This is a genomic window from Candidatus Accumulibacter phosphatis (genome assembly GCF_000024165.1).
Lineage (GTDB): Bacteria > Pseudomonadota > Gammaproteobacteria > Burkholderiales > Rhodocyclaceae > Accumulibacter > Accumulibacter phosphatis.
In genome coordinates this window covers 2,697,283-2,812,625 of the sequence record NC_013194.1, presented here as the reverse complement: position 1 = coordinate 2,812,625, position 115,343 = coordinate 2,697,283, and the positions used below count along the sequence as shown (strand labels likewise).

92 protein-coding genes and 1 tRNA gene (1 of these 93 running past the window's edge) are annotated in these 115,343 nt (G+C 64.3%); 43 read left to right on the top strand and 50 right to left on the bottom strand.

Going from position 1 to position 115,343, the window contains the following annotated elements; translation table 11 throughout:
- The first annotated feature begins 136 nt into the window (after positions 1-136).
- Positions 137-208: transfer RNA gene (locus CAP2UW1_RS12200), tRNA-Arg, on the top strand.
- 215 nt (positions 209-423) lie between these two features.
- Here CAP2UW1_RS12200 and CAP2UW1_RS12195 read toward each other — a convergent pair.
- Entirely contained in the window at positions 424-1,416 is a 993-nt protein-coding gene (locus CAP2UW1_RS12195; protein WP_015766919.1) for an Rpn family recombination-promoting nuclease/putative transposase, read from the bottom strand.
- Positions 1,417-1,764: 348 nt separating this feature from the next.
- On the opposite strand from CAP2UW1_RS12195, the gene CAP2UW1_RS12190 reads away from it, so the two are divergent.
- A complete protein-coding gene (locus CAP2UW1_RS12190) occupies positions 1,765-2,181 on the top strand; it encodes a hypothetical protein (RefSeq protein WP_015766918.1) in 417 nt (138 codons plus the stop codon).
- Positions 2,182-2,197: 16 nt separating this feature from the next.
- Here the strand turns inward: CAP2UW1_RS12190 and CAP2UW1_RS12185 are convergent, their stop codons facing one another.
- Entirely contained in the window at positions 2,198-4,861 is a 2,664-nt protein-coding gene (locus CAP2UW1_RS12185) for a bifunctional acetate--CoA ligase family protein/GNAT family N-acetyltransferase (protein WP_015766917.1), read from the bottom strand.
- A gap of 15 nt (positions 4,862-4,876) precedes the next feature.
- Positions 4,877-6,700 (bottom strand): acyl-CoA dehydrogenase C-terminal domain-containing protein, encoded by a 1,824-nt coding sequence (locus CAP2UW1_RS12180; protein WP_015766916.1) that lies wholly within the window; start codon positions 6,698-6,700, stop codon positions 4,877-4,879.
- A gap of 215 nt (positions 6,701-6,915) precedes the next feature.
- Between CAP2UW1_RS12180 and CAP2UW1_RS12175 the strand changes: the two genes are divergently transcribed.
- A complete protein-coding gene (locus tag CAP2UW1_RS12175; RefSeq protein WP_015766915.1) occupies positions 6,916-7,629 on the top strand; it encodes a TetR family transcriptional regulator in 714 nt (237 codons plus the stop codon).
- 132 nt (positions 7,630-7,761) lie between these two features.
- Here CAP2UW1_RS12175 and CAP2UW1_RS12170 read toward each other — a convergent pair whose 3' ends face one another.
- Positions 7,762-8,571 carry a DUF1194 domain-containing protein gene (locus CAP2UW1_RS12170; RefSeq protein WP_015766914.1) on the bottom strand — a complete coding sequence of 270 codons (810 nt, stop codon included), beginning with the start codon at positions 8,569-8,571 and terminating at the stop codon, positions 7,762-7,764.
- Positions 8,572-8,927: 356 nt separating this feature from the next.
- Here CAP2UW1_RS12170 and CAP2UW1_RS12165 point away from each other — a divergent pair, with 356 nt between their 5' ends.
- From CAP2UW1_RS12165 to CAP2UW1_RS12120, 10 genes are all read left to right on the top strand, one after another.
- The gene (locus CAP2UW1_RS12165) at positions 8,928-11,102 is read left to right on the top strand and encodes a transglutaminase family protein (RefSeq protein ID WP_015766913.1); all 2,175 of its coding nucleotides are present in this window, start codon (positions 8,928-8,930) and stop codon (positions 11,100-11,102) included.
- Between the two features lie 410 nt (positions 11,103-11,512).
- Positions 11,513-11,911: an MAPEG family protein gene (locus CAP2UW1_RS12160; protein ID WP_015766911.1), complete on the top strand. Its 399-nt coding sequence runs from the start codon at positions 11,513-11,515 to the stop codon at positions 11,909-11,911.
- A gap of 612 nt (positions 11,912-12,523) precedes the next feature.
- Positions 12,524-15,091, top strand: coding sequence for a cold shock domain-containing protein (locus CAP2UW1_RS12155; protein WP_015766910.1), 2,568 nt, complete (start codon positions 12,524-12,526; stop codon positions 15,089-15,091).
- Positions 15,081-16,679 carry a hypothetical protein gene (locus tag CAP2UW1_RS25580; RefSeq protein ID WP_015766909.1) on the top strand — a complete coding sequence of 533 codons (1,599 nt, stop codon included), beginning with the start codon at positions 15,081-15,083 and terminating at the stop codon, positions 16,677-16,679. Before CAP2UW1_RS12155 ends, CAP2UW1_RS25580 begins: the two co-directional genes overlap by 11 nt.
- Positions 16,680-17,235: 556 nt before the next feature.
- Positions 17,236-18,009, top strand: coding sequence for a M15 family metallopeptidase (locus CAP2UW1_RS12145; RefSeq protein WP_015766908.1), 774 nt, complete (start codon positions 17,236-17,238; stop codon positions 18,007-18,009).
- Positions 18,010-18,012: 3 nt separating this feature from the next.
- Positions 18,013-18,972, top strand: a complete 960-nt coding sequence (locus CAP2UW1_RS12140; protein ID WP_015766907.1) for a serine hydrolase domain-containing protein — start codon at positions 18,013-18,015, stop codon at positions 18,970-18,972.
- 25 nt (positions 18,973-18,997) lie between these two features.
- Positions 18,998-19,771: a DUF2272 domain-containing protein gene (locus CAP2UW1_RS12135; protein ID WP_015766906.1), complete on the top strand. Its 774-nt coding sequence runs from the start codon at positions 18,998-19,000 to the stop codon at positions 19,769-19,771.
- 141 nt (positions 19,772-19,912) lie between these two features.
- Positions 19,913-20,800 carry an NHL repeat-containing protein gene (locus CAP2UW1_RS12130; RefSeq protein ID WP_015766905.1) on the top strand — a complete coding sequence of 296 codons (888 nt, stop codon included), beginning with the start codon at positions 19,913-19,915 and terminating at the stop codon, positions 20,798-20,800.
- A 136-nt stretch (positions 20,801-20,936) separates the two neighbouring features.
- Entirely contained in the window at positions 20,937-21,230 is a 294-nt protein-coding gene (locus tag CAP2UW1_RS12125) for an antibiotic biosynthesis monooxygenase (protein WP_015766904.1), read from the top strand.
- Positions 21,227-22,411, top strand: coding sequence for an iron-containing alcohol dehydrogenase (locus CAP2UW1_RS12120; RefSeq protein ID WP_015766903.1), 1,185 nt, complete (start codon positions 21,227-21,229; stop codon positions 22,409-22,411). The genes CAP2UW1_RS12125 and CAP2UW1_RS12120 overlap by 4 nt, the downstream gene beginning before the upstream one ends.
- Positions 22,412-22,619: 208 nt before the next feature.
- Here the strand turns inward: CAP2UW1_RS12120 and CAP2UW1_RS12115 are convergent, their stop codons facing one another.
- Positions 22,620-23,060, bottom strand: coding sequence for a PaaI family thioesterase (locus CAP2UW1_RS12115; protein WP_015766902.1), 441 nt, complete (start codon positions 23,058-23,060; stop codon positions 22,620-22,622).
- Positions 23,061-23,106: 46 nt separating this feature from the next.
- A complete protein-coding gene (locus CAP2UW1_RS12110; protein ID WP_015766901.1) occupies positions 23,107-24,327 on the bottom strand; it encodes an MFS transporter in 1,221 nt (406 codons plus the stop codon).
- 123 nt (positions 24,328-24,450) lie between these two features.
- Between CAP2UW1_RS12110 and CAP2UW1_RS12105 the strand changes: the two genes are divergently transcribed.
- Positions 24,451-25,371, top strand: a complete 921-nt coding sequence (locus tag CAP2UW1_RS12105; protein ID WP_015766900.1) for a LysR family transcriptional regulator — start codon at positions 24,451-24,453, stop codon at positions 25,369-25,371.
- A 424-nt stretch (positions 25,372-25,795) separates the two neighbouring features.
- Here the strand turns inward: CAP2UW1_RS12105 and CAP2UW1_RS12100 are convergent, their stop codons facing one another.
- From CAP2UW1_RS12100 to CAP2UW1_RS12090, 3 genes are all read right to left on the bottom strand, one after another.
- Positions 25,796-27,520, bottom strand: coding sequence for an ABC transporter ATP-binding protein/permease (locus tag CAP2UW1_RS12100; RefSeq protein ID WP_015766899.1), 1,725 nt, complete (start codon positions 27,518-27,520; stop codon positions 25,796-25,798).
- A 211-nt stretch (positions 27,521-27,731) separates the two neighbouring features.
- On the bottom strand, positions 27,732-28,055 hold the full coding sequence (locus CAP2UW1_RS12095; protein WP_015766898.1) for a hypothetical protein: 324 nt from the start codon (positions 28,053-28,055) through the stop codon (positions 27,732-27,734).
- 823 nt (positions 28,056-28,878) lie between these two features.
- Positions 28,879-30,126, bottom strand: a complete 1,248-nt coding sequence (locus tag CAP2UW1_RS12090) for a hypothetical protein (RefSeq protein ID WP_015766896.1) — start codon at positions 30,124-30,126, stop codon at positions 28,879-28,881.
- A 317-nt stretch (positions 30,127-30,443) separates the two neighbouring features.
- Between CAP2UW1_RS12090 and CAP2UW1_RS23825 the strand changes: the two genes are divergently transcribed.
- Together CAP2UW1_RS23825 and CAP2UW1_RS23820 are read left to right on the top strand one after the other, a co-directional pair.
- A complete protein-coding gene (locus CAP2UW1_RS23825; protein WP_015766895.1) occupies positions 30,444-31,718 on the top strand; it encodes a TIR domain-containing protein in 1,275 nt (424 codons plus the stop codon).
- A 60-nt stretch (positions 31,719-31,778) separates the two neighbouring features.
- Positions 31,779-32,369 carry a YiiX/YebB-like N1pC/P60 family cysteine hydrolase gene (locus CAP2UW1_RS23820; RefSeq protein WP_015766894.1) on the top strand — a complete coding sequence of 197 codons (591 nt, stop codon included), beginning with the start codon at positions 31,779-31,781 and terminating at the stop codon, positions 32,367-32,369.
- A 333-nt stretch (positions 32,370-32,702) separates the two neighbouring features.
- On the opposite strand, the gene CAP2UW1_RS12070 is transcribed toward CAP2UW1_RS23820, so the two are convergent.
- A complete protein-coding gene (locus CAP2UW1_RS12070; RefSeq protein ID WP_015766893.1) occupies positions 32,703-34,013 on the bottom strand; it encodes an HD-GYP domain-containing protein in 1,311 nt (436 codons plus the stop codon).
- Between the two features lie 16 nt (positions 34,014-34,029).
- Positions 34,030-34,683 carry a leucine efflux protein LeuE gene (gene leuE, locus CAP2UW1_RS12065; RefSeq protein ID WP_015766892.1) on the bottom strand — a complete coding sequence of 218 codons (654 nt, stop codon included), beginning with the start codon at positions 34,681-34,683 and terminating at the stop codon, positions 34,030-34,032.
- A 745-nt stretch (positions 34,684-35,428) separates the two neighbouring features.
- Between leuE and CAP2UW1_RS12060 the strand changes: the two genes are divergently transcribed.
- The 6 genes from CAP2UW1_RS12060 to katG all read left to right on the top strand — a co-directional run bounded on the left by CAP2UW1_RS12060 (position 35,429) and on the right by katG (position 48,154).
- The gene (locus CAP2UW1_RS12060) at positions 35,429-35,809 is read left to right on the top strand and encodes a hypothetical protein (protein ID WP_049778665.1); all 381 of its coding nucleotides are present in this window, start codon (positions 35,429-35,431) and stop codon (positions 35,807-35,809) included.
- Between the two features lie 375 nt (positions 35,810-36,184).
- Positions 36,185-39,526 (top strand): exodeoxyribonuclease V subunit gamma, encoded by a 3,342-nt coding sequence (gene recC / locus CAP2UW1_RS12055; RefSeq protein WP_015766890.1) that lies wholly within the window; start codon positions 36,185-36,187, stop codon positions 39,524-39,526.
- Complete coding sequence (gene recB / locus CAP2UW1_RS12050) at positions 39,523-43,242, top strand: exodeoxyribonuclease V subunit beta (protein ID WP_015766889.1); 3,720 nt, start codon at positions 39,523-39,525, stop codon at positions 43,240-43,242. The genes recC and recB overlap by 4 nt, the downstream gene beginning before the upstream one ends.
- Positions 43,239-45,113 (top strand): exodeoxyribonuclease V subunit alpha, encoded by a 1,875-nt coding sequence (gene recD / locus CAP2UW1_RS12045; protein WP_015766888.1) that lies wholly within the window; start codon positions 43,239-43,241, stop codon positions 45,111-45,113. Before recB ends, recD begins: the two co-directional genes overlap by 4 nt.
- Positions 45,114-45,295: 182 nt before the next feature.
- A complete protein-coding gene (locus CAP2UW1_RS25575) occupies positions 45,296-45,463 on the top strand; it encodes a hypothetical protein (protein WP_015766887.1) in 168 nt (55 codons plus the stop codon).
- A gap of 492 nt (positions 45,464-45,955) precedes the next feature.
- Entirely contained in the window at positions 45,956-48,154 is a 2,199-nt protein-coding gene (gene katG / locus CAP2UW1_RS12040) for a catalase/peroxidase HPI (RefSeq protein WP_015766886.1), read from the top strand.
- A 132-nt stretch (positions 48,155-48,286) separates the two neighbouring features.
- Here katG and CAP2UW1_RS12035 read toward each other — a convergent pair whose 3' ends face one another.
- Positions 48,287-50,080, bottom strand: a complete 1,794-nt coding sequence (locus CAP2UW1_RS12035; protein WP_015766885.1) for a GspE/PulE family protein — start codon at positions 50,078-50,080, stop codon at positions 48,287-48,289.
- A gap of 157 nt (positions 50,081-50,237) precedes the next feature.
- Between CAP2UW1_RS12035 and CAP2UW1_RS12030 the strand changes: the two genes are divergently transcribed.
- The gene (locus tag CAP2UW1_RS12030) at positions 50,238-50,756 is read left to right on the top strand and encodes a hypothetical protein (RefSeq protein WP_015766884.1); all 519 of its coding nucleotides are present in this window, start codon (positions 50,238-50,240) and stop codon (positions 50,754-50,756) included.
- Positions 50,757-50,821: 65 nt separating this feature from the next.
- Here CAP2UW1_RS12030 and CAP2UW1_RS12025 read toward each other — a convergent pair whose 3' ends face one another.
- The 4 genes from CAP2UW1_RS12025 to CAP2UW1_RS12010 form a co-directional block, all read right to left on the bottom strand.
- A complete protein-coding gene (locus tag CAP2UW1_RS12025) occupies positions 50,822-51,328 on the bottom strand; it encodes a DNA-deoxyinosine glycosylase (protein ID WP_015766883.1) in 507 nt (168 codons plus the stop codon).
- Positions 51,328-53,247 (bottom strand): molecular chaperone HtpG, encoded by a 1,920-nt coding sequence (gene htpG / locus CAP2UW1_RS12020; protein WP_015766882.1) that lies wholly within the window; start codon positions 53,245-53,247, stop codon positions 51,328-51,330. The genes CAP2UW1_RS12025 and htpG overlap by 1 nt, the downstream gene beginning before the upstream one ends.
- 114 nt (positions 53,248-53,361) lie before the next feature.
- On the bottom strand, positions 53,362-53,928 hold the full coding sequence (gene greB / locus CAP2UW1_RS12015; RefSeq protein ID WP_015766881.1) for a transcription elongation factor GreB: 567 nt from the start codon (positions 53,926-53,928) through the stop codon (positions 53,362-53,364).
- A gap of 140 nt (positions 53,929-54,068) precedes the next feature.
- Positions 54,069-54,389 carry a hypothetical protein gene (locus tag CAP2UW1_RS12010; protein WP_015766880.1) on the bottom strand — a complete coding sequence of 107 codons (321 nt, stop codon included), beginning with the start codon at positions 54,387-54,389 and terminating at the stop codon, positions 54,069-54,071.
- Between the two features lie 66 nt (positions 54,390-54,455).
- On the opposite strand from CAP2UW1_RS12010, the gene CAP2UW1_RS12005 reads away from it, so the two are divergent.
- From CAP2UW1_RS12005 to CAP2UW1_RS11990, 4 genes are read left to right on the top strand one after another with little or no spacing between them, the layout of a single operon-like run.
- Complete coding sequence (locus CAP2UW1_RS12005) at positions 54,456-55,154, top strand: AzlC family ABC transporter permease (RefSeq protein ID WP_015766879.1); 699 nt, start codon at positions 54,456-54,458, stop codon at positions 55,152-55,154.
- Entirely contained in the window at positions 55,151-55,498 is a 348-nt protein-coding gene (locus CAP2UW1_RS12000; protein WP_015766878.1) for an AzlD domain-containing protein, read from the top strand. Before CAP2UW1_RS12005 ends, CAP2UW1_RS12000 begins: the two co-directional genes overlap by 4 nt.
- A gap of 31 nt (positions 55,499-55,529) precedes the next feature.
- A complete protein-coding gene (locus CAP2UW1_RS11995; protein WP_015766877.1) occupies positions 55,530-55,739 on the top strand; it encodes a DUF465 domain-containing protein in 210 nt (69 codons plus the stop codon).
- A gap of 40 nt (positions 55,740-55,779) precedes the next feature.
- The gene (locus tag CAP2UW1_RS11990) at positions 55,780-56,613 is read left to right on the top strand and encodes an alpha/beta fold hydrolase (protein WP_015766876.1); all 834 of its coding nucleotides are present in this window, start codon (positions 55,780-55,782) and stop codon (positions 56,611-56,613) included.
- On the opposite strand, the gene CAP2UW1_RS11985 is transcribed toward CAP2UW1_RS11990, so the two are convergent.
- The 6 genes from CAP2UW1_RS11985 to CAP2UW1_RS11960 all read right to left on the bottom strand — a co-directional run bounded on the left by CAP2UW1_RS11985 (position 56,594) and on the right by CAP2UW1_RS11960 (position 63,035).
- Positions 56,594-57,487: a DMT family transporter gene (locus tag CAP2UW1_RS11985; RefSeq protein WP_015766875.1), complete on the bottom strand. Its 894-nt coding sequence runs from the start codon at positions 57,485-57,487 to the stop codon at positions 56,594-56,596. The genes CAP2UW1_RS11990 and CAP2UW1_RS11985 overlap by 20 nt on opposite strands.
- A gap of 261 nt (positions 57,488-57,748) precedes the next feature.
- Positions 57,749-59,149 (bottom strand): patatin-like phospholipase family protein, encoded by a 1,401-nt coding sequence (locus CAP2UW1_RS11980; RefSeq protein ID WP_015766874.1) that lies wholly within the window; start codon positions 59,147-59,149, stop codon positions 57,749-57,751.
- A gap of 275 nt (positions 59,150-59,424) precedes the next feature.
- On the bottom strand, positions 59,425-60,309 hold the full coding sequence (locus tag CAP2UW1_RS11975) for an endonuclease/exonuclease/phosphatase family protein (protein WP_015766873.1): 885 nt from the start codon (positions 60,307-60,309) through the stop codon (positions 59,425-59,427).
- Between the two features lie 34 nt (positions 60,310-60,343).
- Positions 60,344-61,801, bottom strand: coding sequence for a hypothetical protein (locus tag CAP2UW1_RS11970; RefSeq protein ID WP_015766872.1), 1,458 nt, complete (start codon positions 61,799-61,801; stop codon positions 60,344-60,346).
- Entirely contained in the window at positions 61,798-62,439 is a 642-nt protein-coding gene (locus CAP2UW1_RS23815) for an SRPBCC family protein (RefSeq protein ID WP_015766871.1), read from the bottom strand. The genes CAP2UW1_RS11970 and CAP2UW1_RS23815 overlap by 4 nt, the downstream gene beginning before the upstream one ends.
- Before the next feature lie 5 nt (positions 62,440-62,444).
- Positions 62,445-63,035, bottom strand: a complete 591-nt coding sequence (locus CAP2UW1_RS11960; RefSeq protein WP_015766870.1) for a MarR family winged helix-turn-helix transcriptional regulator — start codon at positions 63,033-63,035, stop codon at positions 62,445-62,447.
- 117 nt (positions 63,036-63,152) lie between these two features.
- Here CAP2UW1_RS11960 and CAP2UW1_RS11955 point away from each other — a divergent pair, with 117 nt between their 5' ends.
- Both CAP2UW1_RS11955 and CAP2UW1_RS11950 read left to right on the top strand, forming a co-directional pair.
- Positions 63,153-63,398 (top strand): thioredoxin family protein, encoded by a 246-nt coding sequence (locus CAP2UW1_RS11955; RefSeq protein ID WP_015766869.1) that lies wholly within the window; start codon positions 63,153-63,155, stop codon positions 63,396-63,398.
- Between the two features lie 379 nt (positions 63,399-63,777).
- On the top strand, positions 63,778-64,410 hold the full coding sequence (locus CAP2UW1_RS11950; RefSeq protein WP_015766867.1) for an MBL fold metallo-hydrolase: 633 nt from the start codon (positions 63,778-63,780) through the stop codon (positions 64,408-64,410).
- 66 nt (positions 64,411-64,476) lie between these two features.
- On the opposite strand, the gene CAP2UW1_RS11945 is transcribed toward CAP2UW1_RS11950, so the two are convergent.
- From CAP2UW1_RS11945 to CAP2UW1_RS11895, 11 genes are all read right to left on the bottom strand, one after another.
- Complete coding sequence (locus tag CAP2UW1_RS11945; protein WP_015766866.1) at positions 64,477-65,151, bottom strand: PEP-CTERM sorting domain-containing protein; 675 nt, start codon at positions 65,149-65,151, stop codon at positions 64,477-64,479.
- Between the two features lie 306 nt (positions 65,152-65,457).
- Complete coding sequence (gene lpdA / locus CAP2UW1_RS11940) at positions 65,458-66,894, bottom strand: dihydrolipoyl dehydrogenase (RefSeq protein ID WP_015766865.1); 1,437 nt, start codon at positions 66,892-66,894, stop codon at positions 65,458-65,460.
- Between the two features lie 91 nt (positions 66,895-66,985).
- Positions 66,986-68,248, bottom strand: a complete 1,263-nt coding sequence (odhB, locus tag CAP2UW1_RS11935) for a 2-oxoglutarate dehydrogenase complex dihydrolipoyllysine-residue succinyltransferase (protein ID WP_015766864.1) — start codon at positions 68,246-68,248, stop codon at positions 66,986-66,988.
- 12 nt (positions 68,249-68,260) lie between these two features.
- Positions 68,261-71,101 (bottom strand): 2-oxoglutarate dehydrogenase E1 component, encoded by a 2,841-nt coding sequence (locus tag CAP2UW1_RS11930; protein WP_015766863.1) that lies wholly within the window; start codon positions 71,099-71,101, stop codon positions 68,261-68,263.
- Between the two features lie 112 nt (positions 71,102-71,213).
- Positions 71,214-72,506, bottom strand: a complete 1,293-nt coding sequence (gene gltA, locus CAP2UW1_RS11925) for a citrate synthase (protein WP_015766862.1) — start codon at positions 72,504-72,506, stop codon at positions 71,214-71,216.
- Positions 72,507-72,575: 69 nt separating this feature from the next.
- On the bottom strand, positions 72,576-72,830 hold the full coding sequence (locus tag CAP2UW1_RS11920; RefSeq protein ID WP_015766861.1) for an FAD assembly factor SdhE: 255 nt from the start codon (positions 72,828-72,830) through the stop codon (positions 72,576-72,578).
- On the bottom strand, positions 72,830-73,543 hold the full coding sequence (locus CAP2UW1_RS11915; RefSeq protein WP_015766860.1) for a succinate dehydrogenase iron-sulfur subunit: 714 nt from the start codon (positions 73,541-73,543) through the stop codon (positions 72,830-72,832). Before CAP2UW1_RS11915 ends, CAP2UW1_RS11920 begins: the two co-directional genes overlap by 1 nt.
- A 24-nt stretch (positions 73,544-73,567) precedes the next feature.
- The gene (gene sdhA / locus CAP2UW1_RS11910; protein ID WP_015766859.1) at positions 73,568-75,352 is read right to left on the bottom strand and encodes a succinate dehydrogenase flavoprotein subunit; all 1,785 of its coding nucleotides are present in this window, start codon (positions 75,350-75,352) and stop codon (positions 73,568-73,570) included.
- Positions 75,353-75,700 carry a succinate dehydrogenase, hydrophobic membrane anchor protein gene (gene sdhD, locus CAP2UW1_RS11905; RefSeq protein ID WP_015766858.1) on the bottom strand — a complete coding sequence of 116 codons (348 nt, stop codon included), beginning with the start codon at positions 75,698-75,700 and terminating at the stop codon, positions 75,353-75,355.
- On the bottom strand, positions 75,694-76,086 hold the full coding sequence (gene sdhC, locus CAP2UW1_RS11900) for a succinate dehydrogenase, cytochrome b556 subunit (protein ID WP_015766857.1): 393 nt from the start codon (positions 76,084-76,086) through the stop codon (positions 75,694-75,696). The genes sdhD and sdhC overlap by 7 nt, the downstream gene beginning before the upstream one ends.
- Positions 76,087-76,205: 119 nt before the next feature.
- Positions 76,206-76,943 carry a GntR family transcriptional regulator gene (locus tag CAP2UW1_RS11895; RefSeq protein ID WP_015766856.1) on the bottom strand — a complete coding sequence of 246 codons (738 nt, stop codon included), beginning with the start codon at positions 76,941-76,943 and terminating at the stop codon, positions 76,206-76,208.
- Between the two features lie 216 nt (positions 76,944-77,159).
- Here CAP2UW1_RS11895 and CAP2UW1_RS11890 point away from each other — a divergent pair, with 216 nt between their 5' ends.
- From CAP2UW1_RS11890 to CAP2UW1_RS11880, 3 genes are all read left to right on the top strand, one after another.
- Positions 77,160-78,146, top strand: a complete 987-nt coding sequence (locus tag CAP2UW1_RS11890) for a malate dehydrogenase (protein WP_015766855.1) — start codon at positions 77,160-77,162, stop codon at positions 78,144-78,146.
- A 166-nt stretch (positions 78,147-78,312) separates the two neighbouring features.
- Entirely contained in the window at positions 78,313-79,248 is a 936-nt protein-coding gene (locus CAP2UW1_RS11885) for an HpcH/HpaI aldolase/citrate lyase family protein (RefSeq protein WP_412566871.1), read from the top strand.
- A 4-nt stretch (positions 79,249-79,252) separates the two neighbouring features.
- A complete protein-coding gene (locus tag CAP2UW1_RS11880) occupies positions 79,253-79,642 on the top strand; it encodes a nucleotide pyrophosphohydrolase (RefSeq protein ID WP_015766853.1) in 390 nt (129 codons plus the stop codon).
- 51 nt (positions 79,643-79,693) lie between these two features.
- Here CAP2UW1_RS11880 and CAP2UW1_RS11875 read toward each other — a convergent pair whose 3' ends face one another.
- Both CAP2UW1_RS11875 and CAP2UW1_RS11870 read right to left on the bottom strand, forming a co-directional pair.
- A complete protein-coding gene (locus tag CAP2UW1_RS11875; RefSeq protein ID WP_015766852.1) occupies positions 79,694-80,539 on the bottom strand; it encodes a 23S rRNA (adenine(2030)-N(6))-methyltransferase RlmJ in 846 nt (281 codons plus the stop codon).
- Positions 80,540-80,586: 47 nt separating this feature from the next.
- The gene (locus tag CAP2UW1_RS11870) at positions 80,587-81,834 is read right to left on the bottom strand and encodes a nitronate monooxygenase (RefSeq protein WP_015766851.1); all 1,248 of its coding nucleotides are present in this window, start codon (positions 81,832-81,834) and stop codon (positions 80,587-80,589) included.
- 235 nt (positions 81,835-82,069) lie between these two features.
- Here CAP2UW1_RS11870 and folE point away from each other — a divergent pair, with 235 nt between their 5' ends.
- Positions 82,070-82,714 (top strand): GTP cyclohydrolase I FolE, encoded by a 645-nt coding sequence (folE, locus tag CAP2UW1_RS11865; protein ID WP_041568441.1) that lies wholly within the window; start codon positions 82,070-82,072, stop codon positions 82,712-82,714.
- 106 nt (positions 82,715-82,820) lie between these two features.
- Here folE and CAP2UW1_RS11860 read toward each other — a convergent pair whose 3' ends face one another.
- The 3 genes from CAP2UW1_RS11860 to CAP2UW1_RS11850 all read right to left on the bottom strand — a co-directional run bounded on the left by CAP2UW1_RS11860 (position 82,821) and on the right by CAP2UW1_RS11850 (position 85,765).
- On the bottom strand, positions 82,821-83,759 hold the full coding sequence (locus tag CAP2UW1_RS11860) for an AEC family transporter (RefSeq protein WP_015766849.1): 939 nt from the start codon (positions 83,757-83,759) through the stop codon (positions 82,821-82,823).
- 18 nt (positions 83,760-83,777) lie between these two features.
- Complete coding sequence (locus CAP2UW1_RS11855) at positions 83,778-84,593, bottom strand: crotonase/enoyl-CoA hydratase family protein (RefSeq protein WP_041568440.1); 816 nt, start codon at positions 84,591-84,593, stop codon at positions 83,778-83,780.
- Between the two features lie 617 nt (positions 84,594-85,210).
- The gene (locus tag CAP2UW1_RS11850; RefSeq protein ID WP_015766847.1) at positions 85,211-85,765 is read right to left on the bottom strand and encodes a DUF4234 domain-containing protein; all 555 of its coding nucleotides are present in this window, start codon (positions 85,763-85,765) and stop codon (positions 85,211-85,213) included.
- Between the two features lie 352 nt (positions 85,766-86,117).
- Here CAP2UW1_RS11850 and CAP2UW1_RS11845 point away from each other — a divergent pair, with 352 nt between their 5' ends.
- Positions 86,118-86,810 (top strand): RluA family pseudouridine synthase, encoded by a 693-nt coding sequence (locus CAP2UW1_RS11845; protein WP_015766846.1) that lies wholly within the window; start codon positions 86,118-86,120, stop codon positions 86,808-86,810.
- Positions 86,811-86,850: 40 nt separating this feature from the next.
- Here the strand turns inward: CAP2UW1_RS11845 and CAP2UW1_RS11840 are convergent, their stop codons facing one another.
- From CAP2UW1_RS11840 to CAP2UW1_RS11830, 3 genes are read right to left on the bottom strand one after another with little or no spacing between them, the layout of a single operon-like run.
- A complete protein-coding gene (locus CAP2UW1_RS11840) occupies positions 86,851-88,821 on the bottom strand; it encodes a tetratricopeptide repeat protein (RefSeq protein WP_015766845.1) in 1,971 nt (656 codons plus the stop codon).
- Positions 88,818-94,763 (bottom strand): DUF7379 domain-containing protein, encoded by a 5,946-nt coding sequence (locus tag CAP2UW1_RS11835; RefSeq protein ID WP_015766844.1) that lies wholly within the window; start codon positions 94,761-94,763, stop codon positions 88,818-88,820. Before CAP2UW1_RS11835 ends, CAP2UW1_RS11840 begins: the two co-directional genes overlap by 4 nt.
- Positions 94,764-94,775: 12 nt before the next feature.
- Positions 94,776-95,618 carry a caspase family protein gene (locus CAP2UW1_RS11830; protein WP_015766843.1) on the bottom strand — a complete coding sequence of 281 codons (843 nt, stop codon included), beginning with the start codon at positions 95,616-95,618 and terminating at the stop codon, positions 94,776-94,778.
- 340 nt (positions 95,619-95,958) lie between these two features.
- Here CAP2UW1_RS11830 and CAP2UW1_RS11825 point away from each other — a divergent pair, with 340 nt between their 5' ends.
- From CAP2UW1_RS11825 to gnd, 7 genes are all read left to right on the top strand, one after another.
- On the top strand, positions 95,959-96,198 hold the full coding sequence (locus CAP2UW1_RS11825; protein ID WP_041567830.1) for a hypothetical protein: 240 nt from the start codon (positions 95,959-95,961) through the stop codon (positions 96,196-96,198).
- 106 nt (positions 96,199-96,304) lie between these two features.
- Positions 96,305-96,556 (top strand): hypothetical protein, encoded by a 252-nt coding sequence (locus CAP2UW1_RS26105; RefSeq protein WP_041567829.1) that lies wholly within the window; start codon positions 96,305-96,307, stop codon positions 96,554-96,556.
- A gap of 291 nt (positions 96,557-96,847) precedes the next feature.
- Positions 96,848-97,105, top strand: coding sequence for a type II toxin-antitoxin system Phd/YefM family antitoxin (locus tag CAP2UW1_RS11815; RefSeq protein ID WP_015766842.1), 258 nt, complete (start codon positions 96,848-96,850; stop codon positions 97,103-97,105).
- Positions 97,106-97,109: 4 nt separating this feature from the next.
- A complete protein-coding gene (locus CAP2UW1_RS11810) occupies positions 97,110-97,523 on the top strand; it encodes a type II toxin-antitoxin system VapC family toxin (protein ID WP_015766841.1) in 414 nt (137 codons plus the stop codon).
- Positions 97,524-98,250: 727 nt separating this feature from the next.
- The gene (locus CAP2UW1_RS11805) at positions 98,251-98,967 is read left to right on the top strand and encodes a cupin domain-containing protein (RefSeq protein WP_015766839.1); all 717 of its coding nucleotides are present in this window, start codon (positions 98,251-98,253) and stop codon (positions 98,965-98,967) included.
- A gap of 64 nt (positions 98,968-99,031) precedes the next feature.
- Complete coding sequence (locus CAP2UW1_RS11800; protein WP_015766838.1) at positions 99,032-100,111, top strand: DUF2914 domain-containing protein; 1,080 nt, start codon at positions 99,032-99,034, stop codon at positions 100,109-100,111.
- A gap of 66 nt (positions 100,112-100,177) precedes the next feature.
- Positions 100,178-101,632, top strand: coding sequence for a decarboxylating NADP(+)-dependent phosphogluconate dehydrogenase (gene gnd, locus CAP2UW1_RS11795; RefSeq protein WP_015766837.1), 1,455 nt, complete (start codon positions 100,178-100,180; stop codon positions 101,630-101,632).
- 86 nt (positions 101,633-101,718) lie between these two features.
- Here the strand turns inward: gnd and CAP2UW1_RS11790 are convergent, their stop codons facing one another.
- Positions 101,719-102,246, bottom strand: coding sequence for a GNAT family N-acetyltransferase (locus tag CAP2UW1_RS11790; protein WP_015766836.1), 528 nt, complete (start codon positions 102,244-102,246; stop codon positions 101,719-101,721).
- 365 nt (positions 102,247-102,611) lie between these two features.
- On the opposite strand from CAP2UW1_RS11790, the gene CAP2UW1_RS26100 reads away from it, so the two are divergent.
- A complete protein-coding gene (locus CAP2UW1_RS26100) occupies positions 102,612-102,782 on the top strand; it encodes a hypothetical protein (RefSeq protein WP_015766835.1) in 171 nt (56 codons plus the stop codon).
- 19 nt (positions 102,783-102,801) lie between these two features.
- Here the strand turns inward: CAP2UW1_RS26100 and CAP2UW1_RS11785 are convergent, their stop codons facing one another.
- The 5 genes from CAP2UW1_RS11785 to CAP2UW1_RS11765 form a co-directional block, all read right to left on the bottom strand.
- A complete protein-coding gene (locus tag CAP2UW1_RS11785; protein WP_015766834.1) occupies positions 102,802-103,851 on the bottom strand; it encodes an alpha/beta hydrolase family protein in 1,050 nt (349 codons plus the stop codon).
- A gap of 35 nt (positions 103,852-103,886) precedes the next feature.
- Positions 103,887-105,545 carry a caspase family protein gene (locus tag CAP2UW1_RS23810; protein WP_015766833.1) on the bottom strand — a complete coding sequence of 553 codons (1,659 nt, stop codon included), beginning with the start codon at positions 105,543-105,545 and terminating at the stop codon, positions 103,887-103,889.
- Positions 105,546-105,721: 176 nt separating this feature from the next.
- Positions 105,722-108,328: a bifunctional aconitate hydratase 2/2-methylisocitrate dehydratase gene (locus tag CAP2UW1_RS11775; RefSeq protein WP_015766832.1), complete on the bottom strand. Its 2,607-nt coding sequence runs from the start codon at positions 108,326-108,328 to the stop codon at positions 105,722-105,724.
- A 279-nt stretch (positions 108,329-108,607) separates the two neighbouring features.
- Positions 108,608-109,237 carry a tRNA (guanine(46)-N(7))-methyltransferase TrmB gene (gene trmB / locus CAP2UW1_RS11770; RefSeq protein ID WP_049778663.1) on the bottom strand — a complete coding sequence of 210 codons (630 nt, stop codon included), beginning with the start codon at positions 109,235-109,237 and terminating at the stop codon, positions 108,608-108,610.
- A gap of 52 nt (positions 109,238-109,289) precedes the next feature.
- On the bottom strand, positions 109,290-110,273 hold the full coding sequence (locus CAP2UW1_RS11765) for a tRNA dihydrouridine synthase (protein WP_015766830.1): 984 nt from the start codon (positions 110,271-110,273) through the stop codon (positions 109,290-109,292).
- Positions 110,274-110,624: 351 nt separating this feature from the next.
- On the opposite strand from CAP2UW1_RS11765, the gene CAP2UW1_RS11760 reads away from it, so the two are divergent.
- Positions 110,625-112,163: a GGDEF domain-containing protein gene (locus tag CAP2UW1_RS11760; protein ID WP_015766829.1), complete on the top strand. Its 1,539-nt coding sequence runs from the start codon at positions 110,625-110,627 to the stop codon at positions 112,161-112,163.
- A gap of 22 nt (positions 112,164-112,185) precedes the next feature.
- On the opposite strand, the gene CAP2UW1_RS11755 is transcribed toward CAP2UW1_RS11760, so the two are convergent.
- The 3 genes in view from CAP2UW1_RS11755 to CAP2UW1_RS11745 are tightly spaced (at most 47 nt apart) and all read right to left on the bottom strand, a layout consistent with a single transcriptional unit that may run on beyond the window.
- Positions 112,186-113,136: an RCC1 domain-containing protein gene (locus CAP2UW1_RS11755; RefSeq protein ID WP_015766828.1), complete on the bottom strand. Its 951-nt coding sequence runs from the start codon at positions 113,134-113,136 to the stop codon at positions 112,186-112,188.
- 47 nt (positions 113,137-113,183) lie between these two features.
- A complete protein-coding gene (locus CAP2UW1_RS11750; protein WP_015766827.1) occupies positions 113,184-114,233 on the bottom strand; it encodes a M14 family metallopeptidase in 1,050 nt (349 codons plus the stop codon).
- 12 nt (positions 114,234-114,245) lie between these two features.
- Positions 114,246-115,343, bottom strand: the 3' portion of a protein-coding gene (locus CAP2UW1_RS11745; protein WP_015766826.1) for a hypothetical protein. It continues 324 nt past the right edge of the window; 1,098 of the gene's 1,422 nt are visible here — the last part of the coding sequence; its start codon lies beyond the right edge, outside the window — the gene reads right to left on this strand; the stop codon is at positions 114,246-114,248.

The following is a 115,343-nucleotide window of genomic DNA, read 5'->3' as shown; positions in this document are numbered from 1 at the left end:
GCCGACAGTGCCGCCATCGCCCCGCCCGACCGGCCCGCCGGTGGTCGCCCGGGCGCGTCGCCGCCCGCAGTCAAGTGCCCGAATTTGTGTCCGAGTTTCCCGCTGGCGACAGTCAACGGCTACAATACGGCCCCTGCTCCTCGTAGCACAATGGATAGTGCACACGCCTCCTAAGCGTGGGATACAGGTTCGATTCCTGTCGAGGGGACGTTCCGTGAGTCTGCCGGACTTCGTAGAAGTCCCGCCAAACGTGCGGCGGTGACACCCCGGGCAATCGGTGGGCGCGGTGCGGCAAGCCGGGCGTTCGAGTGTAGCTACGCCGCCAGACTGTCACGGGAGTTCGCTACATTCCTGGGGACAGGATTCGCGGAGATGCGTGCCCCCGCGATGACCTGGCGATTGGGCGGGGGAAGGTGTAGGGCTTCAGCGCGTGCTTGTTCCGAAGATGCTGTCCAGACTACCGGCATCAAGCACCTGATCCAGCCACGCATCGATTTGCTCGAGGGAAGCCCTGGAAATCTGCGCCAGAACATCCGGAGGGACGGCACCAAAACGCTTCTTCAGCAGCTTTTGCAGCGCCAGCGCTTCACCCTCGGCTTTCCCCTCGGCTTTCCCCTCCGCTTTCCCCTCGGCCTTGCCCTCGGCTTTCCCCTCCGCCTTGTAGGCCTGTGCCCATTCTTCGAGTCGTTCAGCCAACATGACATTCAGCTCCTGTAGATCGTCAATCCGAGGTAACACGATACGGTATTCGGCCTTGCGCATCAATGTCGCCCGGATCCAGAGAGCGAACATCCGGCGCAGGTCGGGCCGCTCGGCCAGCCACTCGTCGAGCAGGCTCAGCAAGTCGCCGATGGCAGCCGGCGACGCCGGGTGTTCGATCCGGAAGACGGCTGCCACCAGGTTCTTGAGCGAGGCCAATTCGCTGTCGCTCCAGGCGTTCTCGTCGATCAAGAGATACTTCAGCCGCGGCTTGAACTGCTCGACCAAGCCCGGAACTGGCGGGATCAACTCAAAGACGTCGGTGACCGCTGACCAGCGCTGGCTACCGTTGTAGAGGACGATGGGGAGGACCGGCGGCAAGCGGCCGTCGGCCAGGACCTCACCGCGCTTGATCAGGTCCTGATAGAGCAGCCCCCCATAGACCATCATGCGCAGTGCCATGTACTTGTCGACGCTGCTCTGGAATTCGATCAGCAGGTACAGATACACCCACTCCCCGCCCACCTTGACCCGCCAGACGATGTCGTCAGCGCGGTTGGTGAAGTCTTCGGTGACGTAGCTGCCCGGCACCCTCTCCAGGGTGCTGTAATCGAGCCCGTGTAGCCAGTCGTCCGGCACGAAGCCGAGAATCAGGTCGCGCACCAGTTCCGGCGTGGAGAAAAGGAGTTTGTAGCCCGTGTCGTGAGTGTTTGCCATAGGCGAATCGTAGCAGGACAAGCATGGAGATGGTCACGACATCAGGTCGGCTCCGTGGGCCCACCTCCGATCGATGATCGGCGGTTTCATGGGACGGATAATCTCGAGCAACGGCTGTCGCCGCCAGATCCTGCCCTCGCAAACCCGCAAGCCGCTCCGCTCAAGGACGCTGCTTGGGTGACTGGAGGGATCGCGGCAGTCGCATCCGTCAGCACACAAGACGCAGCGTGCTCCTGAAAGGCTCCGGGACGTCATGACCCTGGTTATACTGACACCGAAGGTCGGCTCTCGCTTGCTCGCGGCAAGACGCGATCCGTCGCCAGCGCAGCTCAAAACCGATCGGAAATCATGGCCACCACAGCAAAACCCGCATCAACTCCCAGGGCGAAAGCGCCCGCAAGCCAGGGAAGCAAGGCCGCCGCAGCGGCCGCCGGCAGCGAGCCCTATCTGCGCTTCCACCATTCGCTGGACCTGCGAGCGAGAACCGATGCCGTCCTGGCTGCTCTCGAGGAGAGTCCCGACGACGCCGGACATGGCGCCGCTCTCGCCAACCTGGTGGCTGAACTTACCGGGGCGGGGATGGACTATTACTTCCTGCGGCCACTCCGGCTGGCCCAGGTCGGCTTTGTCGCCGAACAGTCAGCCCGTCTGGGCATGTCCGGGGCGGTAAAGCTGATCAGTTCGGTCAGCCGCAAATTCATCGTGCGCATGGACAGGGAGCAGTTGTTGGCGGTGGCGACGCACATCCGCGCCCTCGCCCGCTAGACGGTTCGCCGACGTGTCACCCCTGCGGCTGTTTGCCGAGCGGCAGGCGCAAGTCAATCGTGCCGCGGTCGGCACCTGTCGTCATCGCGAAGCCGAGGCCGCGGGCCAGTCGCTGCATGCGCAGGTTGCCATCGAGCGTTTCGCCGCGCAATTCGCCGATGCCGCGGCTGCGGCAGTAGGCGACGATGCTCTGCAGCAGGAGTCGCCCGAGTCCCCTGCCCTTGATTGCCGAAGCAACGACGAGCGCAAAGTCGGCGACGACGCTGTCGGGATCGGCGACGGCGCGTACCTCGCCGAGCACGACTTCGACGCCATCGCTGCCCCGCTCGACGGCGACCAGCGCCATCTCGCGATCGTAGTCGATCTGCGTGAAGCGGGCCAGGCGCGCACGCGGCAGATTCCTGATCGAGTCGAAAAATCGCATCCGTGAATCCTCGGGAGCAAGCGAGTTCAACAGTTCGCCGAGACGGGTCTCGTCTTCCGGGCGAATCGGCCGGACCAGCAACTGACGACCCTCCCAGGTCAACGGTTGCTCGAGTTCCTTCGGATACGGGCGAATCGCGAAGCGTCGCAGGCCGAGCAGGCGTTTTCCCCTGCTGATGCGAAGCCGCACGTCGAGCGCCACCACCCCCGAGGTCTCGACAAAGAGGGGATCGAGTTCTGCGCCGACCACCGCGTCGATGTCGGTGAGCAATTGCGACAGGCGCACCAGTGTCTGGCTCACCGCCGCCTCCAGCGCGGCGCGCTCGCCCTCGGGCGCTTCCGCGGCGAAGCCGCTGCGCGCGACCAGGTCCTGGGCCAAGGTCAGGTTGAGCGGCGGCAGGGCGACGACGAAACGGCTCCGGCGGGCACCAGCGCCGGCAGCCGGACCGAGGAAGATCAGCGGCCCGAACAGCGAATCCTCGGCGACACCGAGACGCAGCGCCGGCGTGCCGCTGCGTGCGCCGCTTGGGCGCAGCCGATAGGCGGTGACGCGTTTCCGCGGTTGCTGCAGGCGCGCGCTATTGCGCAGGCCGCGAACGGCAAGTTGGATCTCGGCCGGCGAGCGGAGTCCCGCGGCGACCTGTTCACACTCCGCCGTATTGGCCAGCACGAGGCCGATGTCGACCGGGTAGCCGATACGTTCCGCGGTGCCTATTGCCGCCTCGACACTGCTCGCCAGAGAATGATCGGCAACGGCAATACCATAAGCGCGCAGTACGCGACGCGCCTGCTCTGCGCTGGGAACGTCGCTCCCGGCATCGACGGCCTCGCCGATCGCGGCACGTGCGGCGGCAATGTCGGGAGAAAAGTCCTCCGCCAACGAGGGCGGCATCTGCATCAGCAAGTCGCGATTGCGCCGGTAGTTCAACACCCCGAGAAAAACCGCGATCGCCTTTTCCGGTGAATCATGGCTCAAGACGCCGCTGGCGGCAGCGATCTGTTGCGCCTCGAGCATCGTGCGACCGCCTACCCAGCACGTGAACACGTTGCGCTCGCTGGCCTGCGACACCTCGCAGATTGCCGTGGCAACCTCGACGCTCGGCGCGAACGGGGACGGCGAGCAGACCGTCAGCACGGCGTCCGTGTCGTCGTCCGCGAGTACCGCGGCAAGCGCTGCCGCCCAGTTCGCCGGGGTGATGTCCGGCGGCAAGGCCATCGGATTACCGAGCGTCGAACGCGTCTGCAGCAGTTCGCCGAGATGCTTGACCGTGCCCTTGGACAGGGCGCCCAACTGGCCACCGGAGCGCTGCAGCGCGTCCCCGGCAATCCAGCCGAGGCCGTGGCCATTCGCCAGAATGGTCAGGCGCTCGCCGCGCATCGGCCGCACCCGCGCCATCGCTTCGGCGGCCTCGAACAGATCGCCCAGGTTGTCGATGTGAACCCAGCCGGCGCGACGCAGCGCGGCCTCGTACACCTCGTCGACGCTGAACGGTGCGCCGGGCATGCTGCGTGTGTCCACGCGCCGGCCACGAATCGAGACGACCGGCTTGTTGCGCGCGGCGGCGCGCGCCGCTGACATGAACTTCCGCCCCGGCGGCAGCGAATCGAACTGGACGAGGATCGACTTGGTGTCGGGATCGCCGGCCAGCCAGTCAAGTGCGTCGGCGAGATCGATATCGATGCTCGCTCCCAGGTGCAGAACGCTCGAAAAACCGATTCCCTTGCTGGAAGCGCGATCGAGAATCGCGGCCGTGACGGCGGTCGACTGGCTGACCAGCGCGATCTTGCCCGGCGTGATCGACACCGGGGCCGCACTGGCATTGAGGCCTCTGGCGGGAACGACGATACCGCCGCTGCCAGGCCCGAGAACGCGCATCAGGTAGGGCCGCGCCGCCTCGAGGATGGCCTTGCGGGCGGCCAGGATCTGGCTGCTGCTCATCCGGTGCCACAGCCAGGGCCCGACGATCACCGCCCGCGTGCCACGCGCGCCGAGTTGCTCGATGATCGACGGGACCTTGTCCAGCGCGGCGCAGACGATCGCCAGGTCGGGCACCACCGCCATATCGTCGATGCGCACGTCGGCGCCGATCCAGAACAGCGATCGCTTCCTGGCGCTGACCGAAATCACCGGGCCGGAGAAGCCGCCGGCGGCCAGATTGGCCAATACCACTTCGGCGTAGCGGCCCGCCTCGTCGGGCTCGGCAACCACGGCTACCGATTCGGGACGAAAGAGGAACTCGAGATTGCGGACAGTCATGCTTGCCTCGTCAGGTCAGGGGAACGCGAAGCTCGCGTTGTCCATCTGCATCAGCGAGCGCGCCGGTGCCAGGGCGCCCTGGCGGTGGCCGTCGGCGCGCGGCAGCAGGCGGTCGAAATAGAACTCTGCCGTCTGTATCTTGGCGCGATAGAAGGCCGCCGACTCCGCGCCCTGGCCACTGCTCAGGTACTTGTACGCCTTGTCGGCCTGCAAGGCCCAGAAGTAGGCCATCATCACATAGCCGGAATACATCAGGTAGTCGACGCTTGCCGATCCCACGAGGTCACGATCCTTGCCCGCCCGCGACATGATCCGCAAGGTGAGCAGGTTCCACTCGATGGCGCGCTTGACCGTGGAGCGCGCCATGGCGCCCATGCACCCGCCTGCGAAGAGATGCGGCCTGGCAAAGCGCAGCATGAGGCGCGTGAAGTCGCGCACACACTTTCCCCGGGTGCCGATCAACACCTTGCGGCCCAGCAGGTCGAGCGCCTGAATGCCGGTGGTGCCTTCGTACAGCGTGGCGATGCGTGCATCTCGAACCATCTGCTCCATCCCGTGCTCGTGAATGTAGCCGTGACCGCCAAAGACCTGCATGCCGAGATTGGCGGCTTCCAGCCCCAGTTCGGTGAGGAAACCTTTGAGGATGGGTGTGTAGAAGCCGAGCAGGTTATCGTACTCTGCCTGCGTGGCGCGATCCTCTTCGAGCACGGCGTTGAACATGATGTCGGCGGTCTGCGCAGCCGCATAGATCATCGCCCGGCCACCCTCGGCAATGGCTTTCTGCGTCAGCAGCATGCGCCGCACATCGGCGTGCCAGATCAAGGCATCGGCGACCGAGTCAGGGTCCTTCTTCCCGGAGAGGGCGCGCATCGAGCGGCGCTCTCTGGCATAGGCGAGCGCACCCTGAAACGACGCCTCCGCGTGCGCGATGCCCTGCAGGGCAATTCCGAGGCGCGCCGTATTCATGAAGGTAAACATCGCCTCCAGGCCCTTGTTGGGCTCGAAGATCAACTGGCCGACCGCCGCATCGAAATTCAACACGGCAGTCGGCGAGGCGCGAATACCCATCTTGTGCTCGATGGCGCCGCAATTGACAGCATTGCGCTGGCCAGGCGAACCCCCTTCATTCGGGAGAAACTTGGGGACGACGAACAGCGACAGGCCGCGTGTTCCTGCCGGCGCCCCGGACAGGCGGGCGAGGACGATGTGCACGATGTTCGCGGCGAGATCATGCTCGCCCGCCGAAATGAACATTTTCGTGCCGGTGATCGCGTAGCTGCCGTCGGGCCGAGATTCGGCCCGGGTGGTCACCTGCCCGAGATCGGTGCCGCACTGCGCCTCGGTCAGACACATCGTGCCGGTCCATTCACCACTCACCAGGGCCGGCAGATAAAGCGACTTCTGTGCCTCGGTCCCGTATTTCAGGAGGGTGTTGATACAGCCCAGGCTAAGCCCCGGATACATGTTGAACGACCAGTTGGCCGCACCCATCATCTCGGTCTTGAACACGCTCATCGAGGTCGGCAGCCCGTGGCCACCATACTTGGTGGGAAACGACAGCCCTTGCCAGCCACCTTCGACGAATTTCCGGTAGGCCTCCCGGAATCCGGCTGGGGTAGTGACTTCGCCGTCCTTGAAGTGGCAGCCTTCGCGATCGCCGGAAAGACTCAGGGGTGCGAGAACCTCTTCGCACAGGGTGGCTGCACCGGCGAGTATGGCCTCGACCATGTCGGGCGTCGCTTCGCCGCCGCTTGACAGCCTGGCGTAGTGCGCCGGGTAATCCAGCACCTCATTGATCAGGAAACGCATGTCGCGCAGCGGAGCTTTGTAGTTCGGCATGGTGCGGCCTTTCCGGAAGGGAAACGGTGTGACTGTGCGCTGCCCGCCAAGGGCATCAGCGATTCGACTTTGGGCGTTTTGTGTACAATCGTACACTGAAACTCCTGGCGACTGAAGTATTGTTGTTACGGAAATTGGTCAATAGCAACCCGTCAGGGCAACGGACCTGTTCAGAAAAGCGAATTCCTGGATACAAGTGTTCTAAAATACGCAGCATGAGGACTGCCACCCCACTCGGGAGAGCCGCACCCGAGAATCCCGACTCGCTGTCGCGCAGCGCGCGCAAGGATCTGACCCGAGCGAACCTTCTGCAGGCGGCGCTGAACCTCATGGGCGGGGGACGCAGTTTCACCAGCCTTGGATTGCGCGAGATCGCCCGTGAAGCCGGCGTGGTCCCGAACGCCTTCTATCGTCACTTTCGCAACACCGACGAACTGGGTCTGGTTCTGGTCGAGGAGGCCGGGATCACGCTGCGCCGCCTCCTGCGCGAGGCACGCAAGATGGACGTGGCGCCGCGCGACATGCTGCGGCGTTCGGTCGGCGTCTACCAGGAGCACGTGAAGCGCAATCGCCTGCAATTCGTGTTCATCTCGAGCGAGCGATCCGGGGGCAGCCGCATCCTGCGCATGGCAATTCGCAACGAGGTGACGCATTTCACCAATGAAATGGCACAGGACTTCCGGCTGCGCGGTCTCTACACGCAACTGCCGACGGCAAGTCTGCAGATGGTCTGCGGCATGATCGTGATGACCATGCTCGCGGCGGCGACCGACATCCTCGACCTGCCCCCCGAGCAACCGCTGCTCGAGGGTGAGATGCTGGAGAACTTCGTGCAGCAACTCAAGATCATTCTCTTTGGCGCAACGCGCCTGAATGAGACCTTTGGCGTAGGCACCGCACCGACTGCGCGTGCGTTCCTGCCTGACTAGACGCACCCACCGGGACTTGCCGATCGGCGCGGGGATCAGTGCGGCAAAGTGGCGACGCGCCTACGTCGTGGCAAAAAACCGGGGCCACAAGGGCCCCGGAGAATTGTCCAGCAGACTGGCAAAGCGTTGCTTCTAGGCCTTGGCCGAGCGGCGCCTGCCGGCGAATGCCACACCCATCAAACCCAGCGAGGCAAGGAGCAGGGTCGCGGGTTCCGGTACCGGGGTGATCTCACGAATGAGCTTGTTCTGGATTGCCGACACGAAGTCCGCATTGGTTTCGGCGAACACCTGGAAGGCGCCCGTGCCGCCGATTACGCTCGTGGTACCGTATTCAAACGCGTTGACCGCATCGCTTGCGTCGAGACCGAAGAAATCGCGGTCGTTCATCCAGATGGCGTTAACGGCGGTACCGCCGCCCGCGAGGAATGCATCGCGCGCACCTCGCACGGCCGCGCAATCGGGACTATTGAAGACACAGCCCTCACCGCTCTGCACACCCTCGGAATTGATGTCTACGACCTTGCGCGTACCCTCGAAACCGTTCCCGTTGACCGAGATGAGGGCCTGACGCAGCATGTTGGCCTGACCATCTCCACCACCATCCAGGCGTCCTGCCGCGGCAACCGCATCGGCAAAGGCATTGGCTTCCGTGGCATTGCTGATTCGGAACCAGTCCACCGCCACGCCTACACCAGTTCCAAAGTCCCACAAGGCCACGGCGATGCTGCCAATCGCGCCGCCTTCGATCGCGGAAATGACCGCGGCACTGCGAAAGGCTGCCTCGACGCCACTACGGCGCAGGGCGAAGTCAGTGCCGTCGACACTGCCAGAGGTGTCCGTCGCCAGAATAAGTTCCAGGTCAACAGGAACGGCCTGGGCCGCAGGGGCTGACAGCATGACTGCCATCGCCAGAGAGCAACCACTCAACAGTTTCTTCATCATCTCGGACTCCTATCTCCAGATCGCAGGACAGTGCTCTCTCAAGGTGACGCGGTAGCAAGAACACGCGTTGCCTCTTACTCACCTCAAGCAAGACGCGGGCCACTTAAAGTTCATGCAAATTATCAAGTGGGTTAGCACTTCGTCAAAAAGTTCCCTGTAAAAATTCCCGACACCATTTTGGGGCTGGCCTGGTGATCGCCCACTGCCAGCCTGCCTGCGTTGGTCGAAACCAGGCAAGCCCGACAGACGCCTGCCACGATCGCGCCACCTCTGTCCAAACTCTGGAGGCCTGGAGCACGGCAGAGCGCTACCGACTGCGGTAACATCGTCGCCTGTCCTTATGGCAGTACAAGAACATGACTACGAAAGACCGATTCGCGGCGGCCGTACGCCATCACGACGCGCAGATCGCCGCGATGGGCCTGACCATCTGGGTTGGCTCGGAACCGACCTTCACCGACCGGACCGCCCATTCGCCGGAGTGGCTGAGCCAGGCCCTCGGCGGTGACAAGGAACGCCGTGCCGAAGCGCTGCTCGGCGGCCTGTGTCGGCGTCACGCCGGTGGCGTAGTGCTGCGCAGTGTCGGACGGCAATACCCCGGCGAGGAACAACCGCGTTGGAATCTTGGCCTTTATCGTCGGCGGGACGGCGCCTCGATCTGGCACGGGCCTCCCGACCCGCTCCTGTCGTTGAGCGACCCGACAGCCGCCTCGGGGTACGGCGATGCATTCGATCTCGATGGCTGGGCGTCCGCCCTGGCCGCCGAGCTGGCCGCGCGCAGCCTCCTGGTCACACCACTGGCCGCGGCCGCCCCCCGAGAACGGCGCCTGCTGATGCGCTCCGATGCGGCGGCCGCCTTCCCCGATACCGACGATCCCCGGCTGCGCCGCGCCTCGGTGCATGCCCGTGCGACTCCGGCCAGTGGCCTGCATGACGAACTCGCGGAGGCCGGCGCCTACCTCTTCATCCTGGGCTGCCACGAGGTGGACGGACGGCCGACGGCGCGCATCGAGTTGCCCCTGTTCTCCGGGGTCGCCTTGTTCCTGGCCGTACTGGAGAGCGTCGCGGAAGCTTCGCTGGCCAGCCAGGTAGCGACGCTGATCCTGGCCGGCTATCCACCGCCGGTGGATGCGACAGTCGAGTGGACGACGGTGACGCCCGACCCGGCGGTCATCGAGATCAATAGCGCACCGAGCGTCGACGCGGCGGATTTCCTCCTGCGCAGCCGCAAGATCCACGCTGCAGCCGCCGAACAGGGCCTTGCCCCCTACCGGCTCTACTTCAACGGCGCCGTGGCGGACTCCGGCGGTGGTGGCCAGATCACCCTCGGCGGGCCGTCGCCGGCGGCCAGCCCCTTCCTACTGGAGCCACGGCTGCTGCCGCGTCTGGTGCGTTTCTTCAACCGCCATCCGGCGCTGTCTTATCTCTACTCGCACGACTTCGTCGGCAGCAGCGGCCAGTCGGTGCGCGCCGATGAGCGTGGCGGCGACGCGTTCGACGAACTGTGCCTCGCCGTGGACCTGCTGGAGCGGGAACATGACCTGTCGCCGGAACTGCTCTGGCACAGTTTGGCGCCGTTTCTCTGCGATGCGGCCGGCAACAGTCATCGGGCCGAGATGAACATCGAGAAGCTGTGGAATCCCTTCCTCGCCGGGCGGGGCAAGCAGGGCCTGGTCGAATTTCGCGCGCTGCGCATGCAGCATACGCCGGAAAGGGCCACCGCCCTGGCCTGCCTGTTGCGCGCCGTGACGGCGATGCTGGCGCGCGACTCCTCCACTCTGCCCCTCATCGATTGGGGTCGCGAACTCCACGAGCGCTTTGCCCTGCCCTTCTACCTGGAACGGGATCTCGATCAGGTGCTGCAGGCCCTGGCCGCGGCCGGAGTGGAACTCGGCGAGGCGATCCAGGCGGTGCTGCTACGCGACGAGTTCCGTTGCTGGGGGCAAGTGCCGCTGCCCGGCTGCACCCTGGAAATCAGGCGTGCTCTCGAGTTCTGGCCGCTGCTGGGCGATTCGGCGAGCCCGGAACAGGGTGGCACCTCCCGCCTCGTCGATGCCAGCACCGCGCGTGTGGAACTGCGGCTGCGCCCGGGCGAAGGCGGCGACCTGGAGGATGCGTGGCAGATCGTCGTGGCGGGGGTCACGCTGCCGATGCGGCACGAGCACGACAGCCAGGGGCCGCTGAGGGTGTACGGCCTGCGTTACCGCAGCTTCGTCCCAAGTTGGGGCCTGCATCCCGGGCTGCGCGCGCAGGTGCCGGTGCAGCTGCGCCTGCGCCATCCCGGACAGGCGGTGGACCATGTCGTGACGCTGCATGAGTGGCGTCCCGACCCTATTGCCTATGCCGGCCTGCCCGAGGATCTGGCGGCAGCCGGCGATCGTCGTGCCGAGCGGGTGAGACTGGAAGTCCTGCCACCGAACCCGGACGAAGAGCTGCGCTGCGGGCCGGTTCCGGGTCTCGGCCCCTTCTGCCTGGATCTGCGCTGCCTGCCCGGCCAGGGGATGAGCCCAGCAGGTACACACGAGTCATGATTAGCGCCGGCCGGAGCGACCCCGCTGGTGTGTGCTTGACATGACGATCGCCGGACAGCCGGGACGCTTGACGCCTGCGTTCGTACCGGGCACCAGCAACCCCGCTCGGGCGGAGGTGACGGAACCTCTGCCGAGGAACTTCCATGCGCCAGCTGAAGGCGCCATACCGAATGTAGAATTTTCCGCGCAACTTCAGGGACCAACCGCATGTACATCGCCCGTGTCCATATCAGCCAGGACGATGCCAAAGCCATCGTCGCTACAACCTGTGCCAGCAGTCGCGAGGCCCTGCTCAACGAGGAGTCCCACTGCGGCTTCGCCGTCCGCCGGGCCCCTGGCTACCCGGAATCTCCCGCCGGGTACTGCAGCGCGCCTTCTTCCCGATAACCACGCGTCAGGCGCCCTCCACCATGTCCATCGTCCCAACCTACGCCGCTTTGCTGGCACTCCTTTTCGTGGCACTCAGCATCCGCACCCTGCGCCTGCGTCGCAAGCTCCGCATCGCCATCGGCGACGCTGGCGACGCGGCAATGCTGCGCGCCATGCGTGTGCACTCCAACTTCGCCGAATATGCACCGCTCAGTTTGATCCTGCTGTCCTTCGTCGAATTGCGCAACGCGCCAGCCGCACTCGTACATGGACTGTGCCTTTGCCTGCTGATCGGCAGAAGCCTGCATGCCTTTGGTGTGAGTCGCACGCACGAGGACTACAGGCTTCGCATTGCCGGAATGGCGCTGACCTTCATGACACTGATTGTTTCATCCGCCTACCTCCTCATCGCCTTTGCCCGGGGTCATGGCGCGTTCTGAGGCGGTGCTTCGCGAGCAGTGCGGGGAGAGACGGCTCGCGTCCCATGCCCTACTCGCTCGGCCTGCAGACGGCGGGTGGGAATCAGCCAGAACGAGACCAGTGAAGAAGTGTGCCCAAGACTGACGTTGACTTGGTGGAGCGATGAGCGGTAAGCGGCCAGTGGGTGTAGGATGGCGTCGCTCGGCAACCGGCCACGAGCAGACGGTGGAGATTCTTCTCCAAAGCCGACGTCGGTCTCGAACGATCAACCGAAACCGGTCAGTCGGCTGGGGATGTTGATTTCGTCGCCTGCCCTTACGCTCCAGAAAGCAGTCAGTGGGTGTAGCATGGCGTCGGTCGGCCACCGGCCACTTCCGCCCATTGGGTATTGCAACTGCACAGTCATTCAGATGACCGATTCGCTCCGGAAGCTGCCGGATGGCCCACCTCGGCACGTCGGCCACTCCGGTCATCCAGCTTAATCGGTCACCGATCCGTCGGTAAGCGGCCCTTCAGAGAGAAATTGCCCAGGACGGCAGCTGATTCAGTGACAACGCTTGGTTCGTTACCAGAAAGCTGATAATGCGATAGGAATGGCGTAAGAAGAGCGATTACATCCGGAGATGGATTACGTGAAGAATGAATACCTAAGCGGCTCGGTTGATCAATATGATGACCGGATGGGTTACGGCTATATAAAACCCGATGAGCCAGGCAGCGAGGAAGAGCGCTTTCTTGTTCATCGCCGATCATTGCGAATCCCGGGTTTGCCATTGTCCCGGGGGGATCGCGTTATCTTTAAGTTGGAAGTTGTTCCCCGAGGTTTGTTGGCAGCCGACGTTCATTTTGAGTTGTTGGATCCAGATAGCGACGAAATTTTCCACGGGGCTATAAGCTCACTCCAATCCGATCGCGGTTTCGGTTTCATCGCGGACGATAACGACGATCGAATCTTTTTTCATTTTGCCCAGCTGGCCGATCCGGACCAACCGCCACCAGTTGGAACTGCTGTTAGCTTCAATAAGCAGGGGACGGATCGCGGAATGCAAGCATTCCGAGTAACGCCTCTCGATACACCTATTCAGAGCACCGCCTATCAAGAGATTCCAAAGACAGTACCGCAAAAGGAAAACTACTTGGAACAGGCCATCCTTGCTCGATACAACAAGCGCTTGGACGAGGCTGCTAAACTGTACGAAAAAGGACTTGCACAATCCCCGTCGGTACAGCTGATTACCAGCTATGCATCGATGGAAAAGAACAGAAACCGTCGGGCGGATGCAATACGAGTCTACGAACAAGGTTTGCTGGTCTTTCCGAACAACATAAAGCTGTTCGAGGACGCAGGGCTCCTGGCCGCCTCGATGGGGGAGTTTAAGAAGGCACTGGACTTGCTGAGCCGCGGCCTAGCATTAAGTCAGAAAACGGCGCAAAGAGGCGACCGCATCTTTCTCCTGGCAATAGCAAGAATACATGCGAGGAGAGACAATGGCCGCGCAGACTTAGAAGAGGCGTGGAAATACTACAACCAGGCTAAAGAGGCGTTCGCATCAAGCCGGCACGGAAAAGCTGCCTTCCCCCGTGATGACCTCCTTGTCATGGATATTGTGAGCATTCGCCTCCAGCACTATCGGGGTGGTCTGGCGTACGATTTTCTTAATAAGGCGGGATTTAAGCCGGTTAGAGCGGCCCTATTCGAACAGAAAACGGTCGGGGCGGACTTTATAGTCGAGCCAAAGAACGCCGACTTACTCGAGGGCTACGGCGTAGCCGGGAATATTCTCCTTCGGTGTCTATTTAAATCGGGTATCGCTAGGGCGGATATTAGTGACATTGACAAGGTCGTGCACGAATGGGGGACGGGTGGCGTAGTGGACGAGCAGGTGGTGCTGCTTCTCGTCGCATCGCTACCTGAAGGGGTCGAGCGCCTGATGTTTCAGCGACTGGAAGACCGGAAGCGAACGGTTCCAGCGATTGTGCCGATTACACAATCGCAGATCGAGACAGCGGGAAAAGCCGATGATCTGCTACGCGAAGTGCTGGATCGCTGGCTATACCGACGCGATCTTTTTGCTCAAAACTTCCCAGTATCTGGTCGACGCTTCTTTGGTCGTGAACGATCGCTCGCGGAGATTCGGGATGCCATTGCGAATGGAACCGCTGCCGGCATCTTTGGTTTGCGTAAAGTCGGGAAAACCTCACTCCTGAAGGAGATAGAGAGGCGAGCTAACGAGGGGGGAGATATCGCAATTTACATTGATCTTCTCCGAATTCCCGCTGACATAACAGACACGAGATGGTTGTATTGGAAGCTGGGGCGTGAGTTAGTGAAAAGAACGACAATTCGTCCAGAGTTTCGCGGTATTCGATGGCGATTAGGGAATGAATACAATGATTACCTTGATATCCCAGACAAATATCCTGTCGCTACCGCGTTCGACTCCGACCTAAGCCGAACACTTGATGTAATCCGGCGATCTCCACTCAGCCCTCGGCCAAAAGTTATCGTAATGTTAGATGAGATCGAGCGACTATTGCCAAATACTGCGGGGAAAGAAGGGTTTAAAGGATTCTTCGACTTTGTCAGTTACATTCGTGGCGTCGCACAGGAGTCCTCAGATTTTGTTCCTATCGTGACTGGCGCCAATGCAGCCATTGCAGAAGCAGCACAGTTTTCCGGAAAAGACAATCCGGTTTTCAACTTCTTCCGAGAAATATATCTTCCTCTACTGAAAAGCGGTGAATCAATTCAGATGGTTCAGACGCTGGGTAAGGGAATGGGAATCCGGTTTTCGACAGAAGTGGCCCTTCGAATACACAGTCTGACTGGTGGGCATCCCTTCTTCATCCGCCAGTTCTGCAGCTATTTGTGCGCTCGATATCCCGAACGGCCGCTCACAATGACTGTGACGAAAATTGACGACTGGGTCGACGCGTACCTGGAAATCGCTGGAAGAGATTTTAGCGAAATTGTGGAAAGGTTCTCTCGTGACTATCCGGATGAACTCGACGTTTGTCTAGAAATTTCGAGAGGGAAAGATATAGGGCTGCACCAGCTCACTCGAAAGTTGCCGAAAACTTTGAGCTTAAGGCACCTTATTGGTTATCAAATTGTTGAAATTTCAGACAATAAGGCGTCGTTGACTATGGGGTTAATGCAACGTTGGCTGCAAAGTGGGAGGATTGGGAATGTCCGCTAGCCTGAGAATAAGCCCTGGTTCGGGGTTCTTTGTCGGACGGGATGAGATGTGTGATGGGCTCCTTGGCGCAACACGGAAGACGAATGCGGTGTTGTTATTCGGCGGACGTCAATCTGGGAAAACAGCTCTCCTGCTTCGCTTAAGAGACAGATTGCTTCGCGTAACAGGCGAAGTTGCAACCTTGGGGGCACTCGAAGTGCCGGTTTACGTTGATCTTACCCGTCTAAATTATGATGCGAGGCCTGCGGACCTATTCCAAACATTGGTACGTGCCGCCCGAACATCCTGCGCAAAGCAAATTGCTGGTTTCCCTTGTGAGAATACTCCAAACGCGGGCGCCCATCGTACCGGAGATTTGTTAGATGACTTCATAGGTGATTTGCAAAACGTAAGCGCGGAGTGTGGGGAAATTGAGCCAAGGTTTGTTTTCCTTCTTGATGAGGCAAAACGCGTCCTCGGTGATCGATTTCCGCGAGGATTTCAGGACAATCTATTTTCTTTGCTTTTTGGCGAATCCGGTGTACAGAACTTCACTGTTGCGATGGTTTTCGCCGGCGCTCAGCATCTATATGCGTTTTCTCTAGACGATACGTCGCCGATTGGAAGCAGAGCTATCCCATGGCACATAAGGAATCTTCCCGAGACTGCTATTCAGGCCCTCGCCAAGCAGGTATTCCCAGAAAGAGCAGATACGGAGCTAGTTGAGCTGGCTCGCTTTATCTGGGAAAGTTCAGGTGGGCAAGCCGGCTTAGCCGCAAAGATGCTGGAAGAACTGGCCCGTATATCGCCGCCTCAAGTTACGGCAGAAGTTTTGCTGCTCGCGGAATCAACAGTATTACATGACAATCGAGGATTACTAGAAAATTGGTCACTAGCTCTCACCCCTCGTGCCCGGGCCGTAGCACAGGACTTTTGCGAGAATGAGGAGATGTCCTTGGTTGCGATTGCTCCCATTCTTCGCGATGCAAGACTAGAGCCGCTTCTTGCGCCGAGGGTGGTGGAGGAGTTTCAGTATATGGGTATAGCGGACGTGTTGAATGGAAGGTTAATTCGTCGGAACAAATTCTTTTGGAATTACTATGAGCGGCTGAATGTCGACGCTGCAGTTCCCTCTGCCGCACACGACGTATGGAGACTTATCGAGACGACTGAGCTCTCAATGCGGGATCTAATTAAGAATAGATACGAAGCCGCGTACGGTGGGAAAGCAGAGAGTGTAATGCGTACCGTTCTGGGCGATAAGGCATGGACAGAAATCCAGAGTAAAAAGGCAGGATCGAAGAGGAAATACAAGTATTCGCCGGAGGCAGTTGAACGTGACACGATGTCATGTATGTATTTTGGGCACCTCAAAGACCTAATGATCCATGGACAGGGTTGGTCACATTTCAAGCACATGTTTCGTGACAAGCGTGAGCTCGAAGACAAGGTGAGCGCTATTACTCCCGTTCGGAACGACCGGGCTCACTTTTCTGAAGTACCTGCGAAAGAACTGGATAGATGCCGGATTGCCTGTGACGATCTGTCGGTCATAGTGGATCGTGAGTTGGAAAAGCATGCTGAGGATGGGGCCGAGTTAGCAAGGTGATGCCGAACCCAGTGAACGATCAGGGCCTAGCCACTCGGATAGCATATGACGCCTAATTCTTCAACTATGGGACTTGTCGACAACTATTGTGTCTTTCCTCGCTGAGTTCGAGGTCGCCTCGCTGGCCGAATCGGAGGCGCAGATTGTGGCGGACGCGGTTTAGATGATCGAGATTAGCCGGAATTGCTTTAAACGTACGCAGAATCAGTGCGTTACTTTATGCATCACGAGTGGCGAGGCTCTGCAGCTAATCGCCACATTGCTGTCGGATTCTAACCGCTGGCCCAAGGTCGGTTTTGGCCGACGTGCGGTCGGCGGTGAATTGCTCAGGGTGGCTGCTCCGCTCAGTAACTCGCCCTTGGAAGGTCAGAGCCCTATACGTCTGGTTGGGGTCGGTTGCGGTCAGCAGACCACGAAAACTAGATGGCCGCTTAGGGTCTGGAGCGGCCAGCCAGACGAGCAACCGCGGAAGAAGTGCAGGCTCGGAATAACTCGATGATCAGAGATGACAGACAAGAAGCCCGTACCAGTTATACGACTCTTGAGCATCGTGCCTATGCTGCTCACCCTATCCTCAGGAGCCTATTCAGATTCGCAACTGGGCATCGATTGCCTGCTGAAAGCCTACCCGGGATTCCTGCTTGAAAAGGACGGAGACAACCTAGTCTTGGCGGATGGTCATCGCCTGCCTTACGGCTCGGGGAGCCAGGGTAACCTCGAGGACCGGCTTGACCACGCTGATTTGCATGATCAGATGAGTCAATGTTACTCGCCGGGCTTTCCGGTCGATCAGCCGCGACTCAACGAAGATCCGGGACGCATGCGGCATGAGCCGTTCTTCAAGCGTCTTTACGGTGAGGATAAACTTGCCGTCCAGCGGAATATCGTTCAGGTGATCTGGGCCCCGTCAGGCCAATCCCTCCCATTCAGCCGAATCGCCGGCGCGGACCAAGCGCTCATCCGCGTCGGCGAGGCCATCGCCGCTCGTCCCGAGCTTCGACATCTCGTCTCCAGCCCGGTGGGAACACTTAACTGGCGCACCATACAAGGGACGAAACGGACAAGCAGCCACAGCTTTGGTATCGCGATTGATTTCAGGCTCCCGCACGGGCTGGGCCACTATTGGCGCTGGGCAGGGTGCTTATCCGAAAAATCCTGTGCTTACCCGGAACGTGTTCTGCAAGATCGAGCGTTGCGGGACATCGTGACCATTTTCGAAGCCAACGGCTTTATCTGGGGCGGAAAATGGTTTCACTTCGACACCATCCATTTCGAATACCGCCCAGAGCTGCTCGTGGCCGAATGTACCTGCAAGAGCCAGGAGAAATGATTCATGTTGTTCGATCTCGCCTCACTGACCAAACCGCTCGTTACGACGCCGCTGGCTCTCACGTATCTGGACCTGGACCGTGACTTGAGCGATCTCCCCCTCCTGTCCGGCTTTCGCAAACAGACGTGGCCCTTGACGGCACGCCACCTGCTTTCGCACACGGCGGGTTTACCGCCATGGCTTCCCTACAACGGGCTTCCGCTGGCTCAGCAGCTCACCGCCCCGCTTCCCTGGAATCAACACCCTCTCCTGGTGAGGCCAGTCGCCGAATTCGGCCAATTTCCTGCCTGTTATTCGGATCTCGGCTACCGCTTGCTGGCGGAGGCCGTCGAAGCGGTCAGTGGCGAGTCGTGGGCGAAACTTGGGCAACGGATGACTGGTCTCCTGCCAGCTCCGTGGGGTGAGGCGCCGATCGCGCTTCCTCCCGGGCCGGACCGCGAAGCCTGGCTCCTTGCCGGTAACGACGTTGCCTTCCCGGAAAGCACGCCCAACTTGCCGCACGATGCGAATGCGCGTGCGGGGATGATAGGCCATGCCGGTTTCGCGGCCAATGCAGAACTCCTGTTGCCCTGGCTCATGACCTGGCGGACGACGCATGCACCGAACATGACGCTCCCCCATGGACGATCGGTCGACGGCACCGTGTGGGGACTTGGGCTATGGCGCGTAGCGAACGGCCCTGGCCAGTTCGGCGAACTGCTGGATAGGCTGCCGCTGGACGGCACGTGTCGAGTCATCGAGCACAGCGGTACGGAAATGCCTGCGGACGTACCCAATGCGCCCCCTACCGAAACCAATCAATCGTGGTGGATGCATACGGGCTTTACCGGCCCAGCGATATTTTTTCGCCCCGAAGACTTGAGTTGCATCTGTCTCCTCGCCCACCGAAGCGGGCCCGCAGGGGCGCTTCTGTCGCCGCTGGAAATTCATCGACGACGTTACGCCGTGCTGACAAGCTTATAATCCACGCTCCAGTATCCAGGCTTCCATGGTGCCGATGAAACCTCTGTCCATCGTGTTGGTTCTCGCCTTGGCCGCTTGTGAATCGGCACCGAAGATAGCTGTGCAACCCGAAGAACCGCCGCAGGCGCAGGAAATCGCACCCCCGGCCGACAGTTCGGAATCACCGCCGCTCGGTTACTGGAAATCCAGGATCGTCGAGGCCGCGAATGCAGAATGGCTCTACTTCGACCGGCAGACAGTGGTCATCGATGGCGATGAGGAGAGCATTCCCCATGTGGGAGTTTGGGAAGATGACGATCATGAGCACAGCGACCGGATCAACCAGTACTGGCGCGCCGTTGGCAAGTACCGGCTAACAGGTTACGACTGCAGGGAGCCGTGGTCCGCTGCCTTCATCAGTTGGATCATGCGGGTGGCTGGTGTGCCGACAGACGTGTTCCCACCGAGCAGCGCCCACCGGAATTACCTTAACCATTTTCTCGCCAACGCACAGGATCCGTTCGCGGCCTTGATACCCCATACCATTCAGCAATACAAACCCACACTCGGGGATTTGATCTGCGCCACCCGCAGCAGAGTCGAGCCTCAGGAAGTGATGGAGAAACTCCCGGACTCAGTCAACTCCGGGGCGCATTGCGACATCGTCGTGGAAACCGACGGCCGAACCTTGCAAGCCATCGGCGGCAATGTCCGCAATTCCGTTTCCAGGACTGTTTTGACTTTATCCCCGGATGGCCACTTGCAGTATTCGAGTCCAAGGCCATGGTTCCTGATTATCGAAAATCGCCTGGACCGATAGCGTGTTCGCGCGCTCAGTTGAACCTTGCCCTCGTACCGGCATCGAACAGAACGTGCCCAAGCCGAGACGGTGCGGCAGCCGACAGAAGACCGTCCACCCGAGCCGGGCGCCGTCAGCGAAACTGCTCCAGTCGAGGTGATCATGATGCGCTTCCTCCTCTTTGTCGCCACACTGCTCTTCCTGCCCATTGGCCAGGCGCAACCGCTTCTGCACGGCACGCTAATCGCGGAGCAGGCTGCCGGGCTGGCACAACCGCACGATGCCGCGCTGTCGCCGGACGGCAGGCTGCTGTACGTCACCGACATGGCCAACAGCCGGATCGTCGCCCTCGATGCGATGACGCTGAAGACCCTCGGTACGTTCGGTGCGGGCGAGCTGTCCTACCCGCACGATGCGGAGTTCGACGCGCGCGGGCGCCTGCTCGTCGCCGACACGGGCAACGACCGGATTGCCATCTACGAGGTGAATGGGGCGTCTGCCCGACTCGTCGGCGAACTCAAGGGGCTGGCTGCGCCCGAGGGTGTGGCGGTGACCGGGGATGGGCGCGTGCTCGCCACCAATGTGCGCTCGGGCAGCGTCAGCGTTTTCCGCGGCGACAAGCTGGTGGCCAGCGTCGGCCAGCAGGGTTCGCGCGATGGCGAGTTCTCGCATCCCCACGACATCGATGTTGGGGCCGATGGCACGATCTACGTTGTCGATTCCGGTAACAATCGTGTTCAGGTATTCGATAGCAGCCTGGCACACCGCAGCAGCTTCGGGCCCGAATTGAAGCTCAACGGGCCCAAGTACCTTTCGCTCGACGCGGGCCGCATCTGGCTCGCCGACGAGTACAACCATCGCATCCTTCTCCTCGACCACCGGCATCGCCTGCTCGGCGTCCTCGGCACCAGCCAACCGGGGCGTGGCGCGAACGCCTTCAGGAAGCCGGAGGCGGTCGTGGCACGCGCGCCTCATCTCTGGGTGGTCGACACCTACAATGACCGTGTCCTCCTGCTGCAGGTGACGCTGCCCGATCTACAGGGTCGATGAAGCCCGCCTGACGCTCAGGCACATGGCGTGCATCGCGGCAACGGCGCCGGCCATCCCGGTCGGGGCAACCGTCATTGCGCGCGTACAGCCAGCATGCGGAGTGTAGAATTCTCCGGACAACTCACGGGAGACCACCATGCATGTCACGCTCGTCCATGTCCGGGTCCGGCCGGAGCATCTCGACGCCTTCATCGCGGCAACGCGCGCGAACCACGAGGCCTCGGTCAGCGAAGCGGGCAACCGTCGCTTCGATGTCCTGCAGGCGCCCGACGACCCGACGCGCTTGATCCTCTACGAGGCCTACGCGTCGGCCGCCGACGCCGCCGCGCACAAGGAGACCGCGCACTATCTCGCCTGGCGTACGGCGGTCGCCGACATGATGGCCGAGCCACGCCGCGGCGAGCCGATGAATGGACTATTTCCCGCATGAGCGGCAATTTCTTTCCCTTCTCGATCGCCCGCCTGCCGCGCATCGAATTCGGCAGCGGCGCGCTGGAAAAACTGCCGGAGATCGCTGCCGGCTACGGCAACCATCTCCTCATCGTCACCGGCCTGCGCTCGTTCGCCGAGTCGGAAGCGGGAACGCGCTTGTTCGCGCAGCTTCGCCAGCGCGGCCTGGCGTGGGAGCAGGTCAGGGTGTCGGGTGAGCCGTCGCCGGAGTTCGTCGATGCGACGGTCGCCGCGCTGCGCGGAACGCCGTTCGACGCGGTAGTCGGCATCGGCGGCGGCAGCGCGCTCGATGCGGCGAAGGCCATCGCCGGCCTGCTGCGGCCCGGCAACTCGGTGATGGACCACCTCGAGGGCGTCGGTCCGGAACTGCCCTATCGCGGACCGTCAACGCCGTTCATCGCCGTGCCGACCACCGCCGGGACCGGTTCGGAGGCGACGAAGAACGCGGTGCTGACGGCTCCCGGCGGCTTCAAGAAATCCTTCCGCGATGACCGGTTGGTCGCCGAATGGGCGATCGTCGATCCGGATCTGCTCGCCACCTGCCCGCCGGCGCTGATCGCCGCCGACGGCCTGGACGCCTTTACGCAGATCCTCGAGTCCTTCGTGTCCACGCGCGCCAACCCACTGACCGACGCCCTCGCCCGCTCCGGGATCATGGCCGCGCGCGACGCCCTGCCGGCGCTGCATCGCCAGCAGTCGGCCGCGGCGCGCGCGCCGATGGCCTATGCCTCGCTGGTGTCGGGTATCTGCCTGGCACAGACCGGGCTCGGTGCGGTGCATGGTCTCGCCTCGCCACTCGGCGCCTTCTTCCCGATTCCGCATGGCGTCGTCTGCGGCACCCTGGTAGCGGCAGCCACGGCAAGCAACATCGCGGCGCTTGAAGCACGCGCACCCGACCATCCGGCGCTGCCGAAATACGGCGAGATCGGGCGCCGCTTCGCGATGCAGAAGGGCCTGAGCGGCTCTGAGGCGCGCGCCTTCCTCGTCGACAGCCTGCGCCGCTGGGAAGTGGAACTCGCGCTGCCGCGGCTCGCCGCGTACGGCATCGGCGAGAGCGATCTGCCGCGCATCGTCGCGGCCAGCCGGGGAGGCAGCATGAAGACCAACCCGATTGTCCTCACCGACGCGGAGCTTACGGACATCCTCGCCTGTCGGCTTTGAATGCGACGGCGGATGGCCCTACCGACAACTATTCCCCGGGCATCTACCACGCGCTCTACTGAGCGGGCTCGACGCTGCTGACGCAAGCGGAACAGATTCGATGCAACAGCCGGTGCGCTGTTGCTCACCCGACGAAGCATCATATCGAGGTGAGTCGGCCCGCCGCCAGGTGCCGGCAGGTGCCGGCAGCTTAGCGGGGTCGCTGGGGCTATCGGTGTTCGGCCTTGGGCCAGAGGATCATCTGCGTGCAGCGAAACAGGGCCAGCTTGCGTCCGCTCGCCTCGTCGGTCACCACCGCATCCCAGACCTGCGTGTTGCGTCCGAGATGTTGGGCGGTCGCCGTGCAAGCGACGCTACCCTCCCTGACGGTGCCGAGATGGTTGCTTTTCAGTTCGATCGTCGTGAAGGACTGTGCGCCTTCCGGCAGGTGCGCGATGGTTGCGTATCCGCAGCTCGTATCGGCAAGCGCAACGACGCTGGCCGCGTGCAGGAATTCGTTGGGGGCCACGTGCAGCTTGTGGATCGGCATCCGGCTGCTGAGCGTGTTCGGTTCCAGCGACAGGATGACGATGCCGAGGTAGCCGGGCAGGTACTCGATGCCTTGCTGGTTGAGACGTTCGATGGTGATCTCGTTGCGCAGTTTGCTCATGGTCGGCGATCCCGAGTTGGAAAGAAGACGCTTCTCGAAGCCCCTGTCAGGCTGGTGCAAGGGCCCTGGTCACGGGTGCTTCGCGGATCGGCAGGTTGACCAGCGCGGCGGCGACGGCCAGCGCCATGTCGGCGTACCACATCCAGCCGAAGTCGCCGAAACGGACGATGACCAGCCCGCCCAGCCAGGCGCCGAGGAAGCCACCGATCTGGTGCGACAGCAGGGTCATGCCGAACAGCGTGGCCAGGTAGCGAACCCCGAACAACTTGCCGACGATGGCTGCCGTCGGTGGGACGGTCGCCAGCCAGGTGAAACCGAGGCCAGCGGCGAAGACATAGAAAGTCAGCGCCGTACGCGGCGCCATCAGATAGACGGCTACGAGCAGGGCGCGCGAGCCATACATGAGCGCCAGCACGTACTTGCTGCGATAGCGGGAGATGCAGGCACCCGCGTAGAGACTGCCGAGGATGTTGGCCAGTCCGATGATCGCCAGCGACCAACTGGCGACCTCGGGAGGTAGTCCGCACAGATTGACCTCGCCCGGCAGGTGGGTGACCAGGAACGCGATGTGAAAGCCGCAGGTGAAGAAGCCGGCATGCAGCAACAGGTAGCTGCGGTCGCCGAACGCCTCGCGCAAGGCCGCCGGCAACCCCTTGTCCGCCTGCTCGCCAGCAGGGGCTGGCGTCACCGCTAACGGGCTGGCGACCCGCCGCACCAGTGGCAGCGCCGCCAGGGTCATCGCCGCCAGAACCCACATCGCGCCCATCCAGCCGAGCGCCTGGATCGCCTTCTGGAGAATCGGCGCAAAGACGAACTGCCCAAAGGAACCGCCGGCATTGATCACTCCCGACGCCGCGCCGCGCGCTTCCAGTGGCAGGCGCTGCGCGGCGGCGCCGATCAGCACGGAAAAACTCCCGGCACCTGCACCGATCGCCGCCAGGAGGCCGAGCGACACCACCAGGCCAAATCCGGAAGTGGCATATGGGGTGATCGCGCAACCCGCCGCCAGTGTGATGATGCCGCCGGTGAGTACGGTGCGCGGCCCGAAGCGGTCAGCCAGCGCGCCGGCCACCGGCTGAACCGCACCCCAGGCGAACTGGCCAATGGCGAGAGCCAGGCTGATGGTGGCAATCCCCAGTCCGCTGGTGTCGTTGATCGGCGCGATGAGCAGGCCGAAGGACTGGCGCGTTCCCATCGTCACCATCAGGATGCCGGCCGCAGCCAGGGTGATGGCCATGACGCCGGGGCGGTTGAGCGAACGCAGCATGGGAGGTGCCTGTAGAGGAATTGACCAGGCCGGAATTGGCTCTGATTCGGGCGAACTATAGGTCGAAGCCGGGACGACGAATAGCAGTAGAATCGGGCTTTGACGTCAACGAATGATTGACAAATGGCTTGGTTGAGCAGCTGGACAAGCTTTGTCCGGGTTGTCGAAATCGGCAGCATGGCTGCTGCGGCGCGCCGTCTCGACTGTACGCGGGCACAGATCAGCAAGCAGGTCGGCGAACTCGAAAAAGCTTTTGGCGTCCGGCTCTTCGAGAGGACCACGCGCAAGCTCCGCCTGACACCCGCGGGCGAAATCTTCTACCAGCACGCCCTGCGCGCGCTGGCAGTCGTCGACGGTGCCGATCTGGCGGTCCGGATCAGTACCGAGGTGCCATGCGGCGTCCTGCGCATCAGCGCCTCGCTGACTTTCGGACGATTGTATATTGCGCCGCTGCTGCCGCGTCTGGCCGAACGTTATCCACAGCTCGAGTGTGAACTGCTGTTGAGCGACGACCTGGTCGACCTGATCGATGACCGGATCGACCTTGCCTTGCGCCTGACCAAAACACCGCCAGAAGATGCGGTGGCGCGCCCCCTGACCCTCGTCAAGCGCCTGATCTGCGCCGCACCCGCCTACCTCGACACGCACGGTCGCCCGGCAACACCCGCTGAACTGTCCAGTCACCAGTGTTTCGACTTCCCGCATCCCTACGGCAACGGGAGGTGGCGGCTGCTCGATCGCCAAGGAGAGGAAACCGCCGTCCCGGTCAGCAGCAGGTTTCGGATCAACAACGTCGACTGCATTCTGGACGCGCTCCTCGCTGGTCACGGAATGGCGATCCTGCCGACCTATCTCTGCCGTTCGTACCTGGCCGACGGGAGACTGCACGCGGTGCTTGACGACTACGAGCCGCTGAGCAGCTTCGGGCGCCATGTCTACGCCTGCTACACCCCGAGCCGGGTCCGCCTGGCGAAGGTCCGCGTCGTTCTCGACGAACTGGAAGCGCTGTTTCTCCCCGTGCCGCCGTGGGAGCGACCTGATTGAGCGGGTCGACCGCCGCGCTGCCACAGCTGAACGTGTTGCAAGGCCGAGGCAAAGTGGCCGGTGCTGCATGCGTTCGCCCACCAGACCGGTTTCAGTCGATGACGCCGAGGTGGCCACTATGCACCGCGCATGCACTCTTGCCGCCAGCCGGGGGCAGTGGTCAGGTTCCGGAAATCTGTCGTGCAAGCGGATCGAGCTGTGCCAAGGTGCCGTTGCTCGAGTACGCCACCGACAGCTCGCCGTCGCGTCCGCCGCATCTTCGCGCGATCCGGACGGGGTGCTCGCGCCAGTTCAGGACCATGCGCGAGCAAGCCGACGAGGGCGGCAATCTGGTGGCAGCCGCCGATCAGCCTGTGGCGCCCGTCGCTGTTCCTTCGGGTCCTACCCCGAACACACCTGGAACGGCCGATCCGCGCGGGAAGCGTCAGGTCGCCTTGGCGGGCGCTTCCCGGTCAAAGCAGTAATCGCTCGCCGCATACAACTGCCATCCGCCATCGCCTGTCAGCTCCAGGACGTGCTGATGATACTTAAGGATCGCGGGACGATGGCCGACGCTGATCATGGTCGTTTCGCTGGCCGCCAACTGACGATAGACGCTGTCTTCGTTGGTGATATCGAGGGCGCTGGTCGCTTCGTCGAGAATGGCGTAACGGGGTGCGGAAAGCAGCACTCGGGCCAAGGCGACGCGTTGCTGTTCACCGACCGACAATACCTTGGCCCAATCCAGTTCGGCATCCAGGCCATTGAAGCGGGCGGCAAGGTCAGGGAGGTTGACCTTCTCCAGCACGCGCAGCAGTTCCGCGTCAGCTATCGCCTGCTCCGGTAGCGGATACAGCAACTGGCTGCGCAGGGTACCCAGCAGCATGTAGGGTCTTTGCGGCAGGAACAGCATTTCGCTGGCCTCTGGCTGAATGATGCGGCCACTGCCCGAGCGCCACAGACCGGCGATCGCGCGCAGCAATGAACTCTTTCCGCAACCGCTGGCGCCGACGATCAACACGCCCTGGCCCGGATCGATCGTCAGCGAAAGATCCTTGATCAGCGTTCGCGCATGGTTTGGGGTTTCGAGGGTAAGGCTTTCAATGGCCAAGCGCGAATCCTGGACGACGGCAATGCCATCCTCTGCGCCCGACCGATCGGTCTCCTTGCCGGTGACGAAGCCCGCGAAGCCATGCAGACGATCGATCCCGGCGGCAAACTTGCTGAACTCTTCGAAGTTGTCGACAATCACCGTCAGCGCCGTCAGGATCGCCGCAAAGGCGCCGGTTGCCTGGATCGCCCGGCCAACCTCGAGCTCCCCCGAAATCACCCGCCCGGCAATGATCGCGCTGGGCAGGATGATGGTGACGAATCGGTAAGCATACTGGAAAAGGTTCAGATTCAATTGCGCCCTGATAAGTCTGCCGAAGTTCCTGAATACCTCGTCGAAATGCCGACCGACCTGTCGCAACTCCTGTGTCTCGCCGCGATAGAAGGCTATGGCCTCGGCATTCTCGCGAATCCGTACCAGGCTGAAGCGGAAGTCGGCTTCGCGTTTGAGCTGATAGAAGTTGAGGCCAATCAGCACCTGGCCGAACACCAGTAGCGTTACCGCCGTGCCGAAAATCGCATAAACGACCAGAAAGCCGACCATTTCCCGGGAAATGGACCAGAGAACGCCGCAGAACGCGACAAGCTGCAGCAATGCACCCGCTGTTACCAACAGAAAGTGCAGGGACTGCTCGGTGAAGGTTCTGATATCTTCGGCGATCCGCTGATCCGGGTTGTCGATCTCGGCACTTGCGTTCAGTCGGTAGTACGCCCGATTGCTGAAATAGCTACCGAGAAGACGCCGCGTCAACCAGCGCCGCCAGTGGAGACCGAGCTTGTCACGTACGTAGTAGTAGAAGGCATAGATCGGCACGGCAACAACCAGGATGGCGAGGCACTTCTTGATCGCGCTCCAGAACCTCTCGGCATCTCTTGCCGCCAGTGCAGAGGTGAATTCTCCGGTCAACTGATTGAAGAGGACGTCGAATCCGGTCTGCCCCAGCAACAACATGACCAGCAAGGCGAGCAGCCCTCTGGCGATCCATTTTTCCTCGCCGAACCAGTAGGGTACCGCCATCGCCCGAAAGCGCTGCCACAAGTGAACGTCAAAATGAACCATGGTCGAGAATGGGTTCGCCGAAATCGATCGGCGTCCTTCCGTGAGTACAGCGTCAAGTGTGGGGTCGGCGGCCAGCCGGCCATGGCCCTTGCGAAACACCAGGATTCTACTGTGGAATCCGCCCAGGAACGACGAAGAACGGCCCACCACAAACCCTGACGGCCGTGCAGGCGCCACGGCGTCCCTTGGTCAGCCACGGATGCCGGCGCCGTTACGCGAACGAGCAGCTGGTCGTTGTCGAGCAGAGTGAAGACGGATGCTGTCTACGACTCAACTGGCCTTCGCCACGAACGTTGTAGGCTGCCGCAAGCTGGCGCATGTCTTCGAGCGCCTGGTCGCCGATGCCCCCGCTCATCCAGGTAAGCTGTTCTTGCGGGGCGCTGGTGGTGTTGGCTCGCGTTACGTCGCCCGCCGTCCCGGCCAGCAGCGGAGCGCATGGCAAGGCGATGACCAAGGCCAGCAGGCCACTGCGAAGGGAAAGGCGACAAGGCCGTGGGAGCATCTGCGCCTCGAACGTTGGTGGGGGATGGCTCATGATCTACTCCAGGAATCAACCCTGGGCAAGCGCAGTCGAATCAATCGCCAGCCCCGGGCCGGCGATCTGCGGAACCCTCTGATTCTCTGGCCATCGTCCTTCCTGTCGATCGCGCCGTCTGTAGTTGCCCCGTGCCCCGGCGCTGCCGGCGGCCCCGTATCACCCGTTGCTCTGGTACTGCCGGTGGCACCGGTGTCGCCACCGCCTCCGGTGTCGCCGGTCGCGCCGGTATTGCCGGTTGCCCCGGTGTACCCAGTCGCGCCCTGCGGCCCGGCCAGGCCCGCAGGCAGTGTGAAGCAGGCGCTTAAAGCGAGCGTCGTCAGTGTTGGGGCAATCAGCTTCGAATGGTTCAGATAGTTCATGATGATGTCTTCGTCGTGGCTTACCGGAACCACCCACGTCAAGGCGGGCAATCCCCCGGATTTGATCAGCTTCCGGCAGCAATCTTCGGCGTGGGTGGATCGGGCCATCGCTACTGCGCGGACGGAACCGGGCTGACTTGCAGACACAAACCCGGGAGGACTGACTGAAGCCGGCACGGCACCGTTGGCGATGAGGCTGCGCAAACCGGCCCAGGCAGCCGGTGCGCTGGCGCGCATAGGCGCGCATAGGCGCGCCGAGGTCGAGTGGCCCCACTTGGCAGTCGATCACGGGCGATCTCCATCTGACGACGAATGCGAAAAACCAGACGGGCCTCCCTGTGCGGGCGAAACAGACAGCACCTGTGGAATCCGGGGATGTCTGCGCAGTCTTTCTGGACCGCGCTCGTAGAAAGCCAGGAGAACCGTCTACAGTGTCTTCAGCGGTCCGCTCCCGCGTGCAATCACTCCGTCGGTGGGCGGTCACCCTGCGCGGCGGGCCGACGGGCTGCGCCCAGATCGAGGACCTTCGCTCGACTGAATGCCGCGGTGACGTGGTCTGCAGCGTCCTTGCCGCTATCCCCGTACAACAACGAAAGTCCCATTACCATTTCGCCGAACTTCGCCCATCCTTGACGGTGATACTGAACGGCGTTGTAGCGAAAATCGTGGGCATAGGCGCTATCGTCCGCGCGAACGGTGAGATCGTAGTAGTAGACGCAGGTACCCGCAGCGCATTGAGTCTGCAGCGACGACACGGTAGCGCCTCGCTCCTCGTAAGAGCGTCGCGCCGCCTCTGCCACGCCTTCAGGCTGATCGGACAGCGCGGCAGAGCGCGTCCTCCCCAAGGGGAACACCAGGAACGAGAAGGCCTGCCCCTTACCGGAGCGCAACTCGATCCCGCCGGCAGGGCCTGGTGGCGGCCGCCGATACGTGTACCGCCAATCAATCGGGATACTGAGGCGAATCCGCAATCGGTCAAAAAAGTAGAACAGGCGATCGATGTCTGCCGAAGGCCTGCGTGGACCGTACGTGACCGAGTCGAAGACCTTCAGCACATCTTCCTGGGCTGCGGTGCTGGAGACGCTGAAATGGAAGTCAAAGCAGAAACCACGGTAGTAGGGATACCAGTATATGGTCCTTCGCCAAAACTGGACCTTTTGGGGCCCGAACTCGGAGATCGACCAGTCGTACATCAGAAGCGTCTTTCCGCGCGCTTCGACTTCGGCCACCTCGCCCACTTTGCCTTTGTCACCAACAAAGCTCGCCGTCCGATCGCGCCCCTCCTGGACACCTCGCGCGTAATACCTTCGACAAGACTCCTCACTGTTGGCACCGTCTATCCGCTCCGCGAAAACGGTGGCCGTTGTTCCGGAAGTGTCGTTCCCCATGAAGAAGAACTGCGACGGCCCTGAAAACGGGAGTTCTTGGTGCTCAAATCCAGGCATGTCGGCCAGCAGATGCCAGTCCTCACCTTCGACATACAGGCCCAGCTGCCCGGGCTTTTCCGTCGTGAAGACCTGACTTGGATAGGTGGTCAGCGGCGGCACGTCGCGGTCGCCGGCAGATACCTCGCCAACGCCTGAGAGGCCCACAGCGGTCTGCAGGATCGTGGCGCCGACGATAGCAAGAGCCCCCCTGCTCGCGACACGCCACAGGGCCTCCAGTCTTGTCCACACGACCACGACGGTACTTCCGACAACGCGCGACACGCTGGCTCTCCTCCTGAACGGAAGTCGACTGCCGTTCTTCAGCGAGTCGCGCAGGCGAGACGCTAGACAGCAATGGCAGAAGGGACTTACATGAAAAGTATAGTCGACGGCAAGAGCCGTCGCCGGCTTCAGCTGCTCGCCCCGTCAACATGTCGATGACCCGATATCTGCGTGGCGGCGACGTCTCCACTCCAAGGCACGACTTTCTGAACACTGCGCCCCGGGGAACACGTGTCGCTCTTCTGTGCCGAATTCGGTGGATAATCGCCTTTGCCGGTAAGACTTCGGCGGCCGGGCCATCGTCAGGGGAGACTCAAATGACAGGCACTGTTGCAACAGGGTACGACGTATTCCTCTCCCACCGTTCGCCCGACAAGCCGATGGTCGAACGACTCGCCGAGAAACTCGTCGAGGAAGCGCAGCTCAGTCCGTTTCTCGACCGCTGGCACCTGATCCCGGGGGAACCCTGGCAAGAGAGTCTCGAGCAGGCGCTCAACCGGAGCCGCTGCGTGGCCGTCTTCGTCGGCCCGAGCGGCGTCAACTCCTGGGAAAACGAGGAGATGCGGGCGGCGCTGAGCAGGCGCGTCCAGGAGAACAGCTTCCGCGTCATCCCGGTCCTCCTGCCGGGCGCGGACCAGGAGGCGAAGGACAAGTTGCCGTCTTTCCTGCTGCGCTTCACTTGGGTCGATTTCAGTGCCGGCATCGACGACCCGGTCGCCTTTTCGCGGCTGGTCGCCGGCATTCGCGGGCAGGCGCCGGGCCGCTCCGGCGTGCAGAAGCTGTCCGCCGCCTCGCCGTATGTGCGCAAGAGCGTGCGCGAGATCATGGCCGACGCCTTGCGCCAGGAGGGCATCGACCTGGCGTCGATGCCGCTCGGGATCGGGGCGACGATCAAGACGATCATCCGCCGCTGCCAGCTGCAGTACCCCGAGCTGGAGCCGGGAGATGTCGCGCGCAAAGTCAGCGGTGGCCGCGCCGTCGCCTACGAGGAGAAGTACGGACAGCGCAGTCAGAAGGAAGACGAGCGCTACCGCGCCTTCGAGGAGTGGGAGGCCGAGCTGAACACGCTCTTGCGCCATGTCGGTATTCGCGACCTGGCCCGCTGCCGGGCGATCAACGTAGGCATCGGCAACGGTCTGGAAAAGCCTTTCTTCTACAAGGACTTCAAGCAACTGGTCGGCGTCGATCTGTCGGCGAAAGCGCTCGCCAGGGCAGCGCAAGCGATCGTCAACCTTGATCCCCGTCGTGCCGAGGCCGAAGAACTGCAGGGTGTGGCGAGCCACGCCTTCGACCTTTATCTTTCGCTGCGAACCTATCAGTCGAGTTTCTTCGATATCGGCGATGCCCTGTTCGCGGCCTGCCGAGTTCTCGATGACGGTGGGCGCGCGGTGATCTCGATACCCTACGTCTATGTTGACCAGGGGCGACTGCTGAACGGCCTCCTGCGGCCGGGTGGCCACGATCTGGACCCCGACCTCCCCTACGAAATCGCCGATACGGTGCGTCGTGGCCTGCAGAATCTCGGTTTCGAACAACTCGGGATGCACACCGGTCTGTTCGAGATCTATGTCTACGCGACGAAGGCAAGCTAGCGCAGATGGGCGCGCGCGCCGCGAGACGTATCAGACCTATCGCTTGACCCGGAGGCACCCATGGCCGAGCCACTTGCCGTAAAAGCCGTTGCCAGACTCCCCGTTCTCGACTACGAACAGGCCCGGGACCAGCTGCACACCGGTGACCTCGTCTTCTGCTCGGGCACCTATTTCTTTTCGCGGACCATCCAGTGGTTCACGAAGTCCGTCTGGAGTCACGTCGGCATCATCTATCGCGACGACAATCTGCAGCGCATCTTCGTCCTGGAGAGCGAGACCGCCATCGGCGTTCGCCTCGCGCCCCTGTCCAAGTACCTGTGCAATTACCACGGCAGGAACAAGCCCTACAAGGGACGCATCGTCATCGGCCGGCTGACGCCGCCGCCGGCCGATGAGCAGTTCAAGCAGGCGATCAGTTTCGGCATGGACGAACTGACCCGACCTTACGACAACCGGGAGATCCTGCGTATCGCGATGCGCATTCTCTTCAGACGCTGCCGAAAGAACCGCGACCGCAAGTACATCTGCTCCGAACTGGTCTACGAGGCCTTTCGCAAGGCCGACATCGGGTTCAAGTTCCACCGCGATTCGATCAGTCCGGACGACATCTGGAACGATGGACGCGTGGTGATGCAGTTTCGGATCATGTAAGGACGAGCCCGGCGAAGACCTTCGGGTCATTGCGCGTGGGTGGAGCGCCGAGACACGCGTACCGGGGATGACCAGGCGCGCTTCGTGTCGTCGTGGCCCTCTCTCTTGCCGTCGCTCTTGCTTGCGTGCAGCGGGGTTCCCGTGGCGGTCGCAAGTCCCCTGCGGGCGAAACGCCTTTGCTCCGTGCGTCGCCGTTGACTCCGCCAGCGTCTGCGCGCCGCCGTCAGTCAGGCCAGAGCGAGGCCAAACAGAGGCAGGGATGCCGGCGCGGGAACCAGGACATTCGGAGGGAGAATGCAACGCGGGTGAGCGCGCCCTGTCGACCAGGCTGCTTTACTCGCAAACGAACCGACGCACCTGCGCCAGCCAGCCGTCAATCCCGGCCCTGAGTGCCGCTGGAAGGAGCGCCCCCGAAATCGATTGGTCGCGCTCAATACCGCTCAGCAGCGCCTTGAACTGCCAATTGAGCTCATCCAGCAACGTCGTAAGCTCCATACATATCTCGGGATCGGCGTCGCCTGCCATGGCCAATATGTCTTCGATCCGGCATTGATCGAAGCCCGGCTCGATCACCAGCATCTGCAAGGCATTCACCCGTTCGACGAGAACGGAAACGCGTTCGAGATCGGCACCGGAAATCGTCTTGCGCAACGCAGCCCAGCCTTCGAACAGCTTTCCGAGTTGCGTCAGGTGCGTCATCAGGTACACCTCGTCGAGCTTCTCGCTTGGCTGCAGCGTGAAACTGCCGAACAGGCGGGAGGTCAGCGCGACGACGCCGGCGTCGTACTTCTTCTTGTTCATGCGAAATTTCATGCCGATCCGCTTGTCCGCACCATGCTTTTCGATGAGGGAAGCGGCGACCTCGGCGACAGCCAGATAGCGCGAAACCGTCGAAATCGCGTCACCTGACAGATGATAAGGGTAGCCGCTGCCGTCGATCCGCTCATGATGCTGCAGCACGGCATTGGCCGTTCCTTTGGGTAGCTCGGCAAAATCACGCAGCATCAGGAAGCCGGCAATGGGATGTACGTAGAGATGGCGACGCTCTTCCGCGCTCATCTGATGCCCGGGCGCGAGAAACGCCGGCTGGATGCACAGTTCGCCGACATCATGGAAGACACTCGCCAAGGACAAGGCCTGCAGTTCTTCGCGCGGCAGCTGACCGCTGATTCCCAGCGCCGTGGCGACCACGGACGAGATCATTGCGTGCTGGAAGAGCTTCGGCCGATCGGATTGCATCACGGCCAAGCGCAAGGTGAGTGGGCCGGGAATGCTCAGTTGGCTGAAATGCTTGCCAAGCTGTTCGAGTAGCTCGGGCTGTTCGAGCAACGGCGCCAGCGAAGGCACGCGGCGCGCCTCTGCGTGCATCAGGGAGACGAGTTTGCTCGCATCGAGCGCGTCGCTGACGCTGAGCGACTGCTCAATCGGCTTGAGGAGCTTGTGGGCGACCAGGCGGTCATAAAACTGGCCCGACAGGCGAGTGCCGCGGCTGACCAGCTTCGTTCCGCCACGGGCGAAAATATCCTCGCTGGCGACCACCTCATGCGTGTCGGCAAGCTCGGTCACGGCTTTGACGAACAGTGAGTTCTCACCAACGGCTTGGCGAGCCAGTTCGTCCTGTTCAGTCTGCGGCCTGGGCTGCATGGTGCTGTCCTTTCTTCTAGCTCAAGGTGGCGCCGGCCAGTTTTGCGCTGAAGCTGATAAACAGCCCGCCGACACCGCCAGTCGCCAGCGCTGAAAGCCGTCGCCGGCGGCGGAACTGCAGGGCCAGATGAGCGCCGCCAAGGATCAGTACCGAAAGGTACAAGGCACTGAAGAACTGGACGATCAGGCCCAGAATGCAAAACGACAGGGCCGCGTGCGGATAGCTCGAATCGACAAACTGGACGAAGAAGGAAATGAAGAACAGGATCGCTTTCGGGTTCATCAGGCTGATGATCAGAGCGGTATGGAAGGGGCGCGAAGTGTCCGCAGCGGTCTGAGTGTTTTCACTGCTGGTGGCGCAGTTGTCTCGCCAGGTCGCAAAGGATGAGCGCAGAAGTCCAACGCCCATCCAGGCCAGGTAAAGTGCCCCAGCATACTTGACCCCCATGAATACGGCGGGATTCGCCTGCAACAAGGACGCAGCGCCAGTCGCCGAGAGCAGCATCAGGATCGTGTCGCCGACCAAGACGCCACAGGCACCGCGATAGCCTGCCGCCACTCCCCAGCGCGCAGCGACCGACATCACATAAAGTGAATTTGGTCCGGGCAAAAGTATGATAACAATGGTTCCGGCGACGAAGGTCGCGATGTTGTTGATGCCGTAAAACATGGCACGTCCCTGTCAAAGGTGGGAGATTCAACGGCGCTATCGAGAGTATATGAGCCACCACAAACAAGGATCAATCTCGAACGTGGTTGGGATAGCACTTGAACCGCCATCCCAGTTCGGTTCCGCTCGGCGCCCGCAGTCATCGGCCTGGCTGCTCCGGCCAGGCGGATGAGCACCGAGACGCGTCGTCAGTTGACCAGCGACGGACCAGCTTGTCATGGCGCAGTCTTGCCCTCTCGGTACGACGGATTGCTTGTGGTTGAAGCGCGAACACAGTCATACGACACCACCGATGACAAGGGATTGACCGGTGACTGATCGAACGCTACAGTTCCCGTAAGGGGGCCGCGAGGATTGCAGCGTGCGGCTTGTTTGTCGCTCATCGGGAGGTGTGAACATGTTGAAGGTGGGAGTTCTGGGGCCGGCGTTGCTGGCGATGGTGGCTGCAGCAGGTTTGTCCGGCTGCGCGAGCAACTCGGGGAAGAGCGAGAGCGCGCAGGCTCCAGCGCCGACTCCGGCGCAGGTAGAGACTGCGGCTGCGACGCAGACGGCTCCGGCATCACCGACGAACCAACAGGGCAAACAGGCCAGGAAGGGTTCGAAGTTGGACAGCGCGAAGTCCGCGAAAAGCCCTTCGCCAGCGCCGCTTGCCCAGTCCGAGAAGCCGCTTGCGGCGGCGCAAGCCGCGCCACCAGTTCCCGCCGTCCAGCCCGCGCCGTCGGCTCCGGCAACGCCGCCGGGCAAGATCGGGCCGGGAATGAACGCCAGGGGCGAAGTGGTGGATTCGACCAAGGTCGAAGCAGGGTACGGCCAGCCGGTCAAGGGCTTGCGCGACTGGGAAGGCGAGATTACCGGCAAGGCGGCACCGGGCAGCAAGTTTACGCAGCTACAGATTGGCATGCCCATGCGTCAGGTCACCGACCTCGTCGGCCAGCCCAGCGACCAAGGTGCCTATATCACCGGCAAGGCGTTCATCCCTTTCTTTTTTGGTAGTGACACGCATCGCCAGGAACTAGTCTACAAGAACCAGGGCCGCTTGATTTTTGCGGGAGGCTCAATGGGCGATTTCGGTAGCGCGCATCTGGTGTGGATCATTCACAATGGCAACGAACCGCCCTACCGCTGAAATTGACTGGGCGGCAATCGGCAGAGGGCGGCTGCGACGGCAACTTCTGCGTTAAGAAACGGGAAATCCCACGCGGATCTAGCAGAGGGGTATGCGGCTCCGCCACGAGGTGTCAAGTGGACCGCGAAGTCAAGGCAAGAAGCAACTGTATCTATGCTGGCGACGTGACTTCAACAACCAAGTCGTAGAGCACGGTGCGCGCCGGCCGGCGACGGCGGCAGACGGCAGAGGGAACGGGCCTGAGGACGTGTCGACTGGCAGCACCGCCATGCGCGCTGTGGGCTGTCGCTGCACTGCCTTCGCCACCTGGGAGAAGCGGTATCGGCGCCCACGGATGCGACAATCCACCCCTGCCCTCCCACCCCCGCACGCGCCATGCTTCGGCTGACCCTGTCCAACCGCTTCGAATTCCTGCTTGAACGCCTGCTCGATCGCCTGGACGATGAAAGCTGCTCCCCGTTCACCGTACAGCAGGTGATCGTTCCGAGCACAGCCCTCAGGCGCCGCGTCGAGCTTGCCTGCGCCGACCGCCGGGGAATCTGCGCCAACATCGATTTTTCCTACCTCGCGCAGTGGCTATGGACGCAGATCGGCCAACTGGTGGACATCCAGGACCAGTCGCCCTTCTCGCCGGCCTTGCTGGCGTGGCGCGTGTTCGAGGTGCTTGGCGATCGTGGCTTCACCGACGATCATCCGCGTCTCGCCCGCTACCTGCGCGACGCCGACCCGGTGATGCGCCTCGAGCTGGCGCAGCGCGGCGCGACCTTGATTGAGCATTACATCACCTACCGCCCACAGTGGCTGGCGGCCTGGTCGGACGGCAAGCGCGCCGACGTTCCGGGACTCGATGCCGGACGCGCCGAAGACGAGCTCTGGCAGTCGGCGCTCTGGCGGCGCATCACTGCCCAACTCGGTACCCGCCGCCAGCACCCGGCGGCCGCCTTTTTCGAGACGATAGAACGAGTTGGTGCCAATGCACCGGCGCTGGCCGGCCTGCCCCCGAGCGCCAGCGTCTTCTGCTTGAACACCTTGCCGCCGCTCTACCTCGACATCCTGCGCCAGTTGTCGCGCTGGATCGATATCCGCATCTATACCCTCAACCCCTGCCGCGAGTACTGGTTCGACGTCGTCGACCGGAAGCGCTTGAGCTACCTCGCGGCGCGCGCGCAGGACAGTCATCACGAGGTCGGCAACGCCCTGCTCGCCGCCTGGGGAAAGCAGACGCAGGCGCACATCGATCTGCTCTTCGCCGACGACGGCAACATCGCCGAGGAAGACAGCGTCTTCCTGCCCGCCGGCGGCGAGCACCTGCTGGCGCGGGTGCAGAACGCGATCCTCGACCTCGGCGAACTTGCACCCGGCAGCGTCGCGCTGGCCAGCGGCGACCGCAGCATCGAAGTGCATGTCTGCCATTCGCTGACGCGCGAACTGGAGGTGCTACAGGACCAGTTGCTGGCGCAGCTCGCCGCCGGCGACCCGCCGACGCCGGCACAGATCGTCGTGCTGCTGCCCGACCTGCCCGCTGCGGCGCCGCTGATCGATGCGGTGTTCGGCACCGCACCGGCGCCGCGCCGGATTCCCTACACGATCACCGGCCTGCCGCAGACCCGGGTCAATCCGATTGCTCGCGTCCTCGACAGTTTGCTTGCGCTATGCAGCAGCCGCTTCGCTGCCAGCGCCGTCTTCGACCTCTTGCAACAACCCCCGGTGGCGGCGCAGTTCGGCATGGAAGCCGATGACCTGGAGCGCATCCACGACTGGATTGGCGATGCCGGCATCCGTTGGGGCCTGGATGCGAGCAGCCGCAGCCGACTCGATCTGCCGGCCACCGAGCGGCACAGCTTCGCCGATGGCCTGCACCGGCTGTTCCTCGCCTACGCGCTTGGCGACGAACCAGCGGCGCGCAACACCGTCGTCGCCGGACGTATCGCCGCCGCCAATCCCGAAGGCGGCGACGCGGCGACGCTCGGCCGCTGGTGGCGTTTCGTGCGGGCGCTCGCCGACCTGCGCGACCACTGGTCGCAGCCGCGCGACGCCGACGCCTGGCAGCAGTCGCTGAGCGACGCACTGGGCCGCTTCACGCGCGCCGACAGCGATCTCGTCGACGATCTGCGTACCATGCAGGCAACGATCAACGAACTGCACGCCAACATGCGACGCGGCGGCACCCGCTCGCCGCTGCCGCTGGCCGTGGTACACAGCGCGCTGCGCACGCTGCTCGACGATCCGGGGCGTGGCGGTGTTCCCGGTGGCGTGCTCACCTTCTCGTCACTGACCAGCCTGCGCGCCCTGCCCTATCGCGTCGTCTGCCTGCTCGGCATGAACGACGGCGCCTTCCCGAGCGTCAACCGGCCGGCCGAGTTCGACCTGATGGCGCTGCGGCCGCAGCCCGGCGACCGGCAACGGCGCCTCGACGAGCGCAACCTGTTTCTCGACCTCGTTCTCGCTGCCCGGCAGCGCCTCTACCTGAGCTACAGCGGCCGCAGCATCCGCGACAACAGCGTCGCCCCGCCGTCGGTCCTGCTTGCCGAACTGCTCGACTACGTCGCCGCTGCCTGTGCGACAGACCCGGCCGACCCGGCGAGCCTCCATGCCGTGCGCCAACGGCTGACCGTCGAGCACCCGCTGCAGGCCTTCTCTGCCGAGTACTTTCTCGCCGGCGGCGACGCCCGTCGGCGCAGCTTCAATGCCGAGTATTGCGAGGCGCTGCGCCAGGGACTCGGCGGCAGCGCCGTGCTCGTCGTTGCACCTGGCAGCGCGGACGACGAAGACGGCGATGAGATCGCTGCGCCGGAGATGGACGCCACGCTCCCCTTCTTTTCCGGCATGCTCGAACCGCCACCGTCCGAATGGCGACAGGTCAGCCTCGAACAGTTGCTGCAGTTTTTCGGCAACCCCTGCCGGACGCTACTGGTCAAGCGGCTCAACATGGCGCTGGCGGTCGCCGAGGAGGAACTGCCGGACGAGGAACCCTTTCTTCCCGACTATCCGGGCCTGCAGGCACTCTCCCGGCGTGTTCTGCCGGCGGTGCTGGCCGGTAGCGAGGATGGCGAGGTGCTGGCGCTGGCATTGGCCGGCAACGAGTTTCCCCCCGGGCCGCTGGGCGAGCGACTGATCATCGAGGAAGTCGCGCGCATGCGCCGCTTCGCGGCCGAGCTCGCGCCGCAGCTTGCGCCTGTGCCGCTGCCGGCGGTGCACGCGCAGTTCGCCTACCCGCGTGAGGACGAAATGTGGCAGCTCGCGGGAGCACTCGGTGACCTGCGCCCGGCGGGACTCGTGCGCTATCGCTACTACGAGGTGCGCCCGACCGACTATCTCGCCGGCTGGATCAGCCATCTGTTCCTCTGTGCGGCGGCGCCGACGGGTGCCACTTTGCAGACCACCTGGCACTCGCGCGACGGCAGCTACCGCCTGCGGCCCTGCGCTGCGAGCACGGCCCGCGCCCACCTCGGCGAGCTGATCGGCCTTTATCGCCGAGGTCTGTCGGCGCCGCTGCACTTCTTCCCGAAGAGCGCCTGGGCCTACATCAGCGGCAGCATGGCGGCGGCACGCCAGCGCTGGACCCACAGCCGTAATGCGTCCTGGGGCGAGAGCGCCGATCCCGCCTACCGCCTGGCGCTCAGAGGCGTCGCCGAGCCACTCGACGGGGAGTTCGAAGCGTGCGCACGCACCGTGTTCGCCCCACTGCTCGACTATCTCGAGGAGGCGCGCCGATGAGCATGGCTGTTGCGCCGGACGTTGCCGGCACGATCGACCTGGACGTCTTCGCCTGCCCGCTCGACGGCCTGCGCCTGATCGAGGCGTCGGCCGGCACCGGCAAGACCTGGAACCTCTGCGGGCTCTACTTGCGGCTGCTGCTCGAAAAGGGGCTGGACGCGCCACAGATTCTGGTTGTCACCTTCACCAACGCGGCCACCGCTGAACTGCGCGAGCGCATCCGCAGCCGCATCGTCGATGTCCTTGCCTATCTGCAGCGCGGCGCCAGCGCTGCCGACCCCTTTGTCACCCGGCTCGTCGCTGCCGTCGAGAACAACGCCAGCGTCGACCGCCCGCAGATGCGCATGCGCCTCGAAGCGGCACTGCACACCTTCGACGAGGCCGCCGTGTTCACGATTCACGGCTTCTGCCAGCGTGCGCTGTCCGAAACGCCGTTCGCCGCCGGTTTGCCGTTCAGCCTCGACCTGTTGCACGACGACCAGCCGCTGCGCCTCGAAGCCGTCAGCGACTTCTGGCGACGCCATATCGCCAGCGGAGCGATCTCGCCGGCCCTCGCGGACTACCTCGCGCAGCGCCAGGATTCGCCGGAAGGCTGGGCAAGGCTGCTCGGCCGCCAGGTGGCCAAGTCCCACTCGCGCGTCATCTGGCCGGCCGAACTGGCGAGCGAAGCGGCGATCGACACGCCTGGCCTGGCCGCAGCTTTCGCGCGCGCCGGACAACTGTGGGGAGGCGATGGCGCCGCACCCACCGGCGCGCTGCTGGCCGGACTCGCCGCGCTCCACGCCGGTTCGTACAAGGCAGACGGCGTATCGACCGGCGCCCGCGCCTGGACCCTGTGGTTGGCCAGCGGCGACCCGTTGCGCGCTCCCGATCCGGAAAAGAGCAAGGCGCGTCTGTTCACGGCGAACTTCATCGCCGCCAGGAAAAGAAATAACCAGACGCCTCCCACACATCCTTTCTTCCACGCGGCCAACGATGTGCTGGCGCGGCACGCGTCGGTGACGCAGGCGCTGCACCTCGCCCGCCTGTATCTGCTGCGCAGGATGCTCGACGAGTCCGGCGCCGCGCTGCGCCAGCAGAAGCGCCGGCAGCGCGTGCAATCCTTCGACGACATGCTCCAGAACGTCGATGCGGCGCTGACCTCCGGCGACTTCCCGTGGCTCGCCGGATTCCTGCGCAGCCGCTATCCGGTCGCCCTGATCGACGAATTCCAGGACACCGACCCGCTGCAGTATGCGATATTCAGCCGCATCTACGGCGCCGGCGAGGCGCCGGCTGCGGGCCCGCTGTTCCTTGTCGGCGATCCCAAACAGGCGATCTACAGCTTTCGCAATGCTGACCTGCATACCTACCTGGCCGCCCGCCGCCAGGCTGGCGCGCGCTACACCTTGCGCCACAACCAGCGCTCGACCGCGGACCTGATCGCCGCCAGCAACGCACTCTTCACCGCCAATCCTCACGCCTTCATTCTCGCCGGCCTCAACTACGAGCCGGTGACCGTTGGCGACAAGCCGCGCCCACCGCTGACCGACCACAGCGAGGAAGACCCGGCGGCGCTACGCGTCTGGCGGCTGCCGGCTGCCAACGGCGAGTATCTGCTGCGCGGCGAAGCGAAGAAGCAGGTGCTGCGCGCCACCGCCGGCGAAGTGGCGCGCCTGCTGCGCGCCGCGCAGGCCGGCCGCATCACGCTCGGCGAACGCGCTCTGGCGCCCGGCGACATCGCCATCCTCGTCAAGAGCCACGCCCAGGGGCGCCTGCTCCGGGACGCGCTGCTGCAGGTCGGTATCGGCAGCGTCGAGCTTTCGCAGCACAGTATTTTCCACACCCCGGACGCCGAGGATCTCGAACGCGTACTGCTGGCGATCCGCGAACCGGCGCGCCCGTCGCTCCTCTACAGCGCTTTGGCCACGGAACTGCTGGGCCTCAATGCCACCGGCGTCGCTGCGCTGGCCGCCGACGAGATGGGGCTGCTGCAGACCATCGCGCGTTTCAGCGGCTACCGCGAGACCTGGCTGCGGCGCGGTTTCGGCGTCATGCTGCGCGCCTGGATGGACAGCGAGGCGGTCGCTTTCCGGCTGCTCGCGCGCAGCGACGGCGAACGACGGCTGACCAATCTGCTCCACCTCGGCGAACTGCTGCAGCAGGCCAGCGCCGATCAGCCGGCGCCGGACGCGCTGCTACGCTGGCTGGCCAGTCGTCGGCGCGACGACGGTGCCGAGGAGGTCCATCAACTGCGCCTCGAGTCGGACCGCAACCTCGTCCAGATCGTCACCATCCACAAATCCAAGGGCCTTGAGTACGGCATTGTCTTCTGTCCTTTCCTCTGGGATGGGCACCAGTCGAACTTCGGCGAGGACGAGGGCAAGGAGTATCACGACGACGATGGGCTGCCGGTGATCGACTTCCGCCTCGAACTCGATGCGGCCGATGCCGAGGAGATCAAGAGGCGAAGACGCGAGGAGAAGGATGCCGAGTTCATGCGCCTGCTCTACGTGGCGCTGACGCGCGCCGCGCAGCGCTGCTACCTGGTCGCCGGCTGCTACGCGAACCTGGCGTTCGGCAAACCATCGATGGCACAGGGCACTCACAGTCTGCTCAACTGGCTGGTCGCCGGCAAGGATATGTCCTACGCCGACTGGCTGAAGCACAAGCGATCGCCAGAGGAGATCGAAGCGGCCTGGCGTGCGCTCGCCACGACGGCGGGCCCGCCGCTGTCGCTGAGCGACCTGCCCGGCGAGGCGCCGACGCCGCTCGCCAGCACCGCCGTGTCCGCCGCCAGCCTGAGCGCGCTGGTCGCACCCCGGACGATGGCTGCCGGCTGGCGAATCGGCAGCTTCAGCAGCCTGCAGCATGGCGCCGACAGCGAAGCGTCGGCGAGCGACCACGACGGCCGCGCCGTCCCTGCTCTGCCGGCGGTGAGCGGGCCGGCAGCCGACATTGGGCCGGACGACATCCTCCTCTTCGCGCGCGGACCGGCCGCCGGCGACTGCGTGCATGCGCTCTTCGAGCGTATCGACTTCACCGATCCGGGCCGCTGGCCAGCCATCATCGACGAAGTGCTGGCGAGCCACCCGCTGTCACCGGTGGGACCGCCGAACGGCGATTCCGCCCGCCGTCCGGCGCGCATGCTGCGCCGACTGCTCGACGACGTCCTGGCGACATCGCTGCCCGGCGGCATCGTCCTGTCGACAGTGGGGCGCCGGCAACGTCTCGTCGAGTTGGGTTTCAACCTGCCCGCCGGCCTGACGGCGCCGAGACTCAACGACTGGCTGGCGGCGCACGGCTACCCGCTGCCGAGACTCGGCTTCCCGCCCCTCGACGGCTACCTGAAGGGCTTCATCGACCTGGTGTTCTGCCACGCAAATCGCTTCCACGTCCTTGACTGGAAATCGAACCATCTCGGTTTTGCCGCTGCCGACTATGGCCAGCAGCAAGTTGCCGCGGCGATGGCCGAACACGGTTATCACCTCCAATACCTGATCTACTGCGTCGCGCTGCACCGCTACCTGCGCTGCCGGATCGCCGACTACGACTACGATCGCCACTTCGGCGGTGTCTACTATCTGTTCGTGCGCGGCGTCCGCCCGGATTGGCGCGCTGTGGGCACTGACGGCGAACGCAGTGCCTGCGGTGTTTATCACCATCGCCCACCGCGATCCACCATCGAATCGCTCGACAGCTTGCTGTCCCACAGGTCACTGGCGAACCACGCATGAGCTTCCACAGCACGCCTTCCCCGGAGCCGGCGGGCCGCAACGATCTTGCCGAGGGCTTCGTGAGCCACCTCCTGCAATGGGCCGAACAGGCCGGCGCGCCGCGAACGAGCCTGGTCGTGCTCGCCGCGGCTGGCCGCCTCGTGAGCCTCGCGACGCACAGCGGACACGTCTGTGCGCAACTGGACACTGTCCTCGAGTTGTTCCCCGATCAGTCGCCGACGGAACTGGTGGAGCGCCTGCTGGCCAGCCGAATGGTTGCCGCGACAGGCGCGCCGCCGACATTGCCAGAAGTCCTGCCGCTGGTTCTCGATGGCTGCGGGCGGCTTTACCTGCATCGCTACTTCGCCTACGAGCGCCGGCTGGCGGCGAGCCTTCGCAAGCGTGCCGAACGCCATACGTCGCCGCCGACCGCCGAAATGCGCCAGCAACTCGACTGCCTGTTCGCCGACAACGCGCGCCGGCTCGGCGATCGTCCCGACTGGCAGAAGCTGGCGGCGGCACTCGCCTGGCGGAGCAAGCTGACGATCATCAGCGGCGGCCCGGGAACCGGCAAGACGACCACGATCGTCGCCCTGCTGGCCTGTCTGCTGACCGAAAGTCCCGGCCTGCGCGTCGCCCTTGCCGCACCCACCGGCAAGGCCGCCGCACGCATGCTCGAGGCGCTGCGCCAGCGCGCCGGCGATCTGCCAGTCGAACTGCAGGCACGGCTGCCACGCGAGTCGCACACGCTGCATCGGCTGCTTGGCGTGACGCCGGAGCCAGGGCGCTTCCACCACCACGCGGAAAACCCGCTGCCGATCGACGCGCTGGTCGTCGACGAAGCATCGATGCTCGACCTCGCGCTCGCCTGCCGACTGTGCGACGCCGTGCCACCCGACGCCCGCCTGATCCTGCTCGGCGACAAGGACCAGCTTTCGGCAGTCGAGGCCGGCGCGGTATTCTCGGAGGTCTCCGCCGACCCGACACTGACGGCAGCGTGTATTGCCGAACTCTCCTCGCTCACCGCGACCCCGGCCGCGTGCATCCAGCCGCCACCCGCCATCACCCCGACCCCGCTGGCCGACTGCGTTGTCTGGTTCTCCGAAAGCCACCGCTTCGCCAGTACCTCCGGGATCGGGCGGCTGGCCGCCGACATCAATGGCGGCCGCGGCAATGAGGCCTGCGACTGGCTGGCCGGCGCTGCCGACCCGTCGGTCAGCTGGCTATCCGACGGCAGCGCCGACCTCACCCCCGCGACCCGACAGGTGATTGTCGAGGGCTACCATCGCTACTGCACCGCTCTCGTGGCCGCGCTGGCCGACCCGGTGAGCCGACGACGCCAGGTGTTCGCCGCCTTCGACGGCTTCCGCGTGCTCTGTGCGCTGCGCGAGACAGCCCGCGGCGTGCGGGCGATCAACGCGCTCGTCACTCGCCACCTGCTGCAACTTGGCGCTGGCGTGCACCCCGGCGGTCCCCGCTCGCCATGGTACGTCGGCCGGCCGGTGATGGTCCTCAGAAACGACTACGTCCTGAAGCTGTTCAACGGCGACGTCGGCATCTGTCTGCCGGACGATGGTGGCGAGCTGATGGTGTGGTTCCCCGAGCAGGACGCCGGCTTCCGGCCGCTGGCACCAGTCCGCCTGCCGGAGCACGACACCGCCTTTGCCATGACGGTACACAAGGCACAGGGCTCCGAATTTGAGTCGGTATTCCTGCTGCTTCCCGAACATCACAACCGTGTCCTGACCCGCGAGCTGCTCTACACCGGCATCACCCGGGCGTCGACCAAGGTCGCTGTCGTCGGCAGCCGGGAAGTGCTGGTCGGCGCCTGCGCCAACCGTACGCGCCGTCATTCCGGCCTGATCGCCCGGCTCGGCGAGGTCGGCCCGTAGGCGCCTCGCCGCGGAACAGCGACCGGCGATCTCGCGCCAGCCCCCTGGTGACGCTGCAAACGGCTGCCGGGTCTGGTCGGGGACCGGCGGCAACTTTTTTTGCCGGCCGGTACCCGTTTACCAACACGGCCGTGCGGTGCAGCGGGTGGCATAATGGCTCGTTTGATGCGCGGGAGAAGCCGATGGATTCCGGATCGCTGGCAAGTATCGACTGGGGTGTCGTGACACTGGTCGCCCTCATCGCCGCGGGACTGGTATGGAGCTTCGTCTTCTTTCTGCGCCAGAACTCCAAGGATCTCGAGAGTCTCGAGGAAACGATCGAATCCGAGCGAAGGGACGACGAACGGTGACGAAGGGTGACGACCGGGCCGGCATCGACCCAGGCCAGGTGGAACCGATCAGGCGCCAGGCCGAGTTGACAGCGAGCCCGGCGCAGCGCCCTGTTGGAGCTTCGGTCCGGTACGGACCGACGTCACGGTAGAGGCACGGTCGGCAGACCGTTCCATCGACCCCACCGGTCCGTTCGCCGCGCTGGCCTAGAGCGTGCCCAGTCCGATCGTCCCCTCGACGTGAAATCCCAGCCCACGGCTAGGCACGCTCCATGGATAGCTTGTGACAATCGTTCGTATATTCACAATTCATTGGATCAATAGTCCAAGCGCTCCTAGAATAGCTTCATCGGATTTGGCTACAGCGATCCGATCGCCCGATCAGTGGTGTCATGAGAACGCCAAGACGACTACTCGACTTGCCGCAATCTGCGTCGATGACCGTATTCCCTGGACGGGCAACTTCGCAGGCTCGAGTGGATAGTGGATTACTTACAAGCAAAGGAGAGAACCATGTCAAACGAAGCAAGGTGCCCGTTCTTGGGCGACGCTCGCAAACACACAGCGGCCGGGGCTCCAACGAGCGCGGATTGGTGGCCCAGCCAATTGAACCTGAAGATCCTGCATCAGCACTCGTCCAAGGCAAACCCCATGGGCGCGGAGTTCGATTACGCCGAGGAGTTCAAGACGCTCGACCTGAACGCCGTAATCGAGGACCTGCATGGCTTGATGACGGACTCGCAGGACTGGTGGCCTGCGGACTATGGTCACTACGGTCCACTCTTCATCCGCATGGCCTGGCACAGCGCAGGCACCTACCGTATCCATGATGGTCGTGGCGGCGCCGGTTCCGGTGCGCAGCGATTTGCGCCCCTGAACAGCTGGCCGGACAACGGCAATCTCGACAAGGCACGCCGCTTGCTCTGGCCGATCAAGCAGAAGTATGGCCGCAAGATCTCCTGGGCCGACCTGATGATTCTGGCCGGTAACGTCGCCCTGGAATCGATGGGTTTCAAGACCTTGGGCTTCGCCGGTGGGCGCCCGGATATCTGGGAGCCAGAAGAAGACATCTACTGGGGGCCAGAGGGCAAGTGGCTCGATGACCAGCGCTACAGCGGCGACCGTGAGCTCGAGAATCCTCTCGCCGCGGTGCAGATGGGCCTGATCTACGTGAACCCGGAAGGACCGAATGGCAAGCCGGACCCCGTCGCCTCGGCGAGGGACATCCGGGAGACCTTCGCCCGCATGGCCATGAACGACGAGGAAACGGTGGCACTGGTTGCCGGCGGACACACCTTCGGCAAGTGTCACGGCGCCGCCGATCCGGGCAAGTATGTCGGTCCCGAACCCGAGGGTGCGGACATCGAGGAGCAGGGCCTCGGCTGGAAGAACACCTTCGGAAGCGGCAAAGGGGTCTCCACGATCACCAGCGGCCTGGAAGGCGCATGGACCACCAATCCTGTGCAGTGGGACAACAACTACCTCGAGAATCTTTTCGGCTACGAGTGGGAACTGACGAAGAGTCCTGCCGGCGCCTACCAGTGGACGCCCAAGGACGCCTCGGCAGCGGGCACCGTGCCGGACGCCCATGACCCGTCGAGGCGCCACGCCCCGATGATGTCGACGGCCGACCTGGCGCTGCGGATGGATCCAGCCTATGAGAAGATCGCGAGACGCTTCCGGGAGAATCCCCAGGAACTTGCGGATGCGTTCGCCGGGGCCTGGTACAAGCTGACGCACCGCGACATGGGCCCCCTGTCGCGTTATCTTGGGCCGCTCGTTCCCGCGCAGCCACTACTCTGGCAGGATCCGATACCCGCGCTGGACCACCAATTGATCGAGGCGCAGGACATTGCCGCCCTGAAGGCCACAATCCTTGCTTCCGGACTGTCGATTTCGCAACTGGTCACGACGGCATGGGCGTCTGCGGCAACTTTTCGCGGCAGCGACAAGCGCGGTGGAGCGAATGGCGCGCGTATTCGCCTGGCACCGCAGAAGAGCTGGGAAGTCAATCAGCCGGCCGAGCTGGCGAACGTGTTGCACAGACTGGAAGCGATACAGAAGGATTTCAACGGCGCCCAGTCCGGCGGGAAGAAGGTCTCGCTCGCCGACATCATCGTTCTGGGTGGCTGCGCCGCCGTCGAGGAAGCCGCTCGACGAGCCGGCCACGACGTGCAGGTTCCCTTCTCGCCGGGGCGCACGGATGCATCGCAGGAGCAGACCGATGTGGACGCGTTCGCCGTACTGGAGCCGACTTCGGACGGATTCCGCAACTACATCCGCAAGGGAGACGAGGGCTCGGCAGCCGAGTTGCTGGTGGACAAAGCGCAATTGATGACGCTGACCGCGCCGGAGATGACGGTCCTGATCGGTGGCATGCGCGCGCTAAACGCAAACTTCGGGCAGTCCGGACACGGGGTCTTCACCAAGCGGCCTGAAACGTTGACCAATGACTTCTTCGTCAATCTCCTTGACATGCGCACGCACTGGCGGAGGTCCGCTACCGCCGCGGGCGTGCTGGAGGGTCGCGATCGAGCGACCGACGAGCTCAAGTGGACAGGCACGGTCGTCGATCTCGTCTTCGGTTCAAACTCCCAACTCCGGGCTCTCGCGGAAGTCCATGCCGGCGCCGACTCGCAGGAGGCGTTTGTGAACGACTTCGTTACGGCCTGGAGCAAGGTCATGAACCTGGATCGCTTCGACCTTGCGTGATCACGGAGGGTAGGTCGTGACGATGCTCGGGCCGAGACGGTCGTTGCGGAGCTCACCCAGGCACCCTACCGAAACGCCGGCCTGCTGCAGATTGGTCAAACAGTTGGTCGCCGCTGCCGCGCGCAGCGGCGCTCAGCTATGCTCGATCGGCGGTGCGACCTTGAAGACCTCGGCCAGCGTCGTCACCCCGGCGGCCACCTTCATGGCGCCGGAGATGCGTAGTGGCTTCATGCCTTCACGGAAAGCGAGGTCGCGGATCTTGGCGATCTCGCGGTTTTCGCTGATCGCCAGCTTGAGGTCCGGCGACAGCAGCAGGATCTCGTACAGCCCGACGCGCCCCAGGTAGCCGGTCATCCGGCATTCGAGACAGCCGGCCGGGCGGTAGAAGCGCGCGGGACGATTGGCTTTCCAGGGCGCGACCAACTGATCCCACATCGTCTCCTCGATCGGGCTGGCTTCGTGCACCTGCTTGCAGTGCGGACAAAGGATGCGCACCAGGCGTTGCGCCATGACGCCCAACATGGTCGCACTCAGCAGGTAGGGCGGCACACCGAGGTCGAGCATGCGCGTAACCGCTGCGGGAGCGTCGTTGGTGTGCAGCGTAGACAGCACCAGATGGCCGGTGAGCGCCGCCTGAATCGCCACCTCGGCGGTTTCCAGGTCGCGGATTTCGCCGATCATGATGATGTCCGGATCCTGGCGCATCAGCGCCCGCACGCCTTGCGCGAAGCCCAGATCGATGACGTTCTGGACCTGCATCTGGTTGAATGCCGGTTCGACCATCTCGATCGGATCCTCGATGGTGCACACGTTGACCGCCGGCGTGGCCAGTTGACGGAGGGTCGAGTAGAGCGTGGTCGTTTTTCCCGAACCGGTCGGGCCGGTCACCAGAATGATGCCGTTCGGCCTGTCGGCCATCGCCTTCCAGCGCGACTGGTCGTCATCCGTGAAGCCGAGATCGGCGAAACTGCGGACGAGGACTTCCGGGTCGAAAATCCGCATCACCAGCTTCTCCCCGAAGGCAGTGGGCAGGGTCGACAGGCGCAGTTCGGCCTCCTGGCCGTCGGCCGTACGCGTCTTGATGCGGCCATCCTGTGGTCGCCGCTTCTCGACCACGTCCATGCGGCCGAGGATCTTGATGCGGCTGACCATCGCCGCCATGACGCTCATCGGAATCTGGTACACCTGATGCAGGACGCCGTCGATCCGGAAACGTACGATGCCCAGATCGCGCCGCGGCTCGATATGGATGTCGCTGGCGCGCTGCTCGAAAGCGTATTGCCAGAGCCAGTCGACGATGTTGACGATGTGCTGGTCGTTGGCGTCGAACTGCCGATTGGTGCGCCCGAGTTCGACCAGTTGCTCGAACGAGGAGAGGTTGCCGCTCGCACCGCCGAGCTGCGCCGCCTTCTTGACCGAGCGTGCGAGGTTGTAGAATTCGACCAGATAGCGGGCGACATCGACCGGGTTGGCCATCACCCGACGAATCTCCTTCTTGAGGATCGGCTTGATTTCCTTCTCCCAGTCCCGCAGATACGGCTGTGTGGTCGCCACGACGACCTCGCGCACCGTCACCTGGATCGCCAGAATGCCGAAGCGGGTCGCGTAGGCGCTCGACATCACGTCGGTGACGGCCGTGAAGTCCACCTTCAGCGGGTCGATGTGCAGGTAGTCGAGTCCGATCCTTGCCGCCAGCCATTCCCCCAGGTCGTCGAGCGTCAGGGGTCGGTGAGGTTCCTGCAGCGACTTCCATTGCTGCTCGGCGATAGTCGTCAGCGGATGGCCACTCAGGCGCTTCAGACGACTCTCCTTGAGCAGGATGTCGGCATCGTCGGCGCTCACCAGATGGTCGTCGACCAGCCAGCCGAGAACCTCCGGCAAGGTCAGGCGATGTTCGTGAACGGTGTTGACCACGGCTTCGGGCATCTGCGATCTTCCAGAACGAGGATCAGGGACTCTACGGAACAAGGCGTGCGCGCTTCAACGCCGCCGACGGAACGAGGTATGATACGCGTCCCGCTACGCAGTCGTCACCTCCGCACGATGGGTGGCGGCTCCCTCATCCGCGCTACAGGAGACCCCCATGCACAGAAGTTCATTGATCATCGCTTCCGTCGCTGCCGCTCTGCTTGCCCTGCCAGCCATGGCACAGCCTGGCCCGGGGATGGGTGCGGGGGCCGGTATGGCTGGCGGCGGCGCGGGCCCGGGGATGCGTCCGGCGACCGACTGCACCGCTGCGACCAACCCGGAGCAGTGCAAGGCGCGCCAGGAAGCCCACCAGAAGGTCCTCGAGGCCTGCCGCGACAAGCGCGGCCCGGAGCGTCGGCAGTGCATGCACGCGCAGGCGCAGAAGACGGACTGCAGTCAGGCGCGCAACCCGCAGCAGTGTGAGCTGCGCAAGCAGGCGTACGCAGCGTGCCAGGACCAGGTCGGGCCCGCGTTCAAGCGCTGCGTGCAGGAGAAGATGCCGCCGGTCGACTGCAGCAAGTCGGTCGACCCGGCGCGTTGCGTACAACACCAGAAAGCGCGCGAACTGTGCAAGGACAAGAGCGGGCCGGAGCATCGCCAGTGCCTGCGTGACGCCCTCGCACCCGTCAAGTGATTCGGCGGGTCGGGGCAGCCGTGGCGGTCAGCCGCGGGCTGTTCCGACCCCCGCCACGGGCGGTATCAGTCACCGCCCTGGACGCCCAATCCGGCCCGCCAGAGCGCAAGCTTGCTGGCGAAGGCGAGCGTATAAGCCGGACTGGTCGATGGCAGGACGGCTGTTGTGTAGCCTCGTTGCGCGAACCAGGGGGTAAACTTGCCGGCCGTCCGGCCATTGAAGCAGACACGTCCGAGTTGCGGCGCGGCGTGCGCCAGGCCTGCAAAATCGTTGGTCTCGGGTGACTGGATCGCCGCATCGAGCGCACCTTGTCGCCGACACTGGCGATAGACATCCCACACGCCGATGCGATGCGCCAGCAGGCAGCGCTGCTTGTCGAGGTAGTCGAGTTCGGGCAGCGGTTCGCCGAGCAGAAGACCGAGCACACGCCAGAACTGGTTCTGGCGGTGCGCATAGTAGTGTTGCCCGGCGAGTGATGCCGGCGACGGGAAGCTGCCGAGAATCAGCGTTCTGACGCCGGCATCGAGAATCGGCGGCAGACCGAAAAGCAGCTCCGGTCTGCCATCGCGCATCAGCGACCGCTACCCAGCGAGAGAGCGAGCATCAGGTCGTTGATGCGCTTGACGAAGCCCGCCGGATCGTCGAGCGAGCCGCCTTCGGCCAGCGTCGCCTGCTCGAGCAGCAGGTTGGCCCAGTCGTCGAAGCGCGTTTCTTCGAACTTGAGACGCTGCACCGCCGGGTGCTTGGGGTTGATCTCGAGGATCGGCTTGCTCGCCGGCGCCTGCTGGCCGGCAGCCTTGAGGATTCTCTGCAGGTTGCCGCCAATGTCGAACTCGTCGGCGACAATGCAGGACGGCGAGTCGGTCAGGCGATGCGTGACGCGAACGTCCTTCACCTTGTCGCCGAGCGTCGCCTTCACCTTGTCGAGCAGTTCCTTGTACTCGTCGGCGGCCTTCTCCGCTTCCTCCTTTTCGGCCGCGTCCTCAAGCTTGCCGAGGTCGAGTCCGCCCTTGGCCACCGACTGCAGGGGCTTGCCGTCGAACTCGGTCAGATGCCCCGACACCCACTCGTCGACACGATCGGAGAGCAGCAGCACTTCGATGCCCTTCTTGCGGAAGATTTCGAGGTGCGGGCTGTTCCTGGCGGCGGTGAAGGTTTCCGCGGTGACGTAGTAGATCTTCTCCTGTCCCTCCTTCATGCGCCCGACGTAGTCGGCCAGCGAGACGCTCTCCTCGGGCGTATCGGCATGCGTCGAGGCGAAGCGCAGCAATTTGGCGATGCGGTCCTTGTTGGCAAGATCCTCGCCGACGCCTTCCTTGAGGACGCGACCGAATTCCTTCCAGAACTTCGTGTACTTCTCCTTCTCGGCGACATCGTCGCTGTCGGCGAGCGCTTCGAGCATGCCGAGCACTTTCTTCACGCAGCCACCACGAATCGTCTCGATATCGCGCGACTGCTGGAGGATTTCACGCGAGACGTTGAGCGGCAGGTCGCTGGAATCCACCACACCGCGCACGAAGCGCAGGTACAGCGGCATCAGCTGTTCGGCATCGTCCATGATGAACACCCGCCGCACGTAGAGCTTGATGCCGTGACGCGCCGTACGTTCGAAGAGGTCGAACGGCGCCTTCGCCGGCACGTAGAGGAGCTGGATGTACTCCTGCTTCCCTTCGACACGCGCATGGACGTGCGTCAGCGGGTCCTCGAAATCGTGCGCGACGTGCTTGTAGAACTCGTTGTACTGCTCCTCACTGATCTCGGACTTGGGACGCGTCCACAGCGCCGACGCCTGATTGACCGTCTCGTCTTCATCGGTGACCACCTGTTCCTTCTTCTCCTCGCTCCACTCCTCCTTCTTCATCACGATCGGCAGCGTGATATGGTCGGAGTACTTGCGAATCGTCTGGCGAAGCTTCCAGCTCGACAGGAACTCGTCTTCACCTTCGCGCAGGTGCAGGATCACTTCGGTGCCCCGCTGCGCACGTTCGATCATCTCGATCGTGAATTCACCCTCGCCCGCCGATTCCCAGCGGATCGCCTGGCTGGCTTCGAGGCCGGCACGCCGCGAGATCACGGTCACCTTGTCGGCGACGATGTACGAGGAATAGAAGCCCACCCCGAACTGCCCGATCAGGTGTGCGTCCTTGGCCTGATCGCCGGTCAGCGCCGAGAAGAACTCGCGCGTGCCCGACTTGGCGATCGTTCCGAGGTGCTCCACTGCCTCGTCGCGCGACAGCCCGATACCGTTGTCGGTGATGCTCAGCGTCCGCGCCTCCCTGTCGAAGGCGACGCGGATCTTCAGCTCGGCATCCTCGCCGTAGAGCGCAGCGTTGTTCAAGGCCTCGAAGCGAAGCCGATCACAGGCGTCGGAAGCATTGGAAATCAGTTCGCGGAGAAAGATCTCCTTGTTGCTGTACAGCGAGTGGATCATCAGGTTCAGCAGTTGTTTGACTTCTGCCTGAAAACCAAGTGTCTCCTTTTGGGCGCCCATTGAAAACTCCATGAAAAGCGTTGATCGAAAGCGAATGCATCCGGGTGACAGTGTGCTCAGCGCACAGTGGGCCTGAAATGGGGATGTTCGGGCCTTTTTCAAGCCCCGTCGGGCTTATTCCTCGATGCGCCGGTAGTCGACGGCGACGACTTCGACCTGACGCCAGCCAAGCGGGCTATGGAAACGTACCGTATCGCCCTCGCGCGCCTTGAGCAGCGCGCGCGCCAGGGGCGACACCCAGCTGATGTGCCCGCGCGCCGAGTCGGTCTCGTCGACGCCGACAATCTGATAGGTGTTTTCCAGCCCCTGCTCGTCGCAGATCGTCACGGTGGCGCCGAAGAACACCTGCTCGGTGTTCTCCCGCCTCGCCGGGTCGACGATTTCGGCGAGATCGAGACGTCTGGTCAGGAAGCGAATTCGCCTGTCGATCTCGCGCAGCCGCCGTTTGCCGTAGATGTAGTCGGCGTTCTCGGAGCGGTCGCCGTTCGACGCCGCCCACTGGACGACGCCGACGACCTGCGGCCGCTCGACGCGCAGCAGGTGTTCGAGTTCGCTCCTGAGCCGCGCGTGTCCGCCCGGCGTGATGTAGTTGCGGGTTCCCGGCGGTAGCCCGAATGCCGGATCGGGACTCTCGTCCTGATCGTCGTCGCCCGCCCCTGGTGTGCTGAATTCCTTGTTCATCGGTAGTCATTCTCCGGCCGATGATGGCCCTGGCGGCCTCCCGCTCGGGCCAGGCCTGCCGGGCAATTTCCCGTACCGACGGGGAAAAAAGAAGCGGCGCGGGCCGTCAGACCCACGCCGCAATGCGCACTACCAAACCGTCAATAGCCGATATTGAAGGCGGCGACGTCGATACGGACCGTGTCGCGCCCCAGGGCGAGCGCCGTATAGCGAGCAAAGCGCGCCGCCCAGTCCTTGCCTTCGATGAAGCGCTGCTCGCCGCCATAGCGGGCGACATTGAGGATCTTGTCGATGATCAGGACCTTGCCCATCGGATTGCTGGGCTCGCATTCGAGGTCGGCGAATTCCTTGTCAAACCAGCGGCGCGCCTCTTCGGGAGAACCTGCAGCAAGTTCGGTATGGGAGAACTTGAACTCGTACTGCCGCTCCCGCCCAAACGAAACGATAATGTGATAAACCATCTGCCTCCTTCCGGCGGTGTCTCAAGGTTACAATTCCATCCTCTATTCTATTCGCAAAAGCGCCCCATGCCGCAAGTCCCGAGCACGCGCGTCGAGTTTATTGCCGGCCTTCGTGCCTTCGCTCCGCTGAGCATGAGTATCCTTCCCTTTGGCATGGTTTGCGGCGCTGCCGCCAGCACTGCCGGCATGACATCCGCACAGGCGCTGGCGATGAGTTGGGTGATCTTCGCCGGCTCGGCGCAGATCGCCGCGACGCAGCTTTATGCCGGCGGTGCGCCGCTCCTGGTGATCCTGGCGACCCCGACGATCATCAACCTGCGTTTCCTGATGTACGGCGCCTCGCTGGCGCCGCATTTCGGCACGCTCGACCGCCGCCGGCAGGCGCTCATCGCCTACCTGCTGACCGACCAGGCGTATGCGCTGACCGTCGTGCGCTGCGCCCAGACGACAGACCGGCGGAATCTGCACTGGTTCTATTTCGGGCTGGCCGGAGCCACGTGGCTGTGCTGGCAAATCGCGACGATTGTCGGCGTCCTGCTTGGCAGCCTCGTACCGGCGAACTGGTCGCTCGACTTCATCGTACCGCTGACCTTCATCGCCATGCTCGTGCCCCTGCTCGCCGATCGCGCGATGGCTTTCGCCGCAGTCGTCGGCGGCACCGCCTCGGTTCTGCTGGTGCTGCCACTGAGGCTCAATCTGATTGCCGCAGCGTTGATCGGCGTCGGTGCCGGCCTGGCCGCCGACCGCCTCGGGAAAAGAGCGTGAGCGTCGCCGACGCGGCGGGCAGCGACGTGTTCGTCTGGTCGATGATCGTCGGTATCGGCATCGCCACCTTCCTCATCCGCTTTGCCCCGCTTGCCCTGCTGGCGCACCTCGACCTGCCTGAGTGGCTGCGGCAGGCCCTGCGCTATGTGCCACCGGCGGTGATGGCGGCAATCATCGCGCCACCGTTGTTTTTTGTTGGTGGCGCGCCTACCATAGGTCCTGAACTGCCGCGCGCCGCCGCCGCCGCACTGGCAACCGTCGTTGCCTGGCGAACGCGCAGCACCTGGCTGACCGTGGTCCTCGGCATGCTCGCCTTGTGGGGCCTGCGAGCTCTGGTCGGCTAGCCGAATCACCATCCTACGGACATCCGCAACCATGCTCACCGAAGAACAGATCACCGAAACCCGCGCCATGCTGCATGAGCTTCACATCGAGCATCGTGACCTCGATCTGGTGATCGATCATCTGCTCGTCAGTCCGCCCCCCGACGATCTCCTCGTCCGCCGCCTGAAGAAGCGCAAGCTGCTGCTCAAGGATCGCATCACGCACCTCGAGCACCTACTGACGCCCGACGTTCTCGCCTGAGTGCCAGCGCGTCGCCGTACCGAGCAGCCGGAAACCACGCATGGAGCTCAGCGTAGCGGGGAGGCGCTGTCACATCGCCACCGGCGGACGCTCGTTCAATCCCGGCGCAGCGCTCTGGCCACCGCTCGTCCTCATCCACGGCGCCGCCAACGACTGTGATGCCTGGCGGACAGTCGCCGGCGGCCTGACCGCCGCCGGCTGTGCCGTACTCGCCCCCGACCTTCCCGGCCACGGCCTCTCGAACGGACCGCCGCTGCGCAGCATCGAAGCCCTCGCCGAATGGCTACCGGCGCTGCTCGACGCCGCCGACGTGGCGCAGGCCATCCTGGTCGGCCACTCGATGGGCTCGTTGGTCGCCCTCGAATGCGCGGCACGGCATCCCGCGCGCGTCGGTCGGCTGGCGCTGCTTGGCGCCGCCGCCCCGATGCCGGTTGCCGATTCCCTGCTCAGCCGCTCCGAAAGCGACCCCGACCACGTCTACCGATTGATGACCGAGTACTCGCTGACGGCACCGTTCCAGCTAGCCGGCGGCGGTGGCCACGGCATCTGGGGACCCGGGGTGACGCTGGCGATCATGCGCCGCAGCCCGCCGGGCGTGTTGGCAATCGACCTCGCCGCCTGCAACGGCTACCAGAACGGCCTGGCGGCGGCCGCCCGGGTCGCCTGCCCAACACTGCTGCTGGTCGCCGGCCGCGACCGCATGACGCCGCGCCGCAATTTGTCGCCACTGCAGTCGGCGCTGCCGCAGGTCCAACGCCTCGAGATCGCCGCTTGCGGGCACGCGATGATGAACGAGCAAGCGCAGGCGGTGGTCAGGAATCTGCTGACCTTCCTCGCCGCCACCGCCGCGGCCGTCACCCCGGCGCTTTCGTAGACTCCCCTGCACGCGCCAGAACGACGACGGCGGCGAGGATGATGGCGCCGCCGGCAATCTGCCAGCCACCGACTGCCTCGGCCAGAAAGGTCGCCGCGAGGACGACGGTGACTACCGGCTCGAGCGTTGACAGCGTCGCCGCGTCGGCAGCCCCCAGGCGCGCCATGCCGGCAAAAAAGGTGATCATCGCCACCACCGTCGACAACACGACAATGCCGCCAACCGCTGCCCAGGCTGCCGGTGACGTCGGAAAAGCCGGCCCCCGCCAGAGAACAATCAGCCCGTAGCCGAGCGCCGCCGACAGCATGATCACGGTCGCCGACGGGATCGCCCCGGCCACCGGCGTCACGCGCTCGCCGACCAGTATGTAGACCGAGTAGATAAGTGCCGCACCGACGCCGAGGAGAATGCCGATGGGGCTGCCGGCCAGGCTGCCGCCGACGGCCAGACCAGTACCGAGCAGTGCGGCCGCTACGGCAAGGATACGCAAGAGCGACAGACGGCGTCGCGCCAAGAGGGCCGAGAGGACGGTGACGATCGCCGGGTACAGGTAGAGGAGCAGTGCGGTGAGGCCGGCTGTGGCGTGCTGCAGCGCGGCGAAATAGCAGAACGACTGCCCCAGATAACCCACCCCGCCCATCGCCATCAGGGCCAGCAGATTGCCGCCACGTGGCCATCGCAACCGGCGCCACTGCATCACCGCGGCCATCGTCAGGCCGGCCAGCGCGAAACGCAGGAAGAGCATGCTTGGCAGGTCGACACCTGCGGCGTAGGCCAGCTTGGCGAAGATCGGCATCGCGCCGAAGCCCGTCGCCGAAGCGACGATACAGGCAAGGCCGACGAAGCGCGTGCGCGCAACGGGATCAGCGATCAACAGCAGGGACTCGCAGATGGCGCGGCGCTGGCGCCACGTGAAAAAACAGCCGGACGGCCCGACGGACCATCCGGCGCTACGGTGTTTCGCTCGCTGCGATTATAAAGCGCTGCGGGGCGCTGCCGAAAGGACGCCACGCCTTCGGCGAAGCCGACCGGGTAGCACACGCCACGGTGGTGGCCATGCCGCTCCAAATGGTCGCAAATGGTCGCCCGGTCACTACTGCCCGCCTCACCACGGCGAGGCTTTCCGGGCAAGCCCCTACGCGAGAAAGTTCAGGGCCATCTGGCGCCCCATCTCCATCTTGCCGAGCAGGAAGTTCCGATCATTGACAATGCGCGCGCCGGCGGTGAGACCTTGCATCTCCGATGGCAGCTTGATGGTACCCCATCCGATGTGCCGGTACGGCCGGACGATCCGTTCAACGAGTGCTTCCACGTCCACGCTGCCTGTCCGCGCGTCAATGCACTCATCCCACTCGTCGTCGCTCTCCCTGAACGCCGCCAGCAAGCGTTTGCTGGCGGTGGAGGTCAGGTCCTGCAGCCGCTGGCGCAAATCAACCCTGAGGTTCTCCAGATCCTGGTCGGACGACCTGAGCATACCGCTCTCGACCCACAGGTTTACCTTTTTCATGAAATCCACCTGCTGCTCGACGACCGCGTTCTGCCACAGTTCCTCGCGCCGATCCTCGCGTTCGGCAAAGCTGACCGGAATAGCGGGGCACTCCTTCGGGAACACCTCGACCATCCAGATCTGGTTGACCCTCGCATCCAGCAGGCCTTCGAGCGGTGGGTTCTCGGACCAGGCGCCGTCGAGGTAGGTCCCCGCATGGCGACCGCGCTCGACGGTTGTCATGCCGTTCATGAAGTCGATCGAGCCGGACGCCATGATCCCCTGACGCATGTAGTCCGCTGCCGCCCGGATTGCCGCCTCGCGATCGTTCCCGTGATACTTCAGCGCCTTGATCAGCTCGTCGAAGAAGTCCTCATCGGTGATGTGCACGTTTTCGCTGTCGACCACGCGCGTGGCGCCAACGACCAGATGCGGCCGCCCTTGGTCCGCCCGGAAAGCAGCCTGCGCCGCATCCAGATCGAGAGCTGCCTGTGGATCGGCCGGCTGCACATAGCGTGCGAAGAGCAGGCGGATGCTCTCCTCGGGCTTGACGTAGGCATCGACCCACGCTTCGAACTCGCCGTGCAGCCACTTCACGCTAACGTTGTCCTTCCACCAGAAATAGATCGGATTCGACGACCACAGGTGGTCGACCATCTTCATGAAGTCGCCCGTCGCCTGGTTCGGGATCATCCCGTTCGCATTGTGAAGCCATTGTTTGACGAGCGTGCCGTGGGCCTTGCTCATTCGCTCCTGCATCGTCCCGTCGTCAGCGGCCAGCGCATGCCGCCAGCACACGGCGGCGGCGAGCGCGCCCGCGGAGGTGCCGGAAAATGCGGTGATGTCGTGATTCTCGAAGGCACGTTTCTCGAGCAGGCCGGCCACCACGCCCGTCGCAATCGCCCCCGCGAGAAACGAGCCCCCCTGAAGCGCCAGTCCAACCTTCTGCTTGCCGCTGCCTGTCGGCTGCACGGCCGTCGCCCGAATGCGCCCGGCAGGGTTCCCTTGCGCCACGCCAACTGCCGTTGCGGAAGTCGTCTTCGTGTTCATGATGTTCTCCCAAGAAGAGCTGCGGTCTCGCTCACGGGCACGGCCACGGAAGCCGGCACCGGCAACACCTGACAGCAGGATCGGCTGACAACTCCCGACCCAAAGTACCATAAGACCCATTATAGCCGATGGTTACTTGCTCTGCCCTCGGCCTGCCGGCCCAGCGCTCGGAGTCTCCAGCCCGGTACTGCAGACATCTCGCCAGCAGCATGCACCGTCGTCATACACGGCGTCGGCCAAGGCTTGCTGGCAGCCGACGGCCCGCCAACCGGCGATCACTCGGGTGCTGGCATCTTGACGGCCAACTCTTCCGGCGCCCTGGCCGCGCCGCGCAGGCGCGGCCGCACGGCATCCAGTTCGAGTTCGGCAATCAAAGGAGCATGGTCGGAACAACGCGCCCAGGCCAGCCCCTGCGGTACCTGCATATCGAGGACCCGGAAGCCGCGCACGTAGATGCGGTCGAGCGTCAACCAGGGGGCGAAACTCGGGAAGGTGCGCGACACCCCGGACTGCGCGTCGCTCGCCGGCCGCCACGACAGCAAGCGGTCGAGCAGGCCGCCTTCCGGCGGCGGCGAAGTCGCGGCAACGGCGACCTCCTGCACGCCAAGGCGGTCGCGCAACAGTCCATCGACGCGTTGCTGCCAGTCGTTGAAATCCCCGGCGATGATCAGCGGTGCGCTGGCCGGCACCTCGCGCTGCACGAAATCGGCGAGGAAGGTCGCCTGGCGGACGCGACTGCGCTTGATCAGGCCGAGGTGTACGCAGATCAGGTGCACCTCACGGCCGCGGCCGCGGCCAAGGCGCGTGACCGCGTGCAGCAGACCGCGTTTCTCGAGCGCGTGATCCGAGATGTCGTGATTGGCGGATTCGGTGATCCGGTGACGCGAGAGGATCGCGTTGCCGTGGTGGCCGTGCGGATAGACGGCGTTCATGCCGTAGGCACGATGCGCGTAGGCGCCACTGGCCAGAAAATCGAGTTGCGTGCCGAACGGATACCCGGGGTGGTGGGCCAGGCGCTCGTTGCGATCCTGTACCTCCTGCAGAAAGACGATGTCGGCATCGATCGCCTCCAGCGCCAGACGCACGTCGTGAATGCGCGGTCGCCCCCGGATCCCGGTGACGCCCTTGTGGATGTTGTAGGTGGCAACCCGGAGCTTCATGGCGGAGTCAGACAAGTGGCGGCGTGCGCGAGGCTCACGGCGGATGCTCGAAGTAGCGATCGAAGAGCGTTGGATCGTCGAAATGGCGCCGCCCGACAAATGCCGTCGCGTGGCGCCCCCATTGTCGCATCTGCCCAGCGCTGGCGATACCCATCGGCCAGAAGTAAAAACGTTCGAGCCGCTCGCTGCCGGCGATCAGGCCATCCGGCGCGAAAGCGCTGCGCGTGCCACCGTCGGGTAGCGGCAGCGAACGTAGCTGATCGTCGTCGCGCAACGAGAGGACGATGGCCTTGTCGTCGTCGTTGCCCTCCATCTCGGTTTCCGCGCGCTGCAGGTAGTGCGTAGCGGCAGCGAGCCTGAGGACGACCCGTTCGTTGGCGGCCGGTGAGCGAAGCGTCTGGACGACGAAGAGACCTTCCTCGATACCCTTCACTTGCGGGCGCGCGCGCACTCGCTCGGTCGGCAGGAACAAATGATAACAGCCGCAGGGATGAATCGTGTCGTAGACCAGCGCCGTGCCGTCCGCGTCCAGCGTGACGCGCCAAAGCAGGCCGTCGAGCCGACCGGCGAGAAGGTCCATCGCCTGCTGACGTGGCCGGGCGGCGAACCAGACAGCGTAGGTGAGCTGCAGCAGCCAGCGCCCACCGAGCCGGGTATGGCCCGTGCGGACATACAGCACCGGTTCGTTAACGTCGACGCCAACCTGCAGCCGCCGCGGCTCACGCCGCCAGACGAGCGCGCCAGGACGATCATCGTCACCCGCGGTCTCGATCTCCAGGGTCGGCGCGTGACGGGCGACGAGGCTTGCCAGCGCGCTCGGCGAGACTACCGGCAGACCGAGTTCCGGCAACTGCCGCAGCGTCGGCACCATGTTCTGCGGGCCGCCGACGATGTAGCGTTGCCGTCGATGACGGGCCGGATCGTCATCGCCGTACGCGGTGAACTCGTCCACGGTTTCACGCTGCCAGCGCCGGATGCCGGCGGCGAAGGCATGCCGCGTCAGCGGATAGAGGCCCCAGGCGCGCATCGCGCTCGAGTAGTCGTCGGGAACCTGCGCGGCCTCACGCAGTGAAGCCGCCTCCTCCTGATCGGCACGCGCAAGCAAACGCCGGCAGACAGCGAGCGGCGCGACGGCGGCGACATCGTCGCTGCCGGCGTTGCCCAGCTCGATGCGCCGGGAGTCGTCGTCGAGCAAGGCCAGCGCTGCATACCATTGCCGGGCAAGTGACGGCCCGGCGTCGGCCGCGTCGGCCAACGCCGCCAGGGCACGGTCGACGCGCAGGTAGGGAAAGCCCGCAACGCGCGGCGCCAGCGCATCACGCGTCCCCGCCGCATCGATCAGCGCGTCGTTCGCCCGGAACAGGCGCGCACAGTCACCGAGCGCATCGTCTCGCTGCAGACGTTGCGCAACCGGCGCCTGCGCATACGGGTCGAGGGCGGCACAGCCGGCCAGCGTCAGACTTGCCAGCGCCAGGAGGAGAAGGTGCATCATCCCCCACGCTCGGCCAAGTAGGCGTGTCGCCGCTCGATCTCGCGCAGCATCGCCTCGAACTGCTCGCGCATCGTCCGTCGCACGGCACCGACCCCGAACAGCGAGCCCACCAGCGGTGGCAGCGGCTGTGCCAGCTCGAAGCGGGCGTCGTAGTCAAGGCGCACGCCGGAACGGTCGAGAACGCGGATCGGTGTCAGCCCGTAGCGACCTGTGAAGCTGCGCAGCGTCGACCCGCCGGTATCCACGGGACCGGGTGCCATGCGCGCTACGACAAGGCTGTAGGGTGTGTGCTGGACGGCCAGGCGAACCTGCACCGGCAGATCGACAAAGAACACCGAGAAGACGCCGACCTGCTCGATCGTCAGCTCGTTGCCCGCCCGCGCGAGGACGCGCGCGCGGGTGACTCCGGGGACGAACTCGCGCAGGCGCTCATAGTCGGTCAGGGTCTCCCACACCACTCGCTGATCCACCGCAAGCTGGGCCGAGGCGCGGACCACATAGGTCTCGCCGTCGAGCGCCACGTCGACCTGGACCGGTGGCGTGCCCTGGGCGGCAACAGCGAGGGCGACGCCGAACGCCAGAGCACCGGCCAGCAAAGCATGCCGGCGCGCGCCACCGCGGACTCCGGCTTGCCTCATCGGTCTCAGCGGTGGATCGAGAGTCTGTCGGCAGCGCTCATCCGGGTATCCGGAGAGGTCCACTCGCGACAGATCTTGATCGTCTGCTCGACGGCAAGGGCCTCGCCAGTCAGCCCGCAGCGGTAGTCGCCCTCGTCGCCGAGAAAGTGCGCGCATTGCCGACACTGCCCGAAAGCCTGCTTGCCGTTGAGTCGCTGCAAGGCGCTGAGCACGCCACGCAGGTCGTTACCAAATGCCTGCGCGTCGCCACCGGCGGTAGCCAGCGCTTGGTCGAGCCGCTGCGACCAACTGGCGTTCAGCACCGCCTCGCCGGCAGCGCTCAGCGTCAGGTGGATTCGCTTGCCGTGGCGGTCATCCGGCGTCCGGGTGATCAGCCCCTTGCGTTCGAGAACCGTCAGCGTCTGCGAGACGGTCCCGCGCGTGATGCCAAGGTAATCGGCAACGGCAATCGACAGGTCGCTGTAGCGATTGGCCTGCGCCAGGTAGCCGAGGACCTGCATGTGTACCGGCAGCAGTCCGTGCCGGGCAGCGTCGTCGCGAACCAGTTGGTGAATCAACGCGGCCAAGCGTTCGAAGACAAACACGGTCGGGGTCATGACGATAATGTATCGTCATGACGTATCTCTTGACAAGCCGGCCAGGCGAGCGCTAGAGTTCTACATGTATCGACTCGATACATGGAGAACCTTTCATTCACGCCACAGGAGCACGCCATGAGCCAAGCGACAAGTCAAGCCATCTTCTTCCACGCCGGCTGCCCGGTCTGCGTCGCCGCCGAACAACAGTTTGTCCAGGCGCTGGATCCCACGCGCTACCGGGTCGAGGTGGTTCACCTGGGAGAGGCCGCGGGCCGCGTCAGCGAAGCGGAAAGCTTCGGCGTCCAGTCCGTTCCGGCGCTGGTGATCGACGGGCAGGCGTTTCACATCAACTTCGGCGCGCCGCTGTCGGCTTTGAAGTGAGCCGCGTTTCATGGCTGTTCGCGACACTCTCGATAACGGCAATCAGCCCCCCGTGGCGAGTGCGCCGAAACCTATGAAGCCGCCGGCAGGCAGCGACGGCACCGTCCGCAAGGCGTTACCCGTCGATTGAAGTCGGCGTCGTCGCCTTGCGGCTTTGCGCCAGTCACGTCGAGCAGTTGCACCCGCCCGTCTCTGGCCAGCAGTTCGGCCAGCGCCGGCAGGTGCAATGCCGGTCAGCGAATCGGCGTCGGCCACGGTGCAGGATTCGGCGTGGCGCCAAGTCCCGGTCGGGCGTGGCGGCCGCAGCCGGCGGCAGTGTCGGGCACCGCTCTGCTATACTTCCGCCTCTCGTCAATCGCTCCCCGCCCAAGCGCCAACCATGAAATACCAGATCATCCCGGTCACTCCTTTCGAACAGAACTGCAGTCTGCTGTGGTGCGAGCAAACCAAACGCGGCGCCGTGGTTGACCCGGGCGGCGACGTGTCGCGCATCCTGCGCGCGGTCGAGGCGAACGGCGTGCAACTCGAGAAGATCCTGGTCACGCACGGGCATATCGATCACGCTGGCGCTGTCGCCGAGCTGGCGGCACGCCTATCGCTGCCCATCGAAGGACCGCAGTGCGAAGACAAGTTCTGGATCGACGGCATGCCGGCGCAGAGCAAGATGTTCGGCTTCCCGAACGTGCGCGCCTTCACTCCGGACCGCTGGCTCGAGCAAGGAGACAGCGTGAGCTTCGGCAACGTTGAAATGGATGTCCTGCACTGCCCTGGCCATACGCCCGGCCACGTCGTCTTCTTCGACAAGCGCGGGCGGCTGGCGGTGGTCGGCGACGTGTTGTTCCAGGGATCGATCGGCCGCACTGACTTTCCGAAGGGCGACTTCGACACCCTGATTTCGTCGATTCGGCATCGTCTGTGGCCACTCGGCAACGACGTCGCCTTCATTCCGGGCCATGGACCAATGTCGACCTTCGGCGCCGAGCGGCGCAGCAACCCTTTCTGCGGCGACTAGCCCCCCGGCACCGCCAGCCGCGCCGAAAGAGGCGTGCCCCCGGGCAGTGGCTGGCGGTCGCGCCGGTCAGAGCGCTTTCCGTCTCCGCACAGACCATCCCAGCAAGCCTACGCCAAGCATCAGCAAGGACGTGGTCGTCGGCAGCGGTACGGCCGAGGGGACGACAGCGGCGTTGATGTTGTAGGAGAAACCCTCGAAACCAAGAAACCCGGTCGGCTGAAATCCGCTCACGGCGATGTCACCGAGGCTGATGCGACCAGTGAGGGAAGCAAGTGAGAGTACGCTTCCGCTACAAAAAGTATCCGGGGGGAATGGGTTGGTACACGGGTGATTGTCACCACGGAGTGCATCGCCGATGACCTCGACGGAATAGGTCGGGAATTCAAAGTCAGGTGGCGGAATTGGCGTGCTGCTAACCACGACTACGGGCTTAATGAAGCGGAGCCACTTCGACTCGGACACGAACGTACCGAGGCTGCCTGTCGGGTCGCCATCCTGGAAATACTTCCACCAGTAGTGTGAAAGCTCGGCGTCGAACTTCCCGGATACCGCGTAGGTTCCGGGAGTTCCCCCAAAAAATCCCGGCGTGTAACTGACCGTACTGCCGCTGCCGATCGCGTAGTGCCTGGTTTCGGTGTCGACACCGAAATCCGTGATGAAGACCGCATTTGCCGTGCTTGCGGCGAAGATGCCAACCGCCATGGCGACATTGCGCAACGCGCGCGCTACTCTCTTGCTCATGTTTCTTTTTCCTTATTAACGATTCCCTGGAAATGCGTTAAGCATCCTGCTCCATCAGGCAGCGGCAGAGGCTGGGCCGTTCTCCATGCCGAAACCCGAACGGAACACCTGGCGGGCGAAAGCAACATCCGCGCCAGACCACGTGCTTTTTGCAGATCGTGAGCACTATTAATTGTTTGCGCGACCCGAGGACACCTGCGAAGCGGCTTGGGCTGTGACACGTGTAAGAATTCTCGACATCGTCATGGCGAAAAAAAAACGAGGTGCGGAGCACCTCGCTTCTGGCAGGCAGGGCCACGACCCCGCCTAGAAGTGCAGCGGCCGTTTGTCGCAGGCAAGTGCCGCCTCGTGGACGACTTCCGAGAGCGTCGGGTGCGCGTGGCAGATGCGCGCCAGATCTTCGGAGGCTGCACCGAACTCCATCGCCACGACACCCTCCGAGATCAGCTCGGAGGCATTCGCACCGATGATGTGCACCCCGAGAATGCGGTCCGTCTCGGCGCAAGCCAGCATTTTGACGAACCCTGTCGGCTCGCCCATGCCGAGCGCACGGCCATTCGCCGCGAAGGGTATCTTGCCTGCCTTGAAGGCGATGCCTTCGGCCTTCAACTGCTGCTCGGTCTTGCCGACCCAGGCGATCTCGGGGCTGGTGTAGATTACCCACGGGATGGTATCGAAGTTGCAGTGACCCGACTGACCGGCCATCATCTCGGCGACCATGACGCCCTCCTCCATTGCCTTGTGCGCGAGCATCGGCCCCGCCACGACGTCGCCGACCGCCCACACACCTGGAAGGTTGGTCCGGCAATGCGAATCGACTTCGATCTGCCCACGCTCGGTGAGTTTCAATCCGACCTTCTCGGCTTGCAGCCCGTCGGTATTCGGGATGCGACCAATCGAGACGATGAGTCTATCGGCGTCGAGCTTCTGCGCGCTACCGTCCTTGTCCGTATAGTCGATCGAGACACCCTTCTGCGAGACCTTGACGTCGCCGATTTCGATGCCGGTGATAATCTTCAGACCCTGCTTGGCAAACACCTTGGCCGCTTCCTTGGCGATATCGACGTCCGTCACCGAAAGGAAGTCGGGCAACGCTTCGAGGATCGTCACTTCCGCGCCCAGACGGCGCCAGACGCTGCCCATCTCAAGGCCGATGACGCCGGCGCCGATGACGGCGAGCTTCTTCGGTACCGCGTCGATATCGAGCGCGCCGACATTGTCGCAAACAATCTCGTTATCGACCGGCACGCCGGGCAGATGGCGTGCCTTCGAGCCCGTGGCGACAATCACCTGTTTCGCCTCGACCATTTCCTGACCCACCCGCAACTGCCACACCTCGCTCTCGCCGGATGCCTTGCGGCCGACGAAGGCGCCATGCCCGTTGAGCAGGGTGACCTTGTTCTTCTTGAACAGTCCCTTGATGCCACTGGTCAGTTGCTTGACGATGGCGTTCTTGCGAGCGCTCATCCTGGCCACATCAATGATTGGCGCACCAACACAGATGCCTTGATCGGCAAAGTTGTGACCAACCTCCTCGAAGAGGTGCGAGGTATGCAGCAACGCCTTGGACGGGATGCAACCGACGTTCAGGCAGGTCCCGCCAAGGCGCGGCTCGCCCTTGGGATCGGCGTAGGGGTTGGACTCGCAGCAGGCGACACTGAAACCGAGCTGCGCCGCCCGAATGGCGGCAACATAGCCGCCGGGACCACCACCGACAACAACGACGTCAAATTGCTTGGACATGATTAGTTTCCCTTTCTAACCGCAGAGACACAAAGGCACAGAGATCGCACAGAGACAAGTCTCTGTGTCTCCGTGCCCCGGTGGTGAGTGGTTAAACGCCGAGCAGCAGGCGAGCTGGATCTTCCAGCGCCTCCTTCATCGTTACGAGACCCAGCACCGCCTCGCGACCGTCGATGATGCGATGGTCGTAGGACATCGCCAGATAATTGATCGGGCGAATCACGATCTGGCCATTCTCGACGACCGGACGGTCCTTGGTGGCGTGGATGCCGAGGATCGCCGACTGCGGCGGGTTGATGATCGGCGTCGACAGCATCGAGCCAAAAACGCCGCCGTTCGAGATCGAGAAGGTGCCGCCCGTCAGATCCTCCATCGACAACTTGCCGTCCTTGGCCTTCGCCCCGAACTCGCCAATCTTCTTCTCGATATCGGCAATGGTCATCTGATCCGCATCGCGCAGGATCGGTACGACCAGACCGCGCGGACTGCCGACGGCGATACCGATGTCGATGTAGCCGTGATAGACGATGTCGTTGCCATCCACCGAAGCGTTGATCACCGGGAACTTCTGCAGTGCGGCGACGGCCGCCTTGACGAAGAAACCCATGAAACCCAGACGCACGCCATGCGCTTTCTCGAAGCGATCAGCGTACTGCTTGCGCAGTGCCATGATCGGACCCATGTTCACTTCGTTGAACGTGGTCAGGATCGCGTTGGTTGCCTGCGACTGCAGCAGGCGCTCGGCAACGCGCGCGCGCAGGCGCGACATCGGCACGCGTTGCTCGGGGCGGTCGCCCAAAGGCACGGTCACGGCAGGTGCCGGTGCCAGGGCGGGAGCGGCGCCGGTGGACGGTGCAGCCACCGACGCGGCGCTGGCCACCGGCCTGGCCGCCGGAACCTGGATTGCCGGCGCCTGTGCGGCCAGCGCATCCGACTTGGTCACCCGGCCGCCACGTCCGGTACCAGCAACATCGGCGGCGGCGATGCCCTTCTCGTCGAGGATCTTGCGCGCTGCCGGCAAGGCGGTACCCGCCGCCGTCGCGGCGGCTGCCGCTGCGGCTTCGGGTTGCGCGGGTGCCGTCTTGGCGGCTGGTGCTGCGACGGCGCCAGCCTGGGCCGCAGTGTCGATACGCGCAATGACCTCGCCCGAGACAACCGTATCGCCATCGCCCTTGACGATCTCCACCAGCACGCCAGCATCCGGTGCCGGCAGTTCGAGGACGACCTTGTCGGTCTCGATGTCGATCAGGTTCTCATCCCGCACAACGGCTTCGCCCGCCCTCTTGTGCCACGAAACCAGTGTCGCTTCAGCGACCGATTCGGAAAGCTGTGGAACTTTGACGTCGATGATCATGTTTACTCCGTTCTAGGCTAGTTTGTAGTACTCGATCTCACCAAGCGCGGAGTCGATCAGAGCCTTTTGTTGCGCATTGTGCTTGCTGTAGTAGCCCACCGCCGGGGAAGCCGAGGCGGGACGGGAAACGAGCAGCAAATGCTGCTTGTCACTGAGCGAGCGCGACAGGTGCTGACGCGAGGCGATCCAGTACCAGGCGCCCTGGTTGCGTGGCTCTTCCTGACACCAGACGACCTCGGTGGCCTTCGGGTACTTCGCCAGTTCCTCCTGGAAAGACTCCTGCGGGAACGGGTAGAACTGTTCGAGCCGGGCGATCGCGATGTGGGCGATCTTCTTCTCGTGTCGCGCGGCGACCAGCTCATAGTACACCTTGCCCGAACAGAACACGACACGCGTAACCTTCTTGGGGTTGATTGGCTCGACTTCACCGATCACGCGCTGGAATTCGCCGTCGCTCAGTTCTTCCAGTGTGGAGGTCGCGTCCTTGTGGCGAAGCAGTGACTTCGGCGAAAAGACGATCAATGGTTTGCGCTGGTTGCGGACCCCCTGCCGACGCAGCATGTGGAAGACCTGCGCCGGTGTCGACGGCTGGCAGACTTCCATGTTCATTTCGGCACACAACTGCATGTAGCGCTCGATCCGCGCCGACGAGTGCTCGGGCCCCTGCCCTTCGTAGCCATGCGGCAGCAGCAGGACGAGCCCGCTGGCACGACCCCACTTGGCTTCGCCAGAAGCGATGAACTGGTCGATGACCACCTGCGCACCGTTGGCGAAGTCGCCGAACTGTGCCTCCCAGACTACCAGTTCGTACGGATTGGCCGAGGTGTAGCCATACTCGAAAGCCAGGACGGCTTCCTCGGAGAGTACGGAGTCGAAGCACTGGAAGCCGCCCTGCCTTTCCTGCAGGTGCTTCAACGGATGATAGGTACCCGAATCCCAGTGCTCGCGGTTCTGATCGTGTAGGGCCGCGTGGCGGTGGAAGAAGGTGCTGCGACCAACGTCTTCGCCGGAAATGCGGACACCGTAACCGGAGACGAGCAGCGACGCATAGGCGAGGTTTTCCGCCATTCCCCAGTCGACGGGGAGTTTTCCTTCGCCCATCTGGCGACGGTCGTCGATGATCTTCTTGACCCGGCTGTGCAGTGTGAAGTTCTCCGGCAACGTCGTGAGCCGCTCGGCCAGGCGCTGCAGTTCGCCGATCGGCACCTTGGTATCGCAGTTCTCGATGTACTGCGGCGAGACGAATGGCGTCCAGTCGATCGTCATGGGGTGCTTGTAGCCGGCGAGAACCGGGTTATAGAGCAGTTCGCCGCGGTCCAGGTGGGCGCGATAATCGGCGATGATCTCCTCCGGACCCTCGACGGCAAGGACGCCTTCGGCGACCAGCTTGTCGGCGTAGAGCTTGCGCGTACCGGGATGCTGCTGAATCTTCTTGTACATCAGCGGTTGCGTGACCATCGGCTCGTCCTGCTCGTTGTGGCCGAGCTTGCGATAGCAGACGATGTCGACCACCACGTCCTTCTTGAAGGTCTTGCGGTACTCGACGGCAATGCTGGTGACCAGCGCCACGGCTTCCGGGTCGTCGCCATTGACGTGGAAGATCGGGGCTTCGGCCATCTTGAAGATGTCAGTGCAGTACAGCGACGAACGATAGTCGCGCGGGTCCGACGTGGTGAATCCGATCTGGTTATTGACGACGATATGCACGGTGCCGCCAACGCCATAGCCACGCGTCTGCCCAAAGTTGAGCATCTCCTGGTTGACGCCCTGGCCAGCGACCGCCGCGTCGCCGTGAATGAGGACAGCCAGCACCTTGTCCTTGCCGTTCTCGCCACGCCGCCGCTGGCGCGAATAGACCGAGCCGACGACCACCGGGTTGACGATTTCAAGGTGCGACGGGTTGAAAGCCAGTGTCAGGTGGCATGGTCCTCCCGGCGTGGACACGTCTGACGAATAGCCCATGTGATACTTGACATCGCCAGCGGTCAGGTCCTGCGCCTTCTTGCCTTCGAACTCGTCGAAGAGCATCGCCGGCTCCTTGCCAAGCGTATTCACGAGCACATTCAGGCGGCCACGATGAGCCATGCCGACAACGATCTCATCGACCCCACCAGCGCCGGCGACGCGAATCAGTTCGTCCATCGAGACGATCAGCGATTCGCCGCCTTCCAGCGAGAAGCGTTTCTGGCCAACGTAGCGCGTATGCAGGTAGCGTTCGAGTGTTTCGGCAGCAGTCAGACGTTCGAGCATCCGCTTCCGCTCGTCGGCCGTGTAGCTTGGCTTCGAGTGGATTCGTTCCAGACGATCCTGAATCCAGCGTTTTTCGGCAACAGTGCTGATGTACATGTACTCGACGCCAATCGAGCCGCAATACGTCGCCTTCAGCGCGTCGTATATCTGGCCGAAGGTCGCGTGGTCGGGCGTACCCTTGAACGAACCGGCGTTGAACACTGTGTTCAGGTCGGCATCGGAGAACCCGTAGTAGGCTGGATCGAGCTGCGGGACATCCGAGCGCGGGGTGCGCTTGAGCGGATCGAGGTTGGCCCAGCGATCGCCGATGAAGCGGTAGGCGGTGATCATCTGCAGGACGCTCACCTGCTTCCTGTCGTCCACCGGTGCCACGGCCGCGGCCCGGTAGCCTCCTTTCCTCGCCTGCTCGGCGAAGGCGTTGATCACCGGCAGATGCGGCACATCACGGGCGACGTAACCCGGCAGTTGCGCCAGCTTGTCGAAGTAGTCGCGCCACTGCTCGGAAACGGAACCGGGATTGTCGAGATAGTTTTCGTACAACTCCTCGACGAAGGGCGCGTTGCCACCAAAGAGGAGGGAGTTACCAAAAAGCTGATTCATCATGGCAGTTACCTGTCGTCACGGTCCTGGTTCGAATCGACAAAACCTGTGGGCCCAAGCGCCACAGAATGAAAAAAGGGCGGCACCTGTCTGCCGCCCTTTGGAGTCCGCCGGCCTATCGCTGGTCGACAGGAATCACATCGCGCCTGGCGGTGCCGATATAGAGCTGACGCGGACGACCAATCTTGTACTCCGGGTCGTTGATCATCTCCTCCCATTGCGTCATCCAGCCGACGGTACGGGCCAACGCGAAGATGCAGGTGAACATCGTGGTCGGGATGCCCAAGGCCTTCTGGACGATCCCGGAATAGAAATCGACGTTCGGGTAGAGCTTCTTCTCGATGAAGTAGTCGTCCTCGAGGGCGATCTTTTCGAGTTCCATCGCCAGTTTGAACAGGCGATCGTTCTCCAGCCCGAGTTCCTGAAGAACCTCGTTGCACACCTTGCGCATCAGCGTGGCACGTGGATCGAAGTTCTTGTACACACGATGGCCGAAGCCCATCAGCTTGAAGTCGTCGTTCTTGTCCTTGGCTCGCGTGATGTACGTGCCGACGCGCGAGACATCGTGGATCTCTTCGAGCATCTGCAGGCAGGCCTCGTTGGCGCCACCATGCGCGGGACCCCACAGACAGGCGATGCCCGCCGAGATACAGGCGTAGGGATTGGCGCCGGACGAACCCGACAGACGCACCGTCGAGGTCGACGCGTTCTGCTCATGATCGGCATGCAGCGTGAAGATGGTGTCCAGGGCATGCACCAGCACCGGATTCGGCTTGTACTCCTCACACGGCGTGCCGAACATCATGTGCATGAAGTTGGCCGTGTAGTCGAGATCGTTGCGCGGGTAGATGAACGGCTCGCCGCGGTGGTACTTGTAGGCCATGGCGACGATCGTCGGCAGCTTGGCGACGATGCGGTTGAAACTGATGTTCTGGTGCTCGAGGTCCGAAAAGTCCTCGGCCTCATGGTAGAACGCCGAGAGGGCGCCGACCACACCCACCAGCACGGCCATCGGGTGCGCGTCGCGACGAAAGCCCTGGTAGAACTTCACCAGTTGCTCGTGCACCATCGTGTGATCCTTGATGTTCCGCTCGAACTTCACCTTCTGGGTGGGAGTCGGCAATTCACCATGCCACAACAGGTAGGCTACCTCGAGGAAGTTGCACTGCTCGGCCAGTTGCTCGATCGGATAGCCACGATAAAGCAGTTCGCCCTTGTCACCGTCAATGAACGTGACCGTCGACCGGCAACTCGCGGTCGACAGGTAGCCGGAGTCGTAAGTGAATAGACCGGTCTTGGCGCCCAGGGTGCGAATGTCGATGCAATCATTGCCATGTGTCGGCGTCATGATTGGAAACTCGACAGGGGCCTTCCCTTCGATGATGAGAGTTGCTTTACGTTCCGTCATTGTTTTATCCCCGTTCAGGTAGTGAGGTCACAGCTGCGAACAGGAGGCCGCCAGATTATGGCAGCTTCCTTACTTAACTCTTACGTCGCGCAACAGCGCAAGGACTTCGGCCTGCACCGGGTCGGAAGATTCCCGGCTACCGTTCACCAGCGGCCACAGCTCAAGATCCTCCATGTCGGCCAGGATAACAAAGGCGTCTGCCTGCGGGGGAGTCAAGCTCGGATAAAGCCGATCGAGGAACTCCCCCAACAGCAGGTCCATTTCCAGCATGGCGCGGCGAGTACAGCGCCAGCGCAGGCGGTTGAGTTTTTCTCTTTCCTCCATCAGATCGCGCGACGGACCATCATCTCTTTGATCTTACCGATCGCCCGGGTTGGGTTCAGACCCTTCGGACAGACATCGACGCAATTCATGATGCTATGACAGCGGAACAGACGATAGGGGTCCTCGAGATCGTCGAGACGTTCGTTGGTGGCCTCGTCACGCGTGTCGGCAATGAAACGGTAAGCGTTCAGGAGACCGGCCGGACCGACGAACTTGTCCGGATTCCACCAGAACGAGGGGCACGAGGTCGAGCAGCAGGCACACAGAATGCACTCGTAGAGGCCGTTGAGTTCCTCGCGCTCCTCGGGCGACTGCAGTCGCTCGCGGTCGGGACGCGGCCCCTCGTTGATCAGGTAAGGCTTGATCGAATGGTACTGCTTGAAGAACTGGGTCATGTCGACGATCAGATCGCGGATCACCGGCAGGCCAGGCAGCGGTCGCAGCACGACCGGCTGCTTGAGGTCCTTGATCTCGGTGAGACAGGCAAGCCCGTTCTTGCCGTTGATGTTCATCGCATCCGATCCGCAGATGCCTTCGCGGCACGATCGGCGATAAGCCAGCGAATCGTCCTTCGCCTTGAGCCGCGTGAGTATGTCAAGCAACTTGCGATCGATCGCAAAATCGACTTCGACCGAAATGTCCTGCATGTAGGGCGCGTTGTCCTTGTCGGGATCGTAGCGATAGATCTTGAACTGCATGGTACTGGTGGTCATGTTCATTGACTCCTTAACGCACGATCAGTAAGAGCGCGTCTTCAACGCGATGGTTTCAACGGACAGCGGGGTCATGATGACCGGCTTGTAGCTCAGAGCGCTGCCCTCGCGGTGCCACAACGTGTGCTTGTGCCAGCCAACGTCGTCGCGGCCATTCGGATTGGCCGCCGTGTCCGGCGCGTCGTCGCGCACGTGGGCGCCGCGCGACTCCTTGCGCGCCTCGGCAGAAACCATCGTCGCCTTGGCGACTTCGATCAGGTTGTCGAGCTCAAGAGCTTCGACGCGCGCCGTGTTCCAGACCTGCGACTTGTCCTTGATCTCGGTCCTGGCGACCGCCTTCTCGATCTCGACGATCTTCGCAACGCCTTCGATCAGCATGTCCTTGAAGCGGAAGACGCCACAGTGCTTCTGCATCGTCCGCTGCAGCTCGAGACGGGTCTCGTTGACGTTGGCGCCGCCGGTCTGCGTATTCAGTCGGTTCAGACGTGCCAGCGTGAAATCGGCGAAGTTCGCCGGCAGTTCCTTGAGCCCGATCGTGCCCGACTTCACATCCTCGATGACCGAATCGCCCGAGGCCTTACCAAAAACCAGCAGGTCAAGCAGCGAGTTGGTCCCCAAACGATTGGCACCGTGCACCGACGCGCAGGCGACTTCGCCAGCGGCATAGAAGCCGCGGATCGGAGTGCCGTCGTCAGCGACGACCTGACCCTTGTAGTTGGTCGGCACACCGCCCATCTGGTAGTGACAGGTCGGCACCACCGGAATCGGCGCCTTGATCGGATCGATACCGGCGAACTGGATCGAGATCTCGCGGATTCCCGGCAGGCGCTTCATGATCGTTGCCGGATCGAGGTGGGTGATGTCGAGGAGGACGAAGTCCTTGTTGGGCCCGCAACCGCGGCCCTCGTTGATCTCGGTGACCATCGCCCGGGAAACGACGTCGCGCGACGCCAAATCCTTGGCGTTCGGCGCATAACGCTCCATGAAGCGTTCATTGGTCGAGTTGCGCAGAATGCCGCCTTCACCCCGCACGCCTTCGGTGATCAACACCCCGGCGCCGGCCACACCGGTCGGGTGGAACTGCCAGAACTCCATGTCCTCGAGCGGGATGCCGGCGCGTGCCGCCATCCCGAGACCGTCACCCGTATTGATGAAGGCATTGGTCGACGAATAGAAGATACGGCCGGCACCACCGGTGGCGAAGACGGTCGCCTTGCTGTGAAAGGCGACGACTTCACCGGTCTCCATTTCCAGGGCGATCACCCCAAGCACCTGGCCGCTGTCGTCGCGGATCAGGTCGAGCGCCATCCACTCGACGAAGAACTGCGTGTTGGCGCGTACGTTGCGCTGGTAGAGGGCGTGCAGCATGGCGTGGCCGGTACGGTCGGCCGCGGCACAGGCTCGACGAACCGGTTTCTCGCCGAAGTTCGACATGTGCCCGCCAAACGGACGCTGGTAGATCTTGCCTTCGTCGGTACGGTCGAAAGGCATGCCGAAATGCTCCAGTTCGACGACGACCTCGGGGGCCTTGCGACACATGTATTCGATCGCGTCCTGGTCGCCGAGCCAGTCGGAACCCTTGACCGTGTCGTACATGTGCCAATGCCAGTGGTCCTCCTCGGAGTTACCGAGCGAGGCAGACACGCCCCCCTGCGCGGCGACGGTATGCGACCGGGTGGGAAAGACTTTCGACAGCACAGCCGTCTTCAGACCCGCCTCGGACAACTGGATCGCTGCCCGCAGGCCGGAGCCGCCGGCGCCAACAATGACTGCATCGAACTTGCGTACTGGAATGGTTAGTTTGCTCACTTACATTCTCCACAGAATCTGAACTGCCCAGCCGGCGTAACCGACCAGCACCGCAACCGTCACAATCATCATCAGCAGGCGCAGGCCAGCCGGCTTGATGTAGTCCATCCAGATGTCGCGAACACCGATCCAGGCGTGGTAGAAGACGCTGATAAAAAACAGGAAGGTGGCGAACTTCATGAAACCATTGGCGAAAATACCACGCCACGCCTCGAAGGAATCGGGCGCGACAGCGCCTGCGACGACCAGGAAGATGACCGTGTAAATCGCCATGATGATGGCGGTGGCCCGCTGGATGATCCAGTCCTTGAGCCCATAGTGGGCCCCGACGAGAATACGATTTACCATAGCACTTTGGCTCCGATGATCAGGGTCAGGGCGATGCTGACCGCGAAAACGATCTTGCTCGACAAGCGCGCCGCCTCGAGTTCAATCCCCTTGTGCAGATCAAGCAGCAGGTAGCGAATGCCGGCGCAGAAGTGGTGCATGTAGAACCAGATCAGGCCGAGCAGGACGATCTTGGCTACCGGATGCCCGACCACGCCCTTGACGGCGGCGAAGGTCTCGCTGGAAGCCAGGCTGCCCTGGAACAGCCATAGCAGCACCGGTAGCATCAGGAAAAGCCCTGCCCCGCTGACCCGGTGGAGGATTGATAGGATACCCGGAAGGGGTAGCCTGATAGTCGGCAAGTCCAAGTTCTTTGGACGCCTTTTCTTGATTGCCATCTCTGCCATGAACGTCATCCCTCATGTGTAATGCGGCCGAATCCGTGCCGCCCGACCCCTGCAAAACCACGCTCGATTATAAACCATCCGAGCGCCCCTGACTTCCTTGCCCAGCGTCTTCCGACACTTCACCCTAGCTGATTGTGATAATGATAGTTGCGTGTCGAGTAATAGCCCCGGCGCCATTCCACCGGCTTGTTGCCATAGGTGAAGGTCACTCGCTCGACGAGCAGCAAGGGACTTCCCTCGGCGATCTGCAGCAGTTCGGAACTCACCCGGTCGGCGGAAATGGCTCGCAGGCGTTCGTCCGCGCGGATCATGCGTACGCCATAGCGGGTTTCGAAAAGGCTGTACAGCGACTCGCCCGAGCGCAGGATCTCCAGCGACAGATCGGGAAAGAGTTCGCTCGGCAAATAGATTTCGTCGAAAACCACCGGCTCTTCGCCGAGTTTCAACAGCCGTCGCAGAATGATGATCGCCGCGCCGGGCTCGAGGGCGAGTGTTCTCGCAACATCGGCGCCGGCCTTCGCCCGCCAGCATTCCAGAGGAATGCTCTGGGTGAGGCGGCTCTCGCCGTCGTTCGGAACCAGGCGCAGGAAGCGAAAATAGGAACCCGGATCCTTGTGGGTAGCGACAAAGGTGCCTTTGCCCTGCTGGCGAACCAGGAGATTCTCGGCAGCCATCTCGTCGATGGCCTTGCGTACCGTTCCCTGACTCACGCCGAACCGACTGGCCAGCTCCGACTCGCTCGGGATCGGGTCACCGGGACCCCATTCGCCGGACGCCAGATGGCGCATGATCAAATCCTTGATCTGCCGGTACAGCGGACTGAAGGTCGGAGAATGCAATGACGAAGACCGGTTCATGGAGCGTCATTTCAGCACAGTTTCGCGTCGGCGTCCATCCTGTATCCCCAAAAAAATATCATATATAAGACATAAGATACATTTGACACTTCCCGCCGTTAGCTCGTATCATTCTGGCGGTTTGCTGCCCCCTCCGAGCACGGCTTGCGGGGCGTTACCAATGGCTTTCCGCCCCTTTTTTGCTCAACACCAACCACTAACGACAGGAGCCGCATCATGTCCAAAGCCCCCATGCGCGTCGCGGTGACCGGCGCCGCCGGTCAAATCGGTTACAGCCTGCTTTTCCGGATCGCCTCCGGTGAAATGCTCGGCCGCGACCAGCCGGTCATCCTCCAGTTGCTCGACCTGCCGCAAGCCCAGAAGGCCTGCCAGGGCGTCATGATGGAACTCGAAGACTGCGCCTTCCCGCTGCTCGCCGGCATGTTCGCCACCGACGATCCGAACCTCGCCTTCAAGGGTGCCGATGTCTGCCTGCTGGTCGGCGCGCGTCCGCGCGGTCCCGGCATGGAGCGGGCCGACCTGCTGACCGCCAACGGCGCCATCTTTACCGTTCAGGGCAAGGCGATTGCCGAGAATGCCAGCGAAAACGTCCGCGTTCTCGTCGTTGGCAACCCCTGCAACACGAACGCGCTGATTGCCGGCTCGGCGGCGAAGAAGGTCGGCCGCACCAACCCCGCCAACTACCACGGCATGCTGCGCCTGGATCACAACCGCGCACTGTCGCAACTCGCCAACAAGACCGGTCGCCCGGTCGCCAGCTTCAAGCAGCTCGTCGTCTGGGGCAACCACTCGCCGACGATGTACGCCGACTACCGCAACTGCACGTCGAACGGCGACAACGTCAAGGCGCTGATCAATGATGCCGTCTGGAACAACGACGTCTTCCTGCCGACCGTCGGCAAGCGCGGCGCCGCGATCATCGATGCGCGCGGCCTTTCGTCCGCCGCTTCCGCCGCCAACGCCGCCATCGACCACATGCGCGACTGGGTTCTCGGTTCCGACGAATGGGTCACCATGGGCGTTCCCTCCGACGGTTCCTACGGCATCCCGGCCGGCATCGTTTTCGGCTTCCCCTGCGAGTGCAAGGGCGGCTCGTTCAAGATCATCCAGGGGATCGAGATCGACGACTACTCGCGCGACAAGATGAACAAGACGCTCAAGGAGTTGACCGACGAGCAGGACGCCGTCAAGCACATGCTGTAGTCGGCCCCGCCGACGTTTCGCGAGCCGCGGCCTGCCCGCGGCTTTTTCTTGCCGGTCAGCGACGCCGGGCCGGCAGTAGAATGTCGCCTTCCCGTAAACCCCCGCCATGGAGAATCCCGTGCGCCATCCCAGTCAGGTCCTGTTCGCAGGCGAGAAACCGTTTCCCATGATGCCCGCGGTAGACCACTATGCGGGCTCCGAAAAACTCATCAGCAAGGCGCTCCAGTTGCAAGCCGAGCTGGGCCCGATCTTCGACATCACCTGTGACTGCGAAGATGGCGCGCCGGCAGGCGCCGACCGGCAGCACGCCGAGATGGTCGCCGACTTCGTGATGTCCGACGCCAATCGGCACGGGCGCGTCGGTGCGCGCATCCACGACATCGCGCATCCGGCCTGGCAACAGGACATCGAGATCATCGTCGGGCGCGCCGGCCAGCGATTGGCCTTCGTGACGCTGCCCAAGGTCAGTGGCAGCGACGACGTGCGGGTCCAGCTGCGCGAACTGCGCCGCGCCAGCGTGGCCGCCGGACTCACTCGCTCCATCCCGGTACATGTCCTGATCGAGACCCACGGCGCCTTGCGTGCGGTATGGGAAATAGCCGCCATGCCGGAGGTCGAATCGCTCGATTTCGGACTCATGGATTTCGTCAGCGGCCACCACGGCGCCATCCCGGGCTCGGCCATGCTCAGCCCGGGACAGTTCGAGCACCCGCTGGTTGTCCGCGCAAAATGTGAAATCGCCGCCGCGGCGCTTGCCAACGGCGTCGTGCCGTCGCACAACGTCACGACCGAACTCAGGGATCTCGACGTCATCCGCCGCAACGCCGAGCGGGCACGCAATGAATTCGGCTTCCTGCGCATGTGGAGCATTCATCCGAAGCAGATCCTGCCGATCGTCGAAGCCATGCGTCCCGATTTTTCCGAGGTCGAGGCGGCCAGCGCAATCCTCATCGCCGCCCAGGACTGCGACTGGGGACCGATCCAGTACCACGGGCAACTGCACGATCGCGCCTCCTACCGCTACTACTGGGAACTTCTCGCGCGCGCGCAGGCTACCGGCATGCCGCTTGGCGACACGGCCCAGACACGTTTCTTCGCCTGATGCGATGAGCCTGCTTGCCGATCTCACCGCGCAGGTGCTCGCCTTTCGTGACGAGCGCGACTGGGCTCAATTCCACACCTTGCGCAACCTGATCGTCTCCTTGAATCTCGAGGCTGGCGAACTGCTCGAACTGACGCAGTGGAAGAACGATACGGAGATGGAGATGGAGATGGCGGCGCTGGCCAGCAACGCCGAGGCGCATGCGGCCTTGTGCGACGAATGCGCCGACGTCCTGATCTACCTGCTGCTGATTGCCGACAGGGCCGGCATCGACCTGGAAGCCGCAGCGCGCGCGAAACTGGCTAGAAATGCCGAACGATACCCGGTCGAGACGAGCTACGGATCGAGCCGGAAGTATTCAGCCACCGCCGACGGCAAGCGGCACGGGCCCTGAATCGGCGGACGACGCGACAGCGACGGCCGTGCCGTCCGAATCACGCGCCTTTCAGGGCTCCTGGCTCTCGAGACTGAAGCCGGCGCCCTCGTCGACGCCGAGAGCCTGCACCAGGAAAGGCATCACTTCCTGCAGCGTCGCCAGCAGGGTCCATGCGGGATTGATCACGAACAGGCCGCTACCGTGCATGCCAAATCCGTCAGCCGCTGGTTTCCTGACCTGCAGAGTGACGTGCAGCCAGCTCTTCGCCGGCAGGCGCTTCAGGCGCTGCGGCAGTTCGTGCGCTTCGAGCCGGGTCAACCGGGGGTACCAGAGCAGGTAGGTGCCGCCCGGGAAACGCGCCAGGCTATCCTTCAGCGCCAGGACGACCCGTTCGTAGTCGCGCTTCTCCTCATACGCCGGGTCGATCAGCACCAGCGCGCGTCGGGGTGGCGGCGGCAGCAGCGCCTTGAGCGCGGAAAAACCATCGGCCGCCTCGACGATCACCTGCCTGGCATGCGCGGCGAAGTTCTCGCGCAGGCGCAGCACGTCCCGGCTGTGCAGTTCGTACAAGCGCAGCCGATCGTCCGCACGCAGCGTTTCCAGCGCCAGTGCAGGCGAACCCGGGTAAATCTGCAGGCGGCCGTCCGGATTGAAGCGACGCACCAGCTCGACATACTCCTCCACCGCTGCCGGCAGATCGCGACGCTGCCACAGACGGCCGATGCCCTCGCGATGCTCGGCCAGCTTGCTGGCCTGCGCCGAATCCAGCGCATAGCGACCAGCGCCGGCGTGCGTGTCGATGAACCAGAAGGGCTTGTCCTTCTGACCCAGGTAGCGCGTCAACTGCACGAGCAGCACATGCTTGATGACGTCGGCGTGGTTGCCGGCGTGGAAGCCATGACGATAACTGAGCATCGGCTAGGGCCTCGTGCAGCGCGCGGCAGTGCCCGGCGGCAAGCGCGCTAGCCCGGTGGCGGCAGTATCTTGCCGTCGGTGCTGAACTGGTAGTCGTGAAAGATGTGCTCGGCATTCAGCAACTGCCAGCTACCGTCGGGCAGGCGCCGCGACGTATCCTTGAGACGATAGGCGTAATGGCCGCAGGTCCAGCAGTCGAAATTGCGCATCTGCGTGCACAGGCAGGTCTTGTCCTTGACCGAGATTCGCTTGACGCCGGGATGGGCCGCGACCTCGCGATTGTAGGCCGTGATGTAGGAACAGCTGCCGTTGCTGTCCAGCAGATAACCGTAGGCCTCGCAGTTCGGACGAATACCGTCGCCGATCGCCGGGCTACTGCTGAGCATGCGCATCGGGTAGCCGGTCGGCGAAATCTGGTTCACCTCGATCTCGTCTTCGGTCGCCGCGAAGTAGTGCTGCTTGACGTCCTGAGGCAGACCGCACTCGCGCGACACGGTGAAGCGCGTCGCCACCTGCACGGCGCCCGCTCCCTGCTCCAGGAAGGATACCGCGTCGCTGCCCGTGAAGATCCCGCCGGCGGGAATCAGCGGAATGGCGAGTTGCTCGGCGGTCAGGTAACGGTGGATCTCGCCGAAGATGGTCGCCAGGTCATACTGCTGCCAATCCATGCCGAAACCGAGGTGTCCCCCGGCCAGCGGGCCTTCCACCACGACGTAATCGGGCAGGCGATTGCAGCGCGCCGTCTTGCGCAGGAAGAGTTGCAGCGCACGCAGTGACGAAACGATGATGCCCAGCTTGGCGTCGCGGAAGCGCGGATGGTCCTCGATCAGGGCGAACGAGCCGAGGTGTAGACCGGCAGCCAGCGTGATGCCATCGATCCCGGCATCGAGCGCCGCCGACATGCGTACGCGCAGCGTTTCGCGCGGCGCGTTCATGGTCAGTTTTTCCATGCAGTTGACGAAGATCAGGCCTTCGCCGCGTTTCGCCTCCATCGTCCGACCGACGTGCATCGCCGTCGCCTCGGCGAGTTGCCCGAGATCGAAGCGAACCATCGACTTGTCGGTATTGGCGACGTTGAACTTGTATTGCCTGAGCTTGTCCTTGACGAACTTGGCGTTGAAACGCCGGTCGGCAACGGTATTCACCATGGCATCGGAGATGTGTCCGACGCCGCCGAGCCGAGCCGCCTCGAGCGCCAACTCGGCGGTCGAGATATCGACGCCCATGCCGCCGATCACGATCGGCACCAGTTCCTTCTTGCCGAACTGCAGGCGGAAATCATCAACGCGCTTCATTCATGTCCTTCCCGACCCGAGCAAGCGCCCTCAGCTTGCCCGAAAGGTGATCACCGCGATCCCCGAGTCCGGCATTATCGCTCATCACACGCGCGCATGGCTTGCCACGTGCAAGGAAATCGCGATACGCCGGGGCATTCTCGAGTATCCCTGCGCAACCGGCGCGTAGCGGTACGGCCCCTCCGCAGGCACGTGTATCATGAAGAACCCCGACGCCGTCATCTGGAATCCTGTCATGTCCGACTGCAGCCGCCACGAACCCCCTGCCCCCCGGCAAGGCGACATCGGCATCCCGCGCCGACGCGCTTTCGACGCGGCCGCCTTCGAGCAAGCCATTGGCGATCTGCTCGCCGCCTGCGGCGTGGCGCCCGATGCCGCGCACATGGGGCGGACGCCGCAACGCGTCCGCGAACTCTGGCAAAGCCGCCTGCTCGGCGGCTACGACCTTGACCCGGCCGCCGCGCTCGGCGATGGCTTCGCCGACCACCGCGGCGACATGGTCGTCGTCCGCGGCATCGCCGTACACGGTGTCTGCCCGCACCATCTGGTCCCTTTTCGCGGCCTCGCCCACGTCGCCTACCTGCCCGGCGGCCGGCTGCACGGCTTCGGCCGGATCGCCCGCCTGGTCGATGCCGTCGGCCACCGCTTCACCTACCAGGAATGGATGACGCGCGATATCGCCGAAGCGCTCATGCAACATGGCAAGGCACGCGGTGCCGCCTGCGTCGTCGAGGCCGAGCAGTTGTGTCTCCTGCTCGGCGAAGACCGCCGCGGCGACGAGCGAGTGATCACCCAGTCCTTCGTCGGCGAGTTCGAGTCGTCGCCGCAGTGGCGCAACGAATTCCTGCGCGCCATCGCCGGCGGCCGTCGCGGAGACTGAGTGCCAACCGATCAGCCGTAGGTTGGGTTAGCCCGCAGGGCGTAACCCAACGCCCTGCCCTGATGACGCCGAACGGTCTCCAAACCCTGACCACCCCGCCCGCAAGTCAAGCCCCCGTCAGTGCCATCGCCAACGGCGTCGTCAGCGCCGCCAGCGCCGTCGACAGCACCAGACTGCTCGCCACCGGCGCCTCGAGGGTGTTGAACTGGCGGGACATCAGGTAGACGTTGACGCCGACCGCCAGCGACGCCAGCAGAACGACGACCCGCGTTTCCATCGGCGGCAGGCCGATCAGACGCGCCAGCAGCCAGACGACCAGCGGCTGGACGATCAGCTTCATCAGCGTGATGGCGACGCTGATCCGCCAGCCGTCACGCACCCCGTATTCGGCGAGTCCCATGCCGAGAGCAACCAGCGCCATCGGCGCCGCCGCCTGGCCGACCATGGCCAGCGGCAGCGCGACGAGAGCGGGCAGCGGCGCGCCGGTCAGGCCGAACAGCGTTCCCGCGAGGATGGCGGCAACGATCGGATTGGTCAGCACGCCGCGTGCCGTCTGGGCGAAACCCTGCAGCGAGAAGCTGCCATGCTGCGCCCACTCGATCGACACCGTCAGCAGCGTCCACAGGATCAGCGCGTTGAAGACCAGCACCAGCGCCACCGACGGAACCGCCGCATCGCCGAGGGCGATCTTCGCCAGCGGCAGACCGAGCAGCACGTTGTTCGAGAACACCCCGCCCAGGGCAAAGACCGATTGCCCGACGCCGTCCAGCGCAAACACCTTCCAGGCGAGCAGACGGCCAAGCACGAAGACGATCAGGCAGCCACCGAAGAAGGCGATCAACAGCCGTGCATCGACCGGCGGCAGCTGCGAAAAGTCGCTCATCAGGCGAAACAGCATCGCCGGCAGGGCGACCGAGAAGACGAAGCGCGACAGGTTGTCGGACATCGCCTGCGGCCAGGCGAATCCGCGCATCAACACATAGCCGACGAGCACCAGGACGAAGAGCGGCGCGGCCAGTTCAACGTGGTGAACAAATGTCTCCATACCGGCCGGCAACGCCGGTCAGTCGAGGAAGCGTGGCGGACGCTGCTCGCGCATCGCCGCCAGCGTTTCGTCAAGGTCTGCGGACATCAGCATCGCCGCGTTCCAGGTGGCGATGTAGTTGAGCCCATCGGCCACCGAATGATCGCGGCCGTAGTTGAGCATTTCCTTGGTGCCGCGGATGGCCAGCGGCGATTTCGCGGCGATGCGGCGCGCGATCGTGCGAACCCCATCGAGCAGCGCCTCGGGGGTCGCGTAGACCTGATTGACGAGCCCGATCACCTTCGCCTCGGCGCCATCGACGCTGCGGCCGGTGTAGGCCAGTTCGCGCGCAAGGCCATCCGGGATGAGCCGCGGCAGACGCTGCAAGGTGCCGACGTCGGCGGTCATCCCGACATCGATCTCGCGCACCGAGAACTGCACCTCAGCCGCTGCGTAGCGCATGTCGCAGCAAGTCACCAGATCGATCGCGCCACCGATGCAGGCACCCTGAATCGCCGCCAGTACCGGCTTGCGGCAACGCTCGACCGTCGACAGGCAATCCTGGAGATCGAGGATCAGCCGGCGCAGTGCCTCGCGGCTGCGTGCCGGGTCGCGATGCGCGACCGCCTGGCCGACCCCCGCCAGCATCGCCAGATCGATACCGGCACAGAAGTTCCGCCCGCCGCCGCTGAGAATCGCGACGCGCGCCTCGGCTGTCGCGTCCGCCCAGTTGAACGCCGTGCGCAGTTCCTGCCACATCGCTTCGTTCATCGCGTTCGAACGCTCGGGACGATTCAGCCGGATCTCGGCGATACCTTCCGCGAGTTCGATGGCGATAGTCGTCAAGGGGGGAATGGTGATACTCATCCGATGTTCTCCTCAGTAACTGTGCCGGCACGCTGACGCAGTCGGGTTGGCTGTCTGGTTCGCAGTTCAGGGGATTCCGGGCGCTGTGCTGACCAGTACGCGAGAATGCCACAAGGTCACCACCGCCCCAAGCCTTGGTCAATCTGCGTCACGCTTTGTCCGCAGCGCTGCGAACCGTTCGCGAAGGCAACGCGCCAGCATGACTCACCGACGGTTGGCTATAGGCGCGCCTCGCACAGCCCCCAACCCTGTTCGGCGACACCACGCTTTACCTTCGCTCGATCAACAGTTGTCGCTTCGCACCTGTCGTACGACTCTCAATCAGCTTGCACGACACATCTTTACGCTCGCCAGTGGATGTCACAAACTCTCCCCTCAAGGTGCGTACGCCTGTGAAGAGCCCAGCCCCCCTCCTGCCGGACGAACAACGATCTCGACGACCTGGTCAGCGCCAAGTTGGTCATACCATAGGCACGGAAGTGGTCCCGCAGTCCTGGAGCGACAAGAGCTGATGGCTTGGCGGCAAAGCAGTCCGTCAGGTTTTCGCAAACTGACGGGCCATCTCTCGCTGCCGGCCAGGTGCCACTCCAGGAAACGCTCAAGAATCAGGTTGGCGTAACGAACGTGCCAACAACGGCCAGCGGGACCAAGATCAAGCCACAGACGACGAGAACCCAATTCCAGAAAGTGAAGCGGCTGTTCGGATCATGGCCAGGACTGACCGCCTCGTTGATTTGGTTGGCGCGGCTTTGCACAGGAACGAGGAAGGCAACGGCCAATAGCGCAGCCAGCCCGTACCCCCCAGGAAGCCGGTTTAGCAACGTGGTGAGAATCCAGCCCACCGCGAGCGGGCCAGCGGCCAGTCTTGACTTTGCCAATGCGGGGGTTGCGAAGTCGCCAATTCGGGCAAGACACTGGTAGCAGAAGAACACCGCGAAGACCGCACGTAGTGCCGGCGATATGGTGCTACCCTCCCGGTCCTTGATCAGCTGCCAGTTCTTGTAGAACCAATAGAGCTCGTAGATGCCGAACGTGCAGATAGACAAGACGACCAACTTCAGCAAAGAGACTGCGAAGAACGGCGGCTTTGAACTCAGCACTTGAGCCGAACCAACATCCGCGACAATTGCGCTCGGCGGTGCAAAAGGGTTACCTGTCATGCGAATGGCCTGAAGATGATCCGATGGACAGCGTGCTTACCTGCCGCACCAGGAGCGTCGAAACGGGCGTTGGCGAGTTGGCCCAGACGGCCGGCTTCTTGGACCAAGTTCCAATGATCCCAGTAGAGGTATTGTAGGTGAAGATCGCTGGATGTCAAATCATTCGACATATGCGAGATGCTGTCCCCGAGCAACTGTCACCGGCCAGCCGCACTATGCGTCACCGGCTAGGACAGCGATAATACTCGCCAACGCACTCGCGTTGGCCGATCGATTCGATCGGCTGCGGCGCCAGGACTTGGCCCTGTAATTTTCGCCAGCGATAGAATTCGCCGCTAAACCCTCTGTCACCGTGACCCGTCAAGACGCGTCATTCCTCCCTGCCTTTGAGCATGCGACCCCAAGGAACGCGGGGCAAGGCGTCGTCTACAGCGACGCCGCCCTGCTGTTGGTGAACAAGCCCGCGGGACTGCTCTCGGTTCCCGGCCGTGGCGAGGACAAGCAGGACTGCCTCGCCCGACGCGTGCAGGCAGAATACCCGGATGCGCTGATCGTCCATCGCCTGGACATGGCCACCTCGGGCCTGCTCGTCCTGGCACGCGGCAAGGCGATGCAGCGACGGCTGAGCACACAGTTCGCCAACCGTCAGGTCGACAAGCGGTATGTAGCGGTCGTCAATGGATTGCCGCCGCTGGCCAGCGGCGAAATCGACCTGCCGCTCGCTGCCGACTGGCCCAATCGCCCGCGCCAGAAAGTCGACCGGCTGGCCGGCAAACCTTCCCGGACGCGTTACCAGGTGCTGAGCCATGATCCGTTCGCCAACACCACGCGCCTGGCGCTGTGGCCGGATACGGGCCGCACCCACCAGTTGCGCGTGCACCTGCTGGCGATCGGTCACCCCATCGTCGGCGACGGACTCTACGCCGAGGCTGGCGGTGCCGCCTGCGGTGCCGACGCACGCTTGCTGCTGCACGCCGAGTCCCTGGCCTTCGCGCACCCCGAAACGGCCCGGCCGATGGCGTTCTGCTGCCCGGCGCCGTTCTAGCGAGTACAGCTTCGCACGCGTGCCCAAGCGCGCGGCTCGCTCACCACAGGGTGCGCGTATCGAGCCAGGTCACCCGTCCGGTGCGGCGCTTCACCTCGTTGTACATGTGCGCGGTGCCGCCGGGCCCGTCGCCGCCGCCACCATTCCACAAGCAGACAAAACGCACCTTGCGAACTCCCCAGGCCAGCGCCGTGTACAAAAGCCAGAGATTGCAGCGTTCAAAGGCGTTCGCCGGCTCGCCACGCAGGCTCTTCGGCAAGGGACCCAGTTCGTCGGGCATGATCCGCGGCGCGACCTCGAGAGCGGCGGTCACGGCAAAGTAGCGTTGGCGCCACTGCTCGCCATTGCTGGCGACAAGGATAGAACGTTCGATGAACTCCGGTTCCTCGAAGGGAAGCAGCAGTTGCAGGCGGACGCCGCGTGCCCGGCAGGCTTCGAGGAACAACAGGTCACCACCGTTGGCGGCCTGCGCCAGCGCCAGGTCGCCGGGCCCGGCGCCGAGCTGGTCGAGCGCCTGGGCGATGCCCTCGGCCGCCAGAGCCTCCCGTTCCGCCGGAAAGCGCGGCGGCACCCGGTCCGGGCCGTCGATCATGTGGCCGCTGAACAGCAGCACCTGCCGCGGCTCGAAAGGCGGCGTGCTGCGCGCGATCTCGCGATCGACGATGGCCAGCGCGGCGGCGGTCTCGGCGGGGCGAAAGTCGATATCGCGCAGCAGCGTCAGGGTCTGCCGACTCGAGTCGAGGGCAAACCAGTCGCGATTGGCGGTCGCGACCATGTTGCCATACTCCTTGCGGACACTGTCGAGCGGATTGACCAGCAGGCACAGTTCGGCGTAGCTGGCGCGCGCCCAGTAATCCTTGCGGTTGCGCTCCTGGGCGGTCAGGCTGGCCCACAGCACGCCGCCGATCAGGTTGTCGATCACGCTCTGGCTCGCGTCGCCACCACAGTGCTGGCGCAGCAGTTGCAAGGTCAGCGCATTGATCCCCGAGTAGTGATGCCTCGGGTCGGCGACAAAAGCCTGGTAATAGGGATCGATTGCCTCGCCAAGGGCCGCGTTCTCCTCCCTTGCCAGGGCGTGCATCTGGGCCGGCGACAATCCTGGCTGACGCCAGCGCGCAATCCAGCTCTCTTTCTCGACCCGACCGGCGAGCGCCCAGGATTCGGCGTCCTGCGGGTGGTCGTCGGTGAGCTGCTTGACCCATTCCCGAGCATCCTCGAAACGATTCAGGAGGACCAGACAGATGGCCTGCTTCTCGCGACTGGCCTTGTCGTCGCCGTCCAGCTCAAGCGCCATCTCGAACTGTTCGAGAGCGAGTTCGACCTGCTTCAGCTTGAGCAGGGCGTTGCCGGCGCTGCGCTTGGCTTCCAGGTGCAGCGCGCGCATCGGCGTCTCGTCGGCGAGAACCAGGATGTCGCCCGGCCGGTTTTTCTGGCGCGCGACTTCCATGCGGCTCGACCAGCTGTCGTAGGCATCGGAAAACTCGTTGCGCTCGGCAAGCAGCAAGCGGCGCCATTCCGGCTGTTCGAGGTTGGGAATCAACTGGAACACCGGACTCACCTTCCGCCGTGTCGAGCTCGCCATGCTGGCGCGCACCATCGCGGTCAGTGCGTCGCGCTCGGCCGGCAGTTTCGCCGGATCGGGAGCGCCGTCGACCAGCGAGTAGTTGAGCTTGCGATCGGTGTAGATGTCGAATGGCTGGTTCGGCCGCGGTCCCTGCACGAGGACGACGCCGCGCGCGCGCAACGCATGCCGCACGCCCAGCTCGTACCAGACATTGGCGTTGTCGAGCGTCAGGTCGGCAACAACCAGGTCGGCGACCAGAAGTTCCTGGAACATGTCGGTCCGGATATCGCCGGCGCGGGCTTCTTCGTCAGCGCGGAAGACCTCGAGGCCGGCCGCCTCGAGCGCCGGTCGAATGTACTCCGCGTAGACGCGATTGAAGTCGATCAGTTGACCATCGTGCCCCGGCTTGCTGCCGAAAGGCATGGCCACGAAAGCGTGCAGTTTCATCCCTGGCTCCTCGCATGCGCGTCGTCGATCATGTCGCCCAGCGCGAACAGGCGATCACCCGCCAGTTGCCAGCCGGCGAGGCCGCTGGCGACGTGGCGGGCACGGCAGAATGTGGACAGTAAACGCCACTGTGCCCGCACCGAGTCGAACTGGCGCGGCGTGACCGTCAGGTTGGACAAGGCTTCGCGGTAGGCGCGCACCACCTCTGCGCAGGCGCCCTCGCCCGCCTCGCCGGGCTGCAGCAGGCTCCGGTCGAGCAGGCGCTCGACCAGCAGCGACTCCGGATCCATGATCGCATCCCAAAGCCTGGCACTGCGAGCATAGGCTTCGCCAGCCGCCCGCCGGCAGTGACGGGCCAGCTCGATCGCCGCCTGCGCGTTGTTGTCGGCCGGGCACAGCAAGGCCTCGATGGCCAGACGATTGAGCGCGTTGTACGGCCGGAAAGCGGGGCTTCCCGGCAACCCCTCACCCTGCCCGTAGAAGCTGGCGCTCTGCTGCAAGGCGGCGTTCATGGCGTCGGCCGCCTGGTCGCGCTCGCTCCCTGGCGGCGACTCGAGCAGGCGCCTGGCGCACAGGCTGGCCTTGCGCCTGGCTGCGCTGCCGCGCAAGGCGCTGCGCTCGGCGTTGATTGCTCCGGTCGCCGCTTCACCGTCAGCCTTCAGGACGAGGCGTTCGAGGCCTTGCAGTCGTTCGAGCGCGTTGTCGATCAGCGTTTCGTCAGCATTCCTCTCGCCGAGCCGGGCCTCGACGTTGGCGAGTTGCTCGAGATCCCGGATCGGCACCTGCCCAGCACCGTCCTCGGCCTGCACCGCCGACAGGTAGGCGGCGCGCGCCTGGGTGAGGTCTCCCAGGTCCGCCCAGACACCGGCAAGCGCCGACTGTACGGCCGGTAGCTGCAGCCAGCCGGCCGGGCAGCGGTCCTTCAGCAGGCGCTTGAGATCTCTTCTTGCCGCGTCGGTCTCGCGCGGCGTCTGCCGTTGCGGCGCGCGCGACAGGCTCGCCCGTCGGCTGACCAGTTCGTCGAGCAGTTCATCCGGCGAGGCATAGTCGTCCTCGTCGTCGCTCCTGCCGGCGACGCGCGCTTCAGCCCGCCAACCGGGATCACCATAGGCCTGGAAGGCACCCCAGGTGATGTCTTCCGGCTTCACGTCCCAGACCGCCCGCCTGGCCTCGAAGATGGCCCGCCCGAAGGTGCGGCGATCGAGCAGCAGGCTGTGATAGAACGCCTTGCCGAAGATCATCGCGCCCTGGTCGTCGACGGCCCAGCCGGCGACGACGACGCAGCGCACACCGATATTGATCAGCTCGCGCGCGACACTCGCCGCCAGCAGGTTGCCCTCGCGCACGGTGCGCGCCGCCGAGGCTTCGCCGGCACCATCGGTATCCACCTTGCCGAGGTGACAGCAGCTCAGAAAAACCAGCTCCGGCACCGTTTCCATGGCCCGTATCTCGGCGGCCGTAATCAGCAGGCCATCCGAGAGAACGACTCCGGTACGTCGCCCGCCGCCGACGTGCGGCTGGTCGAAGATGCCGTGCGCCGAGATGTGCACCACCCGGTAGGCCTGCTGGTACAGGCGGGTCAGCACGTCGGTGGCGCGACAGTCGCTGCCGATCGCCTGCACCACCTGGTAGCCGAGCCCCTGCAGAACCGCCGCCACCGCGTTGGCCTCGTTCTCCGCACCGGCCAGATCCGGCGGCTCGCCCGCCTGCGGATGCTGCGGATCCGGGAAGGCCGCAGCGAAACCCTCGACCGACGGGTTGCCGACGACGAAGGCCTTGCGCTCGAAACCCTGATGCACCAGGCGGCGGAACTGCGCGGCCGCCAGTTGCCGGACGATCGGGGTGCGCACTGCGAACGGCAGCCTGGCCCCGGCGCTGCCGGGGTCGTCGGCGAACATCAGCTCCCAGGGCAAATTGGCGGTGTAGTCGTCGACCACCAGCACGATGCTGTCGAGCTGGCGTGCCACGTCCTTGAAGTCGTGCGGCATCATCAACTGGAAGAGCACGCGCCCGAAGTCCTCCTGCCAACGGGTGCTCTGAATCTGCTGGCGGACCAACCTCTCGACGAGGCCCGGCTGGCGCTGGTGCACGATCGATTCGGCGCGCGCACGCTGACCGACGTAAAGAAAGCGCAGGCGTTCGGCAATTGCCGTGCGCGGCTGACGCCCCGCCGACTGGCCGCCGGCCGCGGCGGCACCGGGGCCCTCGCTGCTCGCTGGCAGCGCATCGTTAGGCAGTTCAGCCTCCTGGCGGCTGCCGTCGGTGACGATCAGGCGTGGCCAATAGCTTGGACTGCCGCTGTCGAACAGGCGCCGCCGTAGCCCCTCGCCCTGTTCCAGTTCCGGCCGACAGGCAAGCGCGACGCCGTAACGGTGCGTCAGCTCGGCGAGACGATTGGGCATCTCGCGCAGCGCGTACGCGGCGGTGATCGCCGTGTCCTGGTACAGCTCGACGATATCGAGCCGGCTGACACGGATGTTGAGGCGCGTCGTCTCGTGAAAACGGGCGTTGGCGTCGAGGACACCCCGCAACAGGGCTTCCACCGAGGCCGCCACCGACAGGCTCGCCGACGAGTTGTAGCCGAGCAGCAGCGCCGCCAGCGGCAGCTCGCGATCGTCCTTGCCGAGCACGTCGATGACCTGCAGCAGGTAGCGCAGGACGCCGGCGCGCACGGCCTCGGTCAGCTTGTCGACGCTCAGGTTGCCCTCGTAGGCGCCGAGACCGCAAACGACGGCACCGCTGAGGCTGCCGCGGCGGCGTTCCTGTTCGTTGGGAACGCGCAGGACCACTGTCGCCGTGCCGCGGGCACCGGCGTAGAGCCCGAGGTTGTAGCGCTGGCTGAGGTCACCGTCGAGCAGTTCGCGGTCGATCAGCGCCTCGGCGCCGGCAATCGGGTCCTGCTCGTAGTGCCCGAGCAGCACCGGCTGCGTCAGGAAACGCAGGTCCATCGCCTTGACGCTGACCGCGAGCCGGCGCTTCGGGCGCGCCACCACGCGGCTGCGCGGCGCACCGCCCAACAGGCCACGCGCCATCGCCTCGCCGCCATCGAGTGTCGGCGGCCCGGCGTCGTAAACCAGCGGCGACACGGGCTCGCCGCCGCGCACCGCCGGCGGACTGCGCAACAGAGCGGCCGTCGCTCCGGTATGCAGCAGTTCGCCAAGTGCGGGGAAATACTCGCTGGTCGATGGCAGGTCGCCGTGCCTGACCGGCATGTAATAGTAGGTGCCGATATTCTCGATTCGCCCGGACGCCCAGGTGACGGTGCCGTCGCCCTGCGTCGTGCCGACCAGGCGCAAGCGCTTCTTCTCCTCACGCACGCCACAGGCCGTATTGCGCGCAACCCCGAAGACGTAGACGGTCTTCGCCGCCCAGGCCACCGGCAGCGCCGGCGGCGCATCCTTCTCGTGCTGCCACAGCCAGTTCGCGGCGTCGAGCTGGCCCTGCGTCGGCGTCGCCGACTGGTGGTCGCCGAACCAGACGTCGAAGACCTTCTTCTGGTAGCGCTTCCAGGTATCGGCGGCCTGAAAATCCTGGTTTGCCTCCCCGCCTCCGCCTTCCCGCGGGAAGCTGTCGACAAACCCCGGCCGTGGCAGCAACTGCAGCGCGCCCGGAAAACCGGCAACGATCCCGACTACCTCCCGCAGGCTGTGACCGAGATCCAGGCGGGCCAGAGAACGCAGTGTGTCGCCCTTGCCGAGCAGGTTCTCGACCATCGAGTAGCTGCCCTGATTGGGTGTCCCGAGCATCACGAAGCGCGCCCCGTCACGCGCCATCAGCGCGTCCAGCACTGTCGGCCGTGTGTGCCGGCAGGCGCGAACGATCAGTCCGCCGGCACTGTGGGCAAGCAGACGCACCGGTTGCGCGGTCTCCTCCAGCAGACGGGCGAGGAAAGCGGCGAGCCGTTCGCCGAGAACGTCGAGCGGCTGCCGCCAGTCGTAGGCGAAGCACTCGACGCGGTGGCTGCGCGCCAGGAAGTCGCACAGGTCGGCATAGAACATGCCGAAGAGCGTCTCGGCCTCGACGCCCGGTTGCCCCCAGGCGATCTTCGCCAGGCCGCCGCCGGCAATGTCGAGCGGGTCGAACCAGATGCGGTCCTTGCCGTTCACCCAGAGGTGCGAGCCCATCAGGCCCGGCAGGACGACGACGACCGGCAGGTCGCGCGGCGGCGCGGCACGCTCGGCAGAGGCGCCACGGGTGGTCGCCGCGTCGACCGGCGGGTCGCTATCTGCGAAGGGCCCGGGCAAGGGCTGGAAAGCCGCCAGCCGCAGGACGTCACCGGTGACCAGCCAGTCACGTAGCGCGGCGCGCGTGTCGATATTGGTGAAGTAGCGGAAATGCGAGACGTCGGCACCGCGATCGAACAATGCGCGCGCGCGCGCCTGCGGAGCAATGCCGGCGAACATCGAGGCCGTGTCGACGACGAGGTCGTTATCGACGCTGTCGAAGAACAGGAAATCGGTCAGCAGGACGCCGAGACGCTTGAGCAGGTTGCCGCCTTCGATGTCGCCGGCGATCACCGCCATCTCGACTCCGGCACGCACCGGCGCGTCGCGCAGCAGACGCACCATCGGCGAGTCGGGCAGCATCGCTTCGATTCCCGGCACCAGATGGGCATTGGTGCGCTTGCGCGCGATCTCGAGAACCACCCGTTTGAACGCGGAATAGATCGGACTGCCGAAAAAGAACGGCACCTGGCCGATCAGCGTCAGCAGAGCGGAGAGGAAGAAGTCCAGATTGCCGCTCGCCAGCTTCGTCCCCTGCGCCGGGCTGGCGACCCGCACGTAGCGCTGCACGACGACCTGGCGAGCGGCCAGATCGGTGGCCAGCTGCCGCAACTGTGCGCGCTGTCCGGTGTGAGCGGCGTCGAGCTCGCGCCGGACGCGTTGCCGGTCCTTTTCGTCGGCATCGCCGGTGCCGGGCAGATCGGCAGCGTAACGGTCGACCAGCGCGTGGAAGCTCTCCAGGCAGAGCAGGTCAGCGACAAGACCGCCGCGCGAATGTGCGACGAAACTGACCCTGATGCCGTCCGGCAGCGCCGCCAGCAGTTGCAGCGCATTTTCGATCGGGCTCTCAGACAGCGTGCGGTGCTCGAAGGCGTAGACACCGCCGGTGAAATACCGCTCGAGCGCGCTCCACAGGTCGCGCTGATCGAGTTGCAGGTCGCCGAAGCTGCCGAGCGTGCTCGAGCCCACCCCGTGGATGAACACCAGCACCGGCAATTCCGCGCCCGCCGCCTTCTGCAGGTCGGCGCGCGCCCGCGCCAGTTGCCGCTTCGCCTGCGCCTCTGCATCCTCGCCGGGAGCGCGTACCGCGCCGCCGCGCACATCGTCCCAGCCGTAGAGACCGGGCTGGCGATCGAGCCGCTTCTCGATCGCCCACATCAAGGCCTTGGCGCCCAGCCAACTGACGCCGAGTTCGGCTGCTTCGGCGAGCTTTTCGGTTGCCGCCTCGCCAAGCTTGTCGGCAATCAACCCGGCGAGTTTCTTCCGGGCATCGTCGATGATCGCGTCGCTGCTGACACCCACCGTCAGCGCGAAGACTCTGCTGACCAGTCCGCCGACGGCTTCGCCGACCACCCCACGCGCCGCGGCGCCCTCGCTGCGCAGTTGATCGAAGAGGATCTCGCCGCCGCTGCCGATCAGTTCGGGCCGGCTGCGCTCGAGCGACGCCTTGAGGCTGGCCGCACTGGTGATCAGCACGCCGCCGTCGGCGAGTTCGACGACCAACACCTCGTCATCGGCCGACTCGTACTGCTGCGCGGCCCCGCCGACACCACGCGCCGCAGGGCCGACCTCGAAGCACGCGCGGGTCTGCAGGTAGCCCGCCGGCAGGAAGAGATCCTCCGCCGCGCCGGCAGAACGGCTGGCCGACTGCAGCAGCGCCGGCAGGCGGTCCTTGTCGGTCTGGCGACCGGTCAGGTGGAGAGAGGTCTTCGCCGCCATCGCCGTGCGGCCTCAGCTGAAGATCTTGCGCTTGCGGGCGTCCGCCGTACCGACGATCTGCGGGCTCTGCGGGTAGGACGCCGACGGCAAGAAGACCGGATTGATCTTCGCGTACCAGTCGGCATAGGTGGCATTGGCGGGCAGCGCCTTCAGCGCCTTGAGCGCGTAATAGGTGAAGGCGCCACACGGACGGCCGGCGATTCGCGCGTCGTAGCTGAAGTTGTTGGGCCCTTCCTTGCAGCCGGCGAGCAGCAGGTCGCCGGTCTTGCGCGACAGCGCCGCGGCAAAAGGCGAACCGCCCGCCGTGACCGTCACCGAAGTCAATGGCTGACCGCTGATGCCGCGCGGCAACTGATCCGCCGGCAGCCAGTTGCCCATCGGCATGAAGCGCGGGCGCGGCGCGTCTTCGGCGTCCGGGTCCGGCGCAGCGGCGCGCGTCACGGTTCCGGAATGGCAGCTGTCGGAGATCAGCACCAGGCGCACCCCCGCCTTGCGCGCGCTGAACAGCTCGTTGATCTCGTCGTCGAGCAGCGCCGCACCCTTGGTCTGCAGGTCGTACGGGCAGAGGCCTTCGTCGAGGCCATCGACCTCGTCGCCGTTGGTGTCCGGTACGTAGGTGCCGTGCCCGGAATACGTGATCACCACCACATCGCCGCTGACCGCACCACCGATAAGCGCCTGGATGCCGCTGACCATCGCCGCCTTGGTCGCCTGGCTGTCGATCAGCTTGCTGACCGAGAAGCCGCGCGCCGTCAGTTCGGCCGCCCAGTCGTTGGCGTCATTGACGCAACCGGTCAAGTCCATGTGCGTGCCGGGATAGTTGTTGATGCCGATGCAAAGTGCGCGTTTGCTCATCGCTGCCTCCTGATGCTTGATGGGGGATCGGGGATCGGGGATCGGGGATCGCAGACTGCGAATGCAGTCTAGCAAGGCTTGAGTGAATACGAAACCTGTGCGAGGCCTTTGCGCTCCTCGCAAACCCTTGCCATTACAGGGTTTCAGACGGGGGCAGGAATTTTCTACCCCAGTTTAGGGCCTCTTTGCCGGCCTTCAGCGATCGTCTATGCATTGGCCATCAACTTTCACCCCACCCCAAGTTTTCTGGTCGGCAAACCATAACCATACACAGTAACAGGCACTTAGGCGTGTCAGCGTATGGTAAGATCATACTTTCCATCTACTCGTCAGCGCGACCATGGCGCATGTCCCGCAAGCTCGGATCTTTTCCTGGGAAGACGTTGAAAGCGGTTCCGACCTCGACCGCTTGTCGTTGGCGCTCGATTCCCTGCCGGACGATGCGCTGATGCAGGCCCTCGAAGCCCGTCGGGCGAAGGGCCGAGACGATTATCCGGTGCAGGCGATGTGGAATGCGGTGATCGCCCGAAGCCAATCGAGACACGCTGAAGTACCGTTGCCCGGCGGCTTGCGTCGGTAGTGCGTGCCCAGGCGCCGAGACCTGCCACGCCGCAGGCGACGTCAATCCCGGCGCCTATGGGCGGATCGTTCGCATCAAGATCACCGAGCAGGATCGCCGCATCTTCGTGCCGACGCCCCATGGCAGCCCAAGCTGGCATCGGGGCTACAACCGGCGCAGCGCACTGGAACGAATCAACAACCGTATCGACAACAGCTTCGGCTTCGAGCACCACTTCATCCGCGGCATGCACAAGATGAAGCTGCGGGTAGGGCTGGCCTTTGCGGTCATGCCCGCGATGGCGCTCGGGCACATCAAGCAGGGGCGTGCTCACCAAATGCGCTCACTGGTCCAGACTCCACGACAGGCCAGCGGTTAGCGCCACCAGGCGACTCCCCAGCATCACCCACACCAGACCGTGAATCCCCGGCGGGGACAGCTGGCGCCCAAGGATCGTCAAAACCGGAAAAACCCGGCGCCGACGACAGAAAACCAGCGCCGCCTCGCCTCCTACGGCTGCCGGTACGTCGACACCGTCGCTAGAAATGCGTACGGTATGTTTGCGGCGCTGGAAAATCGACACATCGAAAATGTCTCTGTGCGATTCCGCATCGCATCACCAGCCAGTCTCTGCTAGACTAGTCTTCTGACTAGTCTGACTGGAGTGCAAATGAGGATCTGGCCGGTTCAGGATGCAAAAGCGCGTTTCAGCGAGCTGCTGGATGCCTGCGTCGTCGACGGACCGCAGATGGTCAGCCGGCGCGGCGCCGAGACCGCGGTACTTGTCCCCGTCGATGAGTGGCGACGGTTGCAGGCGACAGCGCGGCCGTCCCTCAAACAGCTGCTCCTGTCGAACACCGGCTGCGCGGACGTTCTGACTCCACCGAGGCAAGTCGCCCGCCGGCGAGGCGTTCCCGAGTTGGGCTAGGTGCATGTACCTGCTCGACACCAACGTGGTATCCGAACTGCGCAGACCGCGCCCTCACGGGGCGGTCGTGGCCTGGCTGCAGTCCATTGCCGAAGCGGACATACACCTGTCGGCCGTCACTCTCGGTGAAATCCAGGCAGGTATCGAACTCACTCGCGAGCAGGATACCAACAAGGCCTCCGAGATAGAGCGATGGGCCGATCTGCTCGCTGCCGCCTACAACATCCTGCCAATGGACGCCCAGACGTTTCGCGTGTGGGCCCGTTTGCTGCACCGGAAGTCCGATACCCTCTACGACGATGCCATGATCGCGGCAACGGCCATCGTCCACCAACTGACCGTCGTGACGCGTAATGTTGACGACTTTGCGCATTTCGCTGTGCCACTTCTGAATCCGTTCGAGACGACGCTCGATTGAGGCGGCCAGTCCGCGCTGGGTCGCGTGTCCACGCCTGCCCCGGCCTTCTGGCACTTCCCACTGCCGACGCCGCAGAGCGCATGCATCGGCATCCTAACCTCCGCCACTTCCACCGCAGCGGCCTGGCGACGGCCAGCGGGACGTCCACACTTCGAGTACACGGAAGTGAAATGGGATTCGGAGAAGACAGGTTTTTCGGGACCGTCCTGGAAACCCCGGATTCCGCATTCGCTCCATCCAGGCTACGCCGCTGAGCAGAGCACCGGCGACACCGATTCGTAGATTCGTAGGTTGGGGTGAGGAACGAACCCCAACATCGCCAGATCGAGGATAGCCTGGCCTGACACTACGAGCTGGGCAGTCGCGTTGGGATTCCTTCGTCACCCCACCCTACCGAGCGCCGGTCGCTGCCGGGTCAGCGAGGCCCAGGCACCACCGTTTCACTTAGCTATGCGACGAATTGAACGGTGCGTCCTTGTAGCCCGGATGAAATGAAATGGAATCCGGGGACGTTTCACCCACCACCGCGGTCCCCGGATTCCGCATTCGCTTCATCCGGGCTACGGCCTTTGCAACGCTTTTGAGCGCGGTGCGCTCGCCAAGCCTTGGCGGCGTGGCCATCGGCAACGGCTTCTGTTAGGGTTCTGTTCCGCCAGATGCGTGGCAGACCACCAGGCCGCTGCCGCAGACACCCCCACGCGATCCGCCGACACGAGAGCCAACCGCGATGACCGAAGACGACCGCCATTCTCAGACCATCGCCCATGTCAACGACGACTTCACCCAGCGCATCGTCGCGCACGCCGCCGACGCGCGCTGGCTGCCCTCGCCGCAACCGGGGGTCGAACGCCGCATGCTCGACCGCGTCGGCCGCGAAGTCGGTCGCGCGACGAGTATCGTTCGCTACGCCGCTGGCGCCGGTTTCCATGCGCACACGCACGGCGGCGGCGAGGAGATTCTCGTGCTCGACGGCGTCTTTTCCGACGAGGACGGCGACTATCCTGCCGGCAGCTATCTGCGCAACCCACCCGGCTCGACGCACACGCCTTTCTCGCGCACCGGCTGCACGCTGTTCGTCAAGCTTTGGCAGTTCGCGGCCGGCGACCGGCAAGCGTTGCGCGTCGATACCGGGACAGCGCAGTGGCATCCGGGACTGGTTCCCGGCCTGTCGGTGTTGCCGCTGCACGAACACGCGGGGATCAACACGGCGCTGGTGCGCTGGGCGCCACAGACGCGCTTCACTTCGCACGTGCATCCCGGTGGCGAGGAGATCCTGGTTCTCGACGGGCTCTTTCGCGACGAGGACGGCGAATATCCGCAAGGAAGCTGGTTGCGCAATCCGCGCTGGAGTCGCCACACGCCCTTCACCGGCACCGAGGGTGCGCTGATCTACGTCAAGGTGGGCCATCTCGGGGCGGCACTGCTTGTGCCCGCAGGCGCCTGATGGTGTCGCCTGACACGACTCGCCGCCAACCCGGCCCCTGCCGGTTCGCCGGGCGGCGCCGCGCGTGAACGCGGTCACGACATGGGCCTTGCTGCGCCGCCTGTACCCGGTCGCCGCCTTCCTCGGCGGATTCGCCTGGGATGCGCTGACCATCGGCCAGCGCATCCGCGTCATGGATTTCTGGCGCCTCGGCGCTTTCCTGCTCGGCGCCGCGCTGTTGACGCTGTGGCTGGCTCGCCGGGAAGCGCTCGGCATGACGGCCCCCACCGCCGAAAAGTCGCGCGCCGGCCGTTTCAACGCCATCGCCTGGCAAGCGCCCTATCTGCTGCTGCAGTTCTTCTTCGGCGGCATCTTCTCGGCGCTCTTCATCCTCTACTTCAAGAGTTCCGGCCACCTCGGCACCTGGCTGATGGCGGCCTTTCTCGGCGCCCTCCTGGTCGGCAACGAGTTCGCCGGCAACCACTACGGGCAGCGCTTCACGCTGACCTGGGCGCTGTTTGCACTAAATGCGATCCTGCTCTTCAATTTCGCGCTGCCGCATGCCCTGGGCAGCCTGGATCCCCTCTGGTTCTACGCTTCCACGGCCGCCGGCGTCGTGCTGACGCACGGCCTGCGCTGGCTGGCACCGGGACGGCCGGGGCGCATCTGGCCGGCCTGGGGCCTGGCCGTCGTATTGATGCTGGCCTTCCGGCTCGACATGATCGCGCCGGTGCCGCTGGTCAAGCGGCAACTGGCGGTCGGTCAGGACTTCGTGCAGGAGGCCGGCCGCTATGCGGTGCAGGTCGAGCGGGCAGCGTGGTGGCAATGGTGGCGGGATCAGGCGAGCACGCTGCACGTGCCGGAAGGCGGCCGGCTGTATGGCTTGTCGGCGGTGTTCGCGCCGCTCGGTGTGACGGCGCCCCTCGAACACCGCTGGGAGGTGCGCGACACCGACGGCTGGCGACTCGTTTACCGCCGCCCCTTCCAGACCACTGGCGGCCGCGATCGCGGCTTTCGCGGCTACTCATGGGTGCTGAATCCGGTGCCCGGCGACTGGCGTTTCATCGTCGCCACGCAGGATGGGCGCACGATCGACATTCTGCGGATGCGGGTGGAGCGCGGCGCACCGCGTCGCGACGACCTGCGCCTCCGGGATTTCGATTGATGCGCTGCCGCCGCTGCTCAGCGCGCTCCGGTGGCGGCGCGCGGCGCGTCCCGGCGGGCGTCTGACATGCCGCCGCTTGCCGATATCGCGGTCTTCGGGCTGGCCGTCATGGGTCGGAACCTCGCCCTCAACCTGGCCGACAGAGGCTTCCATGTGGTGGCGTACGAGCGTGACGCCGACGGCCTGGACGGATTCCTGGCCGGTCCGGCGAGGGGGACGACCATCGTCGGCGCGCGCCTTCCTGCGGAAGTGGCCGCGCTGCTCGAGCGGCCGCGGTGCGTCCTCCTGCTGGTCAAGGCCGGCGACGCGGTCGACCGGAGCATTGACGGCCTGCTGCCGTATCTGGAAACCGGCGACATCATCGTCGACGGCGGCAATTCGCACTACACCGACAGCGAGCGACGCGGCACGGCTCTCGCTGCGCGCGGCATCCGCTTCGTCGGCATGGGCATCTCCGGCGGCGAGGCAGGTGCCCGCCACGGCCCGAGCCTGATGCCCGGCGGCGACCGCGCGGCGTGGCCCCATCTGCGGCCGATCCTGCGCGCGATCAGCGCCCGCAGCGAGATGGGCGAAGCGTGCTGCGACTGGATCGGCGACGGCGGCGCCGGCCACTTCGTCAAGATGGTGCACAACGGCATCGAGTACGGCGACATGCAACTCATCGCCGAGGCCTGTCACTTGCTGCGGGAGTTGGGCGGCTACCAGCCTGCCGAACTGGCGGAGGTCTTCGCGCAGTGGAAGCGCGACGACCTGGCCAGCTATCTGGTCGAGATCGCCGGCGAAATCTTCCGCGTGCAGGAGGCGGATGGCGTGCCTCTGGTCGACCGCATCCTCGACCGTGCGGGCCAGAAGGGCACAGGTCGCTGGACCAGCGAGAGTGCCCTGCAGCTCGGCGTGCCGCTGACGCTGATCAGCGAGTCGGTCTGCGCGCGCCAGCTCTCCGCCCTGCTCGACGAGCGCCGCAGTGCGGCGGCGATCCTGCCCGGTCCGCCGGTGCGGCCGTGCGTCGATCGCGCCGCGCTGCTGGCTGCCGTGCACGACGCGTTGCTGGCCAGCAAGCTGGTGAGCTACGCACAGGGCTTCATGCTCATGCGTGCCGCCAGCGAAGCCCATGGCTGGCACCTCGATCTCGCCGGCGTCGCGCTGCTCTGGCGCGCCGGCTGCATCATTCGCAGTTCCTTCCTGGACCGCATCCGCGACGCCTACGAGCCTTGCGCCGACCTCGCCTGCCTGCTGCTCGACCCCTGGTTCCGGGAAACGCTGGCCCGCTGCCAAGACGGTTGGCGGCGCGCGGTGGTGCTCGCCGCCGAGCACGGGATCGCCGCCCCCGGCGTGTCGGCGGCGCTCGCTTTCTACGATGGCTACCGCTGCGCGCGTGGGCCCGCCAACGTCATCCAGGCGATGCGCGACTACTTCGGCGCACACGGTTTCGAACGTACCGACCAGCCGCGCGGTACCTTCTTCCACCACGACTGGATCGACAGTGGCGGCGGCGCCACTGCCGGCAGCTACACTGCCTGACGGCGAGCCCGCCCGAGCGGCGTGCCGCAGCGGCTGCGCCGCCGACCCCGCGGCCGGCGCATCCGGCACGAGCGGGCCGGCCGTAGTCAGAGCTGTCGTTCGACCGCGACCGTGCCCGGATCCTCAGCATCGCCGCGCAACGTGAAACCGAGCCGCCGCACGAAGCAGAGCATACGATGGTTGGTCGCCAGCACCGTACCGTTCATGCTCTGGAAGCCGCGTTCGCGGGCGGCATCCATCAGCGTCGTCATCAATATCCCGGCAACGCCGGAACCTTGCCAGGCATCGTCGACCGCGATCGCGAACTCGCAGCGTTCGGGCTGCGGTAAGCCCACATAGCGTGCGACGCCGACTTCGATCTCCTCGGCGCCCGCGGCGGCAACGGCAATCAGCGCCAGATGGCGATCGTAGTCGATGTCGGTGAAGTACTTCAGCTTGCTCGCCGACAACTCGTTCAGTTGCGACATGAAACGCGAATAGCGCGACTCTTGCGAAAGGTGGCGCACGAAATCCTGCACGATCTCGACGTCCCCGGGACGGATGGGACGGATGGTCACCCTCCTGCCGTCGGACAGGTCGCGCGTGCGAACCAGGCCCTGCGGATAGGCGGCCATCAGGGTCGGGCCTCGGGAGCGCGGCGAACGAGCGAATGGGCGCGGCTGCGGCCGCGGGTCGCGGGCTGGCGGATAGTGGACAGGCATGGCATGTTCGGGGCGACCTCCGGGCAGATCGCGAGTATCTCGCCGCCCCTCCCAACAAACAAGGGCCATCGCCCACAGGCTGCGACGCCATGGGCACACGGCTGTCGCTTGCCGCACGATCGCCGCCGGGGGGCGGCAAACCGTCGGAGTCGCACGATGGTCGGCACGGCCCGCGCGGCCCGACAGCCTATTGCTGTACATTCGTACAGCTTCATGCTAAGCTGTCTCCGGTCGCAGTGAGTTGCGATCAATTCATTCCTGCCGAGGAGTCGCTGACCATGAATCGTATCCAGAAGTGGTTTGAACAAATTGCCGTCGTTTGTCTCGAGGAGCGCCATCGCTGGGCTCTGGCTCAGGAGATTTTCGGCAAGCGGCGTGTCGATGTGTCGATGCTGGAAAAACCTGCCTGCTGGCGCCGCAGATCCCGCACCTATGGCGCTCCACGATAGCCGGCGGGTAGTCGCCCTCCTAGCCGGCAACGTTGAAGCGAGCGACGATTCCCGGATGCCGCAGGGGCCAACTGGCCAGAGTGTCGCTGTGGCCCTCGAAGAGCATTTTGAGGAACGCCACCGAGAGATCCTGGGTAGCCCGCTTCACTTGTGGGTTCAGGTTGGCGCCACCGGTGCCGGCGCGGTCGGTGAACATGCTGTGCGAGCCGCCGTCGAAGACCGCCAGTGTCTTGCGCGCACTCCCGGTCGCTTCGAAAACCGCAAGCCGGTCGGCGGCCGGCGAGTAGTAGCCGGGAACGCGGATCACGTCCTCGGTGGCCGTGATGTGCAGCGTGGGTATGCTCACGTGGCTCAGCACCTTTGCCGGGTCGCTCTCGCCGTAGAACGGCGGCGCGCTGATGACGATCGCGGCGCTGATGCGCGCGTCGCGATAGTCGAGCCACCGACCCTCGCGCTCGACGCGCGCACCGGCCGCCAGCAGCGCCGTGTTGGCTCCGTAGGAATGGCCGGCAGCGACGATGCGGCTGCGGTCGATCTGCTCGCCGCGCGGACCCGCCAGCAGGTGGTCGAGCGCGAAGTGCAGATCGTGTACCCGTGCGATCGCCTCGCTGTCCTGTGCAGCGCCCTGCAGGCGCTCGACTAGGCCGAACGGACTGCCGCCCCACAGCGAGCGGTCACTGCCCACATGCTGCAGATGCAGGCTGGCGATACCGTTGGCGGCGAAATGCGCACCCAGGTAGCTGTAGCCTCGGCGTGAACCGCCGAGACCGTGCGAGAAGACGACCAGGGGCACCCGCGCATCGGCAGCGACGCCCTGCGGCCAGTAGAGGCGAACCGGGACGGCGCGCCGCCGTACCGGATCGAACCAGTCCGCGTCGTGGACCGTGCCATGGTCGACCTGGGCCATGCCCTGGACGATGCCCTGGCCGGCTACTGGCGGCGAATCGACACGTGCGTTGAACGTGCACGCTGCCGCCAGCAGGATGCTGCAGGCGAGCGTCGTCAGGGCCGCGAGGCGTGTGCGCCGGCGTAGCGCACGCGGATCGGCGTGATCGTCGCCCGAGTTCACCGGGCCATGCCCTTCGACGTCATGTGACTTCCCTGTCAGTAAAAGGACGGTCGCCAGCCGCTCTGCTCCTTGTTCTTTTCGGATGCCACTGGCGCGGTGGGCGCGGTGGGCGAGGTCGCCACCGGCGCCCCGGCGGCGTACTCGATCAGCTCGATCCTCTCGCCGCTGACCACCGCGCCGTCCTTGCGAACCAGATTCTCCATGGCCAGAAAGCCGCGCATTCGTTCCGGCGCCACCCAGGCGGTGCGCTCGAGCTGGGCGCCGCTGGCGAGGACGACACCACGCGCTTCGATGCGGTAGCTGTCGAAGGTTCCGGCTGGCAGCGTGATGCGCTCGCGAGCGGCGACCCGCAACTCGAAGCGCACGTTGGCCTTCGAACCGTCCGGCTGGGTGACGATGAACTGTGCCGGCCAGCGTTTGCCGAGCGCATAGTCGTTGATGAAGAACTGATACGGCGTCCAGCGCGTGCCGTCGGGAGCCCGCACGTTGTTGCCGAAAAGGTCGGTCACCTTGCTGCCGTCGTTGTACTGCACCTCGTCGCCGACGATCCCGAGAACGGTATCGGTACTGCGTGCGGTCTCGGTCTGCTTGACCAGATCGACGGTACGATAGCTGTAGCGCTCGCCGGGGCGGAAGGCAAGTCCCTGGCCGCTGTAGGAAGCGGCCTTGCCGGTAGCTGCACCCGATACGCACATCTCGGGCCCAAGAGGTGGCGGGGCTGCCGCCTGGACAGGCTTTTCACCACGCTGGCGGAGGACCACATCGAGCCGATGCTGGGCGAGCTCGGCAAACTTGCCGCTCGGCCGCTGCCGGATGAAAGCCTCGAGCGGCTCGGGCGTGCTGGCTTCACGCAACGTGCTCCAGGCTGCAAGATCGGTTTCGAACTCCTTCTGCTCGCGGCTCAGGTCACGTCCGCTGCCGCCGACGAAAGCAAAGTCGCCTTCCAGAGAGGTGCTCTCCCAGGGGATCTGCGCGCCTTCGGACGCACGCCTGACCGCCAGCCGGACGCGTTTGAAAACGTCTTCGACCGGCGCACCCGGCACCTTCATCTCCTTCAGCAGGTTGTCGGTGTACAGCCCGTGCTCGCCCTCGCCGTCATCGGCGGTGTTGCCGGGCGCCGTGGCGTAGGCGAGCAGCGTCCCGGGTGGCGCGTCGAGTTGCGACAGCCCGCGCTCGTCGGTGCGAAAGTCGCGCCCGAAGGGGTTGTTGCGGCAGGCGTCGAGAATCACCAGATTGAGCGGGTTGCGCGCCCGAGCCAGGCTCTCGAGCAGCAGGCCGACGTCGACGCCTTGCGCGGCAATATCCGCCGGGCGCTGGATGCGCGCATCCACCGGCAGCATGAAGTTGCGCCAGTTGAGCTGCACGCCATGGCCCGCGTAGTAGAAGACACCGACCGCCTTGTTGTCGCGGGCAAGCGCGTCGCCGAAGCCGCGAATCGCGTCCTGCAGTTCGCGCCGCGGGGCGTCGACTTTCAGGGTCACGCGAAAGCCGGCTTCGCGCAGGCGGTCCGCCACCGCGCGCGCATCGCCGGCCGGATTCACCAGTGGCGCCTTGGCATAAGCGCCATTGCCGATCACCAGGGCGATGCGTCCGGCTACCTGTTCGGGCGCTGCGGCCGAGACGGCTAGGGGCATGAGGAGCGCCAGGCAGGTGCCGAGGGCGGTGGCTTGCTGGAAGGGTCGTCGCGCTTGCATGGTGGTCGGTTCTCCTGATGCTGATGAGTAGTAGATAGTCAAACGATCGGGCAACGATTTTGGCCGACGCTGTACGCCACATCGCCAAGCGCGTGCACAGCGACTGCTTCGCCAAAACAAACGCCCCCGGGAAAGAGACTCCCCGGGGGCGTTAGAGTTGCGTGCTGCGCGACGGTCTAGACGGTTACCGTATCCGCCACGTCGCTGAACTCCTTGATCTGGTCGAAGTTCATGTAGCGATAGACGTCGGCGGCCTTGGCGTTGACCGCCTGCACCTGGTCGAGATACTCGGCCGGCGTCGGGATCCTGCCCATCAAGGCGCAGACGGCGGCGAGTTCGGCCGAGCCGAGGTAGACGCGGGTGTCGATTCCGAGACGGTTCGGGAAGTTGCGCGTCGAGGTCGACATCGCGGTGCTGCCCTTGCGGATCTGCGCCTGGTTGCCCATGCACAGCGAGCAACCGGGCATTTCCATGCGCGCGCCGGACTTGCCGAGGATCGCGTAGTAGCCTTCCTCATTGAGGATCATCGCGTCCATCTTGGTCGGCGGGGCGATCCACAGGCGCGTCGGGATGTCGGTCTTGCCTTCGAGGACCTTGCCGGCGGCGCGGAAGTGGCCGATGTTGGTCATGCACGAGCCGATGAAGACTTCGTCGATCTTCTCGCCGGCGACCGTGGACAGGAGCTTGACATCATCCGGATCGTTCGGGCAGGCGACCAGCGGCTCGGTCACTTCGGCGAGGTCGATTTCGATCACCGCAGCGTACTCGGCATCCGCGTCGGCCTTCAGCAAATCAGGCTTGGCGATCCACGCTTCCATGGCCTTGATGCGGCGGCCGAGAGTACGCGCGTCGGCGTAGCCGTTGGCGATCATCCACTTCATCAGCGTGATGTTCGAGCGCATGTACTCGATGATCGGTTCCTTGTTCAAGGCCACCGCGCAGGCGGCAGCCGAACGCTCGGCCGCGGCGTCGGAGAGCTCGAAAGCCTGTTCGACCTTGAGATCGGGCAGCCCCTCGATTTCGAGGATACGACCGGAAAAGATGTTCTTCTTGCCTTTCTTCTCGACGGTCAGCAGGCCGGCCTTGATCGCGTAGTAGGGAATCGCGTTGACCAGGTCGCGCAGCGTGACGCCGCGCTTGCCGGCTTCGGCGAGCGAACCCTTGAAGCGCACCAGCACCGATTCCGGCATGTCGAGCGGCATGACGCCGGTGGCGGCGGCAAAGGCAACGAGGCCGGACCCGGCCGGGAACGAGATGCCGATCGGGAACCGGGTGTGCGAGTCGCCGCCGGTGCCGACGGTGTCCGGCAGCAACAGGCGGTTGAGCCACGAGTGAATGACGCCGTCACCCGGACGCAGGGCGACGCCGCCACGCGTGCTGATGAAGCTCGGCAGCTCGCGGTGCATCTTGACGTCGACCAGCTTCGGATAGGCGGCGGTATGGCAGAACGACTGCATCACCATGTCGGCCGAGAAACCGAGGCAGGCGAGATCCTTCAACTCGTCGCGGGTCATCGGACCGGTCGTGTCCTGCGAGCCGACAGTGGTCATGCGTGGTTCGCAATAGGTACCGGGCAGGATGCCCTTGCCTTCCGGCAGACCGCAGGCGCGGCCGACCATCTTCTGCCCCAGCGAATAACCCTTGCCCGGGTCGGCGGGGTTCTGCGGCAGGCAGAACAGCGTCGACACCGGCAGCCCAAGCGCCTCGCGTGCCCGGGTCGTCAGACCGCGGCCGATGATCAGCGGAATGCGACCGCCGGCGCGCACTTCATCAAGGATCACCGGCGTCTTCAATTGCGATTCCGCGATCACGGCGCCGTTCTTGAGCGCGGTCACCTTCGAAGTGGCGGTATCGATCTTCAGTTCGATCTCGTCGCCCATGTCCATCTGGCCGCAATCGATCTCCACCGGCAACGCGCCGGCGTCTTCCATGGTATTGAAGAAGATCGGCGCGATCTTCGAGCCCAGGCAGACGCCGCCGAAACGCTTGTTCGGGACAAAGGGAATGTCTTCGCCGGTAAACCAGAGGACCGAGTTGGTCGCCGACTTGCGCGACGAGCCGGTGCCGACGACGTCGCCGACGTAGGCGATCAGGTTGCCCTTCCTGGCGAGTTCCTCGAGCTGCTTGATCGGCCCGCGCTCGCCCGGCTTGTCGGGGTCAATTCCCGGCCGCGCGTTCTTGAGCATCGCCAGGGCGTGCAGCGGGATGTCGGGACGCGACCAGGCGTCCGGTGCCGGCGACAGGTCGTCGGTGTTGGTTTCGCCGGTGACCTTGAAAACGGTCAGCTTCTGCGACGCAGGGACTTGCGGACGCGACGTAAACCACTCACCGTCGGCCCAGCTCTGCAGCACCGACTTGGCGTTGGCGTTGCCCTTGTCGGCAAGTTCCTTGACATCGTGGAAGAAGTCGAAGACGAGCAGCGTTTTCTTCAGCCCTGCGGCAGCGATCGCCCCGGTCGGGCCGGTGAGCAGGTCGATCAGCGGCTTGACGTTGTAGCCACCGAGCATCGTGCCGAGCAATTCGGTCGCTTTCTCCTTGGTGACAAGCGCGCAGGCCTCTTCGCCCTTGGCCACCCGCGCGAGAAACTCGGCCTTGACCTTGGCCGCGTCGTCGACTCCGGCCGGAACACGATAGGTGATCAGCTCGACCAGATTCTCTTCTTCACCCTGCGGCGGGTTCTTCAGCAGGCCGACGAGTTCCTCGGTCTGCCTCGCCGTCAGCGGCAGAGGCGGAATACCAAGCGCAGCGCGCTCGGCGACATGGGCACGATAGGATTCCAGCACGGCGACGTCCTTTCTCAAAGGTTGTACAGCGGCAAAAACACAATTGTACTGCAAGGCCAGAAGCGTCGCTGAGACAAGAGATCCCCGCTGCCGGCGATCTCGACTCGGGTAGTGCGGACTTCCTCTGCTCGGCCTGCCTGTGTGTATTATATAAGACACAAGAGTCGATGTGAACAGTGTGCCGTGGGCTCGTCGGCCGCCCGCCGCCCGCCGCCTGGCGCGGCGGCGGCATGCCTGCGGCAACTCGCGACAGCCTGTGCGGCGGAGCCGCCGCCGCAATCAACCCAGATCGATGACGGTGCGAAACAGGCGGTGGCCGGAGGCCAGGTACTTGCGCTCGAAGGGAGTCATGGCGGCCGCAGGACAGTAGGGCTCGCAGGCAACCGGCCGTCGAGTCAATCGTTGCACAGCGAAGCAGAGTTCCTCCACGTAGAGCGGCCAGTTGCTTCGACACTCGAGCACGCCGGCCAGCCCGAGCAGGGTGGGAAACACCGGATGACCGTGCCAGCGCCGGCCAAGGTGCCCGATCTTCGGCCACGGGTTGGGGTAGAGCAGGTAATGACGAGCCAGCCGGACACCGCTGTCGTGCAGCAGGCGCCAGTAATCGACGACATCGGCACGCACCAGATCGAGATTCGGCGGCCACCCGCAAGCGTCGCGCTGCTGGCGAGCCAGACGGACTGCCGACTGGTCTACGCCGATCACGTAGTGGGACGGGAACTGCCTGGCCAGATGGACACTGCTCTCCCCTCCTCCGCAGCACGAATCGAGAATCAGTGGCGAACCCGGGGCATTGCGCAGGAAGCGCTCGAAGCTGTCGGCAAACGCGACCCGGTTGTGGTCTGCGTAAGGCTTGCGGAAGGGCGAATGCGTATGGCGTGCGAGCAGGATCGGCAGGTGTTCGTGCATGGTGGTCTGCGCGCTCGTGGGGACGCGCGAGTTTCCCGGCGTCTGCCGCCGCTCAGCCACTGGCGGAATGATCGGCGACGCCATGGCGCTCGAGCACACGAGTGACGTCGCCGACATCGCTCAGCGTGCGAACTCCCAGGAACAGCGCGTCGGCTTCGGCGAAATTCCGCCGCAGCGCGCTCAACCAGAGCTTGAGTCGGCCCGGCGCCTGGCGGGCCGAAACCTTGCGGCATACCTGCTGCCAGTACGACGCGAGCAAGGGCTGCAGTTGCCGCCAGTCAGCCGAGCGATCCGCTGCGATCGTCTCGCCGGCTACCCGGGAACGGATATGCCTGACCAGAAATGGATCGGCGACCGCACCTCGGCCGATCATCACGTCATCACTGCCGCTGACCAGACAGCAGCGGGCATGATCGGCGGTGGTCCACACCTCGCCATTCGCCGTCACCGGCCGCTGCACCACCTCGCCGATACGGGCGACCCATTCCCAGTGGGCGGGTGGACGATAACCCTCGGCGCGGGTGCGCGCGTGCACCACCAGCGAGTCAATGCCCCCCGCGGCAAGCGCCCGTGCACAATCAAGCGTGCGTGCCGTGTCGCTCACCCCCAGGCGCATCTTGGCCGTAAACGGGATCCCGGCCGGCACCGCGCGCCGCACCGCCGCCACGATGCGGAACAACTGCTCGGGATCGGCAAGGAGTCGGGCCCCGCCACCATGACGATTCACCGTCGGTGCCGGACAACCGAAGTTGAGGTCGATGCCGGCCGGCGACAATTCGGCCAACTGCGCCGCGTTCTCGGCCAGACACCCCGGGTCGCTACCGAGAAGCTGGACCGCCACCGGCGTCCCCGCGGCGGTACGGCAACCTCTCGCGAGTTCCGGACAAATGCGGCGGAAGGCTCGCGGCGGCAGGAGGTTGCCCGACACGCGGACGAACTCGCTCACCGCCAGATCGTAGGTGCCGACACGCGTCAGCACGTCACGCAGGACGTCGTCGACGAGACCTTCCATTGGCGCCAACAGCAGTTTTCCCATGCTCCACCTGATCTCTGCCAGTGCGGGGTCACTCGACTCGACCGCGCGTCCGGCGGGCGCTGGTTCGCCGAAACATTCTTCGGCACTCGCGGAAGGCTGTCGTCCCGCGCAGCCGCGTGCCCTTTCCGCTTTCCTTCGCACGTCCTGTTGCAACGAAGCACAGCAGCTGATCACCAAACAGCAGGTTGCGCCGATCAATTCCCACACGCTACCACCTCTCCGCGCTAAAATGCAAAATCGGTTGCACACTATGCAAGAGTGGCGATTCGAGGCCGGTCTCACCGGGCTCCCAGAATCGTCACCCCCTGAAAGCCATCACGCCCCGTTTTTGTGACGCTGACTGTTCGCTGAATGATCGACACCAAGAATCCTCGCGAGGTGGCCCGCGAAGCCCTCATGCAGTTGAGCGCACGCAAGCTACTGCCGACGCCGGCCAACTATCAGGCCTGTTACAACGAGATCGCCAGGCTGCCCAACGTGGCGGGTTTCCCCGAAGCGCAGCTTCGCCAGATCGTGATGGCACTTCCCGTCAAGAACCCGAAGCAGAAGGAAGGCGTCGAACAGCTCGCCATTGCCGTCGGCAAGCGCAGCTGGCAGTGCGTGCAGCAGGCGCTGATCGCGCTGGCTACCGCCGAAACGCCAGCGACGGAGAACGGCAACGTCGCCCCCGTGCCGTCCTCAGAAAGCACGGTGCCCGCATTTCTCGGCGAGTTGCTGGCCAGACTGACACGCCTGATCGAAGATCTCCTGCCGGCGCTGGGGGACCAGGATACCTGGTTGTCCGAGCAGGCCCTCGAACTGCTGCAAGCCCTCAAGAACCAGCCGACCGACATCCCCGGCCTGCTCGTGCTGCTGACGGGCTTCAGCCGGCGGGTATCGCTGGCTGCTGAAGAGCAGGGAGAAATACGCCAGACCCTGCTCAAGCTCCTGCACCTGATCATCGAGAACATTGGCGAACTGACTCTTGATGAGGAATGCCTGCAGGGCCAGATCGACGCCCTCGTCAAGGCCGTGGCGCCGCCCCTCAGCCTGCGCCGCCTGGACGACGTCGAGCGCCGCCTGCAGGATGTGATCGCCAGACAGCGCGAGGCCAAGGAGCGGAGCCTGGAAGCCCAGGAGGCGATGCGCCAGATGCTGGCGGCGTTCCTCGACCAGTTGTCGGCAATGAACCAGTCCAGTTCGGCCTTCCAGGTCAGCATCGAGGCCAGCGCACAGCAGCTTGCCACGGTGCGAACGATCGAGGACCTGACGCCGCTTCTCAAGCAGGTGATCGACGCGACGCGCGCCATGGCCGAAGACACCGGTTACGCCCACGAACAACTCGCGGCCCTGCAGTCTCGAGCATTGGCCACCGACGCCGAACTCTTCAGGTTGCACCAGGAACTTCACCAGGCCAGCGCGTCGGCCCGCCACGACCCCTTGACCGACACCCTCAACCGCCGCGGCCTCGACGAAGTGCTGGCTCGCGAGATTGCCGGCGTGCGCCGCAAGGAGGCACCGCTCTGCGTGTCGCTGCTCGATATCGACAATTTCAAGACCTTAAACGACCGGCTTGGGCACGCCTCCGGTGACGAGGCCCTGATTCATCTGGTACAGGTCGTCCGCCAGCACCTGCGTCCAATCGACACCCTGGCGCGTTACGGCGGTGAGGAATTCGTGATCCTGATGCCCGACACGGCCGTAGCCGCCGGCATCGAAGCGATGAAACGCCTGCAGCGGGAGCTCACCCGCAACTTCTTCCTTGCCGGCAACGAAAAGATCCTGATCACCTTCAGCGCCGGCGTCGCCCAGTTGACTGCCGAAGAGTCCGGCGAGGATGCCATCGCACGCGCCGATCAGGCGATGTACCTGGCCAAGCGGGCCGGCAAAAACCGTGTCATGGGCGCGTGATGCTCACCCGACGGCGCGCCGGCTAGCGATCGAGGTTGATCTGGCGGGGTCCGCGACCGCCATCCCAGGCCCACAGCTTGCCATCCGCGGAAAGCGCAATCGTCGACCCGGCGCCGGCCGCAACGGTGACGATATTGTCGGCAATCTTCTTCGGTTCGATCGCAAACCCACTGCCCCAGGCCCACAGTGAACCGTCCTCGCGGATCGCCAGCGAATGCGAGGCACCGGTGGCGACTCCCCTGGCACCGGAAAAGATGCTGCCCCAGGTGACAGCCTTGTCACCCAGCCCATGCTTCGAGAGTGGGCCGTTGATGTTGCCGCCGGTCCCGAACACCTGCCCGTCGCTCGCCAGATAGAGGGCGTGCCCGGTGTGCGCGCGGACTGCCAGGACCTGCGCGGCGGTCTTGACGAAATCGTTGCCGGCGCTGGTGCGGCCGTCGCCGTACTGACCCCGACTGCCAAGGCCGCGGACATGCAGGTCGCCACCGGGGGTGATCAGGTAATCGGTCCCGTCGCCGACGGCAGCCGCCAGCGCCCTCTCGGCGATCTTGCGCGGCGGCTCCCGGCCGCTCCCTTGCCACAGGCTCCTGCTCCGGTTGATCGCCAGCCAGCCCGACTGGCCCGCCGCGAAACTGACGACGTCGCGCATCAGCACGCCGGCGTTGGCCGACGATGCCGACCAGGTAAGCAGGCTGCCGTTCTTGCGCAGCGCATAGTAGGCGTCCTTGCCGACACCGACCTGAACGGCGTCGGACATCATCGGCACCGGTCGCTCCCGGCCAATCCAGCCGTAGGCCGTGCCGCCGATGATCGCCATATGGCGATCGTAGTACGCCGCCAGTTGCTCACCGGAACTGTCGGCGAGTACCGCCGGAGCGCCGCTCGACATCGCCAGCGCCACGACCAGTCCGGCCAGCGGCGCTCTCCGAGCCACCTGCAGCGACCGCGACACTCGCGTCAGCGAGATTCTCATCCGTCTCTCCGATGCCAACTCGCCAGCGACGCCAACGCGGCGCCCGCTCAGTCCTGGAGTGTGTCGCACAATTCGCGCGCCACGCGCTCGCGCCGCGGGAAAGGCAGACGCTCCATCAGATAACACAGGCAGTCCTGCCGTACCACCCGCTCGTCGAGGGTCAGCATCGCCGGCGTCGATGGCCGACGCAAGCTGATCGTGCCGCCGTCGCAGGCGAAGAACTCGCCAGCCAGATCGCGGCCGCTCTCATCCCGTACCTCGAGCGGCGAAGACAATCGCGTGCGACCGAACACCGCACCGGGTTCGAGCTGCCGGAAATTCATGTGATCGAGCTGCGGATCGAAATCGATGTCGGCGAGACGATTGCCAAAACCGAAGGACACCGCCGCCGGCACCCGCACCGTCGCGACGGTGTGATACAGGTCGATGTCCTGCTCGTGCACGTCGTGCGCGGGAAAGCTCGCCAGATGCAGGCAGGCCTCGATGAAACGCGCCGCGTGGGCCTCGTTCGCCGGCGTCCCGGGCTTGCCGCACTCGACGGTGATCGATGGACAGAGCGGCGAGAAGGCCGTCGTCTGCGTGCCGGGCAAGCCGCGGAACCAGACGACGGTACGCGAAAACAACAAGGCCAGGTGCAGGACAGCCGGATCGAGCCGGTTGACCACGCCGTAGTGCGGATTGATGCCGGTGTTGTTGTGGATATCGATACTGGCAAACAGGCCACCCGCCTGCATACGGCAATGCACATCGCTCATCGCGGCGTGCTCGGGAGCGTCCGCATGTTGCTCGGTACCGGGCCAGACGCGGTTGTAATCGGGCTGGTGATCGAGTCGGCGCAGCCCGTCGCGCGCCGCCGCGACGTTGCCGACCAGAATCGACAGCGCCCGCGGCAGCGGCCGCTGCGCGTGCGCGCGCAGCACGCTCTGCAGCGCAACGACGCCGCTGTCCTCGTTGCCGTGCAGGAGCACGGAGACGAACAGCGGTGCCGGACGTCGTCCGGGCAAGTGGATCAGTGTCGGGCCAGGCAGCAAACGGTGCAGTTCGCAGGCGGGGGTGTCGAGAAAGCGTTCGGGCAGGGAGTCGAGGATGGTCAGCATGAAGAAGTGGGCTCAGATTGGCCATTCATGTACGGGCATGAGACGGCGCTGGTGCGCAAGATAGTCGGCGGTCAGCCGGAAAAAGTCGTGGTATTTCGCGTAGTGGGCCAGTTGCCAGTTGGCGCCGTTCTGGCCGCTCTGCAGGCGGGCGGCGATCACCCCCAGGTAGCGCTCGACGTCGCCGGCGGCCAGATCGAGCTGTGCCAGCCCGACGCGCGCCATCGGCAGCAACTCGCGCGCCAGCAGTTCGGCGGCCGTTGCGCGTTGCCCGTCGAACCAGACCAGAGGCGCCTGCAGACCGTAGCGTGCCGCCCGGTAGAAGTTGTCGCGCGCAACGGCGAACGGGATCCGCGCTTCGGGAGCCACTGTCTGGCTCGCCAGCATGTGTACCACGCCATAGTAGAAGGCGGCGTTGGCGATCATGTCGATGATGCTCGGACCGGCCGGCATCACCCGCTGCTCGACGCGCAGATGCGGCGCCCCGCTGTCGTCGAAGCCGATCAGCAGCCGGTTCCAGCGCCAGATGGTGCCGTTGTGCAAGCGCAGATGGGCGTACGAGCCCACCGGCCCCGGCACCTCGAAGGGCAGCAGCACCGCGTAGGACGACAGGTTCTCGGCGAAGCAGGCGGTCGGGTCGGCCCCCAGATAGCCCGACCCGAACGTGACGCGCAGGTGCTCCGGATGTCCCGGATCACAGCAATCGACAGCCTGCTCGAAGAGCGGTACGCGCGTCTCGTGCCAGAGCGCCCGCTCGAAAAGAAACGGTGAATTCGCCGCCAACGCGACCAGTGGCGCGGCGAGGATCATCGACGCGTTGTAGGTACGCGCGGCCGCACTGGCCGGTGTCTGCAGGTGCACCTGAAACGAAGTGGTTGCCGCCTCGAGCATGACGTCGGTGTGTGTGGTGGACAGGCTGTCGATGCCGACGATGTCGAGCGTCAGCGGTCGACCGCCGCGCAGCGTCAGGATCTGCTCGTTGAGCATGGCGTAACGTCGATACGGCGACATGCTGGCCGGCGACAAATCGCTTTCGCGAAGCGTCGGCAGTATACCGATGGCAATCAGCGCGGCCGCGTCGTCGCGCGCCACTCGCAGACACTGCTGCCAGGT

Bases quoted from the DNA above. Each gene is read 5' to 3' on its own strand.
- CAP2UW1_RS26100 (WP_015766835.1), top strand. From the start codon at position 102,612: ATGAATCGTATCCAGAAGTGGTTTGAACAAATTGCCGTCGTTTGTCTC.
- recC (WP_015766890.1), top strand. From the start codon at position 36,185: ATGCTTCGGCTGACCCTGTCCAACCGCTTCGAATTCCTGCTTGAACGC.
- CAP2UW1_RS12110 (WP_015766901.1), bottom strand. From the start codon at position 24,327: ATGCTGCGTTCGCTCAACCGCCCCGGCGTCATGGCCATCACCCTGGCT.
- CAP2UW1_RS12035 (WP_015766885.1), bottom strand. From the start codon at position 50,080: ATGCCCGAAGCCGTGGTCAACACCGTTCACGAACATCGCCTGACCTTG.
- recB (WP_015766889.1), top strand. From the start codon at position 39,523: ATGAGCATGGCTGTTGCGCCGGACGTTGCCGGCACGATCGACCTGGAC.
- CAP2UW1_RS11885 (WP_412566871.1), top strand. From the start codon at position 78,313: ATGATGCCCGCGGTAGACCACTATGCGGGCTCCGAAAAACTCATCAGC.
- CAP2UW1_RS11895 (WP_015766856.1), bottom strand. From the start codon at position 76,943: ATGAACCGGTCTTCGTCATTGCATTCTCCGACCTTCAGTCCGCTGTAC.
- CAP2UW1_RS12130 (WP_015766905.1), top strand. From the start codon at position 19,913: ATGATGCGCTTCCTCCTCTTTGTCGCCACACTGCTCTTCCTGCCCATT.
- CAP2UW1_RS11975 (WP_015766873.1), bottom strand. From the start codon at position 60,309: ATGAAGCTCCGGGTTGCCACCTACAACATCCACAAGGGCGTCACCGGG.
- CAP2UW1_RS11850 (WP_015766847.1), bottom strand. From the start codon at position 85,765: ATGACAGGTAACCCTTTTGCACCGCCGAGCGCAATTGTCGCGGATGTT.
- gltA (WP_015766862.1), bottom strand. From the start codon at position 72,506: ATGACGGAACGTAAAGCAACTCTCATCATCGAAGGGAAGGCCCCTGTC.
- CAP2UW1_RS11815 (WP_015766842.1), top strand. From the start codon at position 96,848: ATGAGGATCTGGCCGGTTCAGGATGCAAAAGCGCGTTTCAGCGAGCTG.
- CAP2UW1_RS11755 (WP_015766828.1), bottom strand. From the start codon at position 113,136: ATGAGAATCTCGCTGACGCGAGTGTCGCGGTCGCTGCAGGTGGCTCGG.
- CAP2UW1_RS12125 (WP_015766904.1), top strand. From the start codon at position 20,937: ATGCATGTCACGCTCGTCCATGTCCGGGTCCGGCCGGAGCATCTCGAC.
- CAP2UW1_RS11990 (WP_015766876.1), top strand. From the start codon at position 55,780: ATGGAGCTCAGCGTAGCGGGGAGGCGCTGTCACATCGCCACCGGCGGA.
- CAP2UW1_RS11945 (WP_015766866.1), bottom strand. From the start codon at position 65,151: ATGAGCAAGAGAGTAGCGCGCGCGTTGCGCAATGTCGCCATGGCGGTT.
- CAP2UW1_RS23820 (WP_015766894.1), top strand. From the start codon at position 31,779: ATGGCCGAGCCACTTGCCGTAAAAGCCGTTGCCAGACTCCCCGTTCTC.
- CAP2UW1_RS23825 (WP_015766895.1), top strand. From the start codon at position 30,444: ATGACAGGCACTGTTGCAACAGGGTACGACGTATTCCTCTCCCACCGT.
- CAP2UW1_RS12140 (WP_015766907.1), top strand. From the start codon at position 18,013: ATGTTGTTCGATCTCGCCTCACTGACCAAACCGCTCGTTACGACGCCG.
- CAP2UW1_RS11750 (WP_015766827.1), bottom strand. From the start codon at position 114,233: ATGCTGACCATCCTCGACTCCCTGCCCGAACGCTTTCTCGACACCCCC.
- CAP2UW1_RS11810 (WP_015766841.1), top strand. From the start codon at position 97,110: ATGTACCTGCTCGACACCAACGTGGTATCCGAACTGCGCAGACCGCGC.
- CAP2UW1_RS12100 (WP_015766899.1), bottom strand. From the start codon at position 27,520: ATGGTTCATTTTGACGTTCACTTGTGGCAGCGCTTTCGGGCGATGGCG.
- CAP2UW1_RS12195 (WP_015766919.1), bottom strand. From the start codon at position 1,416: ATGGCAAACACTCACGACACGGGCTACAAACTCCTTTTCTCCACGCCG.
- CAP2UW1_RS11920 (WP_015766861.1), bottom strand. From the start codon at position 72,830: ATGGAGGAAAGAGAAAAACTCAACCGCCTGCGCTGGCGCTGTACTCGC.
- CAP2UW1_RS12190 (WP_015766918.1), top strand. From the start codon at position 1,765: ATGGCCACCACAGCAAAACCCGCATCAACTCCCAGGGCGAAAGCGCCC.
- CAP2UW1_RS11995 (WP_015766877.1), top strand. From the start codon at position 55,530: ATGCTCACCGAAGAACAGATCACCGAAACCCGCGCCATGCTGCATGAG.
- sdhD (WP_015766858.1), bottom strand. From the start codon at position 75,700: ATGGTAAATCGTATTCTCGTCGGGGCCCACTATGGGCTCAAGGACTGG.
- CAP2UW1_RS12170 (WP_015766914.1), bottom strand. From the start codon at position 8,571: ATGATGAAGAAACTGTTGAGTGGTTGCTCTCTGGCGATGGCAGTCATG.
- greB (WP_015766881.1), bottom strand. From the start codon at position 53,928: ATGAACAAGGAATTCAGCACACCAGGGGCGGGCGACGACGATCAGGAC.
- CAP2UW1_RS11830 (WP_015766843.1), bottom strand. From the start codon at position 95,618: ATGAGCAAACGCGCACTTTGCATCGGCATCAACAACTATCCCGGCACG.
- folE (WP_041568441.1), top strand. From the start codon at position 82,070: ATGTCCGACTGCAGCCGCCACGAACCCCCTGCCCCCCGGCAAGGCGAC.
- CAP2UW1_RS25575 (WP_015766887.1), top strand. From the start codon at position 45,296: ATGGATTCCGGATCGCTGGCAAGTATCGACTGGGGTGTCGTGACACTG.
- leuE (WP_015766892.1), bottom strand. From the start codon at position 34,683: ATGTTTTACGGCATCAACAACATCGCGACCTTCGTCGCCGGAACCATT.
- CAP2UW1_RS12095 (WP_015766898.1), bottom strand. From the start codon at position 28,055: ATGAGCCATCCCCCACCAACGTTCGAGGCGCAGATGCTCCCACGGCCT.
- CAP2UW1_RS12135 (WP_015766906.1), top strand. From the start codon at position 18,998: ATGGTGCCGATGAAACCTCTGTCCATCGTGTTGGTTCTCGCCTTGGCC.
- trmB (WP_049778663.1), bottom strand. From the start codon at position 109,237: ATGCACGAACACCTGCCGATCCTGCTCGCACGCCATACGCATTCGCCC.
- CAP2UW1_RS23815 (WP_015766871.1), bottom strand. From the start codon at position 62,439: ATGAGGCAAGCCGGAGTCCGCGGTGGCGCGCGCCGGCATGCTTTGCTG.
- recD (WP_015766888.1), top strand. From the start codon at position 43,239: ATGAGCTTCCACAGCACGCCTTCCCCGGAGCCGGCGGGCCGCAACGAT.
- CAP2UW1_RS11915 (WP_015766860.1), bottom strand. From the start codon at position 73,543: ATGACCACCAGTACCATGCAGTTCAAGATCTATCGCTACGATCCCGAC.
- CAP2UW1_RS12165 (WP_015766913.1), top strand. From the start codon at position 8,928: ATGACTACGAAAGACCGATTCGCGGCGGCCGTACGCCATCACGACGCG.
- CAP2UW1_RS11955 (WP_015766869.1), top strand. From the start codon at position 63,153: ATGAGCCAAGCGACAAGTCAAGCCATCTTCTTCCACGCCGGCTGCCCG.
- CAP2UW1_RS12185 (WP_015766917.1), bottom strand. From the start codon at position 4,861: ATGACTGTCCGCAATCTCGAGTTCCTCTTTCGTCCCGAATCGGTAGCC.
- CAP2UW1_RS11765 (WP_015766830.1), bottom strand. From the start codon at position 110,273: ATGGGAAAACTGCTGTTGGCGCCAATGGAAGGTCTCGTCGACGACGTC.
- odhB (WP_015766864.1), bottom strand. From the start codon at position 68,248: ATGATCATCGACGTCAAAGTTCCACAGCTTTCCGAATCGGTCGCTGAA.
- htpG (WP_015766882.1), bottom strand. From the start codon at position 53,247: ATGGGCGCCCAAAAGGAGACACTTGGTTTTCAGGCAGAAGTCAAACAA.
- CAP2UW1_RS12120 (WP_015766903.1), top strand. From the start codon at position 21,227: ATGAGCGGCAATTTCTTTCCCTTCTCGATCGCCCGCCTGCCGCGCATC.
- CAP2UW1_RS12145 (WP_015766908.1), top strand. From the start codon at position 17,236: ATGCTGCTCACCCTATCCTCAGGAGCCTATTCAGATTCGCAACTGGGC.
- CAP2UW1_RS23810 (WP_015766833.1), bottom strand. From the start codon at position 105,545: ATGCAAGCGCGACGACCCTTCCAGCAAGCCACCGCCCTCGGCACCTGC.
- CAP2UW1_RS12180 (WP_015766916.1), bottom strand. From the start codon at position 6,700: ATGCCGAACTACAAAGCTCCGCTGCGCGACATGCGTTTCCTGATCAAT.
- CAP2UW1_RS11970 (WP_015766872.1), bottom strand. From the start codon at position 61,801: ATGATGCACCTTCTCCTCCTGGCGCTGGCAAGTCTGACGCTGGCCGGC.
- sdhC (WP_015766857.1), bottom strand. From the start codon at position 76,086: ATGGCAGAGATGGCAATCAAGAAAAGGCGTCCAAAGAACTTGGACTTG.
- CAP2UW1_RS12010 (WP_015766880.1), bottom strand. From the start codon at position 54,389: ATGGTTTATCACATTATCGTTTCGTTTGGGCGGGAGCGGCAGTACGAG.
- CAP2UW1_RS11760 (WP_015766829.1), top strand. From the start codon at position 110,625: ATGATCGACACCAAGAATCCTCGCGAGGTGGCCCGCGAAGCCCTCATG.
- lpdA (WP_015766865.1), bottom strand. From the start codon at position 66,894: ATGTCCAAGCAATTTGACGTCGTTGTTGTCGGTGGTGGTCCCGGCGGC.
- CAP2UW1_RS12115 (WP_015766902.1), bottom strand. From the start codon at position 23,060: ATGAGCAAACTGCGCAACGAGATCACCATCGAACGTCTCAACCAGCAA.
- CAP2UW1_RS11980 (WP_015766874.1), bottom strand. From the start codon at position 59,149: ATGAACACGAAGACGACTTCCGCAACGGCAGTTGGCGTGGCGCAAGGG.
- CAP2UW1_RS12030 (WP_015766884.1), top strand. From the start codon at position 50,238: ATGCACAGAAGTTCATTGATCATCGCTTCCGTCGCTGCCGCTCTGCTT.
- CAP2UW1_RS11870 (WP_015766851.1), bottom strand. From the start codon at position 81,834: ATGAAGCGCGTTGATGATTTCCGCCTGCAGTTCGGCAAGAAGGAACTG.
- CAP2UW1_RS12005 (WP_015766879.1), top strand. From the start codon at position 54,456: ATGCCGCAAGTCCCGAGCACGCGCGTCGAGTTTATTGCCGGCCTTCGT.
- CAP2UW1_RS11860 (WP_015766849.1), bottom strand. From the start codon at position 83,759: ATGGAGACATTTGTTCACCACGTTGAACTGGCCGCGCCGCTCTTCGTC.
- gnd (WP_015766837.1), top strand. From the start codon at position 100,178: ATGCCGCCGCTTGCCGATATCGCGGTCTTCGGGCTGGCCGTCATGGGT.
- CAP2UW1_RS11825 (WP_041567830.1), top strand. From the start codon at position 95,959: ATGGCGCATGTCCCGCAAGCTCGGATCTTTTCCTGGGAAGACGTTGAA.
- CAP2UW1_RS11875 (WP_015766852.1), bottom strand. From the start codon at position 80,539: ATGCTCAGTTATCGTCATGGCTTCCACGCCGGCAACCACGCCGACGTC.
- CAP2UW1_RS11890 (WP_015766855.1), top strand. From the start codon at position 77,160: ATGTCCAAAGCCCCCATGCGCGTCGCGGTGACCGGCGCCGCCGGTCAA.
- CAP2UW1_RS12160 (WP_015766911.1), top strand. From the start codon at position 11,513: ATGTCCATCGTCCCAACCTACGCCGCTTTGCTGGCACTCCTTTTCGTG.
- CAP2UW1_RS11840 (WP_015766845.1), bottom strand. From the start codon at position 88,821: ATGAAACTGCACGCTTTCGTGGCCATGCCTTTCGGCAGCAAGCCGGGG.
- katG (WP_015766886.1), top strand. From the start codon at position 45,956: ATGTCAAACGAAGCAAGGTGCCCGTTCTTGGGCGACGCTCGCAAACAC.
- CAP2UW1_RS11960 (WP_015766870.1), bottom strand. From the start codon at position 63,035: ATGACCCCGACCGTGTTTGTCTTCGAACGCTTGGCCGCGTTGATTCAC.
- CAP2UW1_RS11835 (WP_015766844.1), bottom strand. From the start codon at position 94,763: ATGGCGGCGAAGACCTCTCTCCACCTGACCGGTCGCCAGACCGACAAG.
- CAP2UW1_RS25580 (WP_015766909.1), top strand. From the start codon at position 15,081: ATGTCCGCTAGCCTGAGAATAAGCCCTGGTTCGGGGTTCTTTGTCGGA.
- CAP2UW1_RS12105 (WP_015766900.1), top strand. From the start codon at position 24,451: ATGGCTTGGTTGAGCAGCTGGACAAGCTTTGTCCGGGTTGTCGAAATC.
- CAP2UW1_RS11880 (WP_015766853.1), top strand. From the start codon at position 79,253: ATGAGCCTGCTTGCCGATCTCACCGCGCAGGTGCTCGCCTTTCGTGAC.
- CAP2UW1_RS11950 (WP_015766867.1), top strand. From the start codon at position 63,778: ATGAAATACCAGATCATCCCGGTCACTCCTTTCGAACAGAACTGCAGT.
- CAP2UW1_RS11930 (WP_015766863.1), bottom strand. From the start codon at position 71,101: ATGATGAATCAGCTTTTTGGTAACTCCCTCCTCTTTGGTGGCAACGCG.
- CAP2UW1_RS12025 (WP_015766883.1), bottom strand. From the start codon at position 51,328: ATGCGCGATGGCAGACCGGAGCTGCTTTTCGGTCTGCCGCCGATTCTC.
- CAP2UW1_RS11805 (WP_015766839.1), top strand. From the start codon at position 98,251: ATGACCGAAGACGACCGCCATTCTCAGACCATCGCCCATGTCAACGAC.
- CAP2UW1_RS12070 (WP_015766893.1), bottom strand. From the start codon at position 34,013: ATGCAGCCCAGGCCGCAGACTGAACAGGACGAACTGGCTCGCCAAGCC.
- CAP2UW1_RS11790 (WP_015766836.1), bottom strand. From the start codon at position 102,246: ATGGCCGCCTATCCGCAGGGCCTGGTTCGCACGCGCGACCTGTCCGAC.
- CAP2UW1_RS12175 (WP_015766915.1), top strand. From the start codon at position 6,916: ATGAGGACTGCCACCCCACTCGGGAGAGCCGCACCCGAGAATCCCGAC.